135 protein-coding genes, 1 pseudogene, 1 riboswitch and 1 other annotated feature (2 of these 138 running past the window's edge) are annotated in these 112568 nt (G+C 41.7%); of the genes and pseudogenes, 38 read left to right on the forward strand and 98 right to left on the reverse strand.

The window, feature by feature from the left end:
- From G476_RS0112335 to G476_RS0112355, 4 genes are all read right to left on the reverse strand, one after another.
- On the reverse strand, positions 1 to 129 hold the beginning of the coding sequence (locus tag G476_RS0112335) for an ABC transporter permease (protein ID WP_026690376.1). Its footprint begins 1431 nt before the window's first position; 129 of the gene's 1560 nt are visible here — the first part of the coding sequence; its start codon is at positions 127 to 129; its stop codon lies off the left edge, out of view.
- A 17-nt stretch (positions 130 to 146) separates the two neighbouring features.
- Positions 147 to 1070 (reverse strand): nickel ABC transporter permease, encoded by a 924-nt coding sequence (nikB, locus tag G476_RS0112340; RefSeq protein WP_026690377.1) that lies wholly within the window; start codon positions 1068 to 1070, stop codon positions 147 to 149.
- A gap of 352 nt (positions 1071 to 1422) precedes the next feature.
- Positions 1423 to 3063, reverse strand: a complete 1641-nt coding sequence (locus G476_RS0112345) for a glutathione ABC transporter substrate-binding protein (RefSeq protein ID WP_026690378.1) — start codon at positions 3061 to 3063, stop codon at positions 1423 to 1425.
- 1024 nt (positions 3064 to 4087) lie between these two features.
- A complete protein-coding gene (locus G476_RS0112355; protein WP_156906563.1) occupies positions 4088 to 4357 on the reverse strand; it encodes a hypothetical protein in 270 nt (89 codons plus the stop codon).
- Between the two features lie 128 nt (positions 4358 to 4485).
- On the opposite strand from G476_RS0112355, the gene G476_RS0112360 reads away from it, so the two are divergent.
- Positions 4486 to 5787: an ATP-binding protein gene (locus G476_RS0112360; RefSeq protein ID WP_026690380.1), complete on the forward strand. Its 1302-nt coding sequence runs from the start codon at positions 4486 to 4488 to the stop codon at positions 5785 to 5787.
- A 34-nt stretch (positions 5788 to 5821) separates the two neighbouring features.
- Here the strand turns inward: G476_RS0112360 and G476_RS0112365 are convergent, their stop codons facing one another.
- The 3 genes from G476_RS0112365 to G476_RS22910 form a co-directional block, all read right to left on the reverse strand.
- Positions 5822 to 6295 carry a thioredoxin family protein gene (locus G476_RS0112365; protein WP_026690381.1) on the reverse strand — a complete coding sequence of 158 codons (474 nt, stop codon included), beginning with the start codon at positions 6293 to 6295 and terminating at the stop codon, positions 5822 to 5824.
- Between the two features lie 5 nt (positions 6296 to 6300).
- A complete protein-coding gene (locus tag G476_RS0112370) occupies positions 6301 to 6726 on the reverse strand; it encodes a disulfide oxidoreductase (RefSeq protein WP_026690382.1) in 426 nt (141 codons plus the stop codon).
- Positions 6727 to 6824: 98 nt separating this feature from the next.
- Positions 6825 to 8309: a putative bifunctional diguanylate cyclase/phosphodiesterase gene (locus G476_RS22910; RefSeq protein WP_051314781.1), complete on the reverse strand. Its 1485-nt coding sequence runs from the start codon at positions 8307 to 8309 to the stop codon at positions 6825 to 6827.
- A 42-nt stretch (positions 8310 to 8351) separates the two neighbouring features.
- Positions 8352 to 8435, reverse strand: a riboswitch (cyclic di-GMP riboswitch).
- A gap of 160 nt (positions 8436 to 8595) precedes the next feature.
- Here G476_RS22910 and G476_RS0112380 point away from each other — a divergent pair.
- Positions 8596 to 8817: a KTSC domain-containing protein gene (locus G476_RS0112380; protein WP_026690383.1), complete on the forward strand. Its 222-nt coding sequence runs from the start codon at positions 8596 to 8598 to the stop codon at positions 8815 to 8817.
- A 110-nt stretch (positions 8818 to 8927) separates the two neighbouring features.
- Entirely contained in the window at positions 8928 to 10040 is a 1113-nt protein-coding gene (gene ald, locus G476_RS0112385) for an alanine dehydrogenase (protein WP_026690384.1), read from the forward strand.
- 294 nt (positions 10041 to 10334) lie between these two features.
- Here the strand turns inward: ald and G476_RS0112390 are convergent, their stop codons facing one another.
- The gene (locus G476_RS0112390; RefSeq protein ID WP_026690385.1) at positions 10335 to 11816 is read right to left on the reverse strand and encodes a methyl-accepting chemotaxis protein; all 1482 of its coding nucleotides are present in this window, start codon (positions 11814 to 11816) and stop codon (positions 10335 to 10337) included.
- Between the two features lie 121 nt (positions 11817 to 11937).
- Positions 11938 to 12141, reverse strand: a complete 204-nt coding sequence (locus G476_RS0112395) for a hypothetical protein (protein WP_026690386.1) — start codon at positions 12139 to 12141, stop codon at positions 11938 to 11940.
- 392 nt (positions 12142 to 12533) lie between these two features.
- Here G476_RS0112395 and G476_RS0112400 point away from each other — a divergent pair, with 392 nt between their 5' ends.
- On the forward strand, positions 12534 to 13865 hold the full coding sequence (locus tag G476_RS0112400; protein WP_026690387.1) for a short-chain fatty acid transporter: 1332 nt from the start codon (positions 12534 to 12536) through the stop codon (positions 13863 to 13865).
- Positions 13866 to 14006: 141 nt separating this feature from the next.
- Here the strand turns inward: G476_RS0112400 and G476_RS0112405 are convergent, their stop codons facing one another.
- From G476_RS0112405 to G476_RS0112440, 8 genes are all read right to left on the reverse strand, one after another.
- A complete protein-coding gene (locus G476_RS0112405) occupies positions 14007 to 14306 on the reverse strand; it encodes a PH domain-containing protein (protein WP_026690388.1) in 300 nt (99 codons plus the stop codon).
- Positions 14307 to 14333: 27 nt separating this feature from the next.
- Positions 14334 to 14780, reverse strand: a complete 447-nt coding sequence (locus tag G476_RS0112410; protein WP_026690389.1) for an ASCH domain-containing protein — start codon at positions 14778 to 14780, stop codon at positions 14334 to 14336.
- Complete coding sequence (locus G476_RS0112415) at positions 14777 to 15313, reverse strand: nucleotidyltransferase family protein (protein WP_051314861.1); 537 nt, start codon at positions 15311 to 15313, stop codon at positions 14777 to 14779. Before G476_RS0112415 ends, G476_RS0112410 begins: the two co-directional genes overlap by 4 nt.
- A gap of 208 nt (positions 15314 to 15521) precedes the next feature.
- A complete protein-coding gene (locus G476_RS0112420) occupies positions 15522 to 16820 on the reverse strand; it encodes an amidohydrolase family protein (protein ID WP_026690391.1) in 1299 nt (432 codons plus the stop codon).
- Between the two features lie 92 nt (positions 16821 to 16912).
- Positions 16913 to 17389, reverse strand: a complete 477-nt coding sequence (locus tag G476_RS0112425; protein ID WP_026690392.1) for a PH domain-containing protein — start codon at positions 17387 to 17389, stop codon at positions 16913 to 16915.
- 48 nt (positions 17390 to 17437) lie between these two features.
- Positions 17438 to 17572 carry a hypothetical protein gene (locus G476_RS24060; RefSeq protein WP_281170450.1) on the reverse strand — a complete coding sequence of 45 codons (135 nt, stop codon included), beginning with the start codon at positions 17570 to 17572 and terminating at the stop codon, positions 17438 to 17440.
- Between the two features lie 88 nt (positions 17573 to 17660).
- Positions 17661 to 17960 carry a TIGR04104 family putative zinc finger protein gene (locus G476_RS24180; RefSeq protein WP_026690393.1) on the reverse strand — a complete coding sequence of 100 codons (300 nt, stop codon included), beginning with the start codon at positions 17958 to 17960 and terminating at the stop codon, positions 17661 to 17663.
- A 243-nt stretch (positions 17961 to 18203) separates the two neighbouring features.
- Complete coding sequence (locus tag G476_RS0112440) at positions 18204 to 19028, reverse strand: HAD family hydrolase (RefSeq protein ID WP_026690394.1); 825 nt, start codon at positions 19026 to 19028, stop codon at positions 18204 to 18206.
- 300 nt (positions 19029 to 19328) lie between these two features.
- On the opposite strand from G476_RS0112440, the gene G476_RS0112445 reads away from it, so the two are divergent.
- From G476_RS0112445 to phnE (G476_RS0112460), 4 genes are all read left to right on the forward strand, one after another.
- Positions 19329 to 20324, forward strand: coding sequence for a phosphate/phosphite/phosphonate ABC transporter substrate-binding protein (locus G476_RS0112445; RefSeq protein WP_026690395.1), 996 nt, complete (start codon positions 19329 to 19331; stop codon positions 20322 to 20324).
- Between the two features lie 119 nt (positions 20325 to 20443).
- Entirely contained in the window at positions 20444 to 21232 is a 789-nt protein-coding gene (gene phnC, locus G476_RS0112450; RefSeq protein ID WP_026690396.1) for a phosphonate ABC transporter ATP-binding protein, read from the forward strand.
- On the forward strand, positions 21213 to 22040 hold the full coding sequence (phnE, locus tag G476_RS0112455) for a phosphonate ABC transporter, permease protein PhnE (protein WP_051314782.1): 828 nt from the start codon (positions 21213 to 21215) through the stop codon (positions 22038 to 22040). The genes phnC and phnE (G476_RS0112455) overlap by 20 nt, the downstream gene beginning before the upstream one ends.
- Positions 22040 to 22852, forward strand: a complete 813-nt coding sequence (phnE, locus tag G476_RS0112460) for a phosphonate ABC transporter, permease protein PhnE (RefSeq protein ID WP_035186462.1) — start codon at positions 22040 to 22042, stop codon at positions 22850 to 22852. Before phnE (G476_RS0112455) ends, phnE (G476_RS0112460) begins: the two co-directional genes overlap by 1 nt.
- A gap of 183 nt (positions 22853 to 23035) precedes the next feature.
- Here phnE (G476_RS0112460) and G476_RS23315 read toward each other — a convergent pair whose 3' ends face one another.
- From G476_RS23315 to G476_RS0112540, 14 genes are all read right to left on the reverse strand, one after another.
- Positions 23036 to 23185, reverse strand: a complete 150-nt coding sequence (locus G476_RS23315; protein WP_084405727.1) for a YrzI family small protein — start codon at positions 23183 to 23185, stop codon at positions 23036 to 23038.
- A 773-nt stretch (positions 23186 to 23958) separates the two neighbouring features.
- Complete coding sequence (locus G476_RS0112475) at positions 23959 to 24318, reverse strand: DUF1516 family protein (RefSeq protein WP_084405728.1); 360 nt, start codon at positions 24316 to 24318, stop codon at positions 23959 to 23961.
- Positions 24319 to 24464: 146 nt separating this feature from the next.
- On the reverse strand, positions 24465 to 25202 hold the full coding sequence (locus G476_RS0112480) for a response regulator transcription factor (protein ID WP_026690400.1): 738 nt from the start codon (positions 25200 to 25202) through the stop codon (positions 24465 to 24467).
- 42 nt (positions 25203 to 25244) lie between these two features.
- Positions 25245 to 25904 carry a phosphate signaling complex protein PhoU gene (phoU, locus tag G476_RS0112485; RefSeq protein ID WP_026690401.1) on the reverse strand — a complete coding sequence of 220 codons (660 nt, stop codon included), beginning with the start codon at positions 25902 to 25904 and terminating at the stop codon, positions 25245 to 25247.
- 15 nt (positions 25905 to 25919) lie between these two features.
- A complete protein-coding gene (pstB, locus tag G476_RS0112490) occupies positions 25920 to 26747 on the reverse strand; it encodes a phosphate ABC transporter ATP-binding protein PstB (protein ID WP_026690402.1) in 828 nt (275 codons plus the stop codon).
- Between the two features lie 51 nt (positions 26748 to 26798).
- Entirely contained in the window at positions 26799 to 27653 is an 855-nt protein-coding gene (gene pstA / locus G476_RS0112495) for a phosphate ABC transporter permease PstA (RefSeq protein WP_026690403.1), read from the reverse strand.
- Entirely contained in the window at positions 27646 to 28641 is a 996-nt protein-coding gene (pstC, locus tag G476_RS0112500) for a phosphate ABC transporter permease subunit PstC (RefSeq protein WP_026690404.1), read from the reverse strand. Before pstC ends, pstA begins: the two co-directional genes overlap by 8 nt.
- A gap of 119 nt (positions 28642 to 28760) precedes the next feature.
- Positions 28761 to 29747, reverse strand: a complete 987-nt coding sequence (locus G476_RS0112505; protein WP_026690405.1) for a phosphate ABC transporter substrate-binding protein — start codon at positions 29745 to 29747, stop codon at positions 28761 to 28763.
- 371 nt (positions 29748 to 30118) lie between these two features.
- A complete protein-coding gene (locus G476_RS0112510; RefSeq protein ID WP_026690406.1) occupies positions 30119 to 30859 on the reverse strand; it encodes an MBL fold metallo-hydrolase in 741 nt (246 codons plus the stop codon).
- Between the two features lie 43 nt (positions 30860 to 30902).
- The gene (locus tag G476_RS0112515) at positions 30903 to 31313 is read right to left on the reverse strand and encodes a thiol-disulfide oxidoreductase DCC family protein (protein WP_342664055.1); all 411 of its coding nucleotides are present in this window, start codon (positions 31311 to 31313) and stop codon (positions 30903 to 30905) included.
- Between the two features lie 314 nt (positions 31314 to 31627).
- Complete coding sequence (gene rpmA / locus G476_RS0112525) at positions 31628 to 31921, reverse strand: 50S ribosomal protein L27 (protein ID WP_026690409.1); 294 nt, start codon at positions 31919 to 31921, stop codon at positions 31628 to 31630.
- 5 nt (positions 31922 to 31926) lie between these two features.
- On the reverse strand, positions 31927 to 32259 hold the full coding sequence (locus G476_RS0112530) for a ribosomal-processing cysteine protease Prp (protein WP_026690410.1): 333 nt from the start codon (positions 32257 to 32259) through the stop codon (positions 31927 to 31929).
- A 12-nt stretch (positions 32260 to 32271) separates the two neighbouring features.
- Positions 32272 to 32580, reverse strand: coding sequence for a 50S ribosomal protein L21 (gene rplU / locus G476_RS0112535; protein ID WP_026690411.1), 309 nt, complete (start codon positions 32578 to 32580; stop codon positions 32272 to 32274).
- Positions 32581 to 32593: 13 nt separating this feature from the next.
- Positions 32594 to 32686, reverse strand: a sequence feature (ribosomal protein L21 leader region).
- Between the two features lie 54 nt (positions 32687 to 32740).
- Positions 32741 to 34198, reverse strand: coding sequence for an Rne/Rng family ribonuclease (locus G476_RS0112540; RefSeq protein ID WP_026690412.1), 1458 nt, complete (start codon positions 34196 to 34198; stop codon positions 32741 to 32743).
- Between the two features lie 281 nt (positions 34199 to 34479).
- Here G476_RS0112540 and G476_RS0112545 point away from each other — a divergent pair, with 281 nt between their 5' ends.
- Positions 34480 to 34887 carry a hypothetical protein gene (locus G476_RS0112545; protein ID WP_026690413.1) on the forward strand — a complete coding sequence of 136 codons (408 nt, stop codon included), beginning with the start codon at positions 34480 to 34482 and terminating at the stop codon, positions 34885 to 34887.
- Between the two features lie 368 nt (positions 34888 to 35255).
- Here the strand turns inward: G476_RS0112545 and G476_RS0112550 are convergent, their stop codons facing one another.
- Positions 35256 to 35996: a MerR family transcriptional regulator gene (locus G476_RS0112550; protein ID WP_026690414.1), complete on the reverse strand. Its 741-nt coding sequence runs from the start codon at positions 35994 to 35996 to the stop codon at positions 35256 to 35258.
- A gap of 186 nt (positions 35997 to 36182) precedes the next feature.
- On the opposite strand from G476_RS0112550, the gene G476_RS0112555 reads away from it, so the two are divergent.
- A complete protein-coding gene (locus tag G476_RS0112555; protein WP_026690415.1) occupies positions 36183 to 37400 on the forward strand; it encodes an MFS transporter in 1218 nt (405 codons plus the stop codon).
- 351 nt (positions 37401 to 37751) lie between these two features.
- Here G476_RS0112555 and G476_RS23930 read toward each other — a convergent pair whose 3' ends face one another.
- The 5 genes from G476_RS23930 to G476_RS0112590 form a co-directional block, all read right to left on the reverse strand.
- On the reverse strand, positions 37752 to 38009 hold the full coding sequence (locus G476_RS23930; RefSeq protein WP_245579660.1) for a hypothetical protein: 258 nt from the start codon (positions 38007 to 38009) through the stop codon (positions 37752 to 37754).
- A 598-nt stretch (positions 38010 to 38607) separates the two neighbouring features.
- Positions 38608 to 38820, reverse strand: coding sequence for a hypothetical protein (locus G476_RS0112570; RefSeq protein ID WP_026690417.1), 213 nt, complete (start codon positions 38818 to 38820; stop codon positions 38608 to 38610).
- Between the two features lie 236 nt (positions 38821 to 39056).
- Positions 39057 to 39521, reverse strand: a complete 465-nt coding sequence (locus G476_RS0112575; RefSeq protein WP_026690418.1) for a DinB family protein — start codon at positions 39519 to 39521, stop codon at positions 39057 to 39059.
- A 192-nt stretch (positions 39522 to 39713) separates the two neighbouring features.
- Entirely contained in the window at positions 39714 to 40169 is a 456-nt protein-coding gene (locus G476_RS0112580; protein ID WP_026690419.1) for a hypothetical protein, read from the reverse strand.
- 456 nt (positions 40170 to 40625) lie between these two features.
- A complete protein-coding gene (locus G476_RS0112590; RefSeq protein WP_051314783.1) occupies positions 40626 to 40982 on the reverse strand; it encodes a hypothetical protein in 357 nt (118 codons plus the stop codon).
- 228 nt (positions 40983 to 41210) lie between these two features.
- Here G476_RS0112590 and G476_RS0112595 point away from each other — a divergent pair, with 228 nt between their 5' ends.
- From G476_RS0112595 to G476_RS0112605, 3 genes are all read left to right on the forward strand, one after another.
- Positions 41211 to 42341, forward strand: coding sequence for a tetratricopeptide repeat protein (locus tag G476_RS0112595; RefSeq protein ID WP_026690422.1), 1131 nt, complete (start codon positions 41211 to 41213; stop codon positions 42339 to 42341).
- 235 nt (positions 42342 to 42576) lie between these two features.
- Positions 42577 to 43101, forward strand: a complete 525-nt coding sequence (locus G476_RS0112600; protein ID WP_026690423.1) for a hypothetical protein — start codon at positions 42577 to 42579, stop codon at positions 43099 to 43101.
- A 54-nt stretch (positions 43102 to 43155) separates the two neighbouring features.
- Complete coding sequence (locus tag G476_RS0112605) at positions 43156 to 43584, forward strand: NUDIX domain-containing protein (RefSeq protein ID WP_026690424.1); 429 nt, start codon at positions 43156 to 43158, stop codon at positions 43582 to 43584.
- Positions 43585 to 43669: 85 nt separating this feature from the next.
- Here the strand turns inward: G476_RS0112605 and G476_RS0112610 are convergent, their stop codons facing one another.
- A complete protein-coding gene (locus G476_RS0112610) occupies positions 43670 to 44506 on the reverse strand; it encodes a M50 family metallopeptidase (protein ID WP_035186959.1) in 837 nt (278 codons plus the stop codon).
- On the reverse strand, positions 44506 to 45318 hold the full coding sequence (locus tag G476_RS0112615; protein ID WP_026690426.1) for a M23 family metallopeptidase: 813 nt from the start codon (positions 45316 to 45318) through the stop codon (positions 44506 to 44508). Before G476_RS0112615 ends, G476_RS0112610 begins: the two co-directional genes overlap by 1 nt.
- Positions 45319 to 45597: 279 nt before the next feature.
- Between G476_RS0112615 and G476_RS21920 the strand changes: the two genes are divergently transcribed.
- The 5 genes from G476_RS21920 to G476_RS0112640 all read left to right on the forward strand — a co-directional run bounded on the left by G476_RS21920 (position 45598) and on the right by G476_RS0112640 (position 48882).
- Positions 45598 to 47022 (forward strand): serine hydrolase domain-containing protein, encoded by a 1425-nt coding sequence (locus G476_RS21920; protein ID WP_051314784.1) that lies wholly within the window; start codon positions 45598 to 45600, stop codon positions 47020 to 47022.
- 134 nt (positions 47023 to 47156) lie between these two features.
- The gene (locus G476_RS24065; protein ID WP_281170451.1) at positions 47157 to 47282 is read left to right on the forward strand and encodes a hypothetical protein; all 126 of its coding nucleotides are present in this window, start codon (positions 47157 to 47159) and stop codon (positions 47280 to 47282) included.
- Positions 47283 to 47587: 305 nt separating this feature from the next.
- Entirely contained in the window at positions 47588 to 47941 is a 354-nt protein-coding gene (locus tag G476_RS0112630; RefSeq protein ID WP_026690427.1) for a cupin domain-containing protein, read from the forward strand.
- A 79-nt stretch (positions 47942 to 48020) separates the two neighbouring features.
- Positions 48021 to 48233 carry a PspC domain-containing protein gene (locus G476_RS0112635; RefSeq protein WP_026690428.1) on the forward strand — a complete coding sequence of 71 codons (213 nt, stop codon included), beginning with the start codon at positions 48021 to 48023 and terminating at the stop codon, positions 48231 to 48233.
- Between the two features lie 55 nt (positions 48234 to 48288).
- A complete protein-coding gene (locus G476_RS0112640) occupies positions 48289 to 48882 on the forward strand; it encodes a hypothetical protein (protein ID WP_026690429.1) in 594 nt (197 codons plus the stop codon).
- 43 nt (positions 48883 to 48925) lie between these two features.
- Here G476_RS0112640 and G476_RS0112645 read toward each other — a convergent pair whose 3' ends face one another.
- The 3 genes from G476_RS0112645 to G476_RS0112655 all read right to left on the reverse strand — a co-directional run bounded on the left by G476_RS0112645 (position 48926) and on the right by G476_RS0112655 (position 51506).
- Complete coding sequence (locus G476_RS0112645; protein WP_026690430.1) at positions 48926 to 49408, reverse strand: NUDIX hydrolase; 483 nt, start codon at positions 49406 to 49408, stop codon at positions 48926 to 48928.
- Between the two features lie 2 nt (positions 49409 to 49410).
- A complete protein-coding gene (locus G476_RS21925) occupies positions 49411 to 50469 on the reverse strand; it encodes a DUF2332 domain-containing protein (protein WP_084405729.1) in 1059 nt (352 codons plus the stop codon).
- A 146-nt stretch (positions 50470 to 50615) separates the two neighbouring features.
- Positions 50616 to 51506: a helix-turn-helix domain-containing protein gene (locus G476_RS0112655; protein ID WP_026690431.1), complete on the reverse strand. Its 891-nt coding sequence runs from the start codon at positions 51504 to 51506 to the stop codon at positions 50616 to 50618.
- Between the two features lie 64 nt (positions 51507 to 51570).
- Between G476_RS0112655 and G476_RS24070 the strand changes: the two genes are divergently transcribed.
- The 3 genes from G476_RS24070 (at position 51571) to G476_RS0112670 (ending at position 54300) form a co-directional block, all read left to right on the forward strand.
- Entirely contained in the window at positions 51571 to 51693 is a 123-nt protein-coding gene (locus tag G476_RS24070) for a hypothetical protein (RefSeq protein WP_281170452.1), read from the forward strand.
- 30 nt (positions 51694 to 51723) lie between these two features.
- Complete coding sequence (locus G476_RS0112665) at positions 51724 to 52857, forward strand: S8 family peptidase (protein ID WP_026690432.1); 1134 nt, start codon at positions 51724 to 51726, stop codon at positions 52855 to 52857.
- A 213-nt stretch (positions 52858 to 53070) separates the two neighbouring features.
- Positions 53071 to 54300 (forward strand): NADH:flavin oxidoreductase/NADH oxidase family protein, encoded by a 1230-nt coding sequence (locus tag G476_RS0112670; RefSeq protein WP_205620297.1) that lies wholly within the window; start codon positions 53071 to 53073, stop codon positions 54298 to 54300.
- A 479-nt stretch (positions 54301 to 54779) separates the two neighbouring features.
- On the opposite strand, the gene G476_RS0112675 is transcribed toward G476_RS0112670, so the two are convergent.
- The 11 genes from G476_RS0112675 to ilvD all read right to left on the reverse strand — a co-directional run bounded on the left by G476_RS0112675 (position 54780) and on the right by ilvD (position 63540).
- On the reverse strand, positions 54780 to 55235 hold the full coding sequence (locus G476_RS0112675; RefSeq protein WP_026690434.1) for a VOC family protein: 456 nt from the start codon (positions 55233 to 55235) through the stop codon (positions 54780 to 54782).
- A gap of 117 nt (positions 55236 to 55352) precedes the next feature.
- Entirely contained in the window at positions 55353 to 55667 is a 315-nt protein-coding gene (locus tag G476_RS0112680) for a hypothetical protein (protein ID WP_026690435.1), read from the reverse strand.
- Positions 55668 to 55772: 105 nt separating this feature from the next.
- Complete coding sequence (locus tag G476_RS21930) at positions 55773 to 56093, reverse strand: hypothetical protein (protein WP_051314785.1); 321 nt, start codon at positions 56091 to 56093, stop codon at positions 55773 to 55775.
- A 321-nt stretch (positions 56094 to 56414) separates the two neighbouring features.
- Positions 56415 to 56978 (reverse strand): HAD-IIIA family hydrolase, encoded by a 564-nt coding sequence (locus tag G476_RS0112690; RefSeq protein ID WP_026690436.1) that lies wholly within the window; start codon positions 56976 to 56978, stop codon positions 56415 to 56417.
- A 179-nt stretch (positions 56979 to 57157) separates the two neighbouring features.
- On the reverse strand, positions 57158 to 57388 hold the full coding sequence (locus G476_RS0112695; RefSeq protein WP_026690437.1) for a hypothetical protein: 231 nt from the start codon (positions 57386 to 57388) through the stop codon (positions 57158 to 57160).
- A 124-nt stretch (positions 57389 to 57512) separates the two neighbouring features.
- A complete protein-coding gene (locus G476_RS0112700; protein WP_026690438.1) occupies positions 57513 to 58091 on the reverse strand; it encodes a GNAT family N-acetyltransferase in 579 nt (192 codons plus the stop codon).
- 274 nt (positions 58092 to 58365) lie between these two features.
- Positions 58366 to 58992: a class I SAM-dependent methyltransferase gene (locus tag G476_RS0112705; RefSeq protein WP_026690439.1), complete on the reverse strand. Its 627-nt coding sequence runs from the start codon at positions 58990 to 58992 to the stop codon at positions 58366 to 58368.
- A 75-nt stretch (positions 58993 to 59067) separates the two neighbouring features.
- Positions 59068 to 59946 carry a GNAT family N-acetyltransferase gene (locus G476_RS22915; protein WP_051314786.1) on the reverse strand — a complete coding sequence of 293 codons (879 nt, stop codon included), beginning with the start codon at positions 59944 to 59946 and terminating at the stop codon, positions 59068 to 59070.
- 211 nt (positions 59947 to 60157) lie between these two features.
- Positions 60158 to 60826, reverse strand: a complete 669-nt coding sequence (locus tag G476_RS21940) for a hypothetical protein (RefSeq protein ID WP_051314787.1) — start codon at positions 60824 to 60826, stop codon at positions 60158 to 60160.
- 111 nt (positions 60827 to 60937) lie between these two features.
- On the reverse strand, positions 60938 to 61453 hold the full coding sequence (locus G476_RS0112720; protein ID WP_026690440.1) for a DoxX family membrane protein: 516 nt from the start codon (positions 61451 to 61453) through the stop codon (positions 60938 to 60940).
- A 395-nt stretch (positions 61454 to 61848) separates the two neighbouring features.
- Entirely contained in the window at positions 61849 to 63540 is a 1692-nt protein-coding gene (gene ilvD, locus G476_RS0112725; protein ID WP_026690441.1) for a dihydroxy-acid dehydratase, read from the reverse strand.
- A gap of 254 nt (positions 63541 to 63794) precedes the next feature.
- On the opposite strand from ilvD, the gene G476_RS21945 reads away from it, so the two are divergent.
- Positions 63795 to 64169, forward strand: a complete 375-nt coding sequence (locus tag G476_RS21945) for a (2Fe-2S) ferredoxin domain-containing protein (RefSeq protein WP_084405731.1) — start codon at positions 63795 to 63797, stop codon at positions 64167 to 64169.
- Between the two features lie 102 nt (positions 64170 to 64271).
- Positions 64272 to 64517, forward strand: coding sequence for a copper chaperone CopZ (gene copZ / locus G476_RS21950; protein ID WP_051314789.1), 246 nt, complete (start codon positions 64272 to 64274; stop codon positions 64515 to 64517).
- A 251-nt stretch (positions 64518 to 64768) separates the two neighbouring features.
- Here the strand turns inward: copZ and G476_RS0112740 are convergent, their stop codons facing one another.
- The 27 genes and pseudogenes from G476_RS0112740 to G476_RS22920 form a co-directional block, all read right to left on the reverse strand.
- The gene (locus G476_RS0112740; RefSeq protein WP_026690442.1) at positions 64769 to 65098 is read right to left on the reverse strand and encodes a four-helix bundle copper-binding protein; all 330 of its coding nucleotides are present in this window, start codon (positions 65096 to 65098) and stop codon (positions 64769 to 64771) included.
- A gap of 73 nt (positions 65099 to 65171) precedes the next feature.
- Complete coding sequence (locus G476_RS0112745) at positions 65172 to 66491, reverse strand: hypothetical protein (RefSeq protein WP_026690443.1); 1320 nt, start codon at positions 66489 to 66491, stop codon at positions 65172 to 65174.
- 181 nt (positions 66492 to 66672) lie between these two features.
- Complete coding sequence (locus tag G476_RS0112750) at positions 66673 to 68055, reverse strand: sensor histidine kinase (RefSeq protein ID WP_026690444.1); 1383 nt, start codon at positions 68053 to 68055, stop codon at positions 66673 to 66675.
- Positions 68052 to 68750: a response regulator transcription factor gene (locus G476_RS0112755; RefSeq protein ID WP_026690445.1), complete on the reverse strand. Its 699-nt coding sequence runs from the start codon at positions 68748 to 68750 to the stop codon at positions 68052 to 68054. Before G476_RS0112755 ends, G476_RS0112750 begins: the two co-directional genes overlap by 4 nt.
- A gap of 296 nt (positions 68751 to 69046) precedes the next feature.
- Entirely contained in the window at positions 69047 to 69418 is a 372-nt protein-coding gene (locus G476_RS0112760; RefSeq protein ID WP_026690446.1) for an iron chaperone, read from the reverse strand.
- A gap of 76 nt (positions 69419 to 69494) precedes the next feature.
- Positions 69495 to 69995 (reverse strand): hypothetical protein, encoded by a 501-nt coding sequence (locus G476_RS0112765; protein WP_026690447.1) that lies wholly within the window; start codon positions 69993 to 69995, stop codon positions 69495 to 69497.
- A 145-nt stretch (positions 69996 to 70140) separates the two neighbouring features.
- The gene (locus G476_RS0112770; protein WP_026690448.1) at positions 70141 to 70626 is read right to left on the reverse strand and encodes a tetratricopeptide repeat protein; all 486 of its coding nucleotides are present in this window, start codon (positions 70624 to 70626) and stop codon (positions 70141 to 70143) included.
- A 540-nt stretch (positions 70627 to 71166) separates the two neighbouring features.
- Entirely contained in the window at positions 71167 to 71379 is a 213-nt protein-coding gene (locus G476_RS0112780) for a hypothetical protein (RefSeq protein ID WP_026690450.1), read from the reverse strand.
- Between the two features lie 749 nt (positions 71380 to 72128).
- Complete coding sequence (locus G476_RS0112785) at positions 72129 to 73556, reverse strand: aldehyde dehydrogenase family protein (protein ID WP_026690451.1); 1428 nt, start codon at positions 73554 to 73556, stop codon at positions 72129 to 72131.
- Positions 73557 to 73743: 187 nt separating this feature from the next.
- Positions 73744 to 74382 carry a pyridoxamine 5'-phosphate oxidase family protein gene (locus G476_RS0112790; RefSeq protein WP_026690452.1) on the reverse strand — a complete coding sequence of 213 codons (639 nt, stop codon included), beginning with the start codon at positions 74380 to 74382 and terminating at the stop codon, positions 73744 to 73746.
- 123 nt (positions 74383 to 74505) lie between these two features.
- The gene (locus G476_RS0112795) at positions 74506 to 75348 is read right to left on the reverse strand and encodes an arylamine N-acetyltransferase (protein WP_026690453.1); all 843 of its coding nucleotides are present in this window, start codon (positions 75346 to 75348) and stop codon (positions 74506 to 74508) included.
- A 48-nt stretch (positions 75349 to 75396) separates the two neighbouring features.
- Positions 75397 to 75915, reverse strand: coding sequence for a GNAT family N-acetyltransferase (locus G476_RS0112800; protein ID WP_026690454.1), 519 nt, complete (start codon positions 75913 to 75915; stop codon positions 75397 to 75399).
- A gap of 34 nt (positions 75916 to 75949) precedes the next feature.
- Entirely contained in the window at positions 75950 to 76477 is a 528-nt protein-coding gene (locus tag G476_RS0112805) for a GNAT family N-acetyltransferase (RefSeq protein ID WP_026690455.1), read from the reverse strand.
- 50 nt (positions 76478 to 76527) lie between these two features.
- Positions 76528 to 77010 carry a GNAT family N-acetyltransferase gene (locus tag G476_RS21955; RefSeq protein WP_051314790.1) on the reverse strand — a complete coding sequence of 161 codons (483 nt, stop codon included), beginning with the start codon at positions 77008 to 77010 and terminating at the stop codon, positions 76528 to 76530.
- A 139-nt stretch (positions 77011 to 77149) separates the two neighbouring features.
- Positions 77150 to 77959: an alpha/beta fold hydrolase gene (locus G476_RS0112815; RefSeq protein WP_026690456.1), complete on the reverse strand. Its 810-nt coding sequence runs from the start codon at positions 77957 to 77959 to the stop codon at positions 77150 to 77152.
- A 157-nt stretch (positions 77960 to 78116) separates the two neighbouring features.
- Positions 78117 to 78587 (reverse strand): SAM-dependent methyltransferase, encoded by a 471-nt coding sequence (locus tag G476_RS0112820; protein ID WP_026690457.1) that lies wholly within the window; start codon positions 78585 to 78587, stop codon positions 78117 to 78119.
- 194 nt (positions 78588 to 78781) lie between these two features.
- Complete coding sequence (gene fosB, locus G476_RS0112825; protein WP_425387221.1) at positions 78782 to 79213, reverse strand: metallothiol transferase FosB; 432 nt, start codon at positions 79211 to 79213, stop codon at positions 78782 to 78784.
- A gap of 19 nt (positions 79214 to 79232) precedes the next feature.
- The gene (locus tag G476_RS0112830) at positions 79233 to 79769 is read right to left on the reverse strand and encodes a GNAT family N-acetyltransferase (RefSeq protein ID WP_051314791.1); all 537 of its coding nucleotides are present in this window, start codon (positions 79767 to 79769) and stop codon (positions 79233 to 79235) included.
- 15 nt (positions 79770 to 79784) lie between these two features.
- Positions 79785 to 80371, reverse strand: a pseudogene (locus tag G476_RS21960) (HD domain-containing protein).
- Positions 80372 to 80375: 4 nt separating this feature from the next.
- A complete protein-coding gene (locus tag G476_RS21965; protein ID WP_084405732.1) occupies positions 80376 to 81266 on the reverse strand; it encodes an inositol monophosphatase family protein in 891 nt (296 codons plus the stop codon).
- Positions 81267 to 81622: 356 nt separating this feature from the next.
- The gene (locus G476_RS0112845; protein ID WP_026690460.1) at positions 81623 to 81871 is read right to left on the reverse strand and encodes a hypothetical protein; all 249 of its coding nucleotides are present in this window, start codon (positions 81869 to 81871) and stop codon (positions 81623 to 81625) included.
- An 85-nt stretch (positions 81872 to 81956) separates the two neighbouring features.
- On the reverse strand, positions 81957 to 82757 hold the full coding sequence (locus G476_RS0112850) for a nucleotidyltransferase domain-containing protein (protein ID WP_245579662.1): 801 nt from the start codon (positions 82755 to 82757) through the stop codon (positions 81957 to 81959).
- Between the two features lie 108 nt (positions 82758 to 82865).
- The gene (locus G476_RS23590; protein ID WP_156906565.1) at positions 82866 to 83021 is read right to left on the reverse strand and encodes a hypothetical protein; all 156 of its coding nucleotides are present in this window, start codon (positions 83019 to 83021) and stop codon (positions 82866 to 82868) included.
- 72 nt (positions 83022 to 83093) lie between these two features.
- Positions 83094 to 83369 carry a hypothetical protein gene (locus G476_RS0112860; protein ID WP_245579663.1) on the reverse strand — a complete coding sequence of 92 codons (276 nt, stop codon included), beginning with the start codon at positions 83367 to 83369 and terminating at the stop codon, positions 83094 to 83096.
- A 703-nt stretch (positions 83370 to 84072) separates the two neighbouring features.
- Complete coding sequence (locus G476_RS24130; RefSeq protein WP_342664057.1) at positions 84073 to 84324, reverse strand: hypothetical protein; 252 nt, start codon at positions 84322 to 84324, stop codon at positions 84073 to 84075.
- Positions 84325 to 84357: 33 nt separating this feature from the next.
- Complete coding sequence (locus G476_RS24135; protein ID WP_342664058.1) at positions 84358 to 84714, reverse strand: histidine phosphatase family protein; 357 nt, start codon at positions 84712 to 84714, stop codon at positions 84358 to 84360.
- Positions 84612 to 84905, reverse strand: a complete 294-nt coding sequence (locus G476_RS22920; protein ID WP_051314792.1) for a TIGR04104 family putative zinc finger protein — start codon at positions 84903 to 84905, stop codon at positions 84612 to 84614. The genes G476_RS24135 and G476_RS22920 overlap by 103 nt, the downstream gene beginning before the upstream one ends.
- A gap of 159 nt (positions 84906 to 85064) precedes the next feature.
- Here G476_RS22920 and G476_RS0112880 point away from each other — a divergent pair, with 159 nt between their 5' ends.
- Positions 85065 to 85505 (forward strand): VOC family protein, encoded by a 441-nt coding sequence (locus G476_RS0112880; protein WP_026690465.1) that lies wholly within the window; start codon positions 85065 to 85067, stop codon positions 85503 to 85505.
- Positions 85506 to 86269: 764 nt separating this feature from the next.
- Here G476_RS0112880 and G476_RS0112895 read toward each other — a convergent pair.
- From G476_RS0112895 to G476_RS0112905, 3 genes are read right to left on the reverse strand one after another with little or no spacing between them, the layout of a single operon-like run.
- Positions 86270 to 86680 (reverse strand): YhfM domain-containing protein, encoded by a 411-nt coding sequence (locus G476_RS0112895; RefSeq protein ID WP_026690466.1) that lies wholly within the window; start codon positions 86678 to 86680, stop codon positions 86270 to 86272.
- Positions 86677 to 87369: a class D sortase gene (locus tag G476_RS0112900; protein ID WP_026690467.1), complete on the reverse strand. Its 693-nt coding sequence runs from the start codon at positions 87367 to 87369 to the stop codon at positions 86677 to 86679. The genes G476_RS0112895 and G476_RS0112900 overlap by 4 nt, the downstream gene beginning before the upstream one ends.
- Entirely contained in the window at positions 87362 to 88570 is a 1209-nt protein-coding gene (locus G476_RS0112905) for a processed acidic surface protein (protein WP_026690468.1), read from the reverse strand. Before G476_RS0112905 ends, G476_RS0112900 begins: the two co-directional genes overlap by 8 nt.
- A gap of 362 nt (positions 88571 to 88932) precedes the next feature.
- Between G476_RS0112905 and G476_RS21980 the strand changes: the two genes are divergently transcribed.
- From G476_RS21980 to G476_RS23595, 4 genes are all read left to right on the forward strand, one after another.
- A complete protein-coding gene (locus G476_RS21980) occupies positions 88933 to 90021 on the forward strand; it encodes an endospore germination permease (RefSeq protein ID WP_156906566.1) in 1089 nt (362 codons plus the stop codon).
- Complete coding sequence (locus tag G476_RS0112915; protein ID WP_026690469.1) at positions 90011 to 91429, forward strand: spore germination protein; 1419 nt, start codon at positions 90011 to 90013, stop codon at positions 91427 to 91429. The genes G476_RS21980 and G476_RS0112915 overlap by 11 nt, the downstream gene beginning before the upstream one ends.
- The gene (locus G476_RS0112920) at positions 91426 to 92553 is read left to right on the forward strand and encodes a Ger(x)C family spore germination protein (protein WP_026690470.1); all 1128 of its coding nucleotides are present in this window, start codon (positions 91426 to 91428) and stop codon (positions 92551 to 92553) included. Before G476_RS0112915 ends, G476_RS0112920 begins: the two co-directional genes overlap by 4 nt.
- A 152-nt stretch (positions 92554 to 92705) precedes the next feature.
- Positions 92706 to 92870 carry a hypothetical protein gene (locus G476_RS23595; protein WP_156906567.1) on the forward strand — a complete coding sequence of 55 codons (165 nt, stop codon included), beginning with the start codon at positions 92706 to 92708 and terminating at the stop codon, positions 92868 to 92870.
- Between the two features lie 287 nt (positions 92871 to 93157).
- On the opposite strand, the gene G476_RS0112930 is transcribed toward G476_RS23595, so the two are convergent.
- The 6 genes from G476_RS0112930 to G476_RS0112955 form a co-directional block, all read right to left on the reverse strand.
- Positions 93158 to 93355, reverse strand: a complete 198-nt coding sequence (locus G476_RS0112930; RefSeq protein WP_026690471.1) for a hypothetical protein — start codon at positions 93353 to 93355, stop codon at positions 93158 to 93160.
- 12 nt (positions 93356 to 93367) lie between these two features.
- Positions 93368 to 94006, reverse strand: coding sequence for an alpha/beta hydrolase (locus tag G476_RS21985; RefSeq protein WP_051314794.1), 639 nt, complete (start codon positions 94004 to 94006; stop codon positions 93368 to 93370).
- Positions 94007 to 94020: 14 nt separating this feature from the next.
- Positions 94021 to 94212, reverse strand: coding sequence for a hypothetical protein (locus tag G476_RS0112940; protein ID WP_156906568.1), 192 nt, complete (start codon positions 94210 to 94212; stop codon positions 94021 to 94023).
- Between the two features lie 9 nt (positions 94213 to 94221).
- The gene (locus tag G476_RS0112945; RefSeq protein WP_035186476.1) at positions 94222 to 94632 is read right to left on the reverse strand and encodes a GNAT family N-acetyltransferase; all 411 of its coding nucleotides are present in this window, start codon (positions 94630 to 94632) and stop codon (positions 94222 to 94224) included.
- 436 nt (positions 94633 to 95068) lie between these two features.
- Positions 95069 to 95341, reverse strand: a complete 273-nt coding sequence (locus G476_RS23600; protein WP_169720891.1) for a GyrI-like domain-containing protein — start codon at positions 95339 to 95341, stop codon at positions 95069 to 95071.
- Between the two features lie 175 nt (positions 95342 to 95516).
- The gene (locus G476_RS0112955; protein WP_026690474.1) at positions 95517 to 95999 is read right to left on the reverse strand and encodes a DinB family protein; all 483 of its coding nucleotides are present in this window, start codon (positions 95997 to 95999) and stop codon (positions 95517 to 95519) included.
- A gap of 111 nt (positions 96000 to 96110) precedes the next feature.
- On the opposite strand from G476_RS0112955, the gene G476_RS0112960 reads away from it, so the two are divergent.
- Positions 96111 to 96719, forward strand: coding sequence for a spore coat protein (locus G476_RS0112960; protein WP_084405735.1), 609 nt, complete (start codon positions 96111 to 96113; stop codon positions 96717 to 96719).
- Positions 96720 to 96763: 44 nt separating this feature from the next.
- Here G476_RS0112960 and G476_RS0112965 read toward each other — a convergent pair whose 3' ends face one another.
- The 3 genes from G476_RS0112965 to G476_RS0112980 form a co-directional block, all read right to left on the reverse strand.
- A complete protein-coding gene (locus G476_RS0112965) occupies positions 96764 to 98005 on the reverse strand; it encodes an erythromycin esterase family protein (protein WP_026690476.1) in 1242 nt (413 codons plus the stop codon).
- A 31-nt stretch (positions 98006 to 98036) separates the two neighbouring features.
- Positions 98037 to 98810: a GNAT family N-acetyltransferase gene (locus G476_RS0112970; protein ID WP_026690477.1), complete on the reverse strand. Its 774-nt coding sequence runs from the start codon at positions 98808 to 98810 to the stop codon at positions 98037 to 98039.
- A 588-nt stretch (positions 98811 to 99398) separates the two neighbouring features.
- A complete protein-coding gene (locus G476_RS0112980; protein WP_026690478.1) occupies positions 99399 to 99971 on the reverse strand; it encodes a TetR/AcrR family transcriptional regulator in 573 nt (190 codons plus the stop codon).
- Between the two features lie 136 nt (positions 99972 to 100107).
- Here G476_RS0112980 and G476_RS0112985 point away from each other — a divergent pair, with 136 nt between their 5' ends.
- Together G476_RS0112985 and G476_RS0112990 are read left to right on the forward strand one after the other, a co-directional pair.
- Positions 100108 to 101016: an ABC transporter ATP-binding protein gene (locus G476_RS0112985; protein WP_026690479.1), complete on the forward strand. Its 909-nt coding sequence runs from the start codon at positions 100108 to 100110 to the stop codon at positions 101014 to 101016.
- On the forward strand, positions 101006 to 101788 hold the full coding sequence (locus G476_RS0112990; protein ID WP_026690480.1) for an ABC-2 transporter permease: 783 nt from the start codon (positions 101006 to 101008) through the stop codon (positions 101786 to 101788). The genes G476_RS0112985 and G476_RS0112990 overlap by 11 nt, the downstream gene beginning before the upstream one ends.
- A gap of 325 nt (positions 101789 to 102113) precedes the next feature.
- Here the strand turns inward: G476_RS0112990 and G476_RS0112995 are convergent, their stop codons facing one another.
- From G476_RS0112995 to G476_RS0113010, 4 genes are all read right to left on the reverse strand, one after another.
- Positions 102114 to 103022, reverse strand: coding sequence for a macrolide 2'-phosphotransferase (locus tag G476_RS0112995; RefSeq protein ID WP_026690481.1), 909 nt, complete (start codon positions 103020 to 103022; stop codon positions 102114 to 102116).
- A gap of 305 nt (positions 103023 to 103327) precedes the next feature.
- Entirely contained in the window at positions 103328 to 105133 is a 1806-nt protein-coding gene (locus G476_RS0113000) for a Xaa-Pro dipeptidyl-peptidase (protein ID WP_245579679.1), read from the reverse strand.
- A gap of 282 nt (positions 105134 to 105415) precedes the next feature.
- A complete protein-coding gene (locus G476_RS22925) occupies positions 105416 to 106144 on the reverse strand; it encodes a DUF3784 domain-containing protein (RefSeq protein WP_051314795.1) in 729 nt (242 codons plus the stop codon).
- A gap of 69 nt (positions 106145 to 106213) precedes the next feature.
- Complete coding sequence (locus G476_RS0113010; protein ID WP_026690483.1) at positions 106214 to 106777, reverse strand: hypothetical protein; 564 nt, start codon at positions 106775 to 106777, stop codon at positions 106214 to 106216.
- Positions 106778 to 107216: 439 nt separating this feature from the next.
- Here G476_RS0113010 and G476_RS0113020 point away from each other — a divergent pair, with 439 nt between their 5' ends.
- Positions 107217 to 107699, forward strand: coding sequence for an ArsR/SmtB family transcription factor (locus G476_RS0113020; RefSeq protein WP_026690484.1), 483 nt, complete (start codon positions 107217 to 107219; stop codon positions 107697 to 107699).
- Entirely contained in the window at positions 107696 to 108955 is a 1260-nt protein-coding gene (locus G476_RS0113025; RefSeq protein ID WP_026690485.1) for an MFS transporter, read from the forward strand. The genes G476_RS0113020 and G476_RS0113025 overlap by 4 nt, the downstream gene beginning before the upstream one ends.
- A 740-nt stretch (positions 108956 to 109695) precedes the next feature.
- Here the strand turns inward: G476_RS0113025 and G476_RS0113030 are convergent.
- Positions 109696 to 110070: a VOC family protein gene (locus G476_RS0113030; RefSeq protein ID WP_026690486.1), complete on the reverse strand. Its 375-nt coding sequence runs from the start codon at positions 110068 to 110070 to the stop codon at positions 109696 to 109698.
- A gap of 152 nt (positions 110071 to 110222) precedes the next feature.
- On the opposite strand from G476_RS0113030, the gene G476_RS0113035 reads away from it, so the two are divergent.
- Genes G476_RS0113035 through G476_RS0113045 form a run of 3 tightly spaced genes read left to right on the forward strand, consistent with a single transcriptional unit; the run spans position 110223 to position 111250 of the window.
- The gene (locus tag G476_RS0113035; RefSeq protein WP_026690487.1) at positions 110223 to 110555 is read left to right on the forward strand and encodes a PadR family transcriptional regulator; all 333 of its coding nucleotides are present in this window, start codon (positions 110223 to 110225) and stop codon (positions 110553 to 110555) included.
- Positions 110556 to 110582: 27 nt separating this feature from the next.
- Positions 110583 to 110936: a DUF1048 domain-containing protein gene (locus G476_RS0113040; protein ID WP_026690488.1), complete on the forward strand. Its 354-nt coding sequence runs from the start codon at positions 110583 to 110585 to the stop codon at positions 110934 to 110936.
- On the forward strand, positions 110933 to 111250 hold the full coding sequence (locus G476_RS0113045) for a DUF1048 domain-containing protein (protein ID WP_026690489.1): 318 nt from the start codon (positions 110933 to 110935) through the stop codon (positions 111248 to 111250). Before G476_RS0113040 ends, G476_RS0113045 begins: the two co-directional genes overlap by 4 nt.
- A 75-nt stretch (positions 111251 to 111325) precedes the next feature.
- Here G476_RS0113045 and G476_RS0113050 read toward each other — a convergent pair whose 3' ends face one another.
- Positions 111326 to 111937, reverse strand: coding sequence for a nucleotidyltransferase domain-containing protein (locus tag G476_RS0113050; protein WP_026690490.1), 612 nt, complete (start codon positions 111935 to 111937; stop codon positions 111326 to 111328).
- 176 nt (positions 111938 to 112113) lie between these two features.
- Here G476_RS0113050 and G476_RS24075 point away from each other — a divergent pair, with 176 nt between their 5' ends.
- Positions 112114 to 112245, forward strand: a complete 132-nt coding sequence (locus tag G476_RS24075; RefSeq protein WP_281170453.1) for a hypothetical protein — start codon at positions 112114 to 112116, stop codon at positions 112243 to 112245.
- Positions 112246 to 112323: 78 nt separating this feature from the next.
- Positions 112324 to 112568, forward strand: partial view of an alpha/beta fold hydrolase gene (locus G476_RS0113060; RefSeq protein WP_035186479.1) — the start only. Its footprint extends 706 nt past the window's final position; 245 of the gene's 951 nt are visible here — the first part of the coding sequence; the start codon lies at positions 112324 to 112326; its stop codon lies beyond the right edge, outside the window.

A 112568-nucleotide genomic window follows, 5' to 3' on the forward strand; every position in this document is an offset into this window, starting at 1 on the left:
AGACCCGAAAATGCCGACAAACAATATGACAACAACCACACCTAGGGCAACGACCGCCATCTTTTGCTTTAAAAACTTAACGAGAAATTCCCTGAAAGGAGAATAGGATTTCGGTTCATTTGTGTTCATCTTCTGCCTCCTTTCGATCAGTCATAGCGGATTTGCGGATTTAAGAATCCGTAGCTGATATCTACGATTAGATTGATAAGTAAGAATTGTAGAGAGAATAATAGAATTAATGCTTGAATAACCGGATAGTCACGGGACAAAATCGAATCAATCAAGTACGATCCAAGCCCAGGCCATGCAAATACTTGCTCAACCACCACCGCTCCTCCGATCAAGAAGCCGAACTGGAGACCAGCCATTGTCACAACAGGAATTAGGGCGTTTCGGAGCACGTGACTCCAAATGACGACCCGTTCTTTTTGCCCCTTCGCTCGAGCCGTCCGCACGTAATCTTCTCTCATGACTTCAAGGACACTAGAGCGGGTAAAGCGGACAATGGTCGCCGCTACACCAAACCCGAGGGTGATCGACGGCAAAAGGATATGCAAAGGCGATGCGGCCCCACTTGTGGGGAACCAGCCTAACTGGACTGCAAAAATCTGCATGAGCATAAGTCCAAACCAAAATTCAGGAATACTAAGGGCTGTTATTGTAGAAACCATTCCGGCTCTGTCCCATATCGAGTTTCGTTTCGTAGCAGAGATAATCCCAACGGACACCCCGATGAGAATGGCCCAGAACATACTGAGAATCGTGAGTACAAACGTATAGCCGAAGCGGCGCATCACTTCTTCAGATACGTCAGCCCTTGTCCGATACGATTGTCCAAAGTCCCCATGGACAACCATGTCCACCATGTAACGGCCGTATTGAACAGGAAGCGGATCATTGAAGCCTTCTCGCTCTCGTAAGGTTTGATACGTTTCCTGGTCAATCTCCGCTCCATACATGATCCGGATGGGATCACCAGGGGTAAGATGAACGAAAAGAAACGAGATAATCGTTATGATAAATAAAATAGGAATCATACCTACTAATCTTCTAAGTACAAATTGGAGCATGGTTTCACCTCTTTCTTTTACAGGGTCTAGGCGTTATGTTGTGCGCGGTGCGGTTGGTTGATGGGTGTGGCGGTGTTGCCGATCAGGTTGCGCGGGTTTTGGTCAGGTTGCGCGGGTTTTATCGAGCCTTATCTCACGTTTATCGACCTCTATGGCTCGTTTATCGACCACTAATGGAAATTTATCGACCTCTATTGGCGTTTTATCGACCTCTAACCCGATTTGATCGACCGTTCGACACCAAACGACACTTCTCGCCCCTCTCCGCTCCGCCTTCCTCCACTCTTCTCTCTTTTTTCAAAGGAAGGGGCTCCTTCAACGAAGCCCCTCTGCATTTTTTACCCAAAATCAATTAGCGGATTTCAGCCAAGTTCAAGTGAACCGCTCCGGAAGGAAGAACATAAATTCCGTGTACGTTCGTTCCTTTTGCAATTAACGCGTCCGGAATGTGCAAGAACACCCATGGTGCATCATCGTAAATCATCTCCTGAATCTCAGCGTACGTTTGCATCGCTTCATCTTCATCAGGAGTAGAAAGGGCGTCATCAAACAAACCATCCAACTCTTCATTCATGTAGAAACCGGAGTTGTTGAAGTTAGGTGGTACACGATCAGAAGCAAAGTTTGGACGTAATCCGTAGTCTGCTTCACCGGTCCCTGGAGACCAACGTCCGATCCAAAGGTCCGTGTCTTCACCTGCATCAAGCATGTCGAAGAGTGTACCTGATTCGTACGCTTCCACTTCAACATCAATGCCGATTTCAGCTAACTGAATCGCTACATATTCGGCCACACTGATAAATTCGGTGCTGTTTCGTGTCCAAAGGGTTGCTTCAAATCCATCTTCATATCCCGCTTCCTCCATTAACTCTTGAGCCTGTTCCACATCATACTCGTAAACGGACTGACCAGCATACCCGTAAACGGCAGGCGCAATGGCAGAGTCAGCTACACTACCGTAACCATCAAGTACCTGTGCAATCAGGCCGTCCTTATCAACCGCATGGTTCATGGCTTGGCGAACGTTTACGTCGTTATAATTGTCGTTTTGGAAGTTCATCCCGATGTAGAACACATCTGACGTTGGTCCAGTGTAAAGATCAAGATCTTCATCACTTTCCAGTTCAGCTGCATTAAGAGTTGGGATTGGCGTAATCACATCAACCTCACCTGTTCGAAGCATGTTGACTCGTGTACTTGCTTCTTGTACCGGACGGAACGTAATACCGTCTACACGTGCCGCTTCTTCTTCATTCCAGTAATCATCGAACTTTTCTACAACCACGTGCTCGCTGTCACGCCATTCGACGAATTTAAACGGTCCAGTTCCAACGGCTCCTTCACGATCGAGGTTGTAATCAGGATCTTCCAAGCGTTTGTTAAGCTCTTCTACAGATTTGAACGCTGCTGACGAGTGCGCCATATATGACGCCATAGCCGAGTTAGGCTCGTCCGCCACAATCGTTACGGTGTAATCGTCTTCTACAATCACATCTTCAACGAAGGAGAAGAACGAAGACCTTGCCATTCCGTTTTCTGTGTCACGAACGAAATCAATGTTTTCTTTAACCACTTCGGCATTGAATTCTGTTCCATCATGGAACGTGATGCCTTCACGTAAGTAGAATGTAATTTCAGTCGCATCATCGCTATACTCGTAATCTTCTGCCAGGACTGGGACGATTTCCATATTTTCATTGAATCGTAGTAGGCCTTCCATCATCGTACTTTGAACAGTCGCAGAGTTTCCGTCTGTCGTATTGTGCGGATCCATCGACGTTGGCTCGGCTTCGATACCGACAGTGAGTTCTCCACCGCTCGTATCCGCGTCTCCTTCTACGTCTTCTTCTTGATCGTCATCCGTTTCTGTTTGCGTTTCGTCTGTGCCTGTGTCTTCCTCACCTGTGTCTGCCGGCTCTTCTCCGTTACATGCAGCCAGTACCATTAATGATGCAACAGCAGGTAAAAGCAAATGCGTTCTCCATTTCTTCACTCTCGTTTCCCCCTCAAGTTAATTTCATATACAACTTTTATACAATGCAATTCTCGTGCCAACATTCGATTTTTTCTAAAAAACAAGCCCCCTTCTGCACAAACCAATGATAGATAAGGGAAATCCACAACGAGTCCCATCATTTATTTTTCAGAATATTCCACCTTATTGGTTGTTTTGGTTTGTTTATTGGTTAACTCTTATGTTTATGCATAATAAACAATATAATCGCCCTCAGTGAATAAATCAACAACTTTTTTTATTTTTATACAAATCTCTCCCATCCCCTTCCCTTTCCATGGCAGTGCTAGCACGCCGGTTGAACCCCCATAGCCGTCAAATTAAGGATTGTGTGTATTAAATCAGTTGAAGAAAGGTGTACCCGGAATGTTCTTCGCTTTCCGCGGCGGTGCCGGCGAGCCTCCTCATGCTTCGCACTGCGGGGTCTCTCCTGGCTCCCACGGCCGCAGGAGTCTTCGAACATTCCGGCTACACCTATTCACGTGGTCAAAGTCAGGTGGTCTGTGACAGTTACATCGATTATTGGGATTCACCAACTAAGTAAAGCAACCTATTTTATTGACATATAGAAGCCAATCGAAATTTATGTAGGAAGTGAAAAAAGAAAGGGGCGGGAGCGAGACACCTTTTATAGTGTTAAAGAACACAATAATGGAGGAATAAAAGCGGATACTCTTACAGGTTTGAATAAGCTGTTTGTTTAATAAAGATCATCATTTAAAGTGGAAAATGGAGAGAAAGGTGGCGCGAGCGTTTCCATCACGAATAAGCTACGAGTTGCTTCGACGCAGATGCTTCAGAGCATATGCTTGTAGAGGAAGAAGCAGGAAGCTCTTCAGCCGAAGACCCCGCAGGGACTAGCCCTTCTGCTTCAATTTTTCTTGTATAAAAGCAACAATACTTCCGAAAGCAGCTTTAAAGAACAAAAAAAGCTTTGCCAATGTAGGATTGACAAAGCTTTTGACTCCGATATTTATTTAAGGGTCTAACATGTGTTTTCCGGTTACCCAATAAAGAAGAGGACAACAGCCACGACCATAAATAGAGCACCTACGCTTGCGGTAATGCTGTTTTTTACCGCTTGAGATTTCACCTTAAACGCGAGTAGGGCCACGATCCCAAGAAGGATAACAAAGAACAAAATACCATCTACGATCGGATGAATGACCGTGAATTGAATCGTTGTTTGTTGATAAATTTGAAAGTTCAGTAGTAGTGCGACTGCCCATAATAGAACAATACCACTAACGCCTAATGCGATATAGCGTGCCATAGTAACCACTCCTATTTCATCTTTTCCAAGATTTTGTTTTATTTTTTGACAATTATCCAAAAATTCCATTGTATTCCCACATATTTATTGTACAATGAAGGAAAGTTTTGGAGGTGGGAGCAATCCTCATGAGTGTTTTCAAGGATTTTTTACATAACCTGTTTTACATCCTGACTCCCATTTTTCTTTATGTAACTCTTTGGTCAGGCTTTGGTTTTCAGCGTAACCGCAAACTTACTAAATTATTCTTTTTTGCCTTGTGCATAAGTTCCATGGCGTTGTCCATGACCTTTCCTGTCGTACTGAATAACGGAGTCACATTCGACTTGAGGCATATCCCTTTGGTTATCGGAACGATTTATGGCGGTGCATGGATGGGAGCGGCTCTTCTCGTGTTCCAACTTTCGTACCGTGTGGTTTTGGTCGGAACAGAAGCTGTGTTTTTTGCCATCTATTTCAGTACTTTAGTATATCTTGTTTACCTTGTTTTTTCAAAGCATTATCATGCGTTTTCATTAAAGAAAAAAATATGGTCATTCAATTTGGTTCTTTTAGCCATTGTAACAACAACGATCGCGTTTCCTTCAACGATTTTTGCTGATTCACGATCCGAAATTGCGTTTTATATGGTTCAATTCTTCGCCATTTATGTACCTGTGTTCTTCCTTGTTATTTATACACTTGAAAAGATCTTATTAAACGACCGATTGAAAAAAGACTTAAGGAAAAGCGAACAGCTGAGACTGGTAAGTGAACTCGCTGCATCCGTCGCCCACGAAGTTCGAAATCCCATGACGGTCGCAAGAGGCTTTATTCAACTTCTTCATTCGAATGCCAACTTAACGGAAAATGAAAAGAAATACATGCAGCTGACCATGTCAGAAATTGACCGAGCACAAATGATTATCAGTGATTACCTGTCATTGGCCAAGCCGAAAGATGCGAAGCTACAGACGATCAACGTGGCGTTTACGTTGGATAAAGTACGTCACACGATTCAAGCATATGCCCTTATGAACAACGTTTCCGTGTTTTTGGATGTCCCGTCCAACCTTAAAATTAAAGGTGATGAAAGCGAGCTCACCCAAGTGGTGTTGAATTTAGGAAAAAACGGCATTGAAGCGATGCCAAGGGGCGGCAAATTATTTTTGTCCGCTGTACATACCGGCCAGCACATTCGAATAAAAATTGCCGATACGGGAAGCGGCATGACCAAAGAAGAAGTCCAGCAGCTTGGTAACGCTTATTACTCAACAAAAGAAAAAGGAACCGGGCTTGGTCTTATGGTGTCTTTTAGTATTATTCGCTCTTGGGGCGGACATATTCAAGTCAACAGTAAACTGGGCGAAGGAACAGAATTTGTGATTCAGCTTCCTGTTGTATCAGCCTCAAAAGATGAAACAAAAACCAAAGAGCCTGTGATGTCATAAAAAAACCTGCCGCGATTGCGACAGGTTTTTTGTTTTATTCTTCTCCTAAAACCACTTCATCATAAAATCGTTCGTACGTCTCACGATCGGCGGCTCCTTCAATCGTATACGCGACTTCGCCGTTTTCGTAGTGAATGACAGTTGGTGTAGCGTCGATATAGCGATCAAAACCTTCTTCAAACACCTGGACATTGAACAAATGCAAATCAACGTCTTTCTCTTCTGCCATCGGAATAATTTCCGGGCTTACACGACTACAAGCGGGACACGCGGGACTGAAAAAATAAACGGTAAAGTCTTCTCCGTTGTCCATTTTTTCTTCCAGCTCTTCAGGTAAGATAATGTTCTCATACATTGGGTTATCCAACGTATCGATCGTTTCCGGCGGAAGACTGTCGACTCCGTACGGATTCCCTTCAGATTGCTTTTGATTTTGATACGACGTAACAAACGCAAGAGCACCGAAGATAATCACGATGGCAACCCCGAAAATGATGATTTTTTTCATGCTGTTCACTCCTTTGATTTAACCAATACTACAACCATGAGTACAGAAATTAGCGTAAATGCCACAAACGCAAGGAAAGGAATGGTAATAAATCCGAACACGTTTATATACTCGTAATTACACGGAACGGCGCCACAAAAATCGGACGTCTTTTGTAGTGCAGGTATTTTTTGGACACTATAATGATATAAGGAAATCAATGCGCCAATGACACTAAGTGGTAATGTATAGATTGCTTGCTTCGCATCTTTCTTTACCGTTGCAATGGCAAGCGTAATCGCAAGTGGATACATGAAAATACGTTGAATCCAGCAGAGCTCACACGGAATGAACATTCTTATTTCCGAGAAATAAAGAGATCCAAGGGTCGCGATAAGTGCAATGGCCCATGCAACAAAAAGTCCGTTTTCAACGATTTTGTTGTTTTTCATTGATGCATCTCTCCTATTTTAACATATGAACCTATCATAATACGAAATCGACGATTCGTATAGATGAGGGCATCCTTGTTCATGGGATTGTAAGAACTTTACTCGGAAAACAGCTGATCACAACAGTCCTGACCAAAATAGTGAACCACTTGTTCAGGAGGCAATGGCTTGCAATATAAGTACCCTTGCATTTCATTACAATGGTTTTCTTTAAGAAATGCCAACACGTCCTCCGTTTCAACACCTTCAGCAATAACATTGATGCCGACACGTTTGGCAAGGTCGATTAAAGACGTCACGATGGCTTCATCTTTGCCATCAACGAGCACATCCCGAATGAATGTTTGATCAATCTTTAAGGCATCGACCGGAAAGTGCTTCAAATAACTTAAAGTGGAATATCCTGTTCCAAAGTCATCGATTGATAATTGAACCCCAAGTCTCTTTACTTCTTCTAAGACATGATCCCCTTCAAAAAGCAGGAGACCTTCCGTGATCTCAAGACTTAAGCTACGGGGAGGCAGGCGATGCTCATCTAAGATTACACTTAATCGGTCAGCAAATTCCTTATCACGGCACTGTAGAGGGGAAACGTTAACAGACATTCTTACCTTGATCCCCATATTACGCCACAAGGATGCTTGCTTACAGGCTTCATTTAACACCCAATACCCGATTTCTTTAATAAGACCGCGCTTTTCAGCTATTGGAATGAACGTAAGAGGAGGAATGCTCCCTAGCGTTTCATGCTCAAGCCGCAAAAGGGCTTCAACACCAATCACCGTTTTATCTTGTAAATTCACTTGAGGCTGGTAAACAAGAGAAAATCCGTCCGATTCCAAAGTCGATCGCAGTGCCTCTTCAATCAAGGCCTCCCCTTCTCGCTCTTGCTCAAGAGCCCGTTCCGCTTTTTCTAAAAGGTCATCCGGGGCTATCACCCCATCATTTACCATATGAATGATTGTGCATTCATAAGGATAAACCGAGGCACGGATCTTTTCTTTCATATCAAGAACAGCTTTTTCAGCATGCTCTCCGGTCTTGAAACACGCCCACGTGCGTTCGCCAATCACATACGTACTCACGTGGTCACTATGTAATTCCTTCCGTTTTTCAGAAAGCTCTTCACCCATACCTGAAACGATGAATAGAGCGAAAGGCTTCGTTCTATATTTACTCATCACCTCTACTAATGCCCGTTTATTCATAGCTTTTGTTCGATCGTCTATGTAAGAATACGTTTCATAAGCCGATTCAGTCGGTTGTAAAATCAAAATGGAAAGCTTGGTTTCTGACACATCATCTTCATTCATCTCAAGGGAAGTCTTCATGTATGGAACAGCCGAACCGTCTTTCCCTTGAAGCCACACTTGATTGGAGGACTCATGTCCATATACGAAGCGCTCGTAATTGTTTTGATAAACAAGATGGCCGTGGTGGCCGGTTAGCTGCATAAAAGAGTCACTGGCATACTGAATCAAGCCCGATTCGTCAACGACCATATAAATCGTTTCCGAATCGAACGTCTGATTTAATCGTTCGATAAAATAAGCTACACTTTGTTCTTGCAAAGGTCTCTGCATAGGTGTCTCCCCCTCTTTATTTACAGGTCAAAAAAACCTTTCATAAACGAAGGTCGGTTGCACTACCAGCTCCGGGTCGTCCAAGTGCCCACATAAAGACGACCGTTCCCAGCTCCCTCTGTATAATTATTGTAATGTTTAGACAAATCCATCCACAAGGGTCCATTATACTTACTTTTACAGTACTTTACAAAGACCGTTTTTCTTTTCCAAATGTCGGGTAGTCTAATCATATAGGAATCAGGGAAATGATCTATCATTTCACTAATAAAAGGGAGTGTTTTCGATGCCAATGGAATATGTTCAAGTAAACAGTCAAGTGATCGACTCCATTGCTTTTGATGACGTAAACAATCAATTGCATGTACGTTACCAAAACAAAGACTATATCGTTTTTTATGAAGTAAAAAAAGCAGACTACATTGCACTTCAAGGAACCGCGAATACAGCCGAGTTTATCGATTCCAAAATCGCCCTCGATTATCGATCCGAAAACATGACCGACTAACCCACGCACACCACCTCCATGATTAAATCCTGTAAATGTGGAATTCGCTTACAGCATTCGATAAAATGGAGGTGGAAGGAATAACCAACCATCTTACAAGGAGGATTATGATGAAAATAGGGGTACCTAGAGAGATAAAAAACAACGAAAACCGGATCGCATTAACACCTGGTGGGGTCCTATTATTAAAGCAAGCAGGCCACGACGTATTTATTGAAAAAGACGGAGGAATTGGAAGCGGCTTCAACGACGGAGATTACCTTGAAGCTGGGGCTGTGATTCTCGAAGACCCATCTGAAATTTGGGGCCAGGCAGACATGGTGATGAAAGTAAAAGAACCGCTTGAATCTGAATATCAATACTTCCGAGAAGGCTTGATTCTGTTTACATATTTACACCTGGCCGCCGTACCGGAGCTTGCCAAAGCCTTGACGGAACACAAAGTCACGGCCATCGCTTATGAAACGGTTGAAGTCAACCGAACACTTCCCCTTCTTACGCCAATGAGCGAAGTGGCAGGGCGAATGGCAGCTCAAATCGGAGCCCAGTTCCTCGAAAAGCCAAGAGGCGGAAGCGGCGTCTTACTGTCAGGTGTACCAGGCGTAAAGCGTGGTAAAGTAACCGTGATCGGCGGAGGTGTCGTGGGCACAAATGCGGCAAAAATCGCTATGGGACTTGGCGCCGACGTTACGATTATCGACGTGAATCCGGAACGACTCCGTCAGCTCGATGACATTTTCGGAACGAAAATCAATACGCTTATGAGTAACCCAATCTCCATTACCAACGCAGTAAAGGAATCAGATCTTGTGATCGGAGCTGTGCTCATTCCCGGTGCCAAAGCTCCCCGGCTCGTAACAGAAGACATGATCAAAGACATGTCGCCAGGCTCGGTGATCGTCGATGTGGCTATTGATCAAGGCGGTATTTTCGAAACCATCGACCGAATCACCACTCACGACAACCCAACATATACAAAGCACGGAGTTGTTCATTACGCCGTCGCTAACATGCCTGGGGCCGTTCCACGAACGTCTACGATTGCCTTAACAAACGTAACCGTTCCATACGCCGTCCAAATTGCCAACAAAGGCGTCAAACTGGCCATAGAAGCGAATCCAGCCCTAAAGCTAGGAGTAAATACCGCTGGCGGACACGTCACATACGAAGCCGTAGCCCGAGACCTAGGATACGAATACAAACCAGTCGACAGCGTATTGTGATTGACTGAATGAAACAAAAAGGCTGTGACATAAAGTAGGGGTAAGAGAAGAATCCGAACAATTTGCTAACAGAGCGGATGGAATATACGTAGACTCCTGCGGGAAGAAAAGCGAAGATGAGACCCCACAGGGCAAAGCCCGAGGAGGCTCAGCCGCTTCCCGCGGAAAGCGGAGTATATTTCAGTAGCGGTTTAGTTGCACCGCATATATTGTTCGGATTTTCCATTCTTATCTACACTTTTGTCCCAGCTTCTTGTTTATGTTAAAAATCTTCAAATCATCACCTATCCTCTATCACGCCTCTTCCTTCACAACCAGCTCCAACTTTTTTGTCACCTCAACAAGCTTTCCAACCTGCTCGATCGCATCCTCAATCGAGGCATATTGATCCTCTACCGAAGCCAACACTTCCTCCACTGCTGCTGAAGATTCCTGTGTATAGCTGCTAACTGTGGCAGACTCGTTAATGATGCGCTTTGTTTCTTCGTCCACTTCCTTCATTTGCGCCTCTACCTCTTCACTTTTGCAGGCAGACTGGGTGGCATGCTTCATAAGCTCATCGAACCGCTCTCTCGCTTCCACCGTCTCCTGTACATTCGTAGCTACAAGCTCATGATTTTTTGTCATGTCCTCTTTTACCCTTGCGATATCCTCTTCGATTTTCGTTAACTTCAAGCTGATTTTTTTCGTCGAGTCATTCGAGTCTTCCGCAAGCTTCCTCACTTCATTGGCCACAACCGCAAACCCTCTTCCCGATTCCCCGGCCCTGGCCGCTTCAATCGATGCATTCAACGCCAACAGATGTGTCTGATCAGAAATCCCTTTGATGGAAGCCACCATACTCCCAATCTCCTTGCTCTCTTTATACAACGCCTCCACCACAGCCGTTTGCTTCTCAAATCCACCCGAAATTTGCCCCATCCTCGCCGACAAATCATTCATCCGCTTATGCCCTTCCTCAGTGGACCGAACCGTATCACTAGATAATCCATACATGGACTTAGCCGCCTCATTCACCTTTAAAACCGCCGCTCCCGTATGCGTGACCGACTGATGAATATCCGTCATGCTCGCAGCAGAACCTTCAATCCCCCTGCTCATCTCATGAAAACTCAACGTAATCTCTTTTGAAATCGAACCCGTTTGAATCATCTTTTCATTCACACGACCCGTTGCCTTCGTCAAAGACACAATCGATTCCCTAATCTCATGAAGCATCCCCTCTACGCGCTCTTTCCCCTTCATGATATGCCGCTGCTGATCACTCATATCCCGTTGCATACTCTCACCCATCTTCGCCTGCGCCACAAGAGCAATCGTCGTAATCACGAACAAAATATTCAACGACACCAAGATATCATTGCCTAGGCCTAAAAACATCTCCTCACGAAAGGTGAGAAAAAAGTAGTTTGTAAGAGCCAAACCACCTGCAGCGGCTAACGCAATGGCGCGGAAGTTATGGTAGAGTGTCACAAAAGCCACACACACATACACCATCATGTAATTCGATAGTTTAGGTGAAGTAGACACCATAAAGAAAATCAAAATCAAAAAATTCACAACAACGATATATTGAACGTAAGCCGGAAACCAGCCCTTAATCGTCACAACAGAGACAACCCCTACTGCCAAAAAACCGACAATCACGTAAGTAAGTAACCCTTCCATAGGGACTTGTGCTGCAATATTACTTACTAAACCGATGGCATACGCCACCCACAGTAGCTTCATCATCAACCTATTTCGTTTTTCGTAACGCTCTCTCTTCTCCCCCATATGCCCACCCCTAAAATCTCATGAAAAATCTCTCTTTTTCGACACTTTCCATTATCATACAATGCAAGTAAAGCGCTTTCAATCGAATTGAGAAATCATCTGTAGGTCTTTTTCATATAATTCATTGAGGATACCCATCCATGTTTAGAGCTCTGCTTAACGCTAATCGCCCCCTTTCCGCGGCGTTACTGACGAGCAATACTGGGTCTGTTCCCATAGCCGTATAAACGTAATGGTAAATTGAAGTAACTAAGTAGAAATAGGTGTAGCCGGAATGTTCTTCGCTTTCCGCGGCGGTGCCGGCGAGCCTCCTCGCGCTACGCACTGCGGTCTCTCCTGGCTCCCACAGCCGCAGGAGTCTTCGAACATTCCGGCTACACCTCTTCACATACTCAAATTTATATCGACTGTGACAGTTAAGAGCTTAGGCGGCGCGCTGTTTCTATAGTTTTTCAAATCATGTTCTGTCGTTCAAAAGTTGATTTTAAAGTAAACGATAAAGCTAAAGAAGGATCAATACTTTTACAGTTTAGTGAACATGTTGCTTATTTCGTTGCAGGGAAAAAGCTATTTTTGTCGAACTTAGAGGTAGTAAAGGAGGATAGACGACGGATAATCGGATACCTGCACGTTTAATATTCTCAATATTCTTACATATGAAGAAGAGTTTTGCAGAAACCTCGGAGCATTAATTTTATAGAAAGGTTGTGACATTTTATGAATGCGCTTACAAATATAACAACTCGGATGATGCAGCGGTACCTTCCGGATCCATTTTTGTTCGTTATTGTTTTGACATTTGTTGTTTTCGGGCTCGGACTGCTTCTCACACCAAGTACTCCTATGGACATGGTGGCTCACTGGGGCGGGGGGTTTTGGGACCTACTTGAGTTTGCCATGCAGATGGTTTTGATTCTTGTAACCGGGTATGTTCTTGCTTCAAGTCCGTTTTTTAAACGCGTCCTTCAACGGCTAGCGAGCCTTGCGAAATCTCCTGGACAGGCTATTGTCATCGTAACTCTCGTTTCTCTTATGGCAAGCTGGATTAACTGGGGATTCGGACTTGTAATCGGTGCGCTCTTTGCAAAGGAACTGGCAAAAAAGGTGACCACCGTGGACTACCGTCTACTCATAGCCAGTGCTTACAGTGGATTTATTGTGTGGCACGGAGGACTGGCAGGTTCCGTTCCGCTGACGGTTGCCACAAGTGGAAACTTTACTGAGGATCTGATCGGGCTCATCCCAACCAGCGAAACGATCTTTGCCCCTTTTAACCTAATTATAGTAGCGGCTCTGTTTATTACTGTGCCGATTCTCAATCGCCTGATGATGGATCAAAATAAAGCTGTTAACGTGGATCCGTCCCTGTTGGAAGACGACGAAACAGCGGCGACTGTCGAAGATGACCTTCTTGGTACAGACGAGCTGACGCCGGCGAAACGGCTGGAGCGAAGCAGGCTTGTTTCTCTTGTAACAGGGATTATGGGGATCATTTTCCTTATCTATTACCTTGTGCAAAACGGATTCGATCTGAACTTGAACATCGTTAACTTCCTGTTTTTATTCCTCGGTATTCTCTTACACGGGACGCCGCAAAATTTCCTGAATAGTGTGGGCAGTGCGGTGAAAAATGCGGGCGGCATTATTATTCAGTTTCCATTCTACGCAGGCATCATGGGGATGATGGTAGCCTCAGGGCTAGCAGCGGATGTTTCCCAGTGGTTTGTGAGCATTTCCAACGAAACCACGTTTCCTCTCTTTGCATTCATGAGTGCAGGAATCGTTAACTTTTTCGTTCCTTCCGGAGGTGGCCAGTGGGCCGTCCAGGGACCAATCATGCTAACAGCCGGCGGTGAACTTGGCGTCGACGCTGCAAAAACCGCGATGGCTGTTGCGTGGGGAGATGCGTGGACGAACATGATTCAGCCGTTCTGGGCACTACCCGCACTTGCCATTGCCGGTCTGAAGGCCCGAGATATCATGGGCTTTTGTGTGATCGTTCTATTTTTGAGCGGGATCATTATTGGGCTAGGACTGGTACTGCTTTAATTAAAAAAAGAGAGCTGCTCTTGTGCGGCTCTCTTTTTTACCCTTGAGTCAGTAAATTCTCAGGAAGGAACAGAAGTGTAGTCAATGAGGTTGGGCAACCACATCCTTTAGTTCTATCACTATCACTCTGTTGTTCTATCATTACGATTGTCTTCTCACTAAATTGATTTTCTCCACCCATTCTTCACGCTTATTTACTACTAATTTATATTCTTTGCCACTTATGGTTGTAACAAGCAATCCATTCGGTGCAATCAGATATGTATTTCTTGTTGTAACATTGGCAATATCTTTTAAATCTATCACAGTCTCTTTACTTTGAAAGTTAATCCTATGAGGGCGATGAATTAAGGCATGCTTTGTTAAAAATAATTTCCCGCCAACGCCTTCAATCCCTTTGAAGAGATTGGCATGTCCTTCATACTCATATTCTTCCGGCATAAGATCTCTCCCTCTTCCGTTCATTATCTACTGTTTTGAATAGACATTCTCAAACCGTTCACATACAACTAACATATCTGGCGAAAATTCCATCTTATATTCTTTTAGTAATTTGGTAAAGAACGATTCATGCGCTTCCCACCAAAAGCGATAGTCTCCTTCCCCTTCTGCTAAAGTAAATTCCTCAGTTACCTCATTCATAGGAACAATGTCAACAGATTGAGTTTGGATGACTGCGACAGGTTCTTCTTGACCATCTAGAACAATATTATATTCACCCACTTTGGGTAGAGATTCATTCTCTAACTCATAAAACAAGTAACCAGAAGTTGTCGCAACCTTCTTTCCTTCGACAACTAAACTTGCCAACCAATCGGCAGAAGCTCCGAATTGAAAAGCATCTTTATATTCATTTCCAATCTTATTATTTGTTAAGCAAAACTCATTCCAAAATTGCACTACCTTATCATTCATGACCATTCATCCTTTACATAACTATGGTGAATCTTAATGTTATGCCAAGTCTTTTTCCAATTCTTCTTCCTGACTCTTTCTTCATAAATGTTAGCTCGTTCTTTCGTTTCTTTAAAATACGGTGTTGGCTTTATTTCTAAATTCAACACATCATCTATCCCACAAGGAGCAGTAAGAATAAGCCTGTTATTCTTGTCTATTTTCACTCCAAGAGCAGTTGCTGTCTCTGGAAATTTTGAAATTGCGTCCTCTGAAGAAGTATAAGGTGGAATATTATTGACAATGTGCATTCTGGCTTCGTTTTTAACCGACCAAGGTATATCAGGCAAAAGGGCTCGCAATTTACCTTCTAATTTCTTTTCGGTCATCTCATCAACATTTTCTTCGTCAAAATAGATAACATCTACATCTGGTAGATCCGTTCTCTTGTCAAAACCATGAAGCGTATCCCAAATTTTAGAGCGTACAAATCCTGCACATATCCACCAATCTGGCAAATTCAGTGTACTCGCAGCCTTAATGATTTCCATCATTCGACCATCATTTTGTATTACATTTACGATATCTTCTTGGTTTTTCAACACCTAATCTCCTCCTTACATACGAACGTACATTCTTATTGTATCATATTCATAAAGGATAGGGAGATTATTCCATTGTTTGTTGAACTTGAACCGTAGTGACTTATCTTACAGATGCAAAATTTCTTAAGCTTGCGGCCAATGTATGAGTAAACCTCTGTTACGAGACAATCGTAAATTTCTCTTCAAATGCCTTGGATTTTTTCTCTAAATCCTCCTCACTCGGAACGGCTTCTAAAATGGCCTGTTGATCGTACACCTTTCCACCCTTAATAATCGTGAAGATCTCCTTTGTATTTTTAATATTATCAAGGGGATTCTTCTCCAAGATCACAAGGTCAGCAAGGTAATTCTCCTTTATAAGCCCGACATGCTGTAAACCAATCGACTGAGCTGCTTTATTTGTTGCAGCTTGAAGGGCTTCCATCTCCGTTAACCCTATCTCCACAAACAGCTCCAGCTCTCGATGTAAACCCATCCCCGGGTATGTCCACACACCTGCTGGGCAATCTGTTCCTGCTACTACTGTTCCACCAAGATCATGATACGTTTTTGCTATCCGCTTAATCGCATTATTTAAAAATCCCATATGTTCTTTATACATTTCTTCATTCTGGGCTAACTCTTTCCAATGCTCCGTTAACCCGCACGTCTTCGTAATCTCATTTTCAGGATCCCACGAATGTGGCATAAGTTGAATTTGATCAAACACAGTTAAGGTTGGACAAATCTTCACTTGATAGGCCAGTAACTTTTGGCAAACGTCATCCACCTTCTCTTGGTTTATATTCTCCCAGTCAATATCAAACCCTTCAGCCTGCATGTTCCAGCCCCGATACATTGCCTGCACAATCCCTGAAGCATGCTCAAACCATGTAACCCCCAGTTCAGCTGCTTCCAAGGCGTTGATTGTTGAGTGAATAAGATCACAGCTTACTTCCAGATTATACTTTTTCGCTTCCTCAACCACCGCTTTCATCACCGGCTTTGATAACAATCCATAAACTTTTATAAACTGTGCCCCTTCACGAACTTGCCTCCTCACTTCTTGTCTACCTTCTTCAGGGTCTTCTGTTACGAAATTTGCAATACCTGTCGGCCCCCACAGTCCAGGCGCACCATCAATCATACGATCTGCTGAATAGACACGCGGAGTTGGTGCATCGTTTTCAGCATGAATTAAATCTTCCAACTGAATAACATTTCCCGCTGTGTTTCTGACTGTAGTTACACCAGAAGCGACAAAATGCGGAGCAAAGCCATCTTTTATATGACAGTGCATATCGATTAATCCGGGAATTACAAATTTTCCTTGCAAATCATACGTTTCATCGTATTTTTTACTCACTTCACCGCGGAAAATCTGTGTAATCCGCTCACCTTCAACTTCAATTGATCCCTGAAATACACTCTCTAATTCCACATCTATAATAGAAACGTTTTTTAATAAATACCCCATTAGAAATCCCCCTTAGATTTGTGTATGTTTATAATTAAACAAAAGATTCATATAAATAGAGACTAGCTCTAAAAGCTTCTGAATTAATTGAATTAAAATGGTAACTCACTATCCCCAGGATCCTCATCCCATGTTTGAATCCATGCATTCGGGCATCGCTGTTTTAATTCAGTGATAAACTCTCTTTTTTCTCTTGGTGATATTTTTACACTCCCAGCAACCGATGTTTTATAAAATATCTCAATAGCATCTCTTGAGGACAATATTCTATAACCAGTGAAAATATCTGTTGTAGGTGAAGCCTTCGATATATATTCATAAGGAATTCGGCTTCTTGAAAGTCCACCTTGTACTAATAAATAGTCTTGATAAAAAACATATTTAATTGAAAAGACGCCCCATAAACCAAAGCCAATGATTATTAAGAATGTAGAAGTTAGAAGTAGTACCCCTGTTAAATCAGTTCCACCTTCAAGGTATATTGGAAAAAAAGATGCCAATCCAATAATGAGTAACACTAAGAGCATAAATTTAACAAAAAAGGTATCAATCTTGGAACGAAAAATCAAAAGGTCATCTCACCTGCCTTGTAGTTGTTCAAGTAGAAACCCCACCTCCTATTTTTCATTTTTATGTTGTTTGAGTAATTCAATTATCTCTCTATTTTGTTCATTCGCCTTGTTTAATTTACGCTCAATTGCAAATAACGTCGACATTAGTAGACCAAAAGCGATCAACCAGAAGATTAACATTGGACTATCTCCTTTTCTAGTACTTTAACGAAACTCCAATTTGTTTACGTACATTTATTCACAACTACTACGTTTTAACGGCAATATTCTAAAATAAATACTCCTCTTTATCTGTAAATTCATAGATAAAAGGTGAAAATAAAAGAGCGATGAGCATGATGGATATCACATAAATAAGCGCTCCAATAAGAGAATAAGGGTAAATAAAATGAATACCTACTAGCGTGAAAAAGGTAATAATAAAAGTTATAACTTGAGATTGCTGTAATTTTCTCTTCGTGATTTGTTGATGTAAACCACACCTTGGACATTCAATCTTTCGGAAATGTAACAGGAGTTCCTTCCACTTAAATGAGTATCGACAGGACCAACATGTTGGCAACTTCATAAACTTAACCTCCTTTATTTATCCATTTCTCACATAAAGGACGACTCTACTTGTTCAAGTCCAAGAACTTTTCTTCCCATAATCTGTATATCCCAACTTTACTTTAACATAAGTATCCAAACACTTCTCTTTCAAACCGAACAAAATACGTTGACACAGCAAAAAGACGCATGTGATTTTGTAAAATCACGTGCGTCTTTATTTGCTAATTAAACCTATCAGCCTTCTGTTTTTTCCAGAAAACTAAAACTTCACACTACCGGCCCAATCCATGATTCGGTTTACGTGAGTGAGGTTTTCATGTTCGGTTGTTTGACTTCCGCCTGAAATGTAGATGGCTTTCATTTCTTGTAAGAGTGCTGGGGCAATTTCATTAATGAAGTTATCTCCAACAGATACCGTTTCGGAAGGTTTCACGCCGTACTCTTTTGTAAGTTCGTTGAAGTAGTGGTCCGTCAGGCTCGGCTTTTTAGCGGATGTTACCACTTTTGAAAATACACCTTCAAGATCGAGCTCACTGAACAAGCGGCCAACATCATCGGCATCGCTGTTTGTCATAAGAACGATGTTCGTTCGTTCCTTCAATTGAAGGAGAAACTTACGAAGTCCTGGAATTGGATCGAGTTGGAATTCGTCTGTGACCATGTATTCTTTCGTTTCACAATAGCGAGTGTAGCAATCTTTCACACCATAATGCTTGGCACATGCAAACGGGAGCCACCAGCCGTCCCCAATCGCTACGATCGTTTCGAAGTCGAATTCAAGGTCCCCTTGATATGTCTCTTTTACCTTTTCACTAGGCCACTCCGATCCGTCCCAATTGTGCGCTTCGACTACACTCAACGTCATGGGATCGACAGTTAAGATGGCGTCTTCTACTACATCGTATGCTTTTCCAACTTCAAGCACGTGCTCCCCATTTTTGGATCGTTCATAGTCGCGCCAAAACGCTTCTTTATTTTCTTCTGCAACATCTATTGAAAGACGCTTCGCATAATAATCGAAGTGGTCGGTTCCTTCATATAACGTTCCGTCCAAATCAAAGATATATAGTTTTTCAAGCCCCATTCCCTACACTCTCCCTCTATCAATTTCAACTAACACTACTGTTTAGAGTAATATGTTTCCGACCCTTTCGCAAGGTTCTACAGCATTTTACCCAAAAAGGAATCGATCCTTGTCGAAGTGCGATAAAAATGAACGAAAGATGACCCTTTTGTAAAATTTGTAAAGGTACTGTGGATTTCTGTAAAGGTTCGGTTAGGAAACGGTAAAAGCTATAGTCTTGACGAATTCCTTCCTGCATAATGACATCTGTAAGCCAAAAACTTACATACTTTGAAAATGAGAAAAGAGGGGTTTTGCAAGATGAAGAAGTTATTCACAGTATTAATGTCTTCTGTTATTGCTGTAGGGTTGGTTGCCTGCGGCGAGAGTGAAGGAGCACAAGAAGAAACAACGTCAAATGACACAACGGATACGGAAGAAACAACGGAAGACGATGATGCGTCTGAAGATGACGCTTCTGAAGAGGAAGAAGAAGCAACTGACCGTCCCGATTCCATCACAATGGGATTTGTTCCATCTACTGATTCCGATCAAATTGCAGCAACTGTAGAACCACTTGCAGAGCGCCTTTCTGAAGAACTAGGTATTGAAGTTGAAGGTACAGTGATGACGAACTACTCCGCTCTGGTTGAAGCGATGGGTAGTGGACAAGTTCAAGTTGGTTTCATTCCAGCATTCGCTTATGTACTAGCGAGCGAGCGTCATGACATTGAAGTTATTCTTAAGTCCATCCGTAACGGTGAAGACAGCTACCGCGCTCAGTACTCTGTAAGAGCTGACTCCGGTATTGAGAGTTTGGAAGACCTTGAAGGTAAAGTTTGGGCATTCCCTGACGTTGCTTCTACAAGTGGATACCTCTTCCCAGCGACTCAACTTCGCACGGAGCTGGGTGTAGATGAAGATGATTTCTTCGCTGACCTACTTGAAGCAGGTTCTCACGATAACGCATTAATCACAGTACTTGAAGGAAACGCAGACGTAGCTACGACGTTTGAAGATGCTCGCGGCGTTATTGCGGATGACTACCCTGAAGTATTCGACGAAGAAACAGGTCTTGTACAACTTGCATTTACTGAGGCAATTCCAAACGACACGATCTCTGTGATCCCTGGTCTTGGTAGCTTCAAAGATGAAATCCAAGCAGCATTCATGGCTTTCAACGATGACGAAGAGATGATCGAAATCATGCAAGAAGTTTACCGTTGGGACGGCATTTCAGAAGCTCAAGACGGTGACTACGACATCGTACGTGAAGCTTACGAGCTATTCTCTGACGAAGTCGATCCACTTAACTAATTAATCATCTGATGACAATAGGAAAAAGAGGAGAAGATCTCTTCTCCTCTTTTCTATGTCTCGCTTTTATAAAAGGGGAACTTTTCCACTTACACAACTTACAGGGGGTTTACAAACCAATGATCGAATTTAAAAATACGTCACTTGTTTATCCAAACGGCACGCAAGGACTTAAAGATGTAAACATCAAAATCAACGAAGGCGAATTTGTTGTCATCGTCGGACTCTCAGGAGCCGGTAAATCCACACTCATCCGAAGTGTAAACCGCATGGTGACGCCGACCGATGGCGAACTTCTCGTAGACGGCGAAGATATTCTTTCCTATAACGGACGCCAGCTTCGCGATCTTCGTACAAAAGTAGGAATGATCTTTCAAAACTACAACCTCGTAAAGCGATCGACTGTAATGAAAAACGTCATCGCCGGTCGGCTTGGCCATACGGGCACAATGCGCAGTATCTTAAACCTATATTCCAATGAAGATAAATCACTTGCATACCACAACTTGCAGCGTGTTAACATCTCTGAAAAAGTACACTCTCGCGCCGATGAACTTAGTGGTGGTCAGCAGCAACGTGTAAGTATTGCACGAGTGTTAACGCAACAACCAAAAGTCATTCTTGCCGACGAGCCAGTAGCGAGTCTTGACCCTCCTACTTCTCACCAGGTCATGACGTATCTAAGAAAAGTAAACAAAGAAGACAAAATTACGACCCTTGTAAACTTGCACTTTATTGATATGGCAATGGAATATGCGGACCGTATTATCGGCATGCGCGCCGGTGAGGTTGTATTTGATGGTCCGGCTAGTACGGTAACTGAAAAGACATTCGAAGAAATTTATGGGCGTAAGATTCGTGAAGAAGACATGGTAGGAGGAGATGAAGATGACGAAAACAACGGCTAATCCAAGCCAAGGCTCTTTTGATCCATCAAACCCTCCTGGGCTTCGGGCACAGCAAGCAAAATGGAAATTAACGTTTGTGTTTGCAGCCATTGTTCTCGTCTACATGTTTACGTCGTGGCAAACGGGATCGAGCCTCATTGATCTTTGGTTTGGGATGCCTGACGTCTGGCGCATGGTCGGTGAACTATTCCCTCCAAACTGGGGATATGCTACAGAAACGTGGGGCCGCCTAAGTGAAACGATTCAAATGGCGATTATCGCTACCACTGTTGCCGGTATTCTATGTATTCCAATCAGCTTGATGGCTTCATCAAACATCGCACCAAATAAATGGGTGTATAACATCACAAAGCAAATCATGAACATTCTTCGTACGATCCCTGACCTTTTATTAGCGGTTATTTTTGTAGGGATCTTCGGAATCGGAGCCTTCTCGGGAATTATGGCCCTCATTATTTTCTCACTCGGTATTTTGGCCAAACTATTGGCGGAAACCATTGAAGCGATTGACAAAAACCCTCTAGAAGCCATTCGCGCATCTGGCGGTAATACGATTCAAGTCATAGTATACGGGGTTATTCCACAAATTCTCCCACAATACACGTCCTTTACACTGTATGTGTTTGAGATCAACGTCCGTGCCTCTTTGGTACTTGGGTTTGTTGGTGCCGGTGGAATTGGTCAGCTGTTGCAGCGTTCGATCAGCTTCTTCCAATACGGTCGCGCCATGATGATTATCATTATTATTTTCGTAGCCGTTGTTATCATTGAATACATTAGCGGAAAAATTAGAGAGGAGATTTTATAATGGCACAAACCACAACACTTACCCTACCTCCTAAGAAAAAAATTCCGCGCAAGAAAGTGATTCGCAATTGGATTATCGTAGCTTTTCTCGTCGCTATGTACGCTTGGACCTTTTCAAGCATCGGAATCAACTGGGGACAGATCTTCAGTGAACGTACGCTAAACAACATGACTCGCGTCGTTCCACAGCTTTTTTCACCTGAATGGGCCGTTGCACCAGACGCACTTCGTCTCATGGGTGAAACCCTTGCCATGGCCTACACAGGAACTTTGATGGCGGCTCTCTTGGCTGTTCCATTCGGCTTCTTCGCTGCAAAAAACATGTTCAACAGCCGCATCATTAATACATCAGCGAAATGGTCCCTCGATGCGATCCGTGCATTCCCGGAGATTATGCTCGCTTTGATTTTCGTAGCCGCAATCGGACCTTCTCCTTTTGCCGGGGTTTTGGCGATTGCCGTTGGATCGATTGGGATGCTCGGGAAATTGTACTCTGAAGTGATCGAGTCAATCGACATGCAAGTGGTAGACTCTCTTGAAGCAAACGGTGCGAATAAACTGCAAATCTTGTTTTACGGGATTATCCCCCAAGTCATTCCCGAGTTCTTGTCTTACGCCATTTATCGATATGAAATCGACGTTCGTTCGTCTACGATTCTCGGTTTGATCGGTGCTGGTGGTATCGGTATGATGATTCAGATTTCAACGATGAACCGAAACTGGGACGAAGTAGGAATGGCCCTCCTCATCATCATCGCCGTGGTAACGGTGATTGACTACGCCAGTTCGTCTATTCGTAAGCGGATTGTGTAATGCGTTTAGTGAGCAGCCTTTTAGAGGCTGCTTTTGTTGTGATTAGGGAGGGATGATTCGCCCTCAATATGAGTTTTTTCACCCTCAATATGGATTTATTCGCCCTCAAGATTAATTAATTCGCCCTGAACCATCCATTCAACAAGAAAAGCAGCTACCGTAGCAGCTGCTTTTCTTGTCGTTTTACATGAGACGAACATATTTTGTGTGTTCCGCTCGTTCTTTCATAACTTGGTTATACATTTGTTCATAGTTCCACTCTCGTTCAACTTCGTCGTCGGTATATGGCTCTTTTTCGACGGTGACTGTGTAATGGAATAGCGTAAATAGCATTGTGTAACCACCTCCTCTAACCCCATCACTAACGTATGTGATCGTTGCTTATCTGATACGGCTTTTATTACGAATTCCGAAATATTGAGTCTAAAGTCATATCGTTTTCGGTGAGGAAGAGGTGCGATGACCTGTGACTGGGATAGCTATCCGGGGAATTACATGGGCGAACCGGAGAATACTGACCCGCTACCCGGGAATTACGAGGAGCTACCCGTAAAAACAGTGCGCCAACCCGTAAATAAACGCAGCTATCCCGGGAATCACTTCATTAACTGACCTCCAGCAACGGCTTTAATGAGGAATTACGCGCCAAGGGGTGCTATCCCGGGAATTCCGAGGGCGAACCGTTGAATTCTGACGCCCTACCCGGGAATTATGATGAGCTACCCGCGAAATACGCTCGCGAACCCGTAAATAAACGCTGCTATCCTGGGAATCGCTTCATTTCAGATCTCCAACAACGGATTTAGTGAGAATCTACGCGGCGCGTGGTGCTATCCCAGCAATTACGCGGACCAACCGTTGAATTCTGACACCCTACCCGCAAATTACGAGGAGCTACCCGTAAAAACAGTGCGCCAACCCGTAAATAAACGCTGCTATCCCGGGAAACACGCCACTTCCAAACCTCCAGCACCGACTTTGTTGACTCTAATAAGAGCTTCTTCCCCCACCATCAACAAACTTACCTTTGCTGCCCCCTCTTCCTTTCCCAGCAAACAAAAAAAAAGACTCACAAGGCCAAACTTGCCACGCGAGTCTTTTTCCACTTAAAGTCCTACAAAACCAAGGTAAACAACAACAATAACCAGGATCACGAACTGGACCCAGAAGATTGTTTTTTGCGTTCCTTGGAGCGTTCCCTTCTTCGTACCGGTAGAGATTTTCTCCATCGTAAAGATCAAGAAGATCGCTAAAATCCCTTTAATGGCTGTGCCTAAGTAGAAGTTCCAGAATAGGAGCGTTCCTCCTGTCACGAGTACTAAAATGTAAAAGAGTCGAAGTGACATCTGAACGATTTTAGCACCTTTGGGACGATTGTTTTTTAACAAAACAAGAGCCACAAAGAACAGCACGAGCATGACGAACCACATAAGGGAATGGGTATGTAGCATAGCTGAATAATTCACTATATTTCCTCCTCTGACATTTATCCATCACTTTAAGTAGTATATCGTTTTCTATCTTCCAGGTAAAGAAGATGTGTATGTATTCACAGGATTGACACGTTGCCAAAGCAAAAGACCAGCAGTCCTTCTACTGGCCCAACTCTCATTTAGGATGGAATCCGTTCTTTGACCACATTCATCATGTAGCCAATGTTTCGAACGGTTTTCACGTATGTGTGGTTCTTACGGTGAGGTTCAATTTTGTTACGGATTCGACTGATAAAAACGTCGATGATGCGCTCGTCCATCTCTGTTTCGTCTGCGGAAAGCTCTTGAAGAAGACGTTCCCGTGACAAGGCTTTTCCTTTGTTTTTAGCCAAATAGTACAAAAGTTCAAACTCTTTTTTCGTTAAATCAACCGGACGATCATTCTTGTATACAAGAAAATGGTCCGGATCTATGGTTAGTTCGCCGTTTTTAATCAAACGGGATTGTTCTTGATTGGATGACGACTGCACGTCGTCATGACAGCACTTTGTTCCTCTTCTGATGGTCGATTTCACCCTTGCAACCAATTCCTTTAACCTGAGTGGCTTGGTCATGTAATCGTCGGCACCTAGTTCAAGACCGAGTACTGCGTCCAACTCTTCGCTTTTTTCAGACATTAAAATGATGGGGGTCCAATCATTTTTTCCAAAACGTAAGTCCCGACAGAGATCGAGACCACCATATCCCGGCAGATCAAGCTCGGTGACGATCGCATCCGGTTGAATGATTGACGCTTGCTTAAGCCCCTCTTTCCCTGTCTTCGCTACATACGTTTTAAACCCTGATTTTTTAAAATAACTCTCAACCATATCAATCGTTTGTTGATCGTGTTCAATAATTAGCACTGAGTAAACCACAAAGACCCTCCTCTACACCAACTAACCCTAACAAATCTTGCCTTAGTTCAAATCAAATCGTTTTCCATTTACTTCATAGATAATCCATTCGGCAATGTTCGTACAATAATCTGCGATTCGTTCGATGTAACGAGAGATAAACGCGAGCTGCGTAATTTGTTGGGTGTCTTTTTCATTTGAAACCGTTATTTTAAAGATCCCTTTTACAAACTGCCCATATGCCCGATCAACCTCATCGTCCATTGCAGCAATTCGCTGTGCGCTAAGCATATCCCGTTTTTTATATGCTTTTAACACCTCCTGCAACATATACTCCGCCTTTGTAGCAAGCTCAAGCAATGCTTCTACATGGTTGGTACATGCATCAGAACGTGTTAAACGTTGAGCAGCTTTTGCCATATCTACAGCCAAGTCGCCCATTCTTTCCAAGTCACTGGATACTTTTAAGCTAACAATAATACGACGAAGATCGGAAGCAACCGGTTGTTGCTTCGCAATCATCAATGTGGCACGCTCGTTAATTTCTAGCTCAAGTTCATTGAGGACCTTGTCATGTTCAATGATGTCTTCCATCAACGAGTAATTGTTCTTATCAATCGCCTTCATCGTATCAGCTAGGGAGCGCTGAACCAAGCTCCCTAGCATCATGACTTCTTCTTTTAAATCCCCTAACTCTGTAACAAATCCGCCTCTGACAGTCATGTCACTCTCTCCCTTTTAACCAAATCGACCAGTAATATAATCCTCCGTGCGCTTATCTTGCGGGTTCGAGAAGATTGTATCAGTATTGTCATACTCGACGACTTCACCATTTAGGAAAAAGGCTGTCTTGTCGCTGATACGAGCTGCTTGTTGCATGTTGTGGGTCACGATAACGATTGAATAGTCCTTTTTAAGCTCTTGAATTAGCTCTTCCACCTTTAGTGTAGACTTAGGGTCGAGTGCTGACGTTGGTTCGTCCATTAAGATCACTTCAGGCTCTACCGCCAAGCATCTAGCAATACATAGACGTTGCTGCTGTCCACCTGAAAGGCCCATTGCAGACTCCCCTAAACGGTCCTTTACTTCGTCCCAAAGACCTGAGCCGCGCAAACTCTTTTCAACGATTTCTTTTAGCTCTGCTTTTTTCTTTACACCGTGAACACGAGGACCGAATGCCACGTTATCAAAGATCGACTTTGGAAACGGATTAGGCTTTTGGAACACCATTCCTACAGATGAGCGTAGCTCAACCAAGTTCACGCTCGGATCGAAGATGTTCACCCCATGATAATCGATGGCTCCGCTTGTTTTCACGATTGGCACAAGCTCCACCATTCGGTTAAGTGTTTTTAAGAACGTGGACTTTCCGCAACCGGACGGACCGATAATCGCCGTTACGCCGTTCTTTCTAATATCCAGGTTGATGTCTTTTAATGCTTGATCGTTTCCGTACCAAAGATTCAGACCTTTTGCTGAAAAAATGCTTTCCTCTTTGTTAATGTTTTCCTGAACGACTGGACTCTTCTTCTTGTTTTCTTTTACTGCCGTTTGAAAAGCTGTCATCGTACATCCCCTCCAAAATGGAATTTAATAAGTAACTTCGGATTTTATAAATTAAAACATTTCGTTTTTACGTCTGTAATGGTTTCTGAGTAAAATCGCACTCAAATTCAAAAGGATAACCATCATAATTAACACCAATGCTGTTCCGTAGGCAATCGGACGAACCGCTGCCGCTTGAGCGTGTTGCGTAGCCAAGATATACAAGTGATACGGTAATGCCATGAAGCTATCGTTCAAACTGGACGGCAAGTTACGGGAAAAGTAAGCCGCTCCTGTCAAAATAATCGGTGCCGTTTCTCCGGCAGCTCGCGCAAGACCTAAGATTGACCCGGTTGCCATACCTGGGATGGCTGACGGCAAGACGTTGTTACGAATGGTCTGCCACTTTGTTGCTCCTAGTGCCAAACCGCCTTCACGAAAAGAGTTCGGGACTGCCTTAAGTGCTTCTTCAGAGGCTGTGATGATCCACGGCAATACCATGATCGCCAAGGTGATCGCTGCTGTGATCAAACCAACTCCCAACCTTAATGTCGAAGCGAAAATTGCAAGTCCGAAAAGACCATAAACAATTGATGGGACACCGGCAAGGTTACGAATACTCATGCGAATGACACGAACAACCGGACCTTGCTTTGCATATTCATTTAAATAAATCGCCGCTCCAATCCCGATCGGAACCGAGATGAGAACCGTTAAGGAAGCTACATAGAACGTTCCAACCAAAGCCGGCCAGATCCCGCCTTCCGTCATGTTTCGTCTTGGCGGCTCCGTAATGAACGACCAACTAATCACGGATGCTCCTTCTTTTACAATCGAAAACAGTAAGAACAGTAAGGCTACAATCGTCATGGATGCGAAAAACCCGCAAATCCCGAACCAAAGTCGTTGTGACATTTGCTTACTCATTGGTCAGTTTCCTCCTTTGACGGGAGATCAGTAAATCTGCAATCAAGTTGACTACGAATGTGATCACGAACAAGATGAGTGCAAGTACGAACAAGGAACTGTAATGTAAGCTACCCCACGAAACATCAGATCCTTCAATCGCGATGTTTGCCGTAAGAGTTCGAACAGATGCCAAGAAGTTTGGTACCGTGATACCCATGAATTCAGTCATCGGCATGCTGATTGCGTTACCAGCCGCCATGAGTACTGTCATCGTCTCACCAACCGCTCGCCCAAATCCGAGCATTACTCCGGCTAAAATACCGGATTTCGCTGCCGGGAATGTCACAATCTTAATTGTTTCCCATCGAGAAGCACCTAGTGCATACGCAGCTTCTCGGTAATCTTTCGGTACACTTCTTAACGAATCTTCTGCAATACTTACAATTGTCGGTAAAGCCATGACGGATAAAATTAAGGATGCCGTCAGTGCCGTTCGTCCGTTTGATAAATCAAACACATTGGCAACGATTGGCGATAAAATAACAAGGGCAATAAATCCGAGCACAACCGATGGGAATATAGCAAGTACTTCAACTACCGGCTTTAAAATTTCACGCACACGTTTTGGTGCAATTTCTGCAATAAAGATCGCTGTAAAAATCCCCCATGGTATCGCGATAACTAAAGCACCGATCGTAACCATAATTGAACCAACAATAAACTGAAGTGCTCCGTAGCCGGCCCCTTGTGGTGACGACGGATACCAACGTGTTTCAGTTAAATACGTGAGAATCCCCACTTCTTGTAACGCGGATGACCCTTCTCTAACTAGGAAATAAAGGAGTAATAATAAGACAAAAACCGCAATTGAACCGAAAACAAAAAACATCTTTTCTATCAAAAAGTCCAGCGTATTCGCTTTAAACGACTTTTGTGTAAGCTTTTCTTTATTAACCACTTTCATCTGCTTTATATCTTCTGATTGCTTTTCTGCATGGCTTGACAAAGCGTTCCCCTCCAATGCATGGATACTTGTACGTGTACTGTTTCATATCAATGTAATCAATTTAAAAATGGAAGGAGGAGCTCTCCGCTAAGAGATAAACCCCTCCAGGTGTAATCCTATTACTGCTCGATACCTAAATCAGAGAACGTCGCTTCGTTTTGCTCCATGTACTGGCTACCGATTTGGTAGAATCCAGTATCATAACGCACATCGTCAGCTTCTTCGTCGTAAATAACCCAGTTTAGGTAGTCAAGCATGATGCCATCAGGTGTTCCGTTTACGTAGAAGTATAGTGGACGAGCAATCGGGTAGATCCCTTCGTCAACGTTGGACTCTTCGAATGGTGTTACATATTCGCTATTTTCATCTTCTGCTACATTTACAGCGTCAATGCCTTCAACATACCCAATTCCAATGTAACCAACTGCTCCCGCTTCTTGCTCTACTGCTTCACGAATAGCAGAAGATCCTGGTAGGAACTGAGCGTTGTCAGCAAAGTCTTCTCCGTCCATTACGTTTTCGTTAAAGTAAACATATGTTCCAGAGTTCGATTGACGAGAAAGGACTGTAATGTCTCCACCTTCGTCCCAACCTACTTCAGACCAATTTGTAATTTCGCCAGTAAAGATATCTTTAATTTCTTGAATTGTTAGATCTTCAATTGGGTTTTCTTCGTTGATCGCTACTGCAAGACCGTCTTGTCCTACAATAAATTCATAAGGCTCTGCGCCATTTGCTTCTGCTTCAGCAAACTCGTCGTCCGTCATTGGGCGAGAAGACTGAGCAATATCCACATCATTATTGATCATCGCTGCGATCCCTGTACCTGATCCTCCACCAGTTACAGATACATCACCAAGCTCGTTAATGTCCATGTAACCTTCTGCAAAAGCTTGACCTAAGTTAACCATCGTGTCTGATCCGCGGATTTCAAGGAATCCTTCAGGTCTCTCATCGTCACCAGCTGCTTCTTCTGTTTCTTCAGCTCCATTGTCTGAACCTGCGTCAGCGTTGTTACCATCGTTTGTTTCTTCTTCCCCGCCACCACAAGCTGCTGCAACTACCATGAATCCTGCTGCTAATACTGATAAGCCAAACTTTTTCATCGACAATTTCCTCCTCGTATCGAGTACATTCTTTTTTATGTGTGAATCTCTCTCTCACAATTGCTAGTATAAAAGAGAAATATTAAGGAGAAATAAACCCTATGTAAATCAATTGTGAAGGTATTGTAAATTTGGTAGGGAGATTCGTAGAATTGTTGGGTGGGGTCTGTCCCCGCACGATTTTGTGTGATTTTGTGGGATGGTGAGGAGTTTGGGAAAAACCAAATAATAAGAGGTAAAGATTATTCAGGGCGAATAAATCATTGTTGAGGGTAAATCCTCCCGAAAGTACCTCGCCAGATTCTCCCCCGCCTAAATCACCACTACTAAAACACAAAAAAAGCTGCCCACCTGGGACAGCTCCTTTTCACTTAGTTTTTCAATTCAATCACTTTTCCGGTCGCGGCCAACTCCACCGTTCCATCAAACTCCAGCTTCGCTTCTTTTACCAAATCAGGGTGCTCCCCGAAATGAGGCAAGTGCGTCAACACGAGCTGCTTCACACCTGCTTTTCTTGCCATCCGTCCCGCTTCCGTACTGTTCATGTGACCGAAGTTGGTCGGGTCCTGATCGGCGTAAAAGCTCGTTTCCGCAATCAACAGGTCCGCCCCTTCACTGAACTCCACAAGGGAATCCATATAGGTCGTGTCGGCTGTGAAGACAAACGACTGCCCGTCCGCCTCTACTCGCATGGCAAAGCACGGCACAGGGTGATCCGTACGACTGAATGTGAACGTCATTTCCCCTAAGTGTAAGGCCTCTCCCTCATTATAAGGCAAGCCTTCCACCGCGGGCTCTTTCGTTAAGGATGCAAAAGCGGCCTCGTCCTCTCGATGTCCGTACATGAGGAGACTGTCACTCGTACGACCGATCGCTTTATCCACAATGCGCGCATACTGCATCACGCCTAGATCCGCCTGGTGATCGGCATGATAATGACTAAACACCACCGCGTCCACGTCTTTTAGTTCTATGTAGTTTTGCAGCTGGGAAACTGCTCCGCTTCCGCAGTCAATCACAACCGTCATATTGTTGTGCTCGACTAAATAACAGGACGTCGCTTCGCCTTTTTCCGGATACGCTCCCCAAAAACCGATTACCGTTATTTTCATAGCAAGATGGTCTCCTTTTTAATGTTATTTACACACAGTTCTTTCACCAATCCAAAAACCGCTCCCGCTCTTCTGGTGTTGGCATACGACACGCTTCTCTTTTTCCGAACCAATTCAACCGGTTCCGCGCAATCAGATTATACACGCTGTCTCGGATCGGGTACGGAATTATGATCAAGGGATACGCGAGATTCCATGGCCTCGTGAGCTCCCGAGCGATCCTAAGAGCCGCTCCCGACCTCATGTGGAACTCTTCTTGGTCTTCATCAATGAGAATCATACTGTCCACTCCGCGCGGCACATCGTACTTTTTCAAAAGCGCCTGCCCCTCTTCACTTTGCAGCGACGCAAAAGAAAATACGCGGCGAGGGTCCCTCGGGATCATAAATTGCACACTCCCATCACAAAAGTTGCACTCCCCATCAAACAAAATGACCTTTCCCAATCCAATCACCCCTCAGTTCAGTCTGTATCTTCAGTTTATCACAACCGTTGGGATGCTAACCTGTTTAAACCAGCGCACAACCTGTTTAAGTGCCTCGTTGCTTCTCCCTCCCAACCCCCAAACCAGGAATTCCCACCTCTAACCCGGTAATCCACACCGCCATGCCGTAAATCCGCACAACGAACCCGCGAATCCCCCACCTCAACCCGTAAATCCCACGCTCCAGACAACCCTCCGCCCTAAAAACGCTCCTCCCCCACCCCAACACAAAAAACCCCCGATACCACCTAAATGGCATCGAGGGCTTTTCTTCATGTATTGACTTACGCTTCTTTGACTTCAGGGTACACGCTCACTTGTTTGCGATCGCGACCTACACGTTCAAATTTTACAACGCCGTCAACTTTAGCGAACAACGTGTCGTCTCCACCTCTACCTACGTTTACACCTGGGTAAATGCGAGTTCCGCGCTGACGCACAAGGATAGATCCACCAGTAACAGACTGACCGTCTCCACGCTTAGTACCTAAGCGCTTAGAGATTGAGTCACGACCGTTTTTCGTACTACCTACCCCTTTTTTCTGGGCGAAAAATTGAAGGTCTAATTTCAAGAACATGGTTTTCACCTCCTGGAGATCTGGATGTACTCCCCGTATTGTTCCTCAAGCATGCGAAACGATACAACGAGTCCCTCTAAGAGCAACTGCACTTTCTCAAACGTATCGGCACCGAGATCCCCCGGCACCCGACAGCTAAGAAATCCACCCTCGCTTCCCATCTCGACAGGAAGCTCAAGCTCGCAAAGCTCAGCAATCGCATTAATCGTCCCAAACGACAAAGCAGACGCTGCCGCACACACAAGGTCATGACCATGTGGGCCCGAATCAGCATGTCCCTCCATCGTAAACGACGATACATGCTTATTTTCATCCCGCTCAATCGACACTCGAATCATAAGAGCCTCCGATTAAACAGTGATAGAGTCAATAGTCACTTTTGTGTAAGGCTGACGGTGACCCTGCTTACGACGGTAGTTCTTACGCTTCTTCATTTTGTAAACGATTGTCTTCTTGCCACGGCCGTGTTTTTCAACTTTACCAGTAACAGAAGCTCCCGCTACTAATGGAGAACCAACTTTCGTCTCGTCACCACCAACTAGGATTACTCGGTCAAATGTAACTGTATCACCTTCAGCAACGTCGAGTTTCTCAACGAATACCTCTTGGCCTTCAGTTACCTTCACTTGTTTACCACCAGTTTCAATAATTGCGTACATCATGCGCACCTCCTTAATTACTCAGACTCGCCATTGCAGGTGCTTTCTATCCCTCAAACGAGGGGCAGTTCGCTTAAAAACCTGCTCTGCGCGGTTGCAGTTCTTTGGGTGCAACCAAACAACTAACAAGAAACATCATACCACATCACGAAAATCAGTGTCAACGACCAGTTTGACGATTCCAAAACCCGTCCGCCTCATCCACCGAACCCGCGAACCGCACCACATACCCAGCACTTTCTGATCGGGTAAAAAAAACACGAACGCCCGCACGCGACTCAAGCACTTTTTGGTGTTGATCAGACTCCAGATACGCACACAGCTCGTCGCTCGCGCTGATGACAACCGCTTCTGTGTCTCGCATCTCAAGAAGCTCCCTTTCAAGCGCAAAATACAAGCTTTGCGCCGACCGTACGAACCCCTTCCCTTCACAAACCATACACGACTCCGTCAGCCTATTCGCCACCGTAGAGCGCGCCTTCTTCCTCGTCATTTCCACAAGCCCAAGCCGCGTAAACCCAATCACCGTCGTCCGCGTCCGGTCCTGCTTCAAGGCATCATTAAGGGCTTTTAACACACGCTCTCGGCTTTCATCCTCTTCCATATCAATAAAGTCCACAATAATGATCCCGCCTAAGTCTCTCAGGCGAAGCTGCTCCGCCACGGCCACCGCCGCTTCTTTATTCGCTTTCACCACCGTGTCCTCGAGCGACGTTTTCCCCGTAAACTTCCCAGTATTCACGTCAATGACTGTCATGGCTTCGGTTTCTTCTATAATAAGAGAGCCGCCACTCTTCAACCACACCTGCTTACTAAACACGCGCTCCAGCTTTTTTTCCAAGTCAAAGGTCGTAAAAATCCCTTCCTGCTTTGCGTGCAGGCGAACCTCCGCCTGCTCAAACGGATTCATCTTCAACCAGCGGGTCAAAAACGTGTAGTCTTTTCGGTTATCAATCGTGATTGTCGTGTTCGGACGGTGAGCGTAGTTCCGCGCCACTTGCAGCATCATCGATCCGCCCTCAAACACCAAGGCAGGCGCTTTTTTCTCTTTCGCCTCGTCCAGACTTTCACTAAGCAATTCCCGAAGCACGTCCAATTCCTGTTTCACTTGCGCCATCGTAAGCTCTTTCGCCGCCGTTCGAATGATCATTCCCTCGGGACTCTCGACTGTTTCTTGCCCGAACGTACGCCACTCTTTTCTCAAGTCATCGTCCCCAAGGCGCTTTGAGACCGCAACGTAATCAGAGTACGGCAAATACACAATCGATTGCCCCGGCAACTGAATGTATTCCGTCAGCTTCGCCCCTTTCGTGCTCATCTCTTCTTTTGCCACTTGCACAAGTACTTCCTCACCTTGCTTAACTGCTGAAGCCACAGGCTTTGTACCGCCCTCAGTCTTTCGAATTTCTTTACTATGTAAATACCCGTCTTTCCCTACACCAATGTCCACGAATACCGCTTCCATCCCAGGGAGCACTTTCGTAATTCTTCCTTTATATATGTCGCCTACCCGCGCCGTTTTCGTCGGCTCCTCGACGAGCCACTCCACGATCTTCCCATCTTCCACGATCGCGCCGCGTTTCTCATCCGTAATTGTGTTCAATATAATCTCAAGCACCGCACGTCTCTCCGTTTCCTCATCTAACTACCGCTATTATACATGAACAAAGGAACCGCCGGCAAAATCAGGGCCAGGTGGGGACGGTTCTTTTGCTTCTTTGCTCGCCAACGGAGGGCTATATGATGAATCTTTGAGCGGATTTAATGAATCCTTGTGACTTTATGATGAATTTCTTTTAACTTATAATGAATCCTTACACGTTTATAATGAATATTCCCGAAATATAATGAATCCTGACGATTTATAATATGATTATTGATAATTAATTAGGAGATAACATGTCACATTTGAACTCATCCATCAGAACTATTGTTTTTGCCGTCTGCTTAAATATTTTTGTAATGCTAATATTTGCTATTAGAGATAGTTTCTCTGTATCTGATATAGAAAATATTGCTGTTGCCGCAATAATACATTCTATCATCATAATACCTACAACGTATATTGGTTGCTTAATTGGAGGATTTATTTATGCTTTATTAGGTAAGCTCAAAGACAATACTCTGTTTAGTCTATTCATTTTTGGATTACTCGGTTTATCACTTTCACTAATTTTGTATCCTTTCATGAATGAAGAGGATATTTTAATTTACTTCCTCTATAGTATTATGTTTGTTTGTTCTAGTATTTTCTATTATATATGCAGAAGAAGAAAAACTGCACACCCAAAACAGACAGACATGTAATGAAAGTACAAGTATCCAAAAGTGCCTTGGTGTGAGGTGTAGTTGTGTGCGAGGATTGGAGAAGAGGGGACGACTCCTTTTTATCTTAAATGGGTATTTCGTTAGCTCAGAAAATGAATAGTCTTAAAAAAGCAGACTAGACATCTGCTTTTTTTGATCCTTTCTTATTAAACTACCGCTTTCGTTACTTTAAGTATACCTTTTCACGAAGTTAACACAAATAGGGTATCGTTTAAATGCACACTATCCTTGTACAGTGCAGCAAATGGATCTATTGTTTTTTCGTCCTTCTTTCTCAAAATTAGCTCCTGTTGGTTGAACACAGGCTCTTGAGAGTTATCTACTTTTTAGTTAACTGTCTTATCGTTCTAATCATAATATGTTTTCAATTCCTTATAAATATAGCTAGCTATATTTTCAGGAAAATAAATAGTAAACTCATGTTTGTACTTGGCTAAAAAATGATCATTACCCACAAGATTTAAAAGGTTTCTAATCGCAGGAAATAGGTTATTCATTTTGTTTACAATTTCTTGTATTTTTTCTCTGCTTGCAGCGTCATTATACTGAATAGCATTTCTAATCGCTTGAATTAAATACCATGTTTCTCTATCCATCTTCTCCTTGTATTCAGGTTTATGAAGCAACTTAATCTCTTTCAGGATTTCCTTGTCATTTCTAAAGTGTTTTTCCCATATTTGAAGTTGTGATTTTTCCCGCCTGAATAAATCAAGCATAATAAAAGCAAATTCATTTAATTCTTCCTCAGAAATACCTTCAATTTTGTACAACCTCTCCATTCTCGTAATTACTTCTAATTTATCATTTAATTCCGCTTGTTTTTTTTCAATTAATTGTTTTTGAACCAGCAATAACTCTCTATTATTTAATTTCTGATCAGTCATCTGTTCTTTTATTTCGTTTAATGATAAACCAAAATGTTTTAAAATCAATATTTGCTGAAAAAGTTCCCAGTCTGATCGTGTATATACTTTTCGACCATTTTTATTTAATTTTTTGGGGGTAAGTAACTCAATTTTATCGTAGTACCTCAATGTTCTCACCGTTGTACCTGTTAATTTTGCAAACTGACCAATTGTCATTTCCATGTTTACACCACCTTACTGAATTATAAACTGTTACGTAAGGTCACAAACAATACACCTGTTAATTAATTCACAAAAACAAATCAACTAGTTTAAAACATGCTTTTTTTTATTACATAAAAGTTTGCTTACGACATAACGTCACAATTTATGATTGGTTCTATAATAAGTTTGAGAGGAAGGTTATCTATGGAACAACAATCATTATTTCGAAATCGTACTTTTATATTTCTGTTTATTGGTAGTTTTTTGGCGCTAATAGGGTTTAGTATGTTTTTTATGACAACAACATGGTTTGTCATTTCTGATTTAGGTTCTGCTAGTTCATTGGGACTTATTCTTATTGCCATTACTGTGCCACGTATACTCATGATGGCATTTGGAGGGGTTCTTGCTGATAAATTCAAGAAGACGACAATAATGTTCAGTACGAGTTCAATCCAGGGAGTTTTGCTAGTTATCATATTTTTATTGCAAAATGCAAATCAATTAACATTTCTGTACTTGATCATTTTGGGGTCCATTTTTGGAACATTAGATGCATTTTCTGGACCAGCTGGAACCTCATTAATCCCGAAAATAGTAGAAAAAAACCAAATAAAACAAGCTAACGCTATTATTCAGGGATTGGGTCAAATTGCCTTTGTTATTGGCCCTGTTATCGCTGGAAGTATTATGGAATTCGGTGGCGTAACGACAGCTTATTTAGCCTCATCTATTATTGTACTTTTATCTGCCTTTTTTATGTTCCCACCTTTCTTAAAAGAAGGTCCTGTAGTTAATACAGTAAAACAAACACCATTTAGAGATCTCATTGAAGGGATTTCCTATGTAAAAGCAAGCAGATTTTTAATTACCGGTATCCTTATCTTAATTACGTTAAACTTTTTTGCCTTCGGAGCGATAACCATTGCAATCCCAATTTTAGTTGAAATGTATGGAGGGACACCTATTAACCTTAGTTACATTGACGCTGCTTTAGGGGCTGGGATGCTGGTAAGTACAGCAATAATTGGTATGATCAAAATACGACGCAGGGGATTAACATCAATTGCAGGCTTAATTGCAACTTTAATCGTAGCTCTAGCTTTTAGTCAAATTCCTAATTTGTATATTTTAACAGCCTTAGCGTTCTTCATTGGATTTACAATGTCATTTGTATTTATTCCATTTTTCACCTCAGCACAAGAAGATACTGATCCCCGCATTATGGGGAGGGTCATGAGTATTGTCTTTTTAGCCATGAACGGGTTTGATCCACTTGCCTATGCGAGTGTAACTTTACTCGTTTCCAGAGGATTTGATATTCAATTAGTCATTCTGTCCTTTTCTTTTTTTGGATTAATTATTGCTCTTGCCATTTTATGGAGAGGGCATACGTTCAGAAGTTACAAGTCTGACTATTAATTGACCCTCAAGAAAAGACCACTTCTAAAGTGGTCTTTTTTTAGGTTTTATAAATATAGTCCATTACAATTCTTACTAATATTTATTTGGTTGGGAGATAGATTTATGCACTACTCGTTATTTAAAGTGTAATCGTTCATAAAGTCATATGGAAGGACGCTTGTTGAACAGTATAATAATTCTAATCTATAAGTGTCTCGTTTATTCGCTAGAAAAACTAATCCTTGTTAAAGGATTCTCCACGATCGTTTAAGTATTACACTTCACAATCAATTCCCTAATTTCTACATACATATGAAACACGTATTTAAGGAAATATTTCATGATAGTGACACACAATATACGTGTCACCTAATGAAGCTCATAGTACCTTTCACAAAGCTGAAAGTGGTGCCTTTCGTGAATCCCCAGTAAATCAATACTTTGAATGACATTTGGATAATCTGCAATCGGATCGGGATACCGAATATGGCCGGCTACCTCTTCCGTTATCGATAAAACCTGGGCTTCTAACTTCTTTGTTTCACGATTGGTACATCCAACAAGGTCTGCAAAAGTCATCCTTTCTTTTGCATTCTTCGGTGGGAGAAGCACAAAAGGAGATTTCATGGATTTCCCCTTTCTTTTCTTATAAATAATATAAATATCTTCACTTCGTGTAGGGAACAGCTCTGAGCTTTTCATTTTTGCTACTGGACTACACAATGGAAGATAAACAGTATTCAACTGCCTCAACCGCTTAACCATTAGATAAAGATGGTAGTAGGTCTCCCCAATTGACCACTTAATCTTGAGGGCGTGTCCACGGATTCTGTAGGCAATCGATCTTGGATAAAAAAGTGTCCCTTTGCCCATAAATACGATTTAAATGATATTTCATATGTAGACTCTCCATAGACCCTCCTAACAATTATATTCCAACAATTACGTTGCCCAATGCCAATAACACAGCCAGACATGACACAGAAAATAAAACAAAATAAAACGTCCTTCTTTCTGGATTTTTATTCATAAGCTGTAGATGACTAATAGAGAGAAACAATGCCAGAATTAAAAAGAACTGAACCATAGACGATCTGCCAGTAAATCCTGCCCACACGACAAGGCTCATGGATAAAGTAATTAAGACCAATAACAATACCTTAGAATTAGATTTAACATTTTCAAATTTCAGAGTATTTCTCATACACTACCTCCTTGCTCATTTCTATAAATAGATTAAATCGAGTATTCTTTCATAAGCAAAAGGCAAAATCGAAGCAACGAAAATACCTCCTACCGTAAACGTTGTTGCTAAAACTCTGTATTTTAAGATCGAAATTTCGTTTCTGTAAAAAGCTATACTTAATACTTTAATCATAGAACGAACCGTAATAAAAATGATGACCGCAGAGAAAATACTCCCTAGAATAACCGGCATTTTTAACCTCCTTAACAATTTTTTCAAGCTTACTCTTCTTATACGGAACACAAAGGGAAAAAGTTCCAAACTCTTGAAAACAGCCTGCCCTTTTTAAACGAACCTGCTAAAATACTTCAAGAAGAAGCTTTATTAAGTGAAATGAGTATTTCTAGCTTAGAAAATGAAAAAATCAAAAGCGGAATTCATCTGCTTTTGATTTTTCGTTCCTTCTTTAACTAACGCTCCCGTTAGCTTCATAAGTTTAAAGTGGTTTTAATTTGATTAAAGTGGTGGTTATCATGCTCTATTAATCCTTTGAAATACTCATACAACGATAATGAAGTTTTTCCGATTGTGAAATTTCTCTCCCAGTTTTCATCAGAAAGTTCTTCTATCGCCTTACATAAAACAACTCTTGTAGAAATAAATTTAATTATTGTTATCATTTGAACTTCTTCCCTTGTTTTAAATGCAGCTCTATTATTTATTTCTTTCGCTTCTGGTCCTTTAGGTAGTTCTTCTTCAGAAAATAAGTAAGGTATTCGTTGTTGTATTACGAATTCATCCCAAGGTCTGAAGTGACCAATTATTTCTGCAATAGTCCATTTCCCTTTGCCTATCGGTGTTCTCCATTCATTTTCACTTAATTCGTTTAAAGACTTTACAAATTCTATTGATTGTTTATAATGCTCTATAATTTCTTTCTTATATTTGTTCACTAATCCACCTACTCTGTATTATTGTTAGACCTAATGTTTTAAATATTCAAGAATCCTCCCCATTTGTTCGATAAGAATAGTGAAAGCCTCTTTCACTAATGCTAGCAGTTTATTCAATAATACTTTTACTCATTAACTTCTATTACGATGCTTTTGTAATACTCCTCATTGATATACATATCCAATTTCCAGTCAAAACCCAACCTCAAGAACATCTAAAAGTTCATCATGAACCTGCTCAGCACCTTCTTTTATGTAATAATCCCCTTCCCAGGTAGGAATAATGATCGATCCATCATCCAATAACCAGATCGAAAACTGCTCTTCAGCATCAAGATCTTCGATAAATAATAACGTATAGTTTGCCTCAAAGTGTAACGCCTCGGATGTAACATATTCTCTATCGATCGACTCGAACGATATTTCGTTTAGGATGTCTAATGCTTGTGTTACCTTATGTTCTTCTTCGATTATGGCATTGGTTTCTTCCGTTGAGATTCCTGCTTTGTCGGTACCACCAACATAAAAGAGTTCGATCTCCTCAAGACCCGGGAGCTGATCCGCTCCAGACACACTAGCTACTTGATTTCCGCAAGCGGTCATTACGAATAAACTAATTAGAATGGCTGTAAAAATACTGCTTTTCATAATGGTTACTTCAACCTCTTTCCGATCATGTAAAACGCGCAGATTTCCCGACCTCTAACGATTACTCTTCTCATTAGTGGAGGAATCTCTACCCACTATATTGGAGAATGATTTGATAGATTGCTACGCAACATCCTAATATACTGGCTTTCATTTTAGATCGATGGTTTCTTTTACTACGGAACAAGTAGAAAAAGACAAGGATAAATCCCAATGGAACCCACAACTCAAATACGCCACCTGCTGTATTATAACTAAAAACCGGAACAATTATTGCACTTATTAGGAAGTAAACGAAAACGGTATAACGCCGTGTCTCTAGTTCCTTACTCCACTTTACCAACAAGAAAATGACGATTATTGCAATCATTGTAATATGTAAAGGGGGGAGGAAAATACCAACATCCCCAATTTTGAAATGCATGTTATACCACCAACCTCTCTAACTCATACTCTTCAATCAGCATATAAAGGTGAATTGATTAACGTGTACTTCTTCGCAAACGAAGAGAAAGAAACACCTTGAGTCACGTTTCCTTTTTCGAACAACATGGCCCCCCGATCACGCGTGCCAACATACTCCCATCCATCATCAATCATGATTTCAATAAAAGGATCTAGGTTGTTGAAGTCTACTAAATAAATATTTGGATTTTTCCATACGATGACCATTTCTTCTTGAGTAAAGACCTTTTTAGAAACGGCTAAATAGTAAGGGATTGGATTATTGTTTTGAATCGAAAAATCAATTCGCGTGAGTGCAAGAACCAAAACGATGGTACTTAAAATAATGATGATCATTTTTCTTTTCATGTACATGTCTACTCCTTGATTTTTATTTCTTAAGTCATTAGGGAATTCCGTGGTAAAAAACAAAGCCCTTTCTGACACACTTTATTATACATGATCTGACAAATAATTTGGATATTTATGTTAAAATGAGGTGGGTGTTTTTCTTTTGAAACTAGGTGGGAACCCTTATTCCTTGGCAAGAAAAGATCCGTCCTTATGTCAATTTTTTATCAAAAGGTGTTGGTTATTGTGAAAAGAACGTTGTTGAGTACGATTTTGTTAATTGCTTTTGCATGTGCGATAGTCCTAGTACCACAGGTCCGTGGCGCCGTTGTGGGAGCCGTGATGAGTCTAAGCCACCTTCACTACGATTATGTAGAAGAAAATGGGGTGCGGGTATATTATCAAGACGCTGACCAGGCGGAGATCCTTACGAATGTCCTTCCCGAGATCCAACTTAATACAGACGAATGGTTTTCACACGAACATGAGGATATGCTTCACGTGGTCATAACACGTGAAAGCAGATGGCCTCATTTGTTTTTGGCGGCAGCAAACGGCGTTTATTTTCCCAGCCAGGCAAAGGTGTTTTTGGATGGATCACTGGAGGAAGATGAACTGGTATATGGATTTTCCCACGAATACCTCCATCACGTGATGTTTGATCTTTTAAAAAGTGACGGTGCCGATCCAACTTCCGTCCCTAACTGGTTTCATGAAGGAGTTGCAGAAGCGTTTGCTTACCAATTTGCCCAGCTTCCTTTTAGTGACTCCATGAACTGGTGGGATGTGGTCCCATATGAGGATATGAGGATGGACAGAGGGGTCAATCCGGCCATTCAAACTGAGCGTTATCGTATTTCTCATTTCACTGTAGAGAAAATGAAAGCTGACGAAGGTTCGGACGTGGTTGGCAACATTGTCCGAGATGTTGCCAGCGGGGCACGTTTTGAAGAAGCTTTTGAGCAGCATACGGGGGAAACTCTCTCAACCTATCACACTCATTTTAAAAGTGAGGTTGAGAAAATCATGACACTGGGGGAAATGCGTTTTACAGCTGAAAAGGCAGAAACAATTAAAGCCCTTCATGCATTTGATGACGCTCAGCCCCCATATTACTATGCTGCGAATACGGTTTATGATTATTTAAACGAACTCTATTACGAAGAAGGAGACTGGCAGAACGCTCTCGAGATGCGATTGAAATCAGCAGCGTATGTTCAAGATCATTTTGTGTGGCGGGATATAGCGGAACTATCTTTAAAGACCGACGAGTTGGAGAAGGCAGAAAGATATGCTCAAAAAGCACTCGTTGCAGCCGATGAGGAATGGGAAGAGGATAACAATTTGTGGTATGACGAGTGGTTTAATGGTGAGTAGGAAGTACGGAGCGGGGGCGGTTCCTTTGCTTCTTCGCGCGTCAACGGAGGGCTATATCATGACTCTTTTTTGGTGATTTAATGAATCCTTGTGGCTTTATAATTAATTTCTCTAATTTATAATGAATATTCCCGAAATATAATGAATCATAAAAAAACCGCTCCTTTCGCCATATTGAATCTTTTTCCAACTCCATGCGTAAATAATGAAAAGCCACTTTTGGGGAGGGATTCGCATGGTGAGAAAGGCGATGCTCTTTTTATCAGCAATTGTATTTACAGGGGTCGTAGCTGGCTGTTCAAACGACGAGGTGCAAGGAGATGCTTGTTGGGGTGAAGGGAAAGAAATGGAAAACTCTCTCAACGAAGAGGCGTCACATCCGACTCCGTGTTTTGACCCGTTGTTTGACGAAGAATCAAAGATATTGGTGCATACGTTTCCGTCAGACGAATCGTTTGTTTACCGAGAGACGTTAGTCGAAAACATGGAAGTAGGTATCGACCTAACGATTCACCCGTCAACCACTACCGTCTCTTCCGGTTCCTTTAGAGAAGACGTGAAGCAAGGGGACGGATACGAAATCACAAAGGTTTTGGACACAACCGTGCGAACAGAGGATGAAAACGACCTAGTCTTTTCGGCAAAAGGAACGTACGATGAGACCTACCAATTTCATATTTCCTTATGGGATCCGGAATACAGATTTACTGACGATGAAAAAGTTCAGATGATCGAAGGTTTAATAGGAGATATTCGCTAATCATCAGAGAACAAATTCCACCTTTTTTGAATTATTCTGTTTGGAGGAGATTCGATGTTCATTGTAAACGTTGAAGGTGCAATTATTAAAAATGGGAAATGGTTAATTATTGAGCGCAGTAAAAAAGAAGAGCATGCTGGAGGCTTACTTTCTCTCGTTGGCGGAAAGGTTGATATTGAAGGGAATTCCCTTGATGTATTAGAAAGAACCGTAAAGCGTGAGATCATTGAAGAAGTCGGGATAGAGATAAAAGAAACGGTCAAATACGTTCATAGTACGTCCTTTGTAACGGATAACGGTGATAACGTGATTGATATTGTTTTTCTTTGTGAACACGAATTTGGCGAAGCATTTCCAAAAAGTGTAGATGAGGTTGAACAGGTGTTATGGCTTTCTGCGGAAGAGATTTTTACTCACCCAAACTCACCAGATTATTTAAAAGAAAGCATTAAGCAGGCAATGACAGTAATGACTCCTCAATAAATTCGGGATTAAGAGAACGTGCCTTTCCTATTTGGCAACAAAAGAACCGTCCCCACTTCACCAAAAAGCTCCCTTTCTGCTTGGTTTAAAAAACCGTGCCGATTGGGAGCATCCGTTTTGTTTTATTAAAGTAAGCGTCAATGATTGTAGATTCATTGATTGCTTTACCGGTCTCTTTTAACACAATCATGTGTGAACAACCGCGCCTTAACTGTTTGATTACATCAACCACCCGCTCGTCTTCTTGCACAAATACAGGTCGAACGCGACTTGTGAGTGAGACTTTTTTTTCAAAGCGTTCAATCAAAAATCGCATAAAAATAAAGTGTCGCTGCTTCCATTCTAAATAGTGATGGACCGTTAAAAAGCCGAGAACGACAATTAAGTTCAAATGAAACGGCAGCACACTAATGGCCACAGACCAGAGAACGGCCAAAAACACGATCGACGAATAAAATGAGGTTTGAAGGGCTTTTCTATACGGTAAAAAGGCCGTTTGGAACACAAACAACAGCTTTCCTCCATCCAACGGTTTGACCGGAAGGAGATTAAAGCTTAAGATCGCCAAGTTGTGAAACATAAAAATGGAATGGTCCGCGTACGTCCACCATTCAAAAGAAAGGAGCAAGAAGCTTAGCCCGATCATCCAAATGTGCTGTACTGGACCTGCCAAAATGACGAGTGCTTCTTCTCTCGCGGGCCTGTTTCCATACTCTTCCGTCTCCGCTACACCCCCAAAAGGAAGAAGTTCGATTTTTTTTAGCCTCCAACCAAAATGTCTTGCCATCCATCCATGACCCATTTCGTGGACAAACACGATGAGAAAGACCATGACCACTTCTTTAAAAAAACCTGTAATAATACCTGTTCCGAGTACCAACCAAAACAGTGGGTGAATTTTAACAATCCTTAGTAAATCCATCAAGGAGCGATCACATCGATCGGATCGACGAAACTTTCTCCTTCTTTTAAGGCAAAGTAATACACACCCACACTCTCATCATCGACCGCCGGGGACACATACCCTACCAAATCTCCCGCATCCACATGGTCGTACAACTTCACTTGAATGTTATCAAGCATTCCGTACCACGACTCGCCCCCATCATAGTGACGAATCACCACCGTTTTCCCCCACTCCTGCTCCTCGTCCTCACCTAAGAACGTAATTACCCCACCTCGAACCGCTTCAACCGCTTCATCGATGTCCGTTTCTACGTAAATGCCTCTCCCGTTTTGTTCAAAAGACTCGGCAATCGTTCCCGTTGCAGGTAGAGCCGAAGCATATTCAATATCTTCCCCTTCAGGAGCCGGTGCTACTTCCATGCTTGGCGGCAATAGAGCCAAAGGACGGCCAAACTGATTTTCGTACCAGTCACCTACCGTAGCAAATTCAAACTCTTGGGTAAAAGACTGATGAACGAAGGAACGAGCGCTGTCAAACTGACCCGAAGGCATACTGAACAAGATCGCCACGACTAAGAACAAACACACACTGGCAAGCAGTTGAAACAGAATCGTTTCTTTTTTGAAAATCGGCTCGGACTCTCCACTGTCCCTTCCGTCGGGTCGGTAAAAATCCGTATCTTCCCTCGATTCATCATGGCTCGTTTGCACCCAAGGAGGATAGCTCGATCTCTCCCGACGCTTCTCCCCTTCACGTTGCCTTCCCGGCTGGCGACTCCTTCTCTTCATCTCCATCAGCTTTTTAAGCTCGCTCGTTCGCTTCTTCATCTCAAAACTCCACCCCGATCCTCACTTTTCATGTATCGATGAGTCATTACAGTTCGTCCACTGATACACTATATGACTTGTCCGGAGGGAATATGCGAAGCCGAAAGACTCAATGAAGAATTGGTGCCAGGCACTGTGCTCACAACTTCACTCAGGGTCAGTCACCACGTGTATACCTTCACATAGTCCGTAATTTGGAATTTTGTGTTAATTTATTGCTGGTTGTTTTATAATAAAATTGGTGGAAATACATAGGAGAATTTTATAGGAGGATATAATGTGAAAAAACTCTTTGCTTGTTTATTAATGGTTCTTTTTCTCTCTAATGGGATGTTAACTACTCATGCATCCGCTCATACGAAACAAGACCAATTGGATACGTTGTTAAAAGACATTCAAGAGACGTATCGTATACCTGATCTTTCACTCACTGTCGTCACTGAGGAGGGTATTTATTACGAAGGAAGTCTCGGTGAAAATGTAACTTCTGAAACACCCTTTCTCATAGGTTCGATAAGTAAGCCGCTAACGTCATTAGGGACCTTTGTCCTTATTGAAAAGGGGACTCTTACACTCGATGACCCTGTTCACGAACATCTCCCTTGGTTTTCTTATGACACACCTTACTCTGAACCCATGTTAGTTCGGCACCTTCTTGAACAAACAAGTGGAATGGCGACAGAAGAGACAGCTTTAGCATTAGACGTATTTGACCGTGAGGCAACTGCTGATGTTGTCGCAGCAGCTGCCAAAGAGCTCGCTCATGTTTCACTTAACCACCGACCTGGAGATACGTATGTATATGACTCCGCGAATTACCTTCTTTTAGGTGCAGTCATTGAAGCTGTATCAAACCAATCGTTTGCTGATTTCATGAAGAATGACGTCTTTCAGCCATTATCTATGAGTCATACATCAGCAGAATCATCTGTTCCAGCTACCCTTGTACCTGGACATACGTCTTGGTTTACCATTCCTAAACAAAGTGAAGGTTATTTTGATCCAGCGGGAGCGCCATATGGATACATGGTATCTACGTCTTCTGACTTGGGTCACTTTTTATCTTTCCTAATGAATGGAGGAGACATTATTTCTGATGAGAACAAGGGAGTGATGTTGCAACAACCGACGGATTCGAACTACGGGTACGGCTGGCGGTTTGTTAATCCTTTTTCAACTAATACATTCCCTTGGCACACTGGTGCCACACCAGATCAACGGGCAGAAGTTTTCTTTAATCCTGATGATAAAATTGGTGTTGCTCTTCTCGTAAATAAGTACCACCAGTTAGAAGCAGAAGCTTATTTATCCATTATGGAACGTGTTCGATCGATATTAGCGGAAGAGGAAGTACTCTCCCCCTTAACTCCGTTATCGTTATTCACCCAGCTCATCATGGTCGGGGTAATCGGCGGGATTATCCTTTTATTATCTCTTGTTCTGGTATTCTCTTATAAACAGAAGCCATTAAGGTTTCCCTTCATTTTTGGAGTGCTCTGTATTCTTCTTGGTCTCGTTTTAATTCCTGTTTTTTCAATATCGATTCAAACACCATGGCGAACCATCGCACTCTATACACCTGATGTAGCGCTACTCACACTTGTTTTAACCGCTCTTCTCCTTTCCTTAGGAGTGATGTTAGTATTTTTCGGTTATAGGCAGCGGAAAAAGAGCCTTGAACGAACAGAAATTCAAGTCGCTTAATTTAGGTCGGTTAGGTTGTTGGGGTCTGACCCCCTGCTCACCATTTCACTCAACGTTCTTCACACAATTTCACATGCACAAATGGGCTGTTTTCCTGATATACTGATTTCATTCATATACAGGAGGCAGATAACATGAACCTTTTTGTTGAAAGCTTTGCAGGTCTTCTCTCATTGGCTGTCGTCTCCGTTCTTTCGTTTCAATCCTTTGAATTTATTCAGGCGATCGCTGATGTAATCGCACAAATTAGAAAGCATTAAGATGATCTCACCGGTTGTAGCCGGTGAGTTTTTTTGTTTGCTTGTGGCAAGTTACGGAAGGTTCTGTTGCTTCATTGGATGCAACAGAACCTTCCCTTTTCCACCCTCCATTTCTTTTTAACACTTACGAGCCATATGCTTGAATGTATGGGCCCAAATCTTCGTTGTGTTTCTCACTTCGGTTGTGAGAAACTGTCTTGACCGTTGTACCCAGTCGCTGACACTGCTGTCTAACTCCCCCCTTTTATCCACTTCAATATGTTAATATATGGTACGATGAAGGAACATATTGGAGGTTCGAAATAATGAAGATTTACACATTCGTAAAAGAAACAGGCAAACACGTCACTCAATTCGACTCAGACTTTGTGATGTCTCGTATTGTGGTTACGGACAGTGAGACGCGCATCGGCTGTATGCACCTTGGAACGGCTGGCGTGATCGGTGGGCATGTGGCGGCTGCTGATCAGCTTCTTCTTATTGTTTCAGGCAAGGGAAAAGTGAGCGGGCAGGAAAACGAATGGGTAGACGTACATTCTGGAGACGCTGTTTATTGGCAAGTGAGTGAGTGGCACGAAACCCGTTCAGAAACGGGTATGACTGCCATTGTAGTAGAAGCAGAAGAGCTCTATCCGGGGAGGTTCATGAACGTAAAGTAGATGTTATGTAAAAGGTGCCAGGCCCTGTGTATATAACTTTACACAGGGCCTGGCACCATACCGATGCGGAGGTGGAATAATGAGCAATCGAAAATTCTATAAGTCTACGACTGACGTAAAGGTGAGCGGCGTTCTTGCTGGGATCGCCGATTATTTTAACTGGGACCCGACCATGGTGCGATTGGTTTTTGCTTTGGCTACCTTCTTTACCTCCATCGTCCCTGGTGTGATTGTCTATCTGATTGCAGACTGGGTCATGCCAAAGGATACGGAGAAAGAATACGAGATTTAAAAACGGTGCCAGACCAGTCAAACCGACTAACCATTATTAGAATAGGATGTGGAGCATGATAAAAAAGGGTTTTGTTTCAGGCATGATGTTGGGGACATTTTTACTTGGGGCGTGTGTAGCTGAAACAGGTAAAAACACATTGATAGAAGCGTCCTTAACCGACCGAGAAGAGGCGATTCTTGCCGGATCGGAGGATGCCTTTGTGTTTGATTTTAACGTGGATGGCACATATAGTGAAGTGGAGCTCCGGATGGAAAGGTATGATTTCGGAAAAGTTGCGGATTCTCCTGCGTTTTTAATCTCCATAAACCTTGAAGGCGAGGGGTCCATTGTGTTTACATCCTCGCATTTGATTGACCAGGAGGACGCTTTGTTTACAACAAGCGTATCAAGTGGTGATTTAATCGGAACGCATCAAACCGTGGAGACGATCTTCAGGGACGGAGCTGATGGAATGGCTAAAATTTCACAAACCCATCTTAAGCCAGAAGTTCCGATCGAGGGTGATATGGTTTTGGCAACGATTCTGTATTCCTCTAAAGACACAATGAGCTCTCTTCCTGATGGTTATACCGATGACCCTAAAGACTACCAAAAATACCTTGAAGAATATGATGTAGCGTATGTCCTGAAAAGTATATTTCGATAAGTCATGACTAATTTAATTGGTCACAGACCCTGTGTTCACATCCTCACACAGGGTCTGGCACCGCTTGTTTCTCTTCCACCTTCACAAGCGTACTTCCTTCATAGTAATAAACAAACGACTTCTTCCCTTCACCGTCCAACACCTGGGGCAAAAAGTCATGGATATCGGCAACACCCATGTTTTCTTCGTCCAACAACCACTCACACGTCTTCCAATCAAGAATGCCTTCTTCCTTTTTCACGGGAGTCGGATACGATACCTGCTCCGGAATGTCAGCTACAAACAGATGCATGCCACCGTACGCTTTTCCATCCACAACCCACTCGATATCTCCTTTGTGAATGACTGCTGATAAATCAAGGTCTGTTTCTTCCTTTACTTCTCTCAAAACCCCTTGTTCCCGCGTTTCTCCCTCTTCAATTTTTCCACCCACACCGTTCCATCGTCCCATCCAAGCGCCTTTTTCACGGTTGAGCATCAACACGTGGTTTCCTTGTTTAATAAAGCAAATCGTATAGTTGTACATCTTTACCTCCTGTGTCTAGGTGGGGACGGTTCTTCTACGTCCTGGGAAGCGAAAGAACCGTCCCCAGTTGGCCACTCACTCGGCCACTCAAACCATCGCCCGTGGCCTTCTGTTTTTCCGATTGTGTGCGTTTCTTCTTTCCCATCTATGATGGCGTCCATGTGAAGGAGCCCGTCCCACATGTTGTTATATACATGAAACACGTCCCGCTCCTCGCCGATCGTTCGAATGTTTTTCTCTAGCTCCTTTTTAACATCAACCGGGATTTGATTGGCTACGTGTGTGTGAAATACAACAAGTGTTGAATCATCACTCACTTCTTTCGCTAACTGAGGCAACATTGCAACGCCGTCTCCTTCGACCAATCGAATCGGGTCCTTTTTCATCACTTCAGACGCTGCTTCAAAAAGCTCACGCCGTTCTTCATGCTCAGGCCAGATTAACGCCTTCAACCACAAGTAGTCTTCCTCGTCGTTCATGTGATTAACGTGAAGGTCGACCCCAACTTTGGATGCAACCGGAGGGCTCTTAGGTAAAAGAGTCGGATCCCCCGTGAAGCTCGAGTGAATCTTGACCGGTGAATCGGCCTTGCCGTATGTGTCTTTTCCTCCATACGTATACGAGTAACGATCCCAATGAAGTTGCAGCCCTGCACTCGTCCCGATTTCAATCATGGAAAGGGGTTTATTTGTCCTTTTCCAGATCGAACAAAACACGGGGTAAAGGTACGCACATCGCCTGATTTCGTTTGTCTGCACACGTTTCGTTTTCAAGAGCTCCTCAATCTCAAAACGATGGGTCGTGCAAAACTCCTTAAATCGATCAAACGCCACGGATCCATTGGCATAGTCGTTTAGAAGCAGCGGATCCTCCCCTTTTAAAAGAAGATAGTGAACGGCACCGAAAAACAAATTCGGTATCGGCTGGCCTGCACCTGCTTGTCCGGCTACCGTGAGTAACTCCTCATCGTTCGCCACTTTTCTGCTTAGCTCCTCATAAAGAGAACTCGAGCCTTTACACTCTTCTTCAGCAAAACGAGTAAAACGTCCTGACAGGTTCATAGGTACTCCCTCCTCCATCCTTAACAAGATGCGTCATCTATGTAAATCACAACCAAATTTAATAAGTTTACTACTATTTATCTTTCAAAACCCTATTGTACTCGTGCTAGGAACTAGGTAGGATATAAAACAAATATTCAGATAACTCATCGTAAGTAGTCGCCTTTGTGTTTCCAAATCAACTGGCTATAAAGCTTCTTGTTTAGCAGTTCGAAAAAGAAGAGCGCTTTTTGGTAGCATTCTCTAATGTCTTCCTCACCGGCGTCGAGCGTTTCAAAGCATTGGCCTTTGTAGTAATAAAATTGGCCGAGAAGAGACATGTTTTCTTTTTCCAACGACTTCTCGATCCCTGTTTCAATCGTCGCAAGGGAGTCTTCCACTCGTCCCATGTCGTAGAGGGTTTTCGATTTGTTGTACATCACTCGGATTGTAAAGATGTCCGGAGCCACAGACGTGACAGAAGACGATCGCTGGTCATTTTTTAAGATTTTATCGTAGTAATAAAGGCTTTCTTTGTACTGTTGGTTCGTTGCAAGCAAGTACGCAATCGAATTGAGAATGCGGTCGTACAAATTCCCTTTTGATTGAACAGTGGTTTTGTTTTCATCATGGAGTGTTTTGAGAAGGCGAATGGTCTCTTCTATGGTCACACGCTTCGTTTGATAAGCGGCTAAGTGATAGTGCCACTTCAAGTAGCTGCTCATCCAAAAGCACGCCATCCTCTCCTCCGTCATTTTTTCACAAAGGAGATGGTAAAGAGCTTCAAATTTCTGCTCACTGGATAGGTGCTCAATGGTCGTGATCAAGGCCTCGTGCTCTTCCATATCTTCTTCTAGCATCACTTGGATGAAGTAATCCATCGGCACATGCAGACGGGTAGCCAAATGATAAAGCGTATCTACTCCGGGAGCGATTTGGCCTCGCTCGATTTGAGAGACGGCCGATTGGGTGCAAATGCCTTCAGCTAGCTGCCTTTGGGAAAGGAAATGCTGTTTGCGAAGTTTTGTGATCTCTTCGCCTAACGTTTGTTTGTTCATGTTGTGTCACCTTACTCTACTCTTTTTTACTAGTTTACCAGATCTTTGAAAGGAGGGTTGTTTTATGTTGAAAAAACTCGTTGCGATTGCTCTTGTTGTCGGTTTTCTAAGTGCAGGAACGGCAAATATCGTCTCTGTTCAAGCTTCTTTTGACCCAGCGCCACAGGATTTGCCTTACGAAAGCTAATTTCATTTTATAAAAAAGGAGAGGGTTGTTTTGAAGAAATTATTCACAGTTTGGTTAGCACTCGTTTTACTAGCGATTCCCGTATCTGTCGGGGCAGATGCAGGGGGGAACGATCAGAGTCAGGATTATTTGATCCAATTCAACGGACCTGCAAGTAAAGGGTTGATCAAAGCGTTCGGTGTCGATGAAGGGGACATTCTACATACATACGACCACCTTCCAGTCGTACACGTGAACTTGACTGAAAACCAGGCACGAGGCCTTGCCAATCACCCGCACATCACGACAGTTGAAGAAAACGCTGAAGTAAAAGCGCTTGGCCAAACGGTTCCATGGGGCATTCCACACGTGCAAGGAACTGCGGCTCAAGATGCCGGATACACGGGTGCCGGTCTTAAAGTAGCGATTCTTGATACGGGGATCGACCGTAACCACGAAGACCTGTTTGAGAACGTAAAAGGCGGTCACTCCGTGTTTACAGATGCTGCAAACCGCGACCCATTCTATGATGCTGACGGTCATGGTACACACGTAGCAGGTACAGTCGCTGCTGTTGATAACGACCTTGGCGTTGTAGGCGTGGCTTCCCAAGCTGAGCTATATGCGGTAAAAGTACTGAACAACTCTGGAAGCGGATCCTATGCAGGTATCGCTGAAGGGATCGAATGGTCGATCAACAACGGTATGGACATCATCAACATGAGCCTTGGTGGTTCCCAAAGCTCGTCCATCCTGAAACAGTTCTCTGACTTAGCTTACGAAGAAGGACTTCTTGTCGTAGCCGCAGCGGGTAATAGCGGAAATCGTGGTGGAAACAACGACACAGTCGGCTACCCGGCGAAATATGACTCTGTGATCGCGGTCGCTGCCGTCGATCAAAACAACAACCGTGCTACATTCTCTAGTACCGGTCCTGCTGTTGAAATTTCAGCTCCCGGCGTGAGCATTCTCAGCACAACGCCAGGCAACAACTACGCTGCGTTCAACGGAACGTCCATGGCTTCTCCTCATGTAGCCGGCGTGGCAGCTCAAGTTTGGCAGGCGAAACCTGAACTATCAAACGTTGAGCTTCGTAATCTTCTAAATGAAACAGCAGTGAACCTGGGCAGATCCAACCAATTTGGTCATGGTCTTGTTCAGTCGCTGGATGCGATTCAGCAATAAAGCCCAACGGTTCCAATGCTTCCTACGAAGCATTGGAACCGTTTTTGTTTTCCAAAAGCGGTGCCTGGCACTGTGTTCATAAAATCACATGGGGTCTGGCACCGTCATTCTTTCCCCAATCATAGTAACCATGCTATGATCTGTTTAAATTGCAGGTACCAGGCACTGTGTTCACTACGTCACAGCCTGGCACCATAAAGAATGGAGGCCTCTATGGATACGTTATCGTTAACGACACCATTAAAATCGAAAACCTTTACTATAAAAAATCGTTTTTTCAAAGCAGCTATGAGTGAAGCCCTTGGCACATCCCAAAACAACCCAACAGAGTCACTGATTCACTTATACAGTCGCTGGGCAAAAGGCGGTGCAGGTCTTCTGGTCAGCGGTAACGTGATGGTCGATCGAAAAGCGTTAGGGGAACCTGGAAATGTGGCCATTGAAGACGAACGAGACTTAGGCCTATTAAAGAAGTGGGCAAACGCTGGCACGCAGCATGACACGCACTTTTGGGTTCAGTTAAATCATCCGGGGAAGCAAACACCAAAATCCGTATCAAAACGCCCTGTTGCCCCTAGTGCTGTCCCTCTCTTAGGCGGTGCAAATGCCTTTAACAAGCCTCGCGCACTTACTACAAATGAAATTGGGGACATCATTACGCGTTTTGGACGTGCGGCTAGCATTGTTAAAAAAGCAGGATTTACAGGGGTTCAAATCCATGCGGCCCATGGGTATTTAATTAGTCAATTTTTATCTCCACATCATAACCAGCGAACAGACGAATGGGGTGGAGATCTAAACGGCCGCATGCAATTTCTAGTTGAGGTTTATAAAGAAATAAGAAAGCAAATAGGCGATGATTTTCCAATTGGCATTAAATTGAATTCAGCTGATTTTCAGCGTGGTGGATTTACTGAAGAAGAGTCCATGAAGGTGCTCAAAATCATGGACCGCGTGGGGATTGATTTGATCGAGATTTCAGGTGGAAACTATGAAAATCCGAAAATGCTTGGTGGAGACGTGAAAAAAAGCACGAAGGAAAGAGAAGCCTATTTTTTAGAGTACGCTGAAAAGGCAAGACATCTCGTGCAAGCGCCTCTCGTTGTAACAGGAGGTTTCAGGTCTGAGGAAGCCATGGTAGCTGCCATTGAAAGTGGTGCGGTAGACATGATCGGTATCGGTAAGCCGTTTGCATTAAACCCTGATTTGCCGAACCAAATCATCAATGGCTCCTACGAAACCGTAACTACAAAGCCAATTAAAACCGGCTTTAAACCATTAGATAAACAAATATCAAGCATGTTAGATCTCACTTGGTATGAGCAACAATTGGCGCGAATGGGAAAAGGGAAAGATCCCGATCCCGACCTCTCCCCATGGAACACCCTTATTCATATGATGACGACCCACGGTGCGACCATGATTCAGAAGAGGCGCGCTTAATGGGGATGGTTCAAAGGCACTGAAAAAGTTTGGTCTTAAATTCTTTCAGTGTCTTAAAAGCAAGAGCGTAACGGTTGCCTGTTTTAAAAACCTGATACGAGTGTGTTTCTCGTACAGACGCGCAACCGAATGAAGCCATTGCCATTCAAATAAAAGCATTGAAAAAGTTGGGTTGTACTTTTTCAATGGTCAAGAACGGTTCTTTTACTTCTTATGAAGGAAAGCAAACGTCCCGCTATTACTAGAGCGCCTTTCTATGCTTAATATGTATGAATGATGTTAAGAATATTTGACAGATGCTCTTCCAAAATGCCGATCCAAATGATTTTTGCCTTTTTCTTTCTATCGTTATCCAGTTAGATAAGGTTGTCTCTAATGAGTATTCCGTTACCTCAGAAAATGAATAATGGAAAAAAGCAGACAAGGCATCTGCTGGGGCCTTTCTTCTTCAACTATCGCTCTCCGTTAGTTGAAGAATTTTATTGATTTAATTCCTCCCACTTACTTAAATACATTCGTTCCGAGAGTTTTTTGTGATTTTCTATTTTACAGATAAATTCTAAGCTATTACCGTCTGGGTCATTAAAATGAATTTTAGCATGTGCATAGTTCTTGTGAGGCATTACAAAGGGTTCAGTAGGTTCAAATCCAAAAGCCTCTCTGGGTTTATAGCCTTTATTGTTGAGCCAATTAACAGAGTCTTTTAATCCTTCTAACGATACTTGAAAAGCAATATGTCTTATCGAAGGATGATATTCAAGTTCCACTTTATCGGTTTTCCACAATCCCAGCCAACTTTCATCTTTTACAATCCATAAAAATGCCAACCTATTTTCAACGATATGGTCAAGTTTAAGCCCAAGACCAGTGTAGAACTCTATCGAACGTTCTAAATCGCTTACTGGTAAATGTGCTTCATATAATCCCTTTATCATCATTCAGAAACCTCCAAATTTAATTGTTAAACTCCCATGATTGGTTACTTCAACAACAGTAGGAACTGCTAATGCAACAGTTCCTCCACAAACGCTTCCCGTTTGTTCAACAAGGTGTCATTTAGTTAATAATTTATCTTTTGAAACTATACCCCACTTATTTGCTACAAGTTTATCTATATATTCGCTAACACTAATCTCTTCCAACTCCATTACAAGTGGTTGTAGAGATACATAGCATTCATTTGTCTCATAATTTATCGTGACTTTTACAACCTCATATCCATTATGAAATCTTGAATCAAAGCCTGGGTCATCAATAATATCTCCTTTAACAGGACGAATAGTTGATTCAAATGTTTTCATTACTATTTCCGAATCACTATTTTCTTCTTTTGCAGATGTTACAAAAATAATCATTTTGATTTTCACAATTTTCCCTCTCTTTAACCATGAATTATTCTCCTCGAACAATAACAGTAGGAACTGCCATTACAACAACTCCTCAACAAAAGCTCTCGTTAGTTGGAAAAGACTCTAATTTATTACGATCTGAATTTCTGCTTCATTTTCTACTACTAATTTATTCAATAACTCATTTGCTTGTCTTGTATATTCTTCTACATCATCCTGTGGTTCACCTAACATTCCCTCTACGTAGGCTGTCACATAAAGACTAATTTCCTGTGATTTTTCGAAGTAATTCTCAAAGTATTCTTCTGGTTCCATGCCCAGTTTAGAGGACTGAGACTCTGCGAATTCACGTGTGTCACTGGAAAATTCAGTATCATCTTCTTCAGGAGGGTAAGCCGCAGTGACATTTTTACATTCTTGATTTTCTTGTAGCTCCTGAGACAAATCAAGGTCTAACTTCCTAACTTCTTGCTCGGCTAACTTCGCCTTTATTGTTCCATGGAGGTATTCAAAACCTTATTAAACAATTTCTCCCCGTTAGCGACAAAAGGGCGGCGAACTTTTGAACTAACGCTCCCCTATAGCTTAAGTACAGTATTAAGTGAAATCTTTAAATACACTCTTCTTGATTCGGTCCCACTCTCTGTAAATAGTGCTAAAGTATACATCATCTCGACTTTGACCTGATGAAAACATCCTATCCATTAGCACAAAAAAAGCTGCCATCAATGACAGCTAACCTCTTCAATAAAAGAATATAGTTGTTCAAGAAGAATAAGATAAATTCTTAATTTTCTTTTGGGAGTATAGCCAACCTATTGCGTCCTTAATATTCTCAGCGATATATTCAATGTCAATATCTTTTATTTTGTCATAGTGTTCGTTTAAAGCTGAATTACCTGCACCTGTTTTGACAAGTATTTTAATACAATTGGCTTTAGAAGCAGCCATCATATCACTCCACCTGTCACCTATGACCACACAATTTTCTAGGTTTAATTTATATTTATCTGCACTGTTAACAAGCATACCTGTATTAGGTTTTCTACAATTACATCCCTCACTATGGCTGTGAGGACAAATAAATACATCATCAAAGCCAAATTGAGAGAGTTCCTCAACAAATTCCTGTAAAGATGCTTTTCCTTCTGATATTCCTGGTTGATTTGTAAAGGAGAATACTTTTATTCCATCACCCTTCAATTTGTTTATTAACTCTTGGGAGTATGAAAACAATTCAAACCTTCCTGGATAATGTACAGTGTCATCACCACCAATTGTACCGTCCCGGTCTAAAAATATAGCTTCTATACTATAATTATTATTCATTAAGATACTCTCCTTGTCGTTTAGTTGAATATTCAACAACTATTCTTTGAGTTCAGAAGAGATTAGTCATTTAATCGAACTCCCAACTTTTTTTACCACAAAAAACCATTTTCATTGTTGCAGTTAGCGCCGGTAGCTCCTTGATGTAGAACACCCTTTAGTTTGTTTGAAACCATCAGTTACCCAAAGTAATGATGAAAACACCAAACAACAAGAAACATACTCACAATTCCCCAAGCTGTGGTACTCCACATCCAACGAGTGATGGATTTAGCTTTTGTTGAACTTTCCTCGCTTTCTATATTTGCTTTTATAAAAGCGACCTTACTTTCCATACCTTTTTTCATAGAAATGAGTGCAACAAACCCGATTAGTATGAAACCAATTGTTATCCAGAGTAATAAGTCCACGATCTATTCCTCCTTTTAAGGCTTCCTTTCACAATCTTCTTTATTCCATGATCATCCCGGTTGTTTTGACATTCTTCCTCAACTATACCAAGCACTAACTATGATTGATGAGGACAATCTAACATCAAACATCCTTTTGCGAACCACTATTCATTTTATCGTAGTCTTGTTTCAACAAAGAATACATATATAAATCATCGAATTTTCCACATGAAAACTCATAACTTCTCAATAACCCTTCTCTGACAAAACCCAACTTTTCTACTAATTTTTGTGAAGATTGATTAGGTGGCTCGATGAGTGCTTCTACCCGTTGCAAATTCATATGTTCATATCCGTGACTTATAATCGCTGCAACAGCCTCAAAAGCGATCCCTTTCCCCCACTGGTCTTTACTCAATTCAAAGCCAATTTCAGCACGGAAATGCTGAGATTCAATTTTATGAAAGCCGCAACTGCCAATCACAATCCCTTGGTCTTTTGAGGTAATTCCCCATCTAATACCTGTTTTATTTTTCTGTATGGATTGATACCATGAAATCTCATCCAAAGCATCGTTTATGGATTTGAAAGGTTCTAATCCGTAATACTTCATTACTTCTTTATCAGACAAATAATTCAGAATGTCTTTCGCATCCTCGTTTGTCACTTCTCTTAATACTAACCTTTTAGTCTCAAGTACAGGAAATGGATCAGTGGTCATTACCGTCTCTCCTCATTATGTGTTACTTAACAAATCCAATTAGAGCCCCCCAAAAAGGCTTATCGTTGTACCAACGTTTAATTGATTAATATCGTCCACAAAAAGTAGCAGATGTCTTTTTAATTTAAAACAAACAAATAAACCAATAGCGCCACTCCTGCAATCAACCCCGACAACGTCATGATTTTTCTTTGCCGATCGTTCACCCTAAGTCACCTCGCCATTCAAAGGCGGTTCTGTTGCGTCCAAATCTCGGAGCAACAGGACCCCAAATCTACTTTTCAATCACAAATACCCCACCACAGTGAGAGTGCTTGTGAAACGTCACCTTGCACGTCCCCCTGAGTGCTTCTTCCAACTCATCTGCCACAAAATAAAACTCATCACTGTCCCAATGGTGAAGGTTCGGTTCACGACACGCGTGTAACTGCTCCCGCGTCTCAAAGGCAACATCACCAATAAAAATCTTTCCGCCTACTTTCAAGAGCGGTAACAGCTCTTCGATCATTCGCACTTTCCCCTCGTCACTCAAGTGATGAAGAGCATAGGTACTCACCACCGCATTGTAGGTTTCTTCCTTTACGATTGAAGGCAATCCTTTGGCAAAATCCCATTCAATCAACTTCGCCCCAGGCATTTTCTTACGTGCAATCGTAATCATTTCACTAGAAAAATCAATGCCTGTAATTCTGTGACCGGCTTCATACAGGCTCGTCGTAAGAACCCCTGTTCCAAAGCCAATATCCAAAACGTCAGCCTTCTCTTGCTTCATCACTTCACTGTAAATGCCGTTGATGTTTTTTTGATATCCAGCGAAGGGATACTCGTCCTTTTCCTCACTTACAATGACGTCCTGATCGTAGGCTGTAGCCCACAAATCAAATCCTTGTTTGTTCATCATCGTGTTCCTTCCTCCCTTTGCAGTAAGGGGACGGTTCTTAAGATGCAAAAGAACCGTCCCCACGTTGCCACCACTTCACCAGCGATACGACGTAGATACGATCGTTTCAAAAAAGCCAATACGGTAATACAGCTTTCTTGCCCCTTCGTTCTTTTCGTCTACACTTAAAAACAAAGAGTGGACCCCTGCTTCTTTTGCCTGCTCAATTGTGTGTTCGATTAACGCTGATGCCACGCCTTGTTTACGAAAATCGGCGTGAACGGCCACGTCTTCCAGCCTATAAAAGGTCGTCCCTTCAATGTGATCCCAAAGAATCGCCCCGGCAACACGATCATCAATCGTTAGATATGCCGCTTCCATGTTAAAGTCGCCTAGATATTCATCCAGCTGCTCTACAGGCTTCTCCCACTTCCCGGCCAAACTTAACACGCGGGCTACCTCTTCATAATGGCGGTCTCCTTTTTCCAAAGAATGTACTACTGTCGAGCTAGCTCCCTTTTCAAACCCTTGAACATCAATGTTCATTTCGATTTGACGGGATCCTTTTTTCCACTCTCTTTTTTTTGCCGTACGTAAAAGAAGGTCGTTACTCTCATTAATACTCAAAATGATAGTGTCAAACTGTTCAGATATTTCACCTTGCAATTGTCCGAAAAGCCATTCAAACACACGCTCATCATGATTTTCTTTCGTAAACACCGGTCCAATGACATACGCTTCTTTGTCTCCTGGTTCGTATAAAAAACCGAAAAATCCAACAGGCTCCTCTTTCTTTTCAACCACAAAAAGCGTGTCCTCGTAGGTGTTTCCCCATTCGGCCACTTCCGCTTCAAGCTCCTCCAATCCTTTCACTCTCGGATAAGAAAGCCCTTGCGCTTCTTCCTTCCAACTCAACTGGCACAATTGATCGATCCATTCCCGATCGGCTACATTTGCTTTTCGAATTCTCTTCATTCTCTTTTCCTCCATTTATGTGCAACACATGACTGCTTTTGCCACATCTTTTTCTTTGATCCAAATCGTACCGTCTCTTACTTCGTACATAATTGTAGCATCCTAAAGCCGTTGAACCTGGCTTTCACTATGGTCCCCCCAATCTACATAAGGGCTTTTCTCCTCTGAGGCAAAAAGACCGAAGCACATCGCGCCTGCAAGAAGGATCCGTTTAATAGGTTCTCGTTTTACCGTCATCACCCTCGATCATTAGGTTTGGCCCGTTGAAATTACCCCCACCAATACGACTAAACCATTCGCTTACATCCATGTCTTTTGAAATGGAAACAACCTTCTTCTCTGAACCATGCAAACTAGCTTCATAAGGCCCGTATTCATTTAGGAGCGTTAGAATATCATACACGTCTTCAAATGCACTGTAGTTCTCCATAAACGAAAGTGAAAAATGCACATCATCATGACTGTGATTCGTAAACGTGAGCTCGCACTCGACTTTCACTCGCTCGCCACCACTTCTATTAAACTCACAAACACTTTCCCCACTATCATAACTAACCGCATACACCCCTGATGCAATCGTTCTTTCAAAGGCGGAAGCGGTAGCCACGGGCAAGACGCTCACGAGGACCAAACTTAATAGAGAGAGTCTGAGTTTGTATTTATCGAGTGCTTTAACGAGAAACACAACCCCAGCAACAATCATCGCAACGTAAAGCCACCCAAGCCACATGATCCCATTTGTTGTACTTACCGGAATGCCCATTACCGACATTGAGTGAACCCCGGGCTGGTAGTTCACGTGAGGAAATGGGAAATTGAGTGCCATCACAACAATAAACAGAATCATAGACGTAACGAAGTAGCCTTTATGTATAATCAAGGCATCCCCTCCTACATAGTCGTATAATCGTAAATCTCCTCTTATTTTAACATATAAATCCAATTAAAAAGGATGAATCGCATGTGCGATTCATCCTCATCATTTTATCATTTACGCAGCTGCCGGCTTACGGACAGGGTGCTTTTTGTTTCCTTTACGGGTAAACAACTGCTGGCGGATATAAGGAATCACCCAACGGTCACCACCAAAGCGACCTGCGTTATATCCTGCAGCGAGTAGGAAGATGGTAAAGAGCATCATCCAAGGGTTAGAAGAGATGGTTCCAGCGAACATAAACGCGAAGTTCATCATAATCCCAAAGAAAGCAGCAGCGGTAGTGAATACACCTAGAATCAAGCCAAGTCCCACAAGGAGCTCTCCCCAGGCAACCATAAAGCTGAACACTTCAGCATTTGGTACAGCAAAGCTTTGAATGAAGGCGTGGTAAGTCGGATATTGCTCAATCACCGCTTCGTTATTTACGACCCCCATCAAATAGCCTTCTGCACTAAACCCACCGGTTACTTTTCCCCATCCGGCAGTAAGCCAAAGCCAACCAATATACAAACGAACAGCAGTTAAGATCCCAGCAGCGTAACGGTTTTCTCTCAAGAAATTCATAAACATGTGAACATTCCTCCTAAAGTGTGGTAAGACCTTGTGTATGTGAAGAATTTCACATACACTGATAAAAAAAGAGTTTGGTTTCAAAAGTACCTATCATTTTCTTTTCATGGGGCCTGTTGGTAGAGCTCCCAGTTTACTTGCTCATTATTTCACATATGAAGTTAAATAGAAGTGCAACTTACTAAAGGATTGTTTGTGATCACTATTTCCTTTCACTTATAGTATACCCCGAGAAAGTTTGTGATGAACATCACAAAGGTGAACAAGCTGTGAACGATTGGTGTCTGGTTTGTGAACTGGTGAGCATTATAATTATTATTCTACTACTAGCTTTTTTGATCTCTCTATCATTACGAAAAACGAGCGCCTCACTAGAGACGCTCGTCTAAGTCCTTCTATTCTTCTAAATCCGTGACCGCACCTTTTGACGCGCACGACACGAGTCTTGCATACTTGTTCAACACGCCGCGAGTATAGCGAAGTGGTGGGGCCTGCCAATCGGCAAGACGAGCAAGCAATTCCTCGTCACTCACATCCACGTTCAACTGTTGCGCATCACTGTCAATGGTTACCATATCCCCTTCTTTTAACAAGGCGATTGGTCCTCCCACTTGTGCTTCAGGGGCTACGTGACCGACAACAAGTCCGTGAGTTCCACCAGAGAATCGTCCGTCGGTTAACAAGCCGACTTTTTCTCCAAGTCCCTTACCAACGATGATCGCGGAGATGGAGAGCATCTCACTCATCCCAGGACCACCTTTTGGTCCCGCGTATCGAATCACGAGCACGTCTCCTGCGTTAATTTCATTTGCCAAGACCGCTTTCGTTGCTTCTTTTTCCGAATCAAAGACGCGGGCCGGACCGGTTAATTTGCTCACTTTCAGTCCGCTCATCTTTGCAACGGCTCCAGCTGGTGCAAGGTTTCCTTTTAACACATACAACGGACCGCTTTCTTTAAACGGCTCGCTTACGGGACGAATGATTTCTTGCCCTTCGTGAAGTGGAGGTACATCTGCCAAGTTCTCGGCCAATGTTTTTCCGGTTACTGTTAGGCAGTCCCCATTTAATAGACCCGCTTCATGAAGCAGCTTCATAACAGCTGATACCCCACCTACTTGGTGAAGGTGTTCCATGACGTATTTTCCGCTCGGCTTCAAATCTGCAATGTGCGGCACTCGTTCGCGAATGCGTTCGAAATCGTCATACGATAAGTCCACATCTACTGAATGAGCCATCGCCAACAGGTGAAGGAAGGCGTTCGTCGATCCACCAAGGGCCATGACTACTGTGATGGCATTCTCAAAGGCCTCTTTTGTCATGATATCGCGTGGGTAGATTTCTTTACGAAGAAGCTCAACAACCGCCTCTCCTGCGCGGTAGCAATCACCGTGCTTGTTATCTGTTTCAGCTGGATTGGATGCACTACCCGGCAAGCTCATCCCGAGTGCTTCAATAGCCGATGCCATTGTGTTTGCTGTGTACATCCCACCGCACGAACCGGCGCCTGGACACGCGTGACACTCAATGTCATGCAGGCCGTCTTTATCCATTGAACCTGCGTTATGCTTTCCGACCGCTTCAAAAACGGACACGATGTCTATATCTTTATCGTCTTTTGATTTCCCTGGTGATATGGTTCCTCCATATACGAATACAGCTGGCAAATTCAAACGACCGAGAGCAATCATACACCCTGGCATGTTTTTATCACACCCACCGATCGCAACAAGCCCGTCCAACCGCTCTGCTCCGGTTACGGTTTCGATGGAATCGGCAATGACTTCTCTGCTCGGAAGGGAATATCGCATCCCTTCATGTCCCATGGAAATCCCGTCCGCTACCGTGATCGTGTTAAAAATCATCGGTGCGCCACCGCCATCACGGGCTCCTCGTTTTGCTTCAATCGCGAGTTTGTCGATGTGTACGTTACAAGGGGTTACCTCACTCCACGTACTGGCAACGCCGATCATCGGCTTTTTAAAGTCCTCGTCTTTGAATCCTACTGCTCTTAGCATCGCCCGGTTCGGGGCGCGATTATCGCCTTCACTGATGTCTTTACTGCGTATTCTTAGATCTTTGTCTGCCATTAGTCAAACTCCTCTCTCTTACTGTGCTGAATGAAAGTTTTAGATGAATTATCTCCACATTATACAGAAATAAAATAATTTTTCTATATTATTTAAAAATTCGTAGTTATTTTTTTATGAGGACACCTTTCCTACAGTTTCAAACGGCTAGAAGATCATAAAAACGGATGGCAGTTATAAAGAAAGTGATATAATGTTCAAGTCACATGTTGTGATCTATTTTTATTATTTTTTATACAATACAAGCGTATAGTATTTTAACCATTTATTTTTTAAGGAGGCACATATTGAAGTTAGAAGGAATACAATCACATCTACTGATTTGTAATGGTAAAAGCTGCATGAGAGGTGGAGCGGATCATGTAACAAACGCGATTAGAACATGCATTGAAGTCGAAAAGTTGACCTCTACAGTGCACACCACTCGCACATTATGTAACGGCATGTGTAAAGAAGCCCCCGTTGTCATTCATTATCCAAGTGGACAGTGGTTTACACGGATGACGCCAGAAACCGGAAAGTCACTTGTCCACGCCTTGGCTGCTAATGAAATGTATATCCCCCACTTATCCCATACGTATGAGAATGACTGTTTTCGTCCTTATCATAAACCTAGATATAACGATTAGAAGAAACAACAAAAAGCAAATCAACTATACTAGTTGTAATACCATACAGGGGTATAGTATTCTACTAGTAAGCCACAAAGAATGAATCGAGGAGGACTTAATTTGGAACAAAACTCATTATTGGTTAAAGGCATGTCTTGCGCACATTGTGTGAAATCTATACAAGAAAGTGTAGGCGCACTTGAAGGAGTACAATCTGTTAACGTTTATTTACAAGATGAGAAAGTTGATGTTGAGTACAATGCTCAAAAGGTTTCATTGGTGAAAGTTAAAGAAGTAATAGAAGAACAAGGCTATGATGTTACTGGAGAATTAGAAAGCAGCTCATCAAGTTGCGGCTGCAATTAAATAACAAATTTTTTCGTTATTTAATTGCAGAATGAGACTGAGATTTCTACTAACATAAATACCCCTCTGAAGTATTTTCTCATAACTATTCTTACCAATGGAACGAACAGAACGATCTCCCTAAATTCTACTGGATGCCATCTAAATATTGAAAGAACACGAAAAACCTGATTCCACCTAAACGATGGAATCAGGTTTTTATAAATTTAGTAAAATTAAGCCCGAATTAACATACCTATTGAATGGTTTTTCTATGCTGCTAACTGTCTGCATTCCTCAGCGCATTTAAAACAGGCTTCTGCACAATGTTGACAATGATCATGATCATGCTTTTTACATTCGTTCCCGCATGCTTCGCATATTTGCGCACAAACTTCAGCCAGTTCTTTAGCAAATGGTGTTCCTCTTCCCAGTGCCTGCTCCAAGTAGCCACAGATGTCTGCGCATTCTCTGTCTAGCCGGATGCACTCTGCCATCATCGCCACATGATCCTCTTTCAGACACGAATCAAAACAATGATTACAGGCTTCCATACATTCATGCAAGGTTTCAATTAATGAACGGTACTGTTCATGAGCCATTTTTATTCCTCCTTAAAAGGTTCGGTGCTCGTTACTACTATTTCCTTTTAAAAGGTATTTAAACGTTTAGATCCTAGTGGTCACCGTGGCCATCGCCTGAAGCTGAAACAATCTCCATTCTTTCATCAATGATGCCTTGTACTGAAAACGCAATCGCGTCAGTACTTCCAAATACATAACCATGATTATATGGCCCTTCTGTTGGATCATCTTCAAATGTCGGCTTCATTTGCGCCAGGTACTCATAAACAGGATCTGTCATTTCTCCATCTTCAAGCCAAATCATAGGTGCATGTTTTCCTAAGTGAGCTAGGGGACTCCCCGGTATGGCTAACTCTGGAGTTGAAGTGGAAGAAAAGGTCAGACCATGTCCAGGTTCTGTAATTCCCCAGCCAAAGTTAGTATCATCATCATGATAAGAAGCAAACGCAATTGACAGCTCTACAGCATTTTCACCATCAATGCGGTTTACCTCACCAAAGGATTCAAGTTCTTCTTCGACCGAAGAAGAAACGACTTCCTCACTTCCCACAATATAAATAACAGCATGATCCCGCTTTTCCAAAGCTTCAACGGTTGCTTCAGGGATAGAACCTGAATCAACATACAAGAGAGGTTCATCCATATGGGAAATCCAATCCCCTGCAACCATTGTCATCAGCTTTGCATCTTCTTCTGAAGAACCGATAATAACAGAATCCGGAAGACTTCCTACAAGCTCTGCGTAATGGTCGTCGATAAGTGCAGCAAAGGAAGCCGGATCTTCAGCATCCAAATGTTCGGTCTGGTAGGATTCTAACTTATCCAGCTCATCATCAGCCATATCCCCCATTACCATCACTTCCGTCCCCTCCGAATTGCCTTTTGGTTGGAGGCGTTCGATTTCCTGTATAACCTCATCTGAAATTGTGCCATCATAGTAAAGAACAGGCCCATCGTTAGGGTGGTGTACCAATGTTAAGGAAGCTAATGAAACCTGCCAGTCGTCTAACGGTGCAAGAATAACTGTGCCTGGCTGATTTTCTTCATGAGTAGCTGGCCAAATGGTTTGAGATGCCATTACAGAAAAGATAACCGGGTCATCTTCACTAAGTCTCGTGACATTCTTCGTATTTTCAACCTGTAAGCCGAGCGTAGATTCCTCATTCATATTTTCCGGGGGAGAGGCATCGTGTGCACTTCCCCCATTTTCATCCTCAGAATCCATGTCGTGATCGCCATGTTCATCTTCCCCTTCACCATGACCCATATCGTCATGATCCATTTCCTCTTCCATGTGCTCGTCCATATCGTCATGATCCATGTCACCGTGATCATCATTTTGAGGAGCACAAGCTGCAACAAGTAATCCTGTAGTTACCATTAAAACACTGAGAGTATACCTTTTTTTCATGAGTAATCCTCCTAAAATTAACAACGCTACCTTTTTTAAATCCTGAATCTTATTAAAGACACCCTACCCACACACCAATTAGACCGCATCTACACCTTACCCTATAAATTTAAAGAAAGTATGAAGAACATCCATTTTGCCTTTTAATAAAGAAAAAGTTTCAGGTCGTTAACCTGAAACTCTAGATCTTCTTCTTTAAATAGATGGTAAAAGTTGTCCCTTCATTTACCCTACTTTTCACATCTATTGAACCTTTATGTTGTTCAATGATTTGTCTGGTTATCGGCAAACCAAGACCACTGCCTCCATTTTTTGAGTTTCTCGCTTTATCCACACGATAAAACCGATCCCAAATGGCCGACAGTTCTTCTGCACGAATACCTTCACCATTATCAGCAACCGTTACCTTCACTTCTTCTCCCATATCTTCTACAGTGATGGAAATCGTGCCTCCACTTGGAGTGTGCCTGATCGCATTCTCGATTAAATTAAGAAAGGCTCGCTCCATTTGATCAACATCGAGTTCTACATGTAACTGTTCCTTATAATGGTCTATCTTTAACGTCAATCCATTTTCTTTAATCGGTAATTCGATTTTACTCGTCACATCTGAAATAAACTCAGACAGAATTGTTTCCTGATAGGAAAAGGATTTATTATTTTCCTCAAGTTTCATCAAATGAAAGAGACCCTCTACCAGCCTTTCCATACGTTGTGCTTCCTTATAAATAATCAGCGATTGTTCTTTAACCTGACTATCCTTTGTCTCCTTTAAAATAGCTGAATAGGCTTTAATATAGGTTAGTGGTGTACGAAGATCATGGGATACATTGGACAGGAAAGACTGCTTTGTGTCCCGGTATTGTTTTAACTGAGAGGCCATAGAGGCAATATCTTCGATTAAGTAAGATAATTCATCTCGTTCTTTTCTCTTAAAGTGAATATCGAAATTTCCCTGGGCAATTTGCTTTGTTGTTTCCTGTAGCTTCACAAGTGGCGAAGTTATTTTTTTGGTGTAATAGATAACCATTGCACCTGAGAAGCAAAGAGCTGCAATGCTCATTAATGTAATCAGGGTGACCAGGCTGTTTTTTATCGTATCAAACTCCCCTGTATCTTGATCTAGAAATAAAAAGCCTGTAATCTCCCCATCTGAAGTTAATGGCTCAAAAGCCCAAATGTGAGGGATATGCTGCTCCATTGTTTCTACATGACCTGCATCCCCGTGGCTTGTATATCCCATATCATTTATCCATTGTTTATAAGTGTTTAGCTTCTCGCTGGACATGGAATTGGAGATGCTATATACGGATAAGTCTTCATTAAAAATAATAAAGGAATTCTCACTATTTCTTTGTTCCATTAAAATGATGTGTTCCAACGTTGAATCACTCGAATCAAACTCAAAAGCTTCTCTGTGTGCTTTAAGCCTCTCTGTCACTTCTCTCTCTAACTGATTTTGGTAAAAATCTTTAGAGATGAAGTAATAGGAGATCCCCATAATTACGATCATACCTGTCGTTGCAAGTAGCAATAATGACGCAAGCTTTGTTGAAAGCTTCATGAAAGATCACCGATATCAGCTGGCGTTCGATAACCAATTCCCCATACTGTTTCAATGACTTTATCCTCTAACCCTGCCGCTTTCAATTTCTCCCGAATGTTTTTAACGTGAGCGTCAACATTTCGATAATCTCTTTCATCAATATGATCCCATTCCAAATAGAGAAGTTGTTCTCTTGTATACACACGGCCAGGGTGCGTAAAAAGCCGTGCGAACAGGCGGTATTCCTTTCGTGTAAGTGGTACCTCTTGATTTTGATAAAGCACACACATATCAGCTTCATTTAAAACGAGGCCAGCTTTCTTGATCTCGTGTTTGTTCATTGCCAAACTAGACGTTCTTCTTAGTACTGAATGGATACGAGCTTTTAGCTCTAATGGTTCAAATGGTTTTACAATGTAATCATAAGCCCCCGAATTCAACCCTTTTACAACCTGTTCTGTTTCACCCAGTGCTGATAAAAGAATAACAGGTGTCTCATCATGTTTCGCTTGCAGCTTGTTCAAAACGTCGAATCCGCTCAACCCAGACATTAAGATATCTAATAAAACGAGATCATATGAAGAAAGGTTTAACATTTGAATAGCTTCCTCACCAGAAGAAGCCTTGTCTATTTCGAACTCATTTGATTGGAGACAAAATATAAGAAGCTCTTGCATTTTAACCTCGTCATCAACAATTAGGATTCTCTGCATGTTTCCACCTCTTTACCTCCGTAGTTACCATTCCACTTTTCTATTTTAACGCGAAAGTTTGAAGAAAGATTGAAGAAATCGGTGCCTGTCACTCCCCGGTATTTGTCGAATCGATAGGTCTTTCCATTCCACTCAATGAAGATGGGGCAACCCATGGTTTGTTTTAACACCTTCGGATAATGCTAGGTACCGTGAAATTCCGATCTAGCTATACAAAACAGACGAAATGGACCGTACATGGTAAGACATGTACAGTCCATTTTTTATCCTATATCATTTAGCTCAAAAATTAAGATCTATTTCCGCCAAAAAGTAGTACAGTTGGCCTTTTCTTTAATGTTAAACTCAATCATCTTCTCAAGCAGGGAATAATCAACGGGCGCCTTCCAAGGGATGCGGATCAGTTCCTTTGTGTAGTCATACCCAGCTTTCACAATTTCATCTTCTACATGAGTAATCGTCACACTTTCAGGGGCGACAGCTAAGTGCTTTTTCGATACACTAAAGCCAATAATAAATGTCCCGTGATCCGTAAACATCGGTTGCTTCCATTTTATTTCGGTTTCTAATTGTGGATAGTTATTTTTTATCCAAGAAAGTACCTCTTCCGTTCTTTCCCGATGGATGGGGTCATCAATTCCCGCCAAAAAATCTGGAAAATTTTCCATGTTGCTTCCTCCTAAACTTTCATATAGTTGGGTGGGGCCAGGCACAGCCGATTTTCATGTAGGCTCTGTTGCACCCCTATCCTGCTTTCGATTTAAAGTATTTAACAAATGACTCTACATTTCTTAAATTGACACCATAATCAATCAACGTTAATCGATAAGACGGTTTACTCTCTATCCACACTCTCGTTAATAAATCTGAAACAGTTTCAACCTTACATTCCAACTTTTCACCAAATGAATAGACCGACGTCTCTTTCTCCCCCCGAATCACGCCTTCCTCTTCATTTACAAATGTAAGTGTTGTTTCTTCAAGCATAGATAAAGCCTCTTCGCATAAAGAAAACGTATCTTCATAGGGCATACTCACTAGAATCTCCCTTCTCTGCTTCAGTCTGCCGTCTGCCTGTCTGAGGTTTTTATGCATGAGAATATTAAATGTACCAAGTGTAAGAGCCATAATAGCCCCAAAAGAAAGACCGGTTACAAGGGCAATTGGAACAGAGAAAAAGTAATAATACATTCCTGCCCCAAATGAAACAGACATGACCACAAACACGAGAGCCATTCTTATCATAAGATCCTCTCTCTTTCTACATTATCTTGCTCCGAATTTACCAATCGTACGATGGTCTGCCGCCTAGGATAGGTCAAAAAAGTTAAAAATCAAACTTTTTTTAGTTTCTTCATGAATGATGCAAAACAGGAAGTATAGGGCACAATTACTTCCACGTTTCGTCCAATTTATCGGAATAGAATTCTATTGCTTTTTTATAACTCAAAATCTCAGGATCTCTCGACGTATCGATTAAACATTTTAGTAATAGCTCCATAGCTTTACTATGCTCATTCAAGTTATATAGGGTCATTGAATAAAAAGTCTGCATGGCTCTATTTTCAGGAAATCGTTTAATCCCTTTTAAAAATGTACTTTCCGATTTTTTATATTCACCTAATGTCCGATATGTACTACCTAAACCTAGTAATGCCCCTTCCAAATCCGTTGGAGACAAACCAATCTCAATCGCCTTTTCGTAAAAAGGGACTGCGCTAGCTTCTTCTCCTAATAAGTCAAAACTCCAAGCACACTGATAATGAATAAAAGGGTCATCTGGATACTGATCTACCAATCTCATTATCAATTCGTTTGATTCTTTGTGATCTCCACTTTTCCTTAAATCAAGGGCTTTGTCTACTTGATTTTTCACTTATTTCATCCCCCATGCCTTTTTCTATCTTCCAATCCTCCCTGTTCGTTTACGTACACATCATGTCATTCATCCAGATGGACCTTTTATGGTCATACCGTACACGTTTGTCTAGCGTGCTGAAGTGGTGGATACTCCTTTGTCATTTTAACCATGTAGGTTATCCATTTTCATTTTTTTATATCTTCTCTCATTTAATATCCAGCTTAATAATCCAAATGTCAAACCAAATAAAAGGGACGGGATGATGTGTTCCGAAAATACAAACAGGTAATTTTGAAACATGTAGAATACATATCTAGTGATAAGAAACACAGTAGCCCCCAATAAGATTCCATATAAGAAGATATAGCCCCACATCCCCAGTTTCCTTGTTTCTTCCCATTTCTTCATTTGTTTTTCTTTGGCTTTGGCTCTGTTAAAGATAGTAACCTCTCCTTTTTTAAAAATCATGATTTCACTAACAGTGATGAATCTTTTTTTTAACCGACCTACGCAGAACTACATTCCATTTAAAGCTTTGAGCAAAGATATATTATTTTAAGCAAAAATGATATCTAGTTGAATTAGTATAAAAGTAAAAGCCCAAATGATTAAAGATCCTATACTTAGAGAGAGCATTGACCTTTCTATTGGAGTTAATGTTTTTCCTTCTTCTTTTCTTTTTTTAAGGTATCTGTGTAAATAAAAAGAAGATACCGCTATTCCAATAAACGCTAACCCTTGTAAAAAACTCAAAATTGTTAAAAGCATATTAAACACCCTATCTTTTAGTTTAGTTGATTTTATGAAAGAACCGGTGCCTGTCACTCCCCGGTTTTTGTCGAATCGATAGGTCTTTTCACTCCATTAGAAAGCTGACCTATGGTTTCAATATTGTTCGGGTAGTGCCAGGCACCAATGATAAAGATTAAAACTTCAAGTACCCTTATGTTTGTAAATGAGTCTTAAGGTTATTTGTGATATCAAAGATAATAATGATATTCACTATTGTGAGAACAATCACAGTGATTAGTGAAATACCCCCTAACGAGAAGGACCACAGAAAAGAGATTAATATATAAATGGTATAGACAATGAGAATGAGTATACCAAGTACTAACAAAGGCTTGATCTTCTTCAAGTACCCTACTATGGAAAGCATACTGGAGAGATGAACAAACCAGTTTTGCAATTGGAGGAGTAACAGATAAGAAAGCTAAATAGAGTGGTGTGTATGTTCTTTTACCCATAAAGGAATGCTAGGTCTCCTCCACAATTACCTTTTCCTAATTTTAACATACTCACTATCCCACTAGGGTGAGCACTGTGTCTTCACCGTAGAAAAATGATGATTTTCTGTAGAATAAACGGAGCTTTCTGTAGAATTAAACCCTTGTTAAGTAGAATTAATCCTCTTTTATGTAGAAAAAACTAATTACCTGTAGAATCTTTCCCGTCCACTCCCCCTTCACCCCATAATAAAAAACCGTACCAGCATCTCCATGCTGGTACGGTTTTCCTTATGAGGACGGCATGCCGTGAACCGACTTCACTTCAAGATACTCTTCAATACCGAAGTCGCCCCACTCCCGGCCAATTCCTGACTGCTTGTATCCGCCAAACGGGCCGTTGAAATCTGTGTCACCGTCATTCACTTTAATACGCCCTGCTCTTATTTTCGACGCCACATGGCGCAATGTCTCTGAGTCTTTTCCTACCACGTAGCCTGCAAGTCCATAAACCGTGTCATTGGCCATGCGGATCGCTTCGTCCAAGTCCTCATACGTAATGATCGTTGATACTGGACCGAAGATTTCCTCCTGGGCAATGACAGAATCATTGGAAACATCGGTGAAAACCGTCGGACGAGCATAGTATCCCGTTTCAAGTCCCTCTGGTTTCCCAGTTCCACCTACAAGGAGCTTCGCTTCTTTTTCACCTTTTTCAATATACGATTGCACCGTGTCCCACTGTTCTTTTGACACAAGAGGACCTGTTGCAATTCCTTCCTTACGAGGATCGCCTACAGGGAATGTCGGTAATAGATCCACGATCGCTTTTTCAAAGTCTTCTTTCATAGATTGTGGGATAAACACTCTCGTTCCAGCCGAACATACTTGTCCAGTGTTGGTCATGATATTGGAGAGGGCTGTTTTTACTGCCGTCTCAACGTCCGCATCGTCTAAAACAATCACAGGTGACTTGCCTCCAAGTTCCAGTGCCACTTTCTTGATCGTTTTTGCAGCATTCTTCATGATCGTCTCACCAACTTCACCGGAGCCGGTAAAGGAAACGAAGTCGATGTCTGGGTGAGAGCTAATACCGTTTCCGATCACGGAGCCAGAGCCATTTACCAAGTTGAATGCTCCTTTAGGAAGGCCCGCTTCATCAATAATTTCTGCCAAGATCATGGCTGCAAATGGGGTTTTTGAGGCCGGCTTTAACACAACCGGGCTTCCCGCAGCTATAGCACTGGCAATTTTCGTCGCCGTTTGGTTTGTAGGAAAGTTCCACGGCGTAATCAAGCCGCTCACGCCAATCGATTCTTTCATAAGCGTATGACCGCCACGATCCTCCGTGAACGAAAAGTCCTCAAGAGAGTCGATCGCCTGCTTGAAGTGACCAATGCCCATTTCATAGTGGATTTCCTCTGAAATGGAAAGCGGTGCTCCGAGCTCGTCGGTCATCACTTCGATTAGCTCTTCTTTTCTTGCTTCGTATCCATTGGCTATCTTTTCAAGCCATTCTATTCGCTGTTCTTTTGTTGATTGTGAAAAAGAAGGAAACACGCTACGTGCCGCCTTAACTGCTTTGTCCAAATCTTCCTCCGTGCCTGAGCTGATTGTGCCCATCACTTCCTCTGTTGCCGGGTTAATCACGTCAATTGTTTCAGAACCGGTCGACTCGACCCATTCACCGTTAATATAATGATTAAGCTGATTTCGCATGGGACATGTCTCCTTTTTAATGTTCTTATACAGCACGGCTATTCCCGACATGGAGAAATCTAAACAAAAAAGTGCCTGTCACTACCCAGTATTTGTCGAATGGATAGGACTTTCCACTCCACTCAAAAAAAAATGATTTTGACCCAAGATTTCGACACCATTCAAGGAGTGACAGGCACCGCGGCGATCAATAAAGCCTCTTAGAATAACTTTCATTGAGACGATCTTGAATCGAATCGACACTTGTATTTGGAAGATTCGCATGTTCAAATAGCATTTTGGATGCAGACGGTAATAATCCTTTCTCAGTCCAAGAGCCAGGATCCCAAAGTCCAGAACGAATAAAGGCTTTTGCACAATGAATGAAACACTCTTCAACCTCTACCCCAATACCCAAAAGGGGCTTCTTCCCTTTGATCGCCATCTTATTAAGTAAATCATCATCCGTTACGATTGACGCTTTTCCATTCACCCTTAAGGTCTCACCCAATCCTGGTATAAAAAAAAGAAGACCTATTCTCGAATTTGATAATAGATTTCTCATTGAATCTATTCTTTTATTCCCAGGCCTTTCAGGTATGATTAAATGCTTTTCATTTATCACTTGAACAAACCCTGCATGATCACCTCTTGGAGAAACATCACAAAATCCATACTTATCAGAAGTTGACATTACCAAAAATGGTGAATGAGAAATAAACTCCAGACAATTTCGGTCAAGATAAGAAATGACTTTCTTATTCACTAGCTTACTTGGAAAGCCGATCAATTGGCGTAATTGCTCTTCCGTTTCAATTTTGTTTTTAAAACAATAATCTTCAGTCATAAATCAGTCCACCTCTAGTCATTACGAGCTATATTACTTTTTAAACAGGAAAATTAATAAAGATTTAAAGAGAGACCATGAAAGAGCAACCTAGCTAGAAACTATGCTTTCGGGCGTTTACTTCTATTTTATTTTGTCTTCAAAAATGTCAACATTTAATGTCTTTAACACTTCAATAGCTTTTGTTATTGGTAATTTCAGTAGCCTAAACTCCTCTGATAGTATTTCTTGAATTTCCTCAAGTGATGATAGTACTTTAACTTTTGTTTCCCCACTTGAATAACGAATCCCAAACTTGTTATTTACTAAAGAAACGCTTCTTTGTTTTCCAGTCTGATAGAGCTGGCACCTTAAAATAGTCATAAACGGGGCTGTAGGTTTATAAGATCTCTCTATTACCTCATCAAAGTCACGAACGTTCGCTTCCATTCGAGAATGAAAGTGCCACGTCTTTCCGCTTTGTTTACCATTTATGTAACGAACATATTTATACCTTTTTCTCTGTGGCTCTTCCGGTAATATATATACTTTATCTGTACCAAAAGGAGAGATGTTTTCAAAATCACTCTCAAAACGTACTGGTTTAAAAAAGGGAGCGGTAGCACCACAATCCACATAGAAACGTTCTTCATCAATGTTCACTATGATCCCCATATGTTCTTTTCCAAGCATAACGTGATAACACTCAAAGCCTAACCCCTTTAGTAAAGTCATGAGGTTAGCGTTTAACGTGTAGCAAGTTCCCCCATAGTTATGTTCCTTAAAGTTTTGAACAAATAATTCAAGTGAAGGTAATTCAACATTACGATTATGATTACTAAAAGATAGAAGCTTGCTGATATTTTCAAAAGGAAACGTATTTAAATGAGCATGACAAATTTGTTCTAAATAACGATAAGATGGTTTTTCAGAGCGTAAATTAAGACAGTTCAAATAATTTGTTATAGAATCACTAATGTTAACCACGCCCTTCTATCTACTAAATTCCTTTTGCACATTCCATTTATCCACTAATTAGCCACAAGCAACAGTCCATTTATAATAAACAAACGTCATCTTTTTTCCGTTCATTAAAAACGTTTCATCACTTGTTTCGATATGTTTAAACCCGTTCTTTTCCAAGACTTTTTTTGAACCAATATTGGTCGTTGTTGTCTTCGCTAAGATCTGATTAACTTCTCGCTTGTTAAGGGTTTCTAGTAGCAGCTCCAATGCCCGATAAGCAATTCCTTTTCCCGTATAGGACTTTCCAACTCTATAACCGATATGAGCTGAATGATCAGACCTATCAATATCTACTAGGTTCATCCGCCCTAGAATTAAACCATCTTCATTTTTGATTAAATAATAATAGGATTGTCCTTTCGATTGTTCATCAAGTAAAGATTCGAGTCTAGTTTTAAAGGTTTCAACGTTGTAGTAGTCCTCTCCACGACTAGGGACCATCGTTTCAAAGTAATCTCTGTTGTCCCGTTCAAATTGATACAAGTCCTCAGCATCCGCTGCCTGTAATTCTTCCAATTTTATATTCATAAACATTCCCTCTATTTCTTATCTATTGATCCTGTTATTCTTCGTTATATTCCTCTTTAAGCATCGCCATCAGGATTTCATCAGAATATGTACCGTTCATATATAAGGATTTCCGTAACACGCCTTCTTTTTTAAATCCCGCTTTTTCATAGGCTTTAAGGCCTCGACGGTTATGAGAAAAAACTTCTAGCTCCAAGCGATTCAGATTCAGTTCTTCAAACGTAAATCTTTGTGCCAGCTTTGTTGCTTCAGTCCCATATCCCTTGTTTATCGTATTTTTCTTATGAAGGGATATTCTAAACCCGGCTTTCCTATTGTCTTGATCTACATCTACTATACAAAGATCACCGATGACCTCGTGATTATCCAACAAACAGATGGCAAAATCATAGCGTGTAGGATCTTCCCTAAACTGATTATACTTCTCTTTGATTTCATCCAATGTAAATGTCTTACGAGTTCCGGTCATATATAGAAATTCCTCATCTAGACACGACGCATAGATGTTTTCCATGTCTTCTTCTTTAACCGCTCTTAAATAAATTGAATTCCCCTTAATCATAACCGCTCTTCCCCTCTTATCCTTTAAATGCAAATTACACAAGAGCTCTCTTAACCAGAGATACCTTTGATCAAACGCTCCCATTTTTCTTCAATAATCTCTTGGTTTGATAAAAAACTAGTCTTCGTTTCACGCAATTCAAACCCCATTTTTATATAAATCTTCCTTGCTGCTTTTAGCTCACCATTCGTCCAAAGAATGATCCGGTTATATCCCTTTTCTTTGCTAAACGTGATGGCTTTTTCCACAAGCTTCTGTCCATATCCAGTCCCTTGAGCAACGGGTTCTACGAGGAACAAGCCCAACTGTGCAGTCGTATCATCATGTTTCTTAATACTGATAGAGCCACTTGGTTTTCCATTTACATCTAAAATAAAGATGTTCTCATGAGGGTCTCCCCTTTCAATAAATCCACCTATACTTTTCAATACGAAATCTCGAAATGATAAATCATACTTGAATTCTCTATGATACAACTCGTAGTGTGAGTTTATTATATAGTCTTTATCCTCCGCTCTATATGTACGTATCACTTCATCACCTTCCTACATCGGTGCCTGTCACTTCCCGGTATTTATCGAATCGATAGGTCTTTCCACTCTACTTAAGAGAAATGAATTTGCCCTATGGTTTCGACACCGTTCGGGGAGTGACAGGCACCGCAATACAATACTAGTTCGACGCTTCTTTAAGAGATTTGCCTATAGCCTTTTCAGTTTTCAAGAAGGAATGGATCTTCTTATTTACTTCATCAGGTTTATCCAGATTCGTTGCATGGTGGGCGCCCTTAATCATAGAAATCTCTGAATTTTTGATGAAGGCGTTTAACGTTTGTTGCTGTCTATGAATAAGCGTATCAAATTCGCCGTAAAGGATAAGAGTAGGACACTCAATGTGATGCAATTGATCTCCGCTTTCCATTCTAGTTACAGCACCCCAAATGCGAACCCAATTTCCGTAGGCCATCCTTGAAACGGTCTCCTTGATATATTTTTTATTTTCAGGATTGTATTTCGATAATGCTCTCGCTTGTAGATTTCCTAATAGGTTCATAGAAAAGAGACGGTTCATCACTCGATTCACAGGAACCATCATTTTTTCATACCAGTTATATTTGTTTGTAAACGGTGTCCCTAGCAAAATGAGGGAGGAGACTCTTTTTGGATAACGAACCGCAGTCTGTAGAGAAATATGCCCCCCCATAGAAAGGCCGCATAAAGACGCTTTTTCCAAACCTAAATGATCCATCAAGCCAATCACGTCATCACTAAAATCCGTTCCGTTCACAGGTCCATATGGAAGAGACGATTGGCCATGCCCTCTCACATCCCAAAGGATGACCCGGTAGTATTGTGAAAAATATTCCAATTGCTTTTCCCACTGTTTGTGGTCCCAAGAAGCTCCGTGGGTGAAGATCAATGGATCACCTTTTCCTCTTTCCTTATAGTAAATAAGTGTACCGTTCAAGTTCACCGTATGCATGATAGCCACCTTCTTATTTCAATACTCTCCATATTTTTACGTATAATGATTGAAATAAGTTTCATGTTTAGAACTCAATATTCAGTCTTAGCTTTATTATCACAACCCACAGCGTAAGGAAATGCCTACTAATATACTTGTTTTAGCTATAACTGCTTCACTGAGCAGTATCCCAATACTTCCTCATCACATCACGGGTCCAATCAGGCTGCTTTAGGCTACTTTTCGGCAAAAATTCTTCCATCACTGGTTTAATGTCAAGAATCGGTGTACCATCAATACAATCCAACCCCTTCACGATCATTGATCTTCCTTCAACCTCAAGAAGTTCAACAGTAGTTAGTCCAATCCGGTTTGGACGGTTTTTACCTCTTTGTGCGAAGATGCCAGTAAGAGGATAGTCTTTATTGTTTCTAGGATGCCGCGCACCTTGTATGATTTTATCTTCTTTGACTTTATGAAAATAGAAGACCACCTCTAAATGAGAAAATGAATCAATAGATGCTATTGCGGAATCTGGGAGTTCTTCAGCTAATGTAATTGTCGTGACAATGGCACCCCATTGATCATCCTCTACCTCTTTGCGCTGATTTGATGCATATGCGATTGGTTTCATTGTTATCTCCATAAAACTTCACCTTTCATGAAATAAGGATTGACTGCGAGAGTCTCAAACTTTTCACAGTAAAAATGAGTCATGGTAATAGAAAAAAAGCTCTCTACTAAGGAAGAGCTAAAAAGGAGGTGGTGTAAGAAAAATCATTGTTTGCAAGCACACATTCTCTTATCCCATGGTTTATCAATTAATTTATACAAACCCCTCTAATCAAAATCTCCATTTAAAAACGTCATATGCTCTTTCTCTTGCCGATAGTATTTCAATCGATCTTGTAACGATCCTGTATGAAATTCAAACTTATGACCATCCAAGTCAGTAAAATATATGGACAACTTGTCCCTTTCGTGCCTCTTACGGCCCTCTTGTATATTTACATTTAAGCGCTTTAATTTTTGATACATATCTTCAAAGTCTTTTTCTTCAATAGAAAAAGCAACATGGGTGTATGACTCTTTTATTTCTTGACGGGGAATGTCTTTTTCTTCATTGAGGGCAAGCCATATGCCATTTAAATCAAAGTAGGCCGTTCTTTTCCCTTTCACTAACAATGTTGCATCAAAGACCTCGTGATAAAATGTGATCGCTTCTTCTAAATTTGAAACTGAAAACAACAAATGATTCAAGCCTTTTATCATCACTTCTTCCCCCCTTAATCTAGAACGGTACATCGTTTAGCTTGATTGGCGTTTTCTCTCCCCGCTCCCAATCTCTTCGAGTGATTCCATAAACCAACGAGTCGCCGATGGTACCATCCTCATTTTCCCAAGAGTCTCTTAAATACCCTTCCTTTTGGAAGTTACATTTAGAAAAAACTTTTCTCATACCGTAATTATCGTGTCTCGTATAGGTTTCTATGCGAATTCTCTTCTCTGACCCTTTAAATACATAGTCTACGATCCAGCTTACACACTTTTTACCTATTCCTTTTCCTCGCACAGACTCACATAACCTTATGTCATAAAGCATTGGAATCGTATCAGAAATGTCTCCAATTATAATAATTCCAACTTTCTCTCCCTGCAAAAGTACCCAAAATGTTTCCCTGTCATCTTCATACCATTTCCCATGAAACCGTTTATGAATGTCTAATTTCGATGGCCGTGGATCTCCGTGAAAAGGCCAAGTGTTACTCGTATGTAATTCCACAAGGTCGTTTAAATCATCATCAAGTTTTCTAAACTCTATTTGCACCGTACATACTCCTCATTACCTGTTTACTATTTGATTCAGTTCATTGTGAGCAGCTGCTAACCATGGGTGGACTACCTTTAGTGATTCTTTTCTTTTCCATAAATAATCAATATAACAAAAAGCGGCGTGAGACAATGAGACATCTAGCTGTCTCGTAATGTCGTTTAGATATGGCGGAACACCTGGTTGATCCCACTCGATTTTATCCGCCACAAACAAAACAAGATCGAGTGTGCTTGGCTTTTTCCTGAGTGTTGTGTGACATTCAACCGCCTGCAAGATGGCCTCGTTTTCGATAGTAACAGCTCTCTAGCCATTACCTTTGAGAGTTTTTGATGTGCAATTAAGGGAAAAATCTTTTCTTCCTCTACCACCTCTAACCCCAGTTCTTCAGCCAAAACCGCTCGCTTTTGGTTGGGTATGATTACACTCACATCGTGCAAAAGACCTGACTTAAACTCCAAGTCAGGATCTACGTTGTACTCTATGGCAATCTCTTTCGCTTTTTGCGCAACATTTATCGAGTGTTCCAATGTTAGTGGAAAACCATGGTCGTAAAAAAACGTTTCTACATCTTTTTGTAATGATCCCGTTATTTTCATATCTTTAACAAACGTGTTTAATGGCATATTGCTCACCTCTTTCCCCGACGAAACGCGCCGTTATCTTTTCTAAAGTCACATTGCCAATGGTAGGTTGTCGCCTTAATCCACTCTCTACTAAGCCTAAAAAGTAGTCTTTATGATCTGGATGACATGCAATCAAATAGGGTTCTTCACTCATACCCGAAAAATCATTCCCTTGAAAATCAATAACAATGCCTCCCGCTTCTTTAACCATTAAGATTCCAGAATACAGATCTTCACCCTCGGAGTTATACAGGATAATGCCATCTAGCTGACCTTTTGCCAACATACACCACTGTAAGGTGGGTGCCCATAGTCTTATCATCCTTTTACAATGTAGGTCGATGTGTTGTCTTAACCTTACTGCTCGCTCTTCATGCTGTACCTTGTGGCCTTGAATCCAAGCCACATTGAACTTTTTAGTGTTCTCTCGCTTTTTTATGGTTAGTCTAGCCTCATTACAAAAAGCACCTTCGTTTAAAGTTGAGGTATACAGCCGATCGACAATCGGCTCGTAAATAACCCCGAGCACTGGTTTATTTTGGTACAAAAGCGTAATAGAAGATGAAAAAACCGGGAGACCAATCGCAAAATTATTCGTCCCATCCAATGGATCTACCTGCCATAACCAATCACTTTTTCGCCCATTATACCCGGCTTCTTCACTATGAATGCTGTGATCCGGAAACACTCGGTTTAATTCCTTTAGTATGATTTCTTCCGCTAGGTAATCCACTTCCGTCACAACGTCTCCACTATCATCTTTTTCTTCTAACGTTAATAAACTGTCAAAACGTTCTTTTGCTATATTGCCTGCTTCAATGATCACGTTGCTAGCAAGTGACTTTGCTTGTTTTATAATCTCTTCCATATGAGCCTCCGCTTCTATGTGTCACGACCTTTTCAGTTTATCAAATATTTATACTATTTTGTTAAATGAAGGAATTAAAACCTTACCTCATAATAAGGGGACAAAAATAGCCACTCCCATTGGGAAGTGGCTATTCACAAGAAGATTTTCATCCCACTGATCTATCTGAACAAGCTTGAGACCAATTTATACATTTTAAGACTTTAATCTCCTATAGGAAAAATGCAACATTTTATGCACACAAATAGGTGGTAAACCATATAAGATAATGAACATTGCGACAAGGCGCGCCTCCAGGCAGCAGACCCCAAAGGTTGGGGTCTGCTGATTTGTGAGTTGTAATGGAAATTGAATTCTCACGTCTTCTTTGAACTACTATTACCTTCATTACCCCTTTTAAAATTTCCTGTTACCTTTGCCATTATTAATTGTCTTTCCTTTTCGTTTTCAGCAGCGTTCATTTTTCTTATAAATTTGTCTGCATCTTTTCCTTTTAAAATCTTCACTTGTTTACCTTCATAATCCAGAAATACTGTATTGTCTTTAGTGACTCGAAAATGAAAAGGATCTTCGCTTAAACGATTTCGTTTATCTATACCGCCCACTGAATTCCCCCCCTATGACTTTCTTGAATTTCACTTCAAGGTTGGGTAAAAATGATTCGCCTTTTGAATGACACTCACCTTTAGTTCAATTACAAACGATTACTTCTTGTGCAAAGTTCGCACAAGCCCACTCCCCTTCTCTTTTCATTAACTCATAGGTAGAATCCCGGTCCGTTGGTGGTTCTTCTATCCATTTTAGTAGGATAAGAATAATAGATTTCTTATCTGGAAAGTGGTGGATAACAACTTCAGCTTGTTCGCGAAGACGTGTCGACCAAATCTGACCACGAACCATCACCATGGAATAAAATGTTCGAATAAGTTTACGAGCGAAGCCTTGTGAAATGATTTGCACCTCTTCATCTGAAGCTAATATAAATTTATTTAATGTCCGCGTTAGACTCTCACAAATATCTCCATTAAATGCAATAGGGATCTCTGGTGTAAGTTTGTAGGGACCAAACTGTTTACCTAAATCCTCTCCATATACACAAACACAGAGTTCCTTAATAAAGGCATTTTCGTAGTAATTAAAGGGATCAAGAGTATATTCGACGTTTGCTACAGCCATACCAACTTCTCGAACATTAGATCGATATTTATGTGATAGTTCCTCACCTAGGCTCTTTAGAGCAGCAGTCTCTTTGGTACTCAGTTGGCATTTGAACATAGCGATAAGATCTAAATCCGATCTTACAGCGATGGCTTCACCTCTGGCTACGCTGCCGTACACATAAACGCTGTGCAATTTCTCAGGAAACGCCTTTCTAAGACAGTCTATCGATTCTCGAATACAAGGCAGATAGACATGATCAATTTTATCCTTACTTACATCGCTAACGATAAACCCATTAAGATCTAGCCCATATCCTGCTTTTAAAATCACCGCTCATCACCCGCTTCCCTCTACCAAAACATTTCATTTGAATTGTCCCCAAGTTTATGTCGCCCAAGGTAACACGTTAATCATTCTCCCTATTGATAGCTTTCTCTATTATTCTTTAGGCGTAACTTGAATGGCAATATACGTTAAAACAACTAATATTCCACCCAATAAACCTGCAGTCATACCAATTGGATCTATAAAAGCTACAGCATATCCACCTAAAATGCCAAGAATAATCAATACGAATAAAAAAGAAAATAGCATGGGTTTCACTCCTTTATTCAACTTGAACGATAATCCACATTCATTAAACGAAACAGAGGCACCGTCTCTTCATTAGCCCAAAGCTAAATTTAATATTAAGGGCGATAACACAAGAAGAATGGCTGTTATGACAAGCCTCGTGCTTACACTCCCGGGTAGCTTTTCTCTTCCTTTCCCCTTGTACCAGCCACTAAATTGCAATCGATTACGATATAAAATAAAGACAATTATAAAAACACCAAGGGTCACTCCCCATCCAAAGTGATCCGTATCAATTCCGATACTTGAATAAATAGCAATAGGAACGGCCCCTAATAGAATTGTCAAAAACGTAAAAATAATAATCACTCTCACTAACTCTCCAACACCACTCGCACAAAGGCTCACTCCAGTTTCATTTTCTTCAAATCAGTGCCTGTCACTACCTGGTATATGTCGAAACAATAGGCCTTTCCACTCCACTTTAGAGAAACGATTTTAGCCTATGGTTTGGACATTGTTCGGGGAGCTACAGGCACTGTTCTGATTAATCAATTCGATTCTTTAGATTATAAACAAATTGTTTAACAGAAAACTTGCTTATGTAATATACAGACCCTATCATTACTACTACAAAAGCTATGAAATTGATCGTCATTAACAAATCCCCAACTGCGGTTTGCAGGACATTATTCAAGATAAATGACACAGCAAAATAAATAATGGCTAAAAGAAAAATCATTTTTCTGCTCAACTTAACCCTTCCTTTCTTATTGTTTTTATTAAAAAGTACGCTTTCTAACACGTGAAACCATATAAGATTATTATTCTTCTCCCCTTAAGACACAACTAAAAATGAAAAGGAAAACGCCCATTCCCATCGTCCAGTTCATGAGCGATTGATGAAAAAATGTCGTATAAACCATGTTTAACGCAATCACTATCACACTAACTATCATTAAAATACGCGATGCCAATGTTGCTAGACAGATTGTTTTTCCAAATAATTCAATGATGACAACCACTCCTTTTTGCACTTTAACTACCTTATATCTTTGTTACAAACTTCGTTTCATGAAAATTTAAAGGTTCTGAAATCACCAGTATCAGATGAAAATTTCAGAAGGTCTCCATCGGTGGGAATTCCTTTGAAATAAGCACCAATACAACCTGTCGTACACCTGTGACCAGCAATAAGGATATTTGCTTTCTCGTTGCCATATTGATTCTCAATTTCTTTCATAAAATCAAACACTCTATTAATAAAACAACTCGGCTCTTCCACACCTTTATAAATAGAAGGATCAGGTATTGGACCTGCCATTTGTACACTACTTGTATGTAATCTGTCAGCTTCTCACAAATCAAAAACATTCAATCGATCGTCAACAGTGACTTGAGATCTCGTCACGATTTCTGCAGTTTTTACCGCTCTTTCTTGTGGCGAGGAAAACACAAGATCAAAACGGACATTCTTTAGTTTTTCCTCTAAAACCTTTGCTTGGTGGACCCCAAATTCGTTTAACGGCAAACCCATTCGTCCCTGCATCTTACATTCTTTATTCAAATCTGTTTGTCCGTGCCTAATCACATAAATCTGTCCGGCTTCTTTTAGATGATGGTTTGTTTTTCTTTCGTAAATCGCATATAAAAAGGTATGACACCAGAATAAACAATCAGTGCCACAAGGGTGACAACAGCAGCTAATGTCCACGAATTTGAGACTATAGCGATAGTATGCATGATAAACGGCAATGGTGTTGCCAATACGCCAAGCTTCCAATTACTATACTTTGTGGTATGTTGAATTTCGCCGCACTGAGGACACTTAATCTTTTTTAAGAAGAAAAACAATTCCTTCCACGTAAATGAATACTCACACGACCAACACTTCGGTACCTTCACAACCCCACCTCTTTATCTAGTATTCTCTCATTCAATTTTAACATAAATATCCAAAGGCTACCGTGTAGTGGTGTCAGGAATTGGGATAAATGGCGATGATATCGATCGTACTTTGGTATAATTGAGGAGTATTAAAACATAGAAAAGGAGTGTGGCACGATGGTTGGAGTAGAAATGAACATGGTGGTGCGAGACAGCTTAAAAGCATTGGAATTATACGAAACGATCTTTGAGATTGAACGAGTGGAGGTATCTAACCTTCCTCGCGGTGAAAATGAAGCGGTTTTCAGCCTTTACGGCTCTCGCTTTCATTTGTTAGATGAGAATCCGGAATTTCATTTAATTGCTCCAACTCCTAACGATCCTAAAACGAGTTGGGTGAATGTGATGGTCCCGGACATTAAATTGACCTATGAAAAGGCTATGAATGAAGGGTGTACAGAGATTCAACCGGTAACTGAACTTCAAGATCACGGAGTATCAAACGCGATATTCACGGATTCATTCGGGTATATCTGGATGCTGCATCAAGTACACAAAGAAGTCAGTCATGAGGAACGTATCCGACTTTGGGAGGAAAAGAAAGAGAAAGAGGAATAGAAGACTAAAAAATAAAGGGAATGGAACAGAAAAAAGACTGTGACAGAAAGTCAGTATTTAAACCAAAACCCGAACAACTCGCTAACAGAGCGGATGAAATAAACGAAGACTCCTGCGGGATGAAAAGCGAAGGTGAGACCCCGCAAGGCAAAGCCTGAGGAGGCTCAACCGCTTCCCACGGAAAGCGAAGTATATTTCAGTAGCAGCTTATCTGCACCGCATATCATTGTCCGAATTTTATTTGGTAAAACACTTCTGTCCCAGTCTCATTTTTCACTAGTGTACGATTGCCAAACTAGGATCGTTCCAATCACAATTTGGGCGACACCTAAAAAATAGGGAAACCATCCCACCGTATCATTAAGAACCGTTGCAAAAAGACGAAGGCACTGAAAAAGTTCGATCTTTAACTTTTTCAGTGCCTTTGAAGCAATGAGCGTAACGGTTGCATGTTTTAAAAGCCTGATACGAGTGGGTTTCTCGTATCAGGCGCGCAACCAAGTGGAGCCATTGCCATTTAAAAAAAGGCAGTGAAAAAGTCGGGGTGTACTTTTTCAGTGGCCTCAAAAAGACCTGGTGGAGTCTCCCAATAAGTCATTGAAGGCATATACAACGCTATGGCCAAATGCATAAGGCCTAACAAAATTGAACCAGACAAAATCAACATTGAACCTATAAAGGCAGTCTTTCTTTGTTCCATTTTTCCTTTCCTCTTCCCTTAGGTTAGAGGGCAAGTTTGCTACGAAAAACGAACCCTTGCTTCTCTACTCATTCGTTTGTACGATCATTCTCAATTTCTCTGTGACGTCCGATGAGGTTACATAAAATGCATCCCCTTCAACGAGATACATGAAATAGCTATGTTCCCCTTCTTCTCCAAGCCATAGGTGAATAGGGTGATATGGAAGATCATCCCCATAGCTAATGATAAGATCATAATCAGGAATGTCCTTTAAAGGACTACTGTCCGTTTCTACAGCAGACCTGACCGCACTCTCGATCACTTCCACAAGTTCCGGTTCTCTGATAGTGATCAATTCTTCATCCGAAAAAACACCAAGGGCTTCTGAGCGGTAGACGGTGACTTCTTTGACCGGTTCATCGAGAAGGCTCATCGTCTCAACACCTGCACAAGCAGTAAGGATCAAGAGAAGGGCTAAAACAACGTTCTTCACCGTTTCCCTCTTTCCCTTCCCTCACCACGTAGCTCGGCCACGAGGACGTAACGCTCAGGAGCACTTCCGATAAACGTAAAGGGATAGCACGTGCTTACTGTGAGTGTGGCTCTTGGCTTTGGAACGATGACGGTGCGATCATCTTCATCTACAATCCGGACGTTTTTTACTTTGTATTCAAACTCCCCGGCAGCTGTGGTGACGATGAGCGTGTCATTCACGCCCACTTCCCCAAGCTCCCGAAAGACCGTGTCTCGATGTCCTGCTAAAACGGCGTTGTCTGGTTCCCCGGGCAATACGCTTCCCGCGAAATGTCCGACCCCTTTTTCGAGCTCGTCTTCATCGGTGCCGTGATAGATTGGTAGTGTTGCTTCGAGTTTGGGAATATAGAGTTCGCCAATCATGTCTCCGATTTCGGGACGTTCAGGGTAAAGAAACGCCTGTTCCGATTCTTCCGCTTCTTCTTTGTGTTCTGGATCTGAAGCAATTTCGACCGCCTCTTCTTCCAGCTCCACGGGCTCTATATCCTCCACTTCCACCGCATCCGCTTTTCCGTTTGAATAAAGAAAATAGCCCTTCATGAACGTGTATGTTGTGGAGGTGGTAAACCAAAAGCCTCCTGCGATCATGGCAAGACTTAAAGAAAGAAGAATGAATCGCTTCATTCTTCTTGTTTGTTGTTTATCCATGTTTAACACTGAACCTGCGGTAGAGAAGCATTCCACTCATCATGATGAAGAGCCCTGCTGCTACACCTGAGGCGGTGCTGGTTGCCGTTTTTGGTAGCTTCGCGCCGTGCTCTGTTTTCATAGGTGCTTTCTCCACATGGGATTTCTCTGCAGGTGCCTTTTTCACAGGTTCGCTCTTTTTAGCCGCAGTCTCTTCCACAACGTCATGTGTCTTTTTGAGGTCGTTTCCTGTGCCATTGATCATTTCCCAACCGAACATGTCGGCTGTGAGAAGGATGTCAGCGAGAAACTCCCCTTGTTTATTGTAAAGCTCGATAAGGAGATCGTAGCCGTTCGTTGTTGTCATCGTCATCAAGGATTGAAGAGATACGGCGGTTTTCTCGTCGCCTTTGACGAAGTAGAACTTCACATCCATTTCAAAGAGGTCAAGAAGTTCCGTGAAGATCGCAAGAAGCTCGGCAATTTGGTCAGCTGAAAGTTCAGAGGCTTCGTCAAACTCTTCGAACGCCATCATACGATCAGCGAGGGCTTCAAGCTTTTCTAAAAAGGCTTCGCTGTCTGTATTCAAGCTTTCCAAGTGGGCAAAAAGACGTTCTAATTCCTCAATTGTAAGACCGAATTCGGCGAATAAGCCTTCAAGATCTTCAAGCTCTAGTGCCCATTCATCGCCGTAAAGGTAATCCCAAACCGCCCAGTCAAGTTCTTCAATATATTCGTAGTTATCGATTGAATCTCCGTTTTCGTGTAAAAGGGCAACTAGCTCGTCATATGTAAGCTCGTACTCTTTTAACAGATTATTGAGAGTGTCTTCAGTGATTGGTGTTTGTACGTAGAAGTATAAGTCCCAATCCAGGTCTTCGACGAATTTGTATCCTTCAAGAATCGACTGACCTCCTTCAAGTTCACCGTTTTTGATGAGGAGTTCCGTCGCTTCTTCTTCACTCACCCCATAGTCTTGAAGAAGGCTTTTGAGTGACTCTTCATTCAAGACAGGTCCCAAGAAGTATTCAAGATCCTCCATGTCCTCAAATTCATCAAGTGTAAAGTCAAAGAAATCCAAGTATTCTACGAGTTCACTTTTCGTCCATCCGATGTCGTTTAAATATGCATTCAACTCTTTCTCTGATGGTGCAGCACTTCCTATAGACGGTAACACAACAAGGAACAAACCAACCAACAACGACATGACTAAACCTTTCACAACCATTCCTCCTACATATTCAATTGTCTATTTCGAGATTAGTATAATCCTGTTTTTTGTGAAAAGATAGCATTTTATTTCTTTTTTTGACAGAAAATTTCAGCAAAAACTATTGACAAAATGATAGTTTATTATCTAGCATTCGTTTGTATTTGAAAGCATTCTGTAGCTAACCTACGTATTCCATAGTTTTTAAAAGTATAAGGCCGTTTATAGATAAATATAAGAAAAATCATATGCAGTGTCAGTAAGGAACCTTAAGGAATCGTTTTTTCAGAAGAATAGTAGAGGATGTTTAGTGGACCAACGTGTATATTCAGCCATTTATTTTGCACACTAAACAAAAAAAGGACATTTATTCCATGACCCAATTTCAAACGGTTCATTTCGTTTTTATCATTCTCCTTTCAACAGGTCTCTTTGCTCATGTTCAGATAATTCCTCTGCTATTAAATGTAGCAGGGAGGGATGCATGGATTACTCCCATTTTTGCACTTATTCCACTACTTCTATGGGTTTATGTTATCTCAAAAAAAGTAAGGGTTCTTAATGGAAAAAGTGTGACCGAATATGTAAGGAGTAGAACAACAAAAAAAGTTTATTTTGTTATGATGGGGCCTTTTGTTGGTTATTTCCTCTTTCAAGCAAGTGTCACCACAGCTGACCTTGTCTATTGGAGCCAAAATACGTTCGTACCTTTTCTTCCATTTTCACTGATTGCATTTGTTCTCGTTCTTCTTTGTACCTATGCCGCATCTCGTCAATTTTCAGCTTTGGCGATCTCGAGCTTTTTCTTGTTGCCACTCGTGGCTATCTTAGGTTTTTTTATAGCCGTTTCAAATACATCAAAAAAAGATTATACACTTTTGCTTCCCCTTATGGAAAATGGGGTACTGCCAGTTCTTGAAGGAACCGTTATTTCGTTCCTCCCTCTTTTTGAACTTGTTTTATGTTTGTTCTTTTTGTCCTGGCTAAAAAAAAGAGTCAGCTTTGTTGCTCTCATTATTACCGGGGCGATTCTTGTTGGACTGATTGCAGGTCCTACAGCAGGAGCCATAGCTGAATTTGGTCCATCTTATGCCACTTTGTTTCGTTATCCCGCTTATGAACAATGGCGTCTTCTTACTATTGGTAAATATGTTTCTAACGTGGATTTCCTTGCCATCTTTCAATGGTTTTCAGGTGCCATTATTCGCATTGGACTTTTTCTTTACCTAACCGCCTTAATCGTGTCTAGAAAAAAGAGTCCGAACAGGAAGACAACTTACATCTGCGCCATACCCATCTTATTAGCAGTGTTCATGCCCATGAAACAGCACCTCTTTTATCAATGGGCCATTGGGATTGTTGTCCCTTACCTCATTGTCTTTATGTATGCATATAGTCTTATTTTTCTGATTTGGTTAAACGTGTTGGAACGTAAAAAAGGAGAGGTTTCCATTGATTCATAATCGGCTCTTTTCAAAACTTGGCCTTCAAGAAGCCTTTTACAGCTCATCTGATATTAAAATACAGCAATTTTCCGATTACGATTTACTCATAGCTTATTGCCAACCCATTACAGACACCGATATGTTTAGTACCGATATCTTGCCGGAATTACTTAAGAGCACACCAAAACCTGATCGGCTAGATAGTGTTAAGGTACCAAAAGATAAATGTGATAGAGAACAACTTGCAGATTACCTGTATGAGGGGTATGTTTTTGTCTGTTTTCAAAACGAAGAAGATGTATGGTTTATTCATGCTGCTGAGATGCCCATACGTCAGCCTGAAGAATCTGTTTCCGAAGTTTCTGTAAGAGGGCCGAAAGATGGATTCGTTGAAGACATCTCTACAAATCTGGGTCTTATTCGAAAGCGATTAAAAACACCATCATTGGTTATGGAAGAGTTTACAATAGGGGAAAGATCGAAAACAAAAGTTACTTTCGTATATTTAGAAGATATCCTAAGTTCAAAAATAAGAGATGAAGTTCGAGATAAGTTGTCTGCAGTAGATGTCGATCTTCTAACTAGCAGTGAACAATTGGAAGAATTGATCATGGATCAGAAGTTTTCGTTGTTTCCTCTTTTCAATTACACAGGAAGAGCCGATTTCACGGCAAATTCCCTTGCATCAGGACGATTCGCACTCGTGGTTGATGGTGCACCTAACGTTCTCCTTGCTCCAGGGAACATTAGCTACATGGTTAAAACGGCAGAAGACAGCTACATGAGTTTTTATTACTCTTCTGTTCAAATCCTTTTAAGAGTGCTAGGACTTTTAATCACCGTATTTCTGCCTGGTTTTTACACCGCCCTAACAATGCATAATTTATCTCAGATTCCCTTTCCTCTTCTTGCGACCATATCGATTTCTAGAATTGGATTGCCTTTTTCTAACTTTATGGAGATTCTTGTGATGCTTACCATGTTTGAACTGTTTAAGGAGGCAGGTGCGAGGCTCCCGAGGGGTGTTGGACAAACTGTCGCTGTCCTTGGAGGGCTTATTATTGGAGACGCTGCCATTCGTGGTGGCATTACCTCTCCTACCATGCTGGTAGTGGTGGGGGTAACAGCCATATCAAGCTTTACACTCGTAAATCAATCCTTAGCAGGAAACTTATTTTTGATTCGACTCTATGTCTTACTTTTCAGCTGGTTAGCTGGTCTCTTCGGCTTTTTTATAGCTTCACTATCCCTTCTCATTTATCTATCTTCACTAAAATCATTTGGGATTCCTTACCTTCAGGCTGGTATGGGAAATAGCTGGGGAGAATTTATCAAGGCATTTGTAAACCTACCAGCAAGTAAACTTCGGCGAAGAAACAACCAACTTAATCCAAAAGATTCAACAAGACAGGGGGATCATTCATGAAAAGAATCCTTCTTCTCATTTGTATTACTCCTGTTCTTTTACTTGGGGGTTGTATTGATTTCAAAGAAATTCAGCTTCAATCCTATGCTGTTTCATTTGCGGTTGACTATAAAGACGATCAATATGAATTATTTCTTCAGTTCCTTGATTTTGGAAATGTGGCTAAAACAGAAGATGCCGAAAATAAGGCACCGGTGTGGATAGTAAAAGGAACAGGTACAACGATTGAAGCAGCACTAGATCAAATTTACAGTTCCGTTCAAGTGCCCATCAATTATGATCATATCAACACAATCCTATTAAGCAAATCAGTACTCGAACAGCAATCAGAGAGGATATTGACATTCCTAACAACTCGCCATACCTTACCCTATACTTCTTACGTATATGTTATCGAAAAACCTGCAGAAGAGATTATGACAACAGATAACATTTTTGATTATCCGATGCTCTATTCTCAAATGAGCCAACCCGAAGATATGCAAGAGTTATATTCCACTATTCCGGCCATTAGACTACATGAAGTCATGCGTAATATTGGTGAACCGAATACGGTTGTTATCCCTACTATTGCTCTTGACACAAGCACACTTCACGAAGATAGAAATCCAGTAACAAGTGCCTTTTTTTCAGGTGGCGCGTTCCTACAAGACCATGCGTATTTAGGGTGGCTATCAAGAACAGATCTTAAAGGATATATTTTAGCAAATAATGAAACCATCCGGTACCTTATTGAATTTGTGGAAGACGACCAAAACATACTAGTGGAAGTGACAGAGCCTAGTGTAAGCTTGAAAGACGAAGACGGTAAAACCTTATTAAATGTGAAGTATAAGCTCGGTATTTTGGAAATGGGTATGAAATCCAAGTCACCTGTTGAAATTCAAAATAGGATTAAAGAAATAATAGAACAAGAAATAAAAAAAGCAGATGACAAAGCTAGTGCACTAGGAGCAGACCTATTTGGGGTAAAGGATCACTATTTTAGAAAAGGTACTTTAAAAAAAGAGAGCGATCATTCGCTTTCAATTGATCAAATTAACATCCATTTTTCTGAAGTAAATTCCATGAATAAAACACAATTAGAGCTAGATAGGAAAAGTAATCGGCTTTTTTTGCGGTAGGTTCAGCCGCCACAAATAAATGATCCGAATGTATTAGCGAATATAAACAAGCAAATAAAACGCAATCGACAAAGAACGTTTTTTTGGTAAATAGAGAATGACTTATAGATTGAAGGCGATCTTAGTTATTAGAAAAATGAAGAAGTGGATGAATGAAAAAGATTATTCTCGTACCTATCGTAATTTTATTTGCTTGGATCTCTATTAGTCTCCTCCAAACCCCTGTATTGTACGGTCAAACGGAAGACCAGACGTGGACCGCTTCTTATACAGTGGCTAATTCCATTAAGAATCAGTGGGAAGGGGATCTAAAATAGAAAGAGGATAGTGGGTCGATTAGCCAAATCAGCCTCTTGGTTGATGCTGAACATCGGACGTCTATAGATAGTTGCTCCCGTTGAGATGAGAGAAGTCAGTAGGTATTCGTAGTACGGCACCACTAAGTGATCGTCAATATGAACTGTTTGTTCAATGGGAGAGGGATGGTGAAATATTCGAAGAGTGGATTGAGCTACCGCCCCGGAAAAGATTGTTTGTGATACCGAAGCTAGAGTAACATTCTAATTAAAATAGAACCTCCACCGGACTCCTTCCAGCAAAGGTTCTATTTTTCTTTTTCCATGTCTACTACGTTATATTTTGGGCGACTTACTAATGCTAGAAAAAGCACGATGGCAAAGAAGATGCTCACGATAAAAGCACCTAGTGTGAAGCCACCAGTTCGAATGAGATCCACGACCAGCCACAGAAAGCCCGATACAGCCCCAAGTAGACCTAGCATGATGCAGATGGGTCGTACCATGTGAAAACTCCTTTATCTGTTTGCAACCCAGCCGGAAATGCCGGCCATGATGTTTTTTAACACGTCAATCGAGCCCATCACGTCACCTTCAAGCTCGAGAGCATGGTTGGCGTCTTTGACGAGAATACCTTGGATACGGGGATTGCGGTCAATTTCATGGAACCGCTCCCGTTCAAAGACCGGGTCTCGATCTCCAATCACGAATAGCCCCGGATGCCAGCTCCCTACAAGGGATGCATAAACGTCATCCCTTTGAATAAGGGGCGTTAGCCATACAGGTTTGACTCTTGCGAAACGCTCATCTTCAAGAAGATAGGAAAGGGCAATCGTGCCAACGGATTTGGCTACAACTACCGTTTCTTCATAAGGAGAGCGGCCGATCACATCGTCGATCACCTTTCGAATATCGTCGGTAAAACCTTCTTCCGTGAGTGCCTTCAATTCTTCTCTCGTGTAAGCATAATTAATGTGGAGAATATCAAATCCGTTTTTGTACAAAATGGACGTGGCGTAGTAAAGTAACGGTCCTTGGGTGGTGTAGGCAGCTCCAGGTAATACAATGGCAAGACCTGACGCCTCATTTTCCTGCTTCATAAAAGAAAAAGGGATCATTCCACTCTTCGTGTTTACTTCTCCGTTCTTTACATTCAAAGCCTCCACCCCTTTTATTTGATTGTATGTTTTTCATGTTTTAAAGCAAGCTGGACTTTCATTTGTTCAAGCTTTACTTTCTCTTTCTCCAATTCCACCTTTTTTTCCTTCAAGCGGAAGTCTCTTTTTATGGCGTAAGCCCCGACGGCAAGCCCAGTGACAGCTACCACTCCAACAAACCCGAAAACGATGAACATTTCCACCATGTTTCCCCCTCAATTCCCATTAGACTTTCGAAAGCCATAGAGCATTTGGTACCCTCGTTTTTCGTAAAAATCATACGACTCTCCTGTTGATAACAATTCAAGCCTCGTTTTAGGATATTGCTTATGTACAAAGCTTAGAAGCGATTTGCCAATCCCTTGCCCACGATCATCCTTACTCACAAGAATCTCGCAAACATACAAACTCACAGTGAAGTCTGTCAACCCTCTAATGTAGCCGATGACGTTTCCCTCATCTTCCGCTACGTAAGCCACGTTCGACCGATCCCAAGCCTCTTTCATCTCTTCTTCACGTTCATTCAAGTTTGTCCACCCTTGCTCTTCGTTTAAGCGGACGATGGCAGGGTAATCCGTCCTTTTGTAGCTTCGGATACGAATGTGTGTTCCGTTTTTCAGTTTCATGTCGTCCCCCAGTGTGCGGCCTACTCCCTCAAGTGTATTCGTTTTCATTTTTGTTGTAAATCGTTTCTTGGGTAAACATGCATGACCGGGTTTTTAGGACATATAGTTTAGTACAGACGGGTTGGACAGATGAGGATTTTGTTTTGAGCCACTTATGTGGAGTTTGATCCAGTTATTTGAACTTTGAGCCACTTATTCTCGGTTTGATCCACTTATTATGAAGTTGAGCCACTTATTCTTTTTTTAATCCAGTTAGCCCCTTTCCACCCACCTATTCCAAAAGAAAGAAGGGATTCATAATGAATGAAAAGCCGAAAAAAGACTCGATTCTAAAGCATCATGTTGCAAAATCGTCCGCTCCTCAGAAATCTTCCATTAAACCAGCCCGCAAGACAATCAAACGTTGGGTAAAATACGGTTCCACCAGTTATGTGGTTTATTGGGGGTGACATGATGCTAAAGGCACAAGGATTTCTGCTTTTCCTTGCCTGGAGCTCCGATCATAAAACACTTCTATTGTACAAGCATTCCTTTTCCACTTCATCCCCATCTCTTCGATCCACTCGTGTATATGGCTGTATCCTCGCATCAGCGTGTCATTCGTACACGTAAGTTTGGCATAGTCGTTGGGCGGCAACGTAAATCCGATCATCCCCTTTGGTATGTCTCTCCACTCGGTCACTTCAAAGCAAGCCCAGTATACAGACAAGCTTTCACTTTCAAAATGTGGACTAAAAAGAACATCCTCTTTCCCTAAGCCATTAATCTCTTTTCTTCTTTCCCAACACTCATCTTGAATGCGTATCGCTTCCTAAGGAAAGCAATCAGGAAACGGACCACAAAAGCTCATCCCTACAAACCGGAACGTTTGATAGATAACGACCTCACAATGCATCGGATCTCTCCATCCTGATCACCTTTTTTAAATCTAATATGGCTTGCGTATGCATTCCTTCATGAAAGATTGTCCTAATGAGAACTTGTTCAACGGTTTCCATCCCCATTTCAATTGGAGTAAAGGTTTCTGCCAGACGTCCTCCATACTCTTCCAATATTTGATCCGGCTGATGTTTTAAGCGATCTTTTAATAGGGCAAATGAAGGTGTATTCTCTGTAAAGTACCCTGGTGTTGTGCCAAAACCGAACGAGTGATTATAGTGGTCCACCTCTTCATTCTTTTCTTTTGTTAATGCTTGAATCCATAAATGTTGGTCTAAATAGACATGCCCCAAGTTCCAGCGAATATTGTTGTTGAATCCACGTGGTATGACTTCCGCTTCCTCCTCGTTCACATCTTCTACGAGTTGAAGTAGCTCCTCACGATACGACTTGAGTTGGTTAAATAGAATCGTGTGCCGTTTCTCCATAAAAATCCCTCCTTGCTTCTTTTTAAACCACTTACACACTCGCTCGCCTTTTCCTTCTTTTACATATTATTTTTAAAAAATGAAAGGATAAGAGCGATAAGGAGGATGAGTATGAAAAACAATCAAACGAACCAAGAAGTATCAGAAAACTTGCCACCACAACTAAGCCATGGCGGGCATGAAGTGTTTGATGTACACGAAGTTTTAAGCGCGGTAGTCGGATTTCTCGATCAGTACAAAATGTACGAAACGCACATGAAAGACAAGGAACTTCTCGATCTTCTCTCCCGGCATCATTCGTACATGACGGATGTGTACAATACATTGGTGGAAGCTTTCCAAACAGGTAAAAAGCCGGCTACTCCGATGAACGTGTATAACATGACGGAAAACAACAATGTGATTTACGGATTATCTAGCACCACGCCGGTCACTCCGATCGGTACTGTCAATGAAGTGTCCGACAAAAGCTTGTCATCATATATGCTCGGTCAGACGAAAGCTCTTGCATCACTCATGGCCATGACCGCCCTTGAGATGACGAATCCTGTTGTTCGCCGCGTCGTCGCAGACAGTGTCCCAAATGTGATCGAGATGAGCTATGAAGTTTTTCTATACCAAAACAAAAACGGCTATTATCAAGTCCCGCAGCTTCAGGAACAAGATTTGACTAAAATGACCGAGGCGTATGGATCTGTGAAGAAAGAAAAGTTAAACTAAACGGAGCAAGGGCATGGAGAACGTTCTCCATGCCCTTGCCTTATCTAATACCTAGGCTCCACAGTCTCAAAAAACAAAACCCCATCATATTGCTCAGACGGAATCATCCGAAAATCAAAAAAGCCGTCACTATATGCCTTTATGCGTTCGCGAGGCCACTCTTCGTTCGTCTCGTTAAAGTCTATAAACGCTACCTCATAGCCATAGTCACTTAACACATACTCCATTTCTTCATTCTCTTTTGGCTCAACATCATAGGTGTTTCCATCAAAAAATGCGATGGCTCTTTGATTAAAATACAAGCCCATAAAATAGGCTTCTTCTCCCCACTCTTCGGCTGCCAATGTGCCTAAAACAAGAGGAGGAGGTTCAAAATCTTGAACCAAAGATTCATCAATCATTTCAATACGCTCAACATTCTTTTGGATGTGGCCATTATGAGCCCAAACAATGATCTTCTCCTCTTTATTTTCTTCGTATAACTCCTTTAGCTCCAAAAACATCCCTAAGTCCCTGCGAGAATAATAGGCTTGATGAGGTGTTTGTTGATACTCGTCAGTTAAAAAGTCGTTATGGAAGTAATGCTCCAATACATCTATCCTTCCTTCTATCAAACGTCGTACACCTTTATCCAAAAACGTCCCTTTAATAAGAAGGTCCTTATAACTGTCCAAAATGAGGTCAGCTTCATTTTGGTCTCCCATACTCGCTTTATTCATCATTAAACCTTGCATAAAATAGATAAACCGGCCTTCCGTCTCTATGAACGCTCGATCTAGATGATTCTCGCTAGTTGCTTCTACCTTATCCCTCATATAGCTGTGAAAGGCCGATTCACCAACCCGCCTACCATTTAAAACCGGCCATGGATCGATTCCATGCACAGATCGTTTAGGATCTTCTCGAATAAAAGAAAGCAGGGACTCCATGCTAGACGATTGCCAAGCCTCATAAATCATACCTTCCATCGCAAAGTGATCGTCTAAACTGTGACCTTCAATATTAAAAAAATCACTTTCCACCTTTCCACTTTCCAACGCTAAAACAGAAAAGCCGTGGTGTTCAAACAAGTATTTTACTAGTTCAACCTTCACATCAGTAAACGTTTTTGAACCGTGAGTAGACTCTCCAATAAAAACGATGTCTCGGTCGTTTATTACCTCATCAAGATAAGAAAAATCTAGCTCGTCAGATTCATCCTCTTTTATTGGATATACTCCAGCTGGCGGTGAACACGACACAAGAAGTAGGATTAAGCTCATAGAAACGAATAACACTATCCTCACATCCCCCACCCCCTTGGACTATTACCGCTCATTAGTTCTTGCTTTCAATAAAGTAAGTATCATACGAATCTTTCAATACATATCCTAGCTTTTTTGCCAGTTCAACAGATTCCTGGTTCGCCCCGTCCCAGCTCGGGTGTTTCCCTTGATCTAGGCACTCCAACATCAGGGCCGCTGAAACAATGGATGCTAACCCTTTTCTTCTATAGTCAGGATCACTAGCAACCTCAATTTCAATGCCATCATCATAGATACTAAAGGAAGTGGCAGCCGAAACGACACGTCTTTCGTGTAAAATGGCATATCCCATTCCTCTTTGAATGAAGTCATCTTCGGAATTGAATTGACTGATAAAGTCTTCTGAAAGATCGTGGAAAGAAGCCTTTTTTACAATTTCATCGTCCACATTCTTGATTTCATAGTCTTCTGGTAGCTCAGACATGATGTTCTGGATGTGTTCTCTATCAATATGTTTACGGTCCTTTTCAAACCGGTATCGGCTGAATTTTTCAAATGCCCCTTGATGAACGGTTTCGATCATTTCTTTCCATTCATCAGATTCCACAATGGCCAACGTAAAATCCGGTAGATTCAAAAGTAACTCATTAACCTCTTTTGTATGTGGGTTCCCGGCATAAAAGACGAAAATCCCAACGGTGATCTGAGCCACGGTGGGATTTTCAAGATTGTCGACCCATCCCGTACCCATATGTCCTTGAAGATATGAGAGAACAATTGTACTATCCATTTCTTTAAACAATGGTCCCATATTCTCCCGTGCATGTTGATCTGCTTTATAAATCATTCCATTCATTCTTTCAAATAGAGTTAAAATTGCGACAGTTTATAGTTTATCATAGGTGTAAATATTTAGCAGTTAGTTCTGTGTATAAAACATAAGTGTATTTTATAAATGGTGACTATTTTGGTTGACCGGGCAAAGAAACTGCTACTAAATAGTTGTTCGGAATCTGCCCTAAATACTTTCTTTATGTACCAGCTTTTCTCGGAGCATTCTTCCTCCTTTCGCATACTTCTCACTTTAATTTATTATGCTTTAATTCAGCCACTTCCTTCTCTAAATTGCTAATTCTCCTACTTAATCGATAAAGTACCGGTGTATACAACAATGCGATTACTAGAATAATAGTCCAATCCATAGTGGCACCACCTTTTTGATTTATTAAGCCAACCGTTACTACTTATCTGAAAGAACATTTTCTCATCTATACCCGCATTCATTTAGCCTACTATAAAAATACTTACACCAACATGGAGAGTACCTTATTGCAGATATAAAAGGTGCTTATTCAGCACTTTAGTATCTTAATTTAAAAGTAAAGAGCTTAGACCCAATCCCTAAATTTGTGTTGCCGTTTTGCACCACCCCTAATCACTCTCTCAAACCCATCAGTTTTCCTATCACACCCTCACTCGAAAGTTCTCCAAGCAGCGATGTTAAGTCTTCAATAGAAGGAGCGTTTTCTTGGTTAAACCTATAGCTTAAAATCCCGATCATCGCAGATAGTGCATACTCCAATGTATAGTCGAGCTCAAAGCCGTCTTTTGCTCCCTGTACGACAAGGGTTTCTTTCATTAGGGGCTTAATGCTAGCTTTGATCCTTCTTTGAAAGGCCGGATCTCCGTGGTCTCCAAGCAGGATGGTAAGATACTGTCTGTGCTCGGAATACAGACGGATCAGTGCTTCAAGAGGAAATGGATCGCCTGAAGAAGAAAGCTGCTGCATCGGCACTTCCTGCAACTTTGAAATTAAACTGTTTTCCAATTGCTCCAATACGTCGTACACATCCGTAAAGTACTCATAAAAGGTGGACCGATTATAGCCCGCTTTTGCTGTAATTTCTTTAATCGTAATTTTTCCGATTGGCTTTGAGGAATAAAGCTGCCAGAAAGCATCGGTCAAGTTTTGTCTCGTTTGAGCGGTAATCGCTGGATTCTTTTTCATAACTCTTCTTCCTCCAAGGGGTCACAAAATCCGACAAAAGCGTCAAACTGTCGGTTGATCGGTACGTGCGTACACCATATGCTTAAATCATACGACATATTGTCGGATAAATAAAAGAAATGGTTGGTGATGATCGATGACGGCGATAAGCATCCAGAATCTTACCAAGGATTACGGAAATCATAAGGGAATTTTTGATGTTTCATTTCAAATAGAAAAAGGAGAGGTAGTTGGCTTTCTCGGTCCAAACGGGGCGGGGAAGACGACAACGATTCGCCATCTAATGGGATTTAGTAAACCGCAAAGCGGAACGGCTTCTGTTCTAAAGTTGAATTGTTGGAATGAGTCCAAAGAAATTCAAAAGCATGTAGGTTATCTACCTGCAGAGATGGCTTTTCCCGAAAACATGACAGGCACGCAACTTATTCAACATAACGCTAAAATGCGAGGTCTTTGTGACCTAAAAAGGTCTCAACAATTAATAGACATGTTTAACCTTGATCCTTCAGCACCCATCAAGCGAATGTCGAAGGGAATGAAACAAAAGGTTGGCATCGTTTGTGCCTTTATGCACGATCCTAAAGTTCTCATTCTAGATGAACCAACAACAGGGCTTGACCCTTTGATGCAATCGGTCTTTGTTCAGCTTATCCGGGAGGAAAAACAAAAGGGGAAAAGCATCCTCATGTCGTCCCATTTATTTGAAGAGATAGAGGGGACCTGTGACCAGATTGTCATGATCAAGCAGGGAAAAATCATTTCCATCATGAATGCTCAAGAGTTTAACAACGCTGATAAGACCATATTCAAAGTAACATTTCAACATATTGAAGACTTTCAATCCATTCAGCACAATAATTTCAATATTTTGGATATTAATAAGGAAGGCTTGCAGCTCGTGATCGAGATAGAAGATACCCAACTAAACAATCTGATCCGTGCACTGGCTGCTAAACATGTGGTTTCCATTCGTGAAATGAAATACTCACTGGAAGATAATTTTATGAACTTTTACAGAGGGGAGAACCACGACCATGTTCAATAAGTCTTTATTCATTCACTTGATTAAATCAAATACAAAAGTATTTCTCATCATAGCGGGTTCACTTTCTGTGTTAATCGGGATCATCATGAGTGTCTTCACGCCGGAAACCATGAATGAAATTGCCCAAACAAGCATGGATGCGCCTATTAATCCATTAGGTGATATTTCAACCTTAATCGCTTTTACAGCGAATCAGTTCTTTGGAAACTTCGCTCTCATTTTCGCCATGATCTATTCCATTATTGTTGGCAATAAACTGATAGCAGAGCAGGTAGATAAAGGCAGCATGGCATACCATCTGTCAATGCCTATCACAAGAACCGAGTACACTGTAACCAGCCTTATTTACTTCGTTTCCTCCATCACCACACTATTCGCACTGATCTTTGGGGTAGGAATAAGCGTGGCGGAGCTCGTACAGCCAGGTGAGCTTCCATTAGACACGTTTTTCATGCTTACGTTAGGATCTTTCCTTTTACATCTCGCTATAAGCGGTGTCACGTTTTTTGCCTCTTGTTTATTTAACCGGTCAAGCTATTCCTTAGCGCTCGGTGCAGGCCTAACAATCTTTTTCTTTGCGGCGAATATGCTTTCAGGCATGAGCGACAGTTTATCAATCCTTGAAAATGTTACAATCATTACCCTTTTTGATTCGGATGCGATTATTCAAGGTGGGAGCTATGGCGCGCATTTATTTATACTTGGAGCACTGGCGCTTGTTCTATACCTCATGGGAGTAGGGGTTTTTAAACGGAAAGATCTACCGTTGTGAAACAGCTTTGTTAACGTTCAATGTTTGATTTAGTATGGCAAAAGGACTTCCGTGTATTCGGATTTCCTTTTCGTTGCATTTAGTGGTTTCTTTAACGACTGCTCCCATGATTCTATATAGAAACCTTCACAATCTAATATCAGATTTTTTTGTGTGTAACTATTCTTTTTATCAAAGTCTTGTTTCAACATAAAATACATATATAAACCATCAAATTTTCCACATGTATTGTTTCATTCACTTAAACGCTATTTCCATTATACGTCAATCCTCACACAAAAAAGCATGGGGTTTCATCTTGAACCCCATGCTCCTTAGTATGTTATTATTCTTTCTCGGCAACCCCAAGCACCTGTCGCGTCATGTCAAGATACTCTTCACTTTCTGATCGGATCGCAAACTCCGCCAGCTCTACAGGATAAGCTGCGGTAAGCTCAATGACGTGCTCGGCCATACGTGGCCAGACATAACCACCTGCATCTTTGTAATAGTGGATCAGCTTATGAAGAGCGTCCTCTCCAAACGTTCTGTAGTGGGCAACAAAATCCACGGAAGGATCACCAACGAAAGCTTCTGTCCAGTCGATAAAGCCTGTTACGGCTGCGTTTTCGTTAATGAGGATATGGCCTGCATGAAGGTCACCGTGAACAAATGCTTCTTGTTTTGGCCAAAGAGCCTCATCGTCAAGCCACGCTTGCCAGCGACTCCACAGTTCAGCGTTCACACCGAATTGAGCTTTTACTTGCTCCATTCGGTTTTTCATTCGTTCTCTCAGCTCGTCTGCTTTGATGACAGTAAGCCCGAACTGGAGAGCCACATCCCTATTGGTTTTATGAAGAGAAACGAGTGCTTTTCCCAGGGTTTGTTGGAACACTTCGGGTACCTGTTCGGGGTCCATTTCCCACACATAATTTTGAATCTCATGATCCACAGTTCCGGCCGGCTTTCCAGTAAGCCTTTTATAGGCAATAAGTTCGTCTGTGCAGACCTCCCACTCCGGTACTTCTACAGTCACCTGTTTTGCTGCAAGCGTGAGGATCTGCTTTTCTTTTTCAATCGAAGGAAGCACGTCTTTTCTTCGAGGCATTCTTAATACCCAGTGCTTCCCGTTTAGGTCCTTTGCAAATGCGACTTGAAAATCCAGTCCCGATTCGTTGATTTTAAGTGAGTCTCCATCGACGATGATGCCGTTCTTTTCTGCTAATTGAATGATGTGCTTTTTTTTGTTTTCCATACCTACACGTCCTTTTTTAAAAGTGGCATGTCAGTGGGGGGCACGCTTACTGAATCCTCATAATAAAAAGACACAGGTGGATTCACCTGTGCCATGATTGTATGCTTGTTTTCACTGTACAATGAGGTCCCTGTAAATAGACAGACCGGTCCCGCTAACACAAAGTGGTTTTCTTTGAACTATTTAATTACTGCTGGTTCAAAGTGCGGAAACGTAGTCTCATTGATGCTGTCACAGGGAAAACCTCCATCTCTTAAAAGGTACCAAAATCGTATCATAGAAATCGGTCGTGAACAATGCCAATTTTAGTCATTGAAGACTTCTTTCCCACCTACTATAGGTAGGATCAGCTTACTTCTCGTCGGCAGTAATGAGAGTTCCGTCCCGCCTGTCGGGCGGATCGTATAGTCATAATCACTGGCGATAAGCACGACACCGATCCGGTTTCCTTCTTTAAAGACATAATCGTGTGGCTGCATATCCCACTCAAACGTATAATCACGACCTGGAACAATGCTAACGGAACGCTCCTCACCGTGTATATTTTGAGGATCCATCCACCCACGTGTGATGATTTTAGCAGCGTCATATTCATCATATTCCACGAGCAGTGCGGTCAAATTGGCCACTGGCTCGTCAATGCTCGTACGGATGCTTACCTCAGGAGTACCACTCATATGAGTATCCTGCTGAAGGACATCCGTTGTATACACAAGTCTGTTTGGATGATCCGAGTCCGGCTCAGCCACTAGCGTATTCGCTCTCGTCTGCGGGTCGTCTTTAAGTGACTGTCTATCATGTGGTCTGTTTGGAACCGGTGCATTAGAAAGAGTGCCTGCGCCGCTTCTTTCATCGTCTCCGCTTAAATACAGCGTTGTTGTTTTGGCATCAACATGAGGCCAGTTTTCCTGCTCCACCCACGTTCTGTTTTCACGCTGAATGTTCACCATCTCTTCATCCATAATCCCGTTCTCAAGACCATAAAGCCAATAGTCAAACCAGCGGTGCTGTTCCTGTTGCCATCCACCTCCTGGTGCACTGTGTCCCCCTTGGTGCAACCAAAGCTTACGGTTCACATCGTGTTCATCAAGGGCTTCCCACCACTGGGCAAACTGCTTTGTTTTTACGTTCCAGTCGTTAAGACCATGAGCCAATAGAACACTTGCTTCAATGTTCTTTACACCTGGAAGGTAGTTTCGTTCAGCCCAGAACGCATTGTAGTCTCCGGTAATCCGGTCCTCATCTTCCTCCATTTGTTCTAGAAAAGGTGCGCAAATGTCAGCATTGTCACGAGTAGCAACAAACCTTGCAAGAATACTCGCATCTTCACCTTGATAGCCTCCTGGCGCAACAACCGCACCATTAGCTCTAAAGTAGTCATACCAATTACTGATGGCTACAATCGGTACAATTGTTTTTAACCCTTCCACACCTGTTGTGGCTACACCGTTTGGCAATGTGCCGTTATACGAAGCACCAATCATACCCACGTTCCCGGTCGTCCAATCGGCATACACTTCTTCACCTTCTTCATTAAAGGCACGGGCACTGCCATTTAACCAGTCAATGACCGCTTTTGTTCCCAAGATCTCTTGATAATCACCCGTCGTTGGGCAGCCCATCGCTGCTCCGCTCCCGATACTCTCTCCAAGGACCACGGCATAGCCCCTAGGAACATAATAGTTTCCGAGATTCCCAAGATTTTGAGGGCCTGCATTTGGTCCCCGCCCTCGCCCATTACCTGGATGGGGGACAGGATTTAGCTCGACATCCACATCAAAAAAGGGCACAGACCAGTCCAATCCTGCTCGGTAAGGACTCATTTCATAAATAACCGGCACTTGAATGCCTTCTTCAGTGTTTGGTCTCATCACACGAATGGATACAAGATCCTTTTCCCCTGTTCCATCACTGTCCACCGTTGTTTCAACCATCAACTCTTCAATGATCGCATCTTCAGTGGAATAAACCGGTTGGGTTACACCCTCATCTACGTGTATGTAAGTCGAGGAGGAATTTGTTTCAAGAATGGTCCCATTTAGAAGAAAGTCATTTGTGGCAGAGCTTGCCGGCTGGATAAAAAGGGATAGTAATAGCAAAAAAGAAAGCATTCCAATCGTATACGTTTTTCTCATTTTACTTGCCTCCTATTTTGTTGTGCCTTTCACCTGTTCTGTTTCGTCTCGACCTCCTATTCCGACAGGCTCAAAGGAGAACTCTTCCAACAAAACATAGCACTGATATTCTGACTATTTTGTCAAAAATTGCAGAGTATTTCGCCTTCCTAATAATCGAATCCTTTCACCCATCATAAAAGACCCGACAAATGGTTTGTCGGGTCTTCTAACTGGAAATTAAATCAATCTTTATTCATATAAGTAGAAGTCAGACAATCAGGATTCCATTTCCTTCCTTTTTTGATCAAACCACTGCTTTGTCACAGCAGAATCCTTTGCATTGATGAATAAAAAATCATCGTCTTTTTTCAAAAAGAGATATGGAGACGATCCTGTGTGAACAAACAACCTTCCTCTACCCAGTTCCTTCATTGTAAAATGACCTCTCCGTCGCTCCAAAAATGTGTATCCATTCGTTCTCGCCAATATTTCGGGAAGATCTTGCACTAATGCAACATCCGTCACTTCCTCCAGCTTCCACTCAACACCGTACGTTCCGCTCACAGTTACCAATTGGTCAGAAACAACCAAACGAGGCTCGCGCGCTCCCTCAATAATTATGGCTGCGAATACGATGATCGTAAAAGCCATCACACTAATAAAGATGTATAAGTCCCGATTTTTCGTTTTGGAATTGTCCAGTTTGCTAAGCAGCAGCATTTGGATAAAGAAATAAACAAACCATACAAACCAAGAGCTAACCACTGCCAGACCCGGGTCAACGAAGAATGCCAGTACAGCTCCTGCAAGAAGAAGGTAACTCGAGTTCATTAACGCTTTGCCCACGGCTTGAGGATATCCGTTTTTAATGAGGCGCTGTTGCTCTTCTTCAGGTTTCGTATTAAAACCGGATAAGAGCATATACACGCCTTTTTTATAAATAAAGTAAGCGGGAATCCAAATGATTAAAAAACTGAAAAGTTGAATGATGATCGCAACGAGCATCGCAAACCTCCTAGACTGGTTTGAAACACCCATTCAGTCATTTTTTATCTTCATGATGACAGGGGTTTTTTACTCTTTAATTTTCTTAACCTCCTCATACCACGCTTCAGTCACATCAGAATGCTCCCCATTTATAAAAAGGAACTCATCATTTTTCTCCAAATAAAGGTAAAGTGGAGCGTCTGTTTGGATAAACAACCGGCCACGACCTAGCTCTTCCAAGCGATAAAGCCCTTTTCTTGTCTCTCCACTTGAAAACCCTGCTATCCGAGACCGAATCGGAGGAAGCTCTTCTACCAACTGCACGTCGGTCAGCTCAGCAATCTCCCACTCTACTCCGTGAAGTCCAGTCACGGTAACCGTCTCATCTGTGACGATGAATACAGGTGTTTGTTCACCTGCCACGTATATCCATGCCGCAAACAGAAGGACACCTATCGTCACTACAAACGATCCGATCATAATGTAGCGGTCTCTTTTATGATGTTTCGTGTCATCCAATCGATTGTGTTTGATCATATTGATAAAAAAGTAAACAGTCCAAACCGTCCATGATAACCCCAAGGCATACATAGGGTCGATAAAAAAAGCGAGCGCTGCTCCACCTAGCACGATATAACTTGAGTAAAACATCGTTTTCCCTACTGCTTGTGGATATCCAATCTCGATCAGACGCTCCTGATCTTCCTAGGGCTTTGTATTAAACCCACTCAAGAGCATATACACTTCCTTTTTATAGACAAAGTAACCGGGAATCCACATTGTTAAAAAACAAAATACTTGTAATGCGACAACAAAAATGAGCATGAGTGACCTCCGTATCGTTTCTACCTTTATTTACGTCCTAACATATGGGTAAGTTTCAAAGAATAAAGCCGGCTTGTTGGTTATTCAGTTGGTGAATTTCTATCAATCAAGCAAATTCCAGGTTTATTTACCAAAAAAAGATTGAAATGATTGACAATTACAAAAATAAATGTAATTATGAGGATAAGATGATTTGGAAATCCAAATCATATGATAAACACAAATCACTCCACACTAAATTCAAGACGAAAGATAGGTGACCATCATGGATCAAAAAAATAAACGCGAGGTTATGGAAGTCAATTGGGCCCAGCAAAAAGTATTATCAAATCCTTTGCGATCTCGAATCGTCGCGCTGCTCTTCGAAGAATCAATGACACCTAAACAAGTCGCCGACTTAGTAGGAAAGAACCCAGGAACGGTTTACTACCATGTTCAACAGCTTTTAAAGCACGACATTCTGGAAGTCGAGCGTGTGAACACGGAAAAAGGAATTGTAGAGAAATACTACCGGGCAAAAGCGACAATCTTTAAAAACCCTGAGAAAGAATCTCCACCAGGGCACGTAGATGGGAAAACAGCAAATGTCTATTTGTCAAAAAAGCTTGCGGATCAGTTAAGTGAAGAGATTGAGGAGCTTTTCTTTAAGTACGGTCACCTCTCTTATAAAGAGAAAGACCATGAAGAACAATCACCATTTACGATCGAATTTTTAATTAAAGAATCCAATGAGGAGGAGACGGAATGACAAGTAAACTGAAGCCTTTTATGTTAGAAAGGAATTTCTTAATTTTACTCGCAGGTGTATTTACCAATGGGTTAGGAAGCGGGATGTACTCCGTGGCCGCCATGTTACTTGTCTTTCAATTGAGCGGCAGTGTTCTTTATTCCGGCTTTGCCTTTTTTGCCATCACGTCTGCAAGTACATTGGCCTTTTTAATTGCCCCCTTCGCAAACTACGCAAAATATAAACACGGCTTAGTTTATAGCAACCTTGTAAAAGCGGTCATGTTGTTTACCATCCCTCTCCTTAGCTACACCATTGGGTTACACGTGTGGTATGTGATTGGCTTGCTATTTATCACCGCCCTACTCACTCAATATACATATCCGATCGAATCGACCATACTACCGATCATCGTCGGAAAAGACAATGTGGTTGAGGCGAATTCCTATTTGCAGACGATTCGCGAATCGATGGACATCGTGTTTATTGCAGCTGCAGGGATCATCATCACACTTATCGGCACGGTTCCAGCGATTACGATTACCGCCTTCTGTCTTGTCATTGTCACCATTTCATATGCTTTTTTCACTTTCGAACAACCGGAAATGGAAAAACCCCAGTCAATGGGATCAGCCGTTGGTGTCTATATTGCCGACCTCAAAGGTGGAGTTACCTATATTAGACATTCCTTGATTCCTAAAATGATTGTGTCGATCGTCTTTATTAACATGGCCATGGTCATCATGACAACGAACTTACCGGCCTTTACACTTTTGAAAGGAAATGGCGTGGAAGCGGTCTATGGCTTTTATTTAGCCTCTATGTCGATCGGCATTATGATCGGAACGATTCTTTCTCCTAAACTGAAACACTTTGATTTTGGAAAGTTAATTATCGCTATTTTTATCGGGACAGGCGTCATGTGGATCGGTGCCTCCGCTTTACCACTAGTGCCATCGATGATTCTCTTTTGTATTGGTGCCATTTCGATCGGCATTTTGAACATCCTTGTCTTTTCAACCATTCAACAACAAGTGGAAACGGCGTTTATCGGTAGAGTGGTCACTTTGTTAACGAGTGCGGCGTCTCTTGGAATGCCTGTAGGGGCTCTTATTGGTGGCGTTTTGGGGGAAGCTCTAACACCTGAAATTCCTGTATTGATTTGCGGGATCTCCATGATCGTCTTCAGCCTATTCTGGTTAAGTAGTTCCGTCTTGCGGAAACTTCCAAGTATCGATCGCGTGAGTTTGTTTTATGATCGGAAGGTTGAGGTGTAAGGATAGATTAATATTTAGATACTTTTACTCGTTCAAGGGGAAGTTGCCACAAACATCGAGCTTCTTCCTCTGTCATTCGAGTCCATTATCCACAATTAAGAACTTTTACTGTAATAATTAGTTCGAAGAGGCTGGGACAAAAAAATAAAAAAGAAGATAAAAATCCTGCATTATGTAGAATTCTGCCGTTGATTTAAAAGCGCCCCCTTTGGATCACGAAAGGAGGGCACTTAACCTTTTGAGTTTATTTATAATTTCGTATTGTTTAGTGTCATAGTTAATTCCTTGAAGCTCTAAGCGAATAAAAGTACCACAAAATAAAAATTATACCTACGACAAAGCTCAAAATAGTTAAAAGATCTATTTGTGGTAGGTTGTTTAAGGTTTGAGAAAAGAGTGCTCTTGTATGAGGAGAATCATAAGAACTAACAATAATTGATGCGCTAATAAACTTTGTTGCGTAAAAGATACTAGATATGATGATGAGCATACAGCCAAGATTAAATTTCCACAAAATAATTTCACCTCTGTTACACAGTAAAATAATTTAGAGGGTAGGTAAAGGGTTACACTTTTACTTTTTAAATTATAAGCTAGTTTGCATACTATTAAATGTTTGAAATGAAACACGTGTTACATAAGTCAGGAGCAGTATAAAAACGGGCGTGGTATCTCTACCTCAGAATTACTACATTCCTTGTCTAAAAAGGACTTTTCATAGAGTAACCGTTGAACCTTTACTATTTCGAAGTAACCCTCAAAAAGTACCCATCCGGGTCGACTAATTTAAATCCTCTCACCCCCCATTCGTATTCCTCAATGTCAACGGCAATCGGATAGTTGTGGGCCAAACACCTTTCATAAACATCCTCCAGGTGGTCGACCACAATAATGAGTTCAAACCCCTTCCCTTTTTCCATTCCGCTCGTCCTATTAAAGTAATGTTCCTCATCCAACACACTGTCTGCGGTCACGAGAAGGGAAAAACAATCGTAATTAAAGCGGCCACATCGCTCATTCCTCCCAATCATCTCCAACCCAACAATCTCTTGATAGAAAGATAATGATGTTTCGATATCCTTTACATAAAGCTCGACTCTGAAAAGAACCGTCATTTCCCTCACTCCTTTTTTAAGCTACAAGATTATTTTTATTGTAAATCTTTTTTCAAATTATTGACAAGATAAGCTACTCTGTAATACTATATACTTGTAGTAAGTGATACTAAGTACCATTAACTTAAATAATATATAAATAGGTGATGCATTTGGAACATAATACAGAAATGCTTAAAGGGGTTCTCGAGGGTTGTGTGCTTGAGATCATCAGTCGTGGCAAAACGTATGGCTATGAAATAACACAGCAGCTAAGAGAGCTTGGATTTACTGATGTAGTTGAAGGCACTGTTTATACCATCACCATGCGTCTGGAGAAAAAAGATCTGGTTAACATTGAAAAAAAACGATCCAATGTAGGCCCACCAAGGAAGTTTTACACGCTCAATGAAGCAGGTCAAAAGCAACTTGATGAGTTTTGGGTAAAGTGGAATTTTATCTCTAGTAAAATGGCAGAACTGAAATCAAAAGACATAAAGAGATAAGAACGTATACCTAAGGAGGAAACCCCATTGAACTTTTTTGAAAAAATAACCGGTAGCGATATGAACAAAGCCATCAAAGAGTTTGAAACCCGCGTAAAAGCATTACCACCTGAGTATCAATCAGCATGGAAAGAAATCATTAATCACCTTTGGATCCACTCTGATTTCACTGGACGTAATTTGATGCCGATCTTTGAAAACGTTCTTGAACTGCTTGAAGTAGCATCAGCAGACGGGCAAGGCGTGGAAGACGTCCTTGGAGATAATCTCGAAGGCTTCTCTACAGCCTTTGTGGGTGACGAAAGAGCAAAGACATATCGAGATCAATGGCGTGAACAGCTCAACAAAAACGTAGCCAAAAAAGTAGGAGGATCGAAATGAATATTAAAAAAATCATTGAAGGAAAAAGAGAATGGCGAGCCCATGTCGTACGCGTGAAATCACTCCCTAAAGATTACCAGATCGTTTATAAAGAAATTCAAATATACCTCTTTAAAGTTGGTCCTATTGAGCTATGCGAAGGGAACGGACTTCTCTCAGACATTCTCGATTTTTTTGAAGAAGGAGTGCTGGCAGGAAAAGATGTGCTTGAAATCACTGGAACTGATGTCGCTTCCTTTTGCGATGAGCTACTGAAAGATTCTAAAACGTATGCGGATCTTTATCAAGAATCCATGAAAAAACGACACACGTGATTAAAAGGTAAAGGGAACAGAAACTACGCTCTGTCCCCTTACCTTTTACAAGCCTCTTTTTCAGACCAAGTCCCATCATGTCTTTAGTCTATCGATCCAGTCATGTCCTTCTGGAAATTGATCATTCAATGAATCTTTCAACCAATTAATTTCCCTCTTACTCATGATTGGTAGAAGCGTCTCTAAATCAAACACGTCTTTTTCCCTTATGTGAGAGCTGCCTCCTTTATATAACAATTGGATCTCAGGCCTTAAATAAGGAACACCTTCAGCGGTTTGTAACCCAATCTCCTCAATTGGCCGCGTGATCGTCTTTTTTCGCTTATAGAGCCAATCCCCTCCATGCGTATCAACGATCATTACTTGAAAATTCCACGTGTCACTCCCTATTCTCTTAACCCAAAGATTATCAAAATAAGACGGTAACACTTCATTTCGCTCCCAAAGAGTCAGTTCACCTTTAACCGCTTTGTACAATTCCCACCGCTCCGTCAAAGCCGCATTAAGTTTATGAACATCGTCCCTTACTATAACAACGTCGATATCGTCATGGTCTCTCGTTTTTGCACCCACATACAAGTCAAGCGCCCAACCACCTGCTATCCACCATGGTATAGACAGGGTTTTGAATAACTGCTGAATGTCCTCTATTGGTAATGGTTTCCATATAAACTGCTTATTGACCATAATGAACACCTCATCTATGTGCAAATTAAACTCAGAATAAAATATCATTGGATATTTATGTTAACATAAATATAGTGAACATACAGATTTTTGAAACAATGAAAACAGGAAGGTTCATTCATCTAATAAAGGGAGAGCATCATCCCTTATGAAGTAAAATTCAAGGAGAGATAAACATGAGTGTAATATCTGCGATAGCGAAGGCTTTTTTACAATTCGGAGCCATTTCAGTAGTAGTTTTATTGGTTCTAGTCCTTGGCATTTTCTATTTATTTAAGACTGTAAAAAAGAGTAAGGAAGAAATGTAAATCCCTACATCATTTGAAATACGTTTAGAGGATCACAAAACCAGAATGCTGCCACGTGTGAGAAAGGGAGAGGAAAACATGACTTTCACAAAAGAGTTTGTCGAGATTGATGGGCATCAAAATGGGCTGTTTATTGAAACGGTCGATGATGCAAACCCCGTCCTCCTCTTCTTACACGGGGGACCTGGTTTTCCACAAACACCGATTATCAAACAATCGGGACTGAACTGGAAGGAACTGTTTACGGTTTGCTACTGGGAACAACGAGGCACGGGAATGTCTTACAACGCTTCAACACAAGGCGAGATTACCTTAGAAAGGCT

Origin of the sequence: Alteribacter aurantiacus DSM 18675 (assembly GCF_000429705.1) — a bacterium.
Taxonomy (GTDB): Bacteria; Bacillota; Bacilli; order Bacillales; family Salisediminibacteriaceae; genus Alteribacter; species Alteribacter aurantiacus.

Bases quoted from the DNA above. Each gene is read 5' to 3' on its own strand.
- G476_RS0112615 (WP_026690426.1), bottom strand. From the start codon at position 45,318: ATGAAGAAGCGAACGAGCGAGCTTAAAAAGCTGATGGAGATGAAGAGA.
- G476_RS0112745 (WP_026690443.1), bottom strand. From the start codon at position 66,491: ATGAAAAAAAGGTATACTCTCAGTGTTTTAATGGTAACTACAGGATTA.
- G476_RS23930 (WP_245579660.1), bottom strand. From the start codon at position 38,009: ATGAAATCTCCTTTTGTGCTTCTCCCACCGAAGAATGCAAAAGAAAGG.
- G476_RS0112380 (WP_026690383.1), top strand. From the start codon at position 8,596: ATGCCAATGGAATATGTTCAAGTAAACAGTCAAGTGATCGACTCCATT.
- G476_RS0112355 (WP_156906563.1), bottom strand. From the start codon at position 4,357: ATGGCACGCTATATCGCATTAGGCGTTAGTGGTATTGTTCTATTATGG.
- G476_RS0112720 (WP_026690440.1), bottom strand. From the start codon at position 61,453: ATGTTTATGAATTTCTTGAGAGAAAACCGTTACGCTGCTGGGATCTTA.
- G476_RS24180 (WP_026690393.1), bottom strand. From the start codon at position 17,960: ATGAAGTTGCCAACATGTTGGTCCTGTCGATACTCATTTAAGTGGAAG.
- G476_RS0112635 (WP_026690428.1), top strand. From the start codon at position 48,021: ATGAGCAATCGAAAATTCTATAAGTCTACGACTGACGTAAAGGTGAGC.
- phnC (WP_026690396.1), top strand. From the start codon at position 20,444: ATGATCGAATTTAAAAATACGTCACTTGTTTATCCAAACGGCACGCAA.
- G476_RS0113050 (WP_026690490.1), bottom strand. From the start codon at position 111,937: ATGGTCAATAAGCAGTTTATATGGAAACCATTACCAATAGAGGACATT.
- G476_RS21965 (WP_084405732.1), bottom strand. From the start codon at position 81,266: ATGGAAGAGATTATAAAACAAGCAAAGTCACTTGCTAGCAACGTGATC.
- G476_RS0112670 (WP_205620297.1), top strand. From the start codon at position 53,071: ATGGATACGTTATCGTTAACGACACCATTAAAATCGAAAACCTTTACT.
- G476_RS24065 (WP_281170451.1), top strand. From the start codon at position 47,157: ATGAACCTTTTTGTTGAAAGCTTTGCAGGTCTTCTCTCATTGGCTGTC.
- rplU (WP_026690411.1), bottom strand. From the start codon at position 32,580: ATGTACGCAATTATTGAAACTGGTGGTAAACAAGTGAAGGTAACTGAA.
- phnE (WP_051314782.1), top strand. From the start codon at position 21,213: ATGACGAAAACAACGGCTAATCCAAGCCAAGGCTCTTTTGATCCATCA.
- phnE (WP_035186462.1), top strand. From the start codon at position 22,040: ATGGCACAAACCACAACACTTACCCTACCTCCTAAGAAAAAAATTCCG.
- G476_RS0112530 (WP_026690410.1), bottom strand. From the start codon at position 32,259: ATGATTCGAGTGTCGATTGAGCGGGATGAAAATAAGCATGTATCGTCG.
- G476_RS0112690 (WP_026690436.1), bottom strand. From the start codon at position 56,978: ATGAATAATAATTATAGTATAGAAGCTATATTTTTAGACCGGGACGGT.
- G476_RS0112755 (WP_026690445.1), bottom strand. From the start codon at position 68,750: ATGCAGAGAATCCTAATTGTTGATGACGAGGTTAAAATGCAAGAGCTT.
- G476_RS0112610 (WP_035186959.1), bottom strand. From the start codon at position 44,506: ATGGATTTACTAAGGATTGTTAAAATTCACCCACTGTTTTGGTTGGTA.
- G476_RS0112820 (WP_026690457.1), bottom strand. From the start codon at position 78,587: ATGGAGATAACAATGAAACCAATCGCATATGCATCAAATCAGCGCAAA.
- G476_RS0113030 (WP_026690486.1), bottom strand. From the start codon at position 110,070: ATGACGGTTCTTTTCAGAGTCGAGCTTTATGTAAAGGATATCGAAACA.
- G476_RS0112960 (WP_084405735.1), top strand. From the start codon at position 96,111: ATGAAAAACAATCAAACGAACCAAGAAGTATCAGAAAACTTGCCACCA.
- G476_RS0112800 (WP_026690454.1), bottom strand. From the start codon at position 75,915: ATGAATATAAAATTGGAAGAATTACAGGCAGCGGATGCTGAGGACTTG.
- G476_RS0112985 (WP_026690479.1), top strand. From the start codon at position 100,108: ATGACGGCGATAAGCATCCAGAATCTTACCAAGGATTACGGAAATCAT.
- G476_RS0112655 (WP_026690431.1), bottom strand. From the start codon at position 51,506: ATGAACAAACAAACGTTAGGCGAAGAGATCACAAAACTTCGCAAACAG.
- G476_RS0112405 (WP_026690388.1), bottom strand. From the start codon at position 14,306: ATGCCGGAAGAATATGAGTATGAAGGACATGCCAATCTCTTCAAAGGG.
- G476_RS0113000 (WP_245579679.1), bottom strand. From the start codon at position 105,133: ATGCTTTCTTTTTTGCTATTACTATCCCTTTTTATCCAGCCGGCAAGC.
- G476_RS24070 (WP_281170452.1), top strand. From the start codon at position 51,571: ATGTTGAAAAAACTCGTTGCGATTGCTCTTGTTGTCGGTTTTCTAAGT.
- G476_RS24130 (WP_342664057.1), bottom strand. From the start codon at position 84,324: ATGGCAGGTCCAATACCTGATCCTTCTATTTATAAAGGTGTGGAAGAG.
- G476_RS0112645 (WP_026690430.1), bottom strand. From the start codon at position 49,408: ATGTACAACTATACGATTTGCTTTATTAAACAAGGAAACCACGTGTTG.
- G476_RS0112760 (WP_026690446.1), bottom strand. From the start codon at position 69,418: ATGGAAAATTTTCCAGATTTTTTGGCGGGAATTGATGACCCCATCCAT.
- G476_RS0112555 (WP_026690415.1), top strand. From the start codon at position 36,183: ATGGAACAACAATCATTATTTCGAAATCGTACTTTTATATTTCTGTTT.
- G476_RS0112410 (WP_026690389.1), bottom strand. From the start codon at position 14,780: ATGAATGATAAGGTAGTGCAATTTTGGAATGAGTTTTGCTTAACAAAT.
- G476_RS22910 (WP_051314781.1), bottom strand. From the start codon at position 8,309: ATGCAGAGACCTTTGCAAGAACAAAGTGTAGCTTATTTTATCGAACGA.
- rpmA (WP_026690409.1), bottom strand. From the start codon at position 31,921: ATGTTCTTGAAATTAGACCTTCAATTTTTCGCCCAGAAAAAAGGGGTA.
- phoU (WP_026690401.1), bottom strand. From the start codon at position 25,904: ATGACTGTCAGAGGCGGATTTGTTACAGAGTTAGGGGATTTAAAAGAA.
- G476_RS0112750 (WP_026690444.1), bottom strand. From the start codon at position 68,055: ATGAAGCTTTCAACAAAGCTTGCGTCATTATTGCTACTTGCAACGACA.
- G476_RS23315 (WP_084405727.1), bottom strand. From the start codon at position 23,185: ATGCTATTTACGCTATTCCATTACACAGTCACCGTCGAAAAAGAGCCA.
- G476_RS0112590 (WP_051314783.1), bottom strand. From the start codon at position 40,982: ATGAAAAGAAAAATGATCATCATTATTTTAAGTACCATCGTTTTGGTT.
- G476_RS0112420 (WP_026690391.1), bottom strand. From the start codon at position 16,820: ATGGGGTATTTATTAAAAAACGTTTCTATTATAGATGTGGAATTAGAG.
- G476_RS24075 (WP_281170453.1), top strand. From the start codon at position 112,114: ATGAGTGTAATATCTGCGATAGCGAAGGCTTTTTTACAATTCGGAGCC.
- G476_RS23595 (WP_156906567.1), top strand. From the start codon at position 92,706: ATGAAAAAGATTATTCTCGTACCTATCGTAATTTTATTTGCTTGGATC.
- G476_RS0112545 (WP_026690413.1), top strand. From the start codon at position 34,480: ATGTCACATTTGAACTCATCCATCAGAACTATTGTTTTTGCCGTCTGC.
- G476_RS0112440 (WP_026690394.1), bottom strand. From the start codon at position 19,028: ATGGGGCTTGAAAAACTATATATCTTTGATTTGGACGGAACGTTATAT.
- G476_RS0112505 (WP_026690405.1), bottom strand. From the start codon at position 29,747: ATGAAAAAGTTTGGCTTATCAGTATTAGCAGCAGGATTCATGGTAGTT.
- G476_RS0112400 (WP_026690387.1), top strand. From the start codon at position 12,534: ATGAATGCGCTTACAAATATAACAACTCGGATGATGCAGCGGTACCTT.
- G476_RS0112700 (WP_026690438.1), bottom strand. From the start codon at position 58,091: ATGACCACTGATCCATTTCCTGTACTTGAGACTAAAAGGTTAGTATTA.
- G476_RS0112390 (WP_026690385.1), bottom strand. From the start codon at position 11,816: ATGGGGGAGAAGAGAGAGCGTTACGAAAAACGAAATAGGTTGATGATG.
- G476_RS24060 (WP_281170450.1), bottom strand. From the start codon at position 17,572: ATGTTAATCTTCTGGTTGATCGCTTTTGGTCTACTAATGTCGACGTTA.
- ald (WP_026690384.1), top strand. From the start codon at position 8,928: ATGAAAATAGGGGTACCTAGAGAGATAAAAAACAACGAAAACCGGATC.
- G476_RS0112740 (WP_026690442.1), bottom strand. From the start codon at position 65,098: ATGGCTCATGAACAGTACCGTTCATTAATTGAAACCTTGCATGAATGT.
- nikB (WP_026690377.1), bottom strand. From the start codon at position 1,070: ATGCTCCAATTTGTACTTAGAAGATTAGTAGGTATGATTCCTATTTTA.
- G476_RS0112365 (WP_026690381.1), bottom strand. From the start codon at position 6,295: ATGAAAAAAATCATCATTTTCGGGGTTGCCATCGTGATTATCTTCGGT.
- G476_RS0113045 (WP_026690489.1), top strand. From the start codon at position 110,933: ATGAATATTAAAAAAATCATTGAAGGAAAAAGAGAATGGCGAGCCCAT.
- G476_RS0112605 (WP_026690424.1), top strand. From the start codon at position 43,156: ATGTTCATTGTAAACGTTGAAGGTGCAATTATTAAAAATGGGAAATGG.
- G476_RS0112930 (WP_026690471.1), bottom strand. From the start codon at position 93,355: ATGGTACGACCCATCTGCATCATGCTAGGTCTACTTGGGGCTGTATCG.
- G476_RS0112630 (WP_026690427.1), top strand. From the start codon at position 47,588: ATGAAGATTTACACATTCGTAAAAGAAACAGGCAAACACGTCACTCAA.
- G476_RS0112815 (WP_026690456.1), bottom strand. From the start codon at position 77,959: ATGCATACGGTGAACTTGAACGGTACACTTATTTACTATAAGGAAAGA.
- G476_RS0112550 (WP_026690414.1), bottom strand. From the start codon at position 35,996: ATGGAAATGACAATTGGTCAGTTTGCAAAATTAACAGGTACAACGGTG.
- G476_RS0112920 (WP_026690470.1), top strand. From the start codon at position 91,426: ATGAAAAGAATCCTTCTTCTCATTTGTATTACTCCTGTTCTTTTACTT.
- G476_RS0113020 (WP_026690484.1), top strand. From the start codon at position 107,217: ATGGATCAAAAAAATAAACGCGAGGTTATGGAAGTCAATTGGGCCCAG.
- G476_RS0112805 (WP_026690455.1), bottom strand. From the start codon at position 76,477: ATGATTAAGGGGAATTCAATTTATTTAAGAGCGGTTAAAGAAGAAGAC.
- pstB (WP_026690402.1), bottom strand. From the start codon at position 26,747: ATGACAGCTTTTCAAACGGCAGTAAAAGAAAACAAGAAGAAGAGTCCA.
- G476_RS0112780 (WP_026690450.1), bottom strand. From the start codon at position 71,379: ATGCTTTTAACAATTTTGAGTTTTTTACAAGGGTTAGCGTTTATTGGA.
- G476_RS0112600 (WP_026690423.1), top strand. From the start codon at position 42,577: ATGGTGAGAAAGGCGATGCTCTTTTTATCAGCAATTGTATTTACAGGG.
- G476_RS0112990 (WP_026690480.1), top strand. From the start codon at position 101,006: ATGTTCAATAAGTCTTTATTCATTCACTTGATTAAATCAAATACAAAA.
- G476_RS0112880 (WP_026690465.1), top strand. From the start codon at position 85,065: ATGGTTGGAGTAGAAATGAACATGGTGGTGCGAGACAGCTTAAAAGCA.
- G476_RS0112790 (WP_026690452.1), bottom strand. From the start codon at position 74,382: ATGACTGAAGATTATTGTTTTAAAAACAAAATTGAAACGGAAGAGCAA.
- G476_RS22915 (WP_051314786.1), bottom strand. From the start codon at position 59,946: ATGAAGAGAATTCGAAAAGCAAATGTAGCCGATCGGGAATGGATCGAT.
- G476_RS0112945 (WP_035186476.1), bottom strand. From the start codon at position 94,632: ATGAAACTGAAAAACGGAACACACATTCGTATCCGAAGCTACAAAAGG.
- fosB (WP_425387221.1), bottom strand. From the start codon at position 79,213: ATGATAAAAGGCTTGAATCATTTGTTGTTTTCAGTTTCAAATTTAGAA.
- G476_RS0112970 (WP_026690477.1), bottom strand. From the start codon at position 98,810: ATGATTTATAAAGCAGATCAACATGCACGGGAGAATATGGGACCATTG.
- G476_RS0112995 (WP_026690481.1), bottom strand. From the start codon at position 103,022: ATGGAAAACAAAAAAAAGCACATCATTCAATTAGCAGAAAAGAACGGC.
- G476_RS0113025 (WP_026690485.1), top strand. From the start codon at position 107,696: ATGACAAGTAAACTGAAGCCTTTTATGTTAGAAAGGAATTTCTTAATT.
- G476_RS0112785 (WP_026690451.1), bottom strand. From the start codon at position 73,556: ATGCGAAATCAGCTTAATCATTATATTAACGGTGAATGGGTCGAGTCG.
- G476_RS23590 (WP_156906565.1), bottom strand. From the start codon at position 83,021: ATGCTATTTTCTTTTTTATTCGTATTGATTATTCTTGGCATTTTAGGT.
- G476_RS0112940 (WP_156906568.1), bottom strand. From the start codon at position 94,212: ATGGTGGAAATGTTCATCGTTTTCGGGTTTGTTGGAGTGGTAGCTGTC.
- G476_RS0112640 (WP_026690429.1), top strand. From the start codon at position 48,289: ATGATAAAAAAGGGTTTTGTTTCAGGCATGATGTTGGGGACATTTTTA.
- G476_RS0112705 (WP_026690439.1), bottom strand. From the start codon at position 58,992: ATGATGAACAAACAAGGATTTGATTTGTGGGCTACAGCCTACGATCAG.
- G476_RS21925 (WP_084405729.1), bottom strand. From the start codon at position 50,469: ATGAACCTGTCAGGACGTTTTACTCGTTTTGCTGAAGAAGAGTGTAAA.
- G476_RS21980 (WP_156906566.1), top strand. From the start codon at position 88,933: ATGACCCAATTTCAAACGGTTCATTTCGTTTTTATCATTCTCCTTTCA.
- pstA (WP_026690403.1), bottom strand. From the start codon at position 27,653: ATGAGTAAGCAAATGTCACAACGACTTTGGTTCGGGATTTGCGGGTTT.
- G476_RS0112360 (WP_026690380.1), top strand. From the start codon at position 4,486: ATGAGTGTTTTCAAGGATTTTTTACATAACCTGTTTTACATCCTGACT.
- G476_RS0112900 (WP_026690467.1), bottom strand. From the start codon at position 87,369: ATGGATAAACAACAAACAAGAAGAATGAAGCGATTCATTCTTCTTTCT.
- G476_RS0112415 (WP_051314861.1), bottom strand. From the start codon at position 15,313: ATGATGGAAATCATTAAGGCTGCGAGTACACTGAATTTGCCAGATTGG.
- G476_RS0112955 (WP_026690474.1), bottom strand. From the start codon at position 95,999: ATGGAGAAACGGCACACGATTCTATTTAACCAACTCAAGTCGTATCGT.
- ilvD (WP_026690441.1), bottom strand. From the start codon at position 63,540: ATGGCAGACAAAGATCTAAGAATACGCAGTAAAGACATCAGTGAAGGC.
- G476_RS0112675 (WP_026690434.1), bottom strand. From the start codon at position 55,235: ATGATAAAGGGATTATATGAAGCACATTTACCAGTAAGCGATTTAGAA.
- G476_RS0112765 (WP_026690447.1), bottom strand. From the start codon at position 69,995: ATGATAAGAATGGCTCTCGTGTTTGTGGTCATGTCTGTTTCATTTGGG.
- G476_RS0112580 (WP_026690419.1), bottom strand. From the start codon at position 40,169: ATGAAAAGCAGTATTTTTACAGCCATTCTAATTAGTTTATTCGTAATG.
- G476_RS0112445 (WP_026690395.1), top strand. From the start codon at position 19,329: ATGAAGAAGTTATTCACAGTATTAATGTCTTCTGTTATTGCTGTAGGG.
- G476_RS0112980 (WP_026690478.1), bottom strand. From the start codon at position 99,971: ATGAAAAAGAATCCAGCGATTACCGCTCAAACGAGACAAAACTTGACC.
- G476_RS0112510 (WP_026690406.1), bottom strand. From the start codon at position 30,859: ATGAAAATAACGGTAATCGGTTTTTGGGGAGCGTATCCGGAAAAAGGC.
- G476_RS0113010 (WP_026690483.1), bottom strand. From the start codon at position 106,777: ATGTTTTACTCAAGTTATATCGTGCTAGGTGGAGCAGCGCTCGCTTTT.
- G476_RS0112370 (WP_026690382.1), bottom strand. From the start codon at position 6,726: ATGAAAAACAACAAAATCGTTGAAAACGGACTTTTTGTTGCATGGGCC.
- G476_RS22925 (WP_051314795.1), bottom strand. From the start codon at position 106,144: ATGCTCGTTGCGATCATCATTCAACTTTTCAGTTTTTTAATCATTTGG.
- G476_RS0112570 (WP_026690417.1), bottom strand. From the start codon at position 38,820: ATGCCGGTTATTCTAGGGAGTATTTTCTCTGCGGTCATCATTTTTATT.